The sequence below is a fragment of the Celeribacter arenosi genome (genome assembly GCF_039539485.1).
Lineage (GTDB): Bacteria > Pseudomonadota > Alphaproteobacteria > Rhodobacterales > Rhodobacteraceae > Celeribacter > Celeribacter arenosi.
In genome coordinates this window covers 191,052-280,972 of the sequence record NZ_BAABDF010000001.1, presented here as the reverse complement: position 1 = coordinate 280,972, position 89,921 = coordinate 191,052, and the positions used below count along the sequence as shown (strand labels likewise).

Below are 89,921 nucleotides of genomic sequence, written 5' to 3'. Positions count from 1 at the left end.
TTCTCGACGAGCTTCTTTGTTAGCTTCCCGCTCAGCGCCGCCATGTTTCATACCAGCAACCGAACGCAGACCAGAAATAGCGGGCAAAATCCAACCAAACCCGCACTTGCCGCAAACCTAAGAAATAAAATGAAAAAGGCCGCCAAAGGCGACCCATTCAAACCGACCAAAACTGTATGGTGGCGGAGGAGGTGGGATTCGAACCCACGGTACGCTTTCACGCACGTCGGTTTTCAAGACCGGTGCATTCGACCACTCTGCCACTCCTCCGCAGATCAGGGACAATTAGCCTGACATTTCCGATTCTAAAAGACCCCTATGCGTGCCGATTTTCGCGCACAGTTTCAGGCGGGGCTTTCCAGCCTGCAGCCTAGCCGTTAGACTGCGCGCAAGAAGCCGGAGAAATCAAACCGGCAAGAGAGCAGAAAAACGGCACAAGCCACCGGAACGACAGCGTCGAAACCGGTCCAAGGGGCACAAAGGCATGACACAAAAGACATGGCGTTTGACGGGCACCGCAGCGCTCCTGATGGTAACAACCATCGGTTTGAGCGGCTGTGAGGAAGGCCAGAGTTTTAAAGATGCGTTCGCAAAAAAACCAACCACAGAGGGATCCAACACGGGTCCGTCGGCCGCGGGTGGTGTGATCGAAAAAGACGTCGAGGCACCGGATGTGTTTCAGGTCACCGACCGCGGCCTCTGGGACGGACGCCCGTCACTCGGCGGGGTCTGGATTGCGCATTCCGATGTTTCCGACCCCGAGCGGGTCATCATCCGCAATGAAGCCAACGGTCAATCGGTGATCGGAGCGCTGTTCAAACGCGAAACCACCGCACCCGGTCCCGCCCTTCAGGTATCGTCGGACACTGCAGAAGCGCTCGGGATGCTCGCGGGCGCGCCCGTTGAACTTTCTGTCACCGCCCTGCGTCGTGAGGAAGTTGCGATCGCGCCCGCCCCTGCCCCGATGGAGACAGAAACGCTTGATGCGCCCGAGGCGATTGAAACAGCGCCGTTGGATCCGATAGCCGATGCTGCCGCGACGCTCGACGCGATCGAGGCCGGAACGCCGACAGCACCGATGCCAAAACCGGCCGCCCCAGCGCCCGTGACAACATCAACGCTAAGCAAACCCTATCTGCAAATCGGGATTTTCTCGGTTGAGGCCAACGCGCGCCGCACCGTTGAAATGCTCGCCTCCCAAGGCGTAACCGCCGAAGTCAAATCCGGAAACTCGAACGGCAAGTCGTTTTGGCGCGTCGTCGTGGGACCGGCAAGCACCGCAGGCGCGCGCGCCGATCTTCTCGCAAAAGTGAAGGCCACGGGCTTCACGGATGCCTACGCGGTGACGCACTAATGGATGGCGGGGCGATCTAGCCGCCCTGCCCTAACCCGCTGACCCAATGCGAAAGGACAGCCCCCAGATGCGCCTCATCGCCGTCCTCATTTCCTTCACACTCGCCCTTGCCCACCCTGCAAGCGCGTTTGACACCAATGCCCGTGCGGCCTGGGTCTATGACCTCGGAACCGACACGGTTTTGATGTCGAAAGAAGCAGACATCCCCCTGCCGCCGGCATCTATGTCCAAACTCATGACGCTCAACATGCTGTTTGAGGCCCTGCGGGATGGACGTGTGACGCTCGACACACGGTTTCCGGTCTCCACCCGATCCAAACAAATGGGCGGCTCGACTATGTTCCTCAACGAAACCGACCGCCCGACGGTCGAGGAACTGATCCAGGGCATTATTGTGCTCTCCGGAAACGACGCCTGTGTGGCTGTGGCCGAAGGGTTGGGGGGGACCGAAGACAACTTTGCCCGCCTGATGAACGACCGCGCTCGCGCACTGGGAATGAACAATTCTACCTTCGCCAATGCATCCGGGTGGCCAAACCCAAATCACCGGATGTCGATGCAAGATCTGGGCGTATTGGCCGTTCGCCTGATCGAGGAATTCCCCGAATACTACGGATATTTCGGGCAGTTGGAGTTTCCCTACGACGGACGCGCACCCCAGAACCGGTTTAACCGCAACCCGTTGCTGAAACTCGGAATTGGCGCCGATGGCCTGAAAACCGGCCACACACAGGAAGCCGGGTATGGCCTCGTCGGGTCCGCCACACAGGGCACCCGCCGCATCGTCTTTGTGATCTCCGGCCTGACATCGGAGGCCGAGCGCGCACAGGAAGCCGAACGCATTGTCGGCTGGGCCTTCCGTCAGTTCGCGGAAACAACCATTGGTGAAGTCGGACAGGAATTTGCCCGTGCGCCGGTCTGGATGGGCGACGAAACCGAAATTGGCCTCGTCGCCAACGAACCGATCTCTGTCCTTCTTCCCGGCACCCAGCTCGGACAAATCGATGCGACGGTAGTATACACGAGCCCACTCGAAGCGCCGATCACGCAGGGCGACGTGATCGCCGAACTCGTTGTCGAACGCGATGATCTACCCGCCGCGCGCCTGCCATTGGTCGCAGACCGTTCGGTCAAACGGGGCGGCATCGCACCGCGGCTTCGTTCGGCATTTGTGGTTCTGAAAGACCGGATTTCAGGCGACGGTTCGGACCCTGCAGCTGTTACCCAGTGACCGGCATGTTCATCTCCTTCGAGGGCATTGACGGCTCCGGAAAGTCGACGCAGGCGCGCCTGCTCGCAGAGGCTTTGGTCGCGCGCGGCATGGACGTCATCCACACCCGCGAACCGGGCGGCTCCACGGGCGCCGAGGAAATTCGCAAACTCGTTCTGGAGGGAGATCCCGACCGCTGGTCTGCGGAAACGGAAATCCTCCTCTTCACGGCTGCGCGCCGCGACCATTTGGAAAAAACCATCCGCCCTGCATTGGACGCCGGAAAGGTCGTGATCTGCGACCGGTTTGCGGATTCCACGCGGGTGTTTCAGGGCGCAACACGCGGCGATTTGCGCGCCAAGGTTGACCGCCTCCACGACGAGATGATCGGTATTGAACCCGACCTGACCCTCCTGTTCGACATGGATCCGAAGGTCGGACTGGCCCGCGCAAAAGGGCGTCAGACCGTGGAAGAACGGTTCGAGGATTTCGGCGCGGATTTTCAGGCCCGCTGTCGCGCAGCCTTTCTAAACCTCGCCCGCGCCAACGCGCGCTTTCAGATCATCGACGCCGGCAGAGCGATGGATATTGTTGCCGCTGACGTGATCGAAATCGTAACCCGGCACCTACCATGAGCACCGTTATCGGCGAAATGGACGAGGTTCCTCAGGCCGATTGTGCCCCGGGTGCCCCGCATCCGCGCCACACGCCCCAACTGTTCGGTCATAGTGAAGCAGAGGCCGAGTTTCTCGACGCATACAACTCCGGTCGAATGCACCATGCGTGGCTCATCACAGGGCCGCGCGGCGTGGGCAAAGCAACGCTGGCGTGGCGTCTGGCGCGTTTCCTTTTGACCCAACCGCTGCCCCAAACCGGGGGCATGTTTGAAGAAGCCGCCCCCATCGCGGCGTCGCTTGATGTCGACACTGAAACCCCTGCGGTTCGGCGCGCGGCGAGCCTGAGCGAGCCTCGTCTGAAGCTCGTCCGGCGCGCATGGGACAAAAAGGCCAAACGCCTCAAGACCCAGCTAACCGTCGAAGAAGTGCGCGAACTCAACGGTTTCTTCCATTTCTCGGCAACCGAGGGCGGCTACCGCGTGGTCATTGTGGACGCCAGCGACGAGATGAACACGAACGCGGCCAACGCGCTCCTGAAGACTTTGGAAGAACCACCCGCGCATGCCGTATTGCTGCTGATCGCGCACCAACCTTCGCGCCTTTTGCCCACCATTCGCTCACGTTGCCGGACGCTTCGGCTCGGTCCGCTTGAGGCCAGCGATCTTGCACATGCTCTTGACGCGACAGGGGTCGATGTCGCAGAGCGGACGGACGCTTTGGCCGAACTCTCGGCCGGGTCGGTAGGGGATGCGATCAGATTGACGAACCTTGACGGCATGGACACCTATCGCGACCTCGTCGCGCTCTTCGAGACGATGCCCCGTCTCGACCGTCCTAGCGCGCTCAAACTCGCCGAGAGCTGTGTGGGTGCGGCCAATGCCGAACGCTTCGATCTGGTGATCGGGCTCATGGACCGTTTCCTGACCCGTCTGGCCCGCACCGGTGCCGGACGCCCCCCCATCGTCGAGGCGGCAAAGGGCGAGGCAGCCCTGATGGCACGGCTTGCCCCCGACGGGACTGCAGCGCGCGATTGGGCGGCACTTCAGGCCAGTCTTTCCGCGCGCGCACGCCATGCGCGGGGTGTGAACCTTGACCCCGCCGCGCTGATCCTTGATATGGTATTCAAGATCAACGACACGGCCGCCCGCGTTACTGCCTGAGCCCGCCATCCTGCTCTGGCCTACGCGAGTGCCCAATCCAAACCGCCGAGCAGTCTGAATGTCCACGACTCCCCGCCTGACCGATAGCCATTGTCATCTGGATTTCCCTGATTTTGACAATGAACGGGCAGATATCATTTCGCGCGCACGTGAAACCGGCGTGCACCGGATGGTCACCATTTGCACGCGCCTGCGCCTCGCCGGACAGGTCCGCGCCATCGCAGACGCCCACAAAGGCGTTTTCTGGGCCGCAGGCACGCACCCGATGTCCGCCGCCGACGAACCGCTGGCAAGCGTGGAAGAATTGGTCGCCCTCGCAGAGCATCCCAAATTCGTCGGCATCGGTGAAACCGGTCTCGATTACCATTACACCGCCGAAAGCAAGGCCGTGCAGCAGGACAGCCTGCGCATCCACATCGAAGCCGCGCGCCAAACCGCCCTGCCCCTCATCATCCATGCCCGCGACGCCGACGACGATATGGCGCGCATTCTTAGCGAAGAACACCGTGCCGGTGCCTATAGCTGCGTCATGCATTGCTTTTCATCCTCGCGCGCCCTTGCACAGGCCGCATTGGACCTCGGGTTCTATTTGTCGATGTCCGGCATCACGGCTTTTCCGAAATCGGGCGAGTTGCGCGACATTTTCCGCGACGCACCGCGTGACCGTCTATTGGTGGAAACCGACAGTCCCTATCTTTCGCCCCCGCCCTATCGCGGCAAACGTAACGAACCCTCCTATGTCGCGAAGACGGCTGAAAAGGCCGCCGAGACATTCGACATGGATTTTGCCGAATTTGCCGCCCTGACCGAGGCGAATTTCGACCGGCTGTTTACGAAAGCAAAGCCGTGAGCACGCGCCTCACCATATTGGGCTGTGGCTCTTCGGGCGGCGTGCCGCGTATCGGGGGGCTTTGGGGGAATTGCGATCCCGACAACCCGAAGAACGCCCGCCGCCGCTGTTCTGTCCTGATCGAAAAAACCGGCCCCGAAGGCACGACCACGGTTCTCGTGGACACCTCACCGGATCTGCGCGCACAGCTGATTGATGCGGGGGTCACACGACTGGACGCGGTGTTTTACACCCACGCCCATGCCGACCATGTCCACGGTATAGATGACATCCGCCAAATCGTCTTTCTGATGCGCGAACGGATCAAAGTCTACGCCGACGCCGCGACCGAAGATGCGCTCGTCTCCCGCTTTGGCTATGCCTTTGTTCAACCTGCGGATTCCGAATACCCACCCATTCTCGACCTTCAGGCCATCGATGGCCCTATGCGCGTGAACGGACCCGGTGGCGAGATCACTCTGACGCCTATTCCTGTGCGTCACGGGCGTATCCATGCACTGGGTTTCCGTGTCGGCGATCTGGCCTATATCCCCGATGTGGATTTAATCCCCGAGGAAAGCTGGCCCCTGCTCGATAATCTGGATTGCTTCATCATCGATGCGCTGCGCTACGCGCCCCATCCGAGCCACGCGCATCTCGAATTGACCCTAGAATGGATCGCACGTGCAAAACCCGAACGCGCGGTTCTCACCAACATGCACATCGACCTCGACTACGCGCGCGTCGAGAGTGAAACCCCGCACCACGTCACCCCGGCCTTCGACGGCATGGTGATCGACGTCGCGGGGGCATAGGACCGTGCAACTTCTGTTCGACGTCATTGCACCCGTCTTTCTGGTTATCGGCTTTGGCTACCTCCTTACGTGGCGCGGATGGGTCGATGACACGCTAATCGATGCAGTGATGAAGTTTGCGCAAAACGTTGCTGTGCCAACGCTCCTGTTTGCAGGGATCGCACGTCTCGATCTGGGAGACGCCTTTCGCGCGCCCCTGTTGTTAAGCTTTTATGCAGGCGCACTGGCAGGCGGGGCCTTCGGCTTTATCGGCGCGCGCTATGTTTTCAAACGCTCGCTGACAGATGCGATTGCTGTAGGGTTTATCGGGTTGTTTTCGAATTCGCTCCTTCTCGGCATCCCTATCACCGAACGCGCCTATGGCACGCCCGCGCTTGCGTGGAACTACGCGATCATCTCGATCCACGCGCCCCTGCTCTATGGTCTCGGCATTACGGCAATGGAGACGGCAAAGGCCAAAGGCATGGGCCTATCCCCGCTCGGCCTGTTTCGCCAGATCGGGCGTTCGGTGTTCCGCAATCCCCTGATCCTCGGCATCGTTTTGGGCTGGACCGTGAACATCACAGGGATCCAACTCCCTGACCCGGTCTGGGATGCGGTGTTCATGATGAACAGTGCGGCAATTCCCGCCGCGCTCTTTGGTTTGGGCGGCGTTTTGTTGCGCTACAAACCCGAAGGCGACATGCGGTTGATCGGTTGGGCGGTCGCGGCCTCGCTGATCGTGCATCCGATTGTCGCCTATGGGCTCGGTCACTTCGCTTTCAATCTTGAAACGGGGCCGCTGCGCTCGGCAACGCTGACCGCGTCGATGGCACCGGGTGTGAATGCCTATCTCTTCGCCAATATGTATGGCACGGCAAAACGCGTCGCGGCTTCTTCCGTATTGATCGGGACCGCGGCGTCGATTGTCACCACATGGTGTTGGTTGGCCATTCTGCCTTAGGCGCGTGGTGCCGGTCTGGTCAGCTCAAACACATAATTCGCGCGCAACGCGGCGCGCGGCGTCGGCACGAAGGTATGGAACGGCAGAACGCCCGTAGATCTGCGACACGTTCCCGCCCGAAAGAATGGCGTCTAGCGCAGGGAACAGGCTGAAAAGTTCGGCCCGCGCCGCGTCATCAAAACCGTTGAGCGCAAATCGCCCCGGATAGAGGCTTTCGCTGGGCACGCCATTGGCAAAGACGACGGCATGACGCGGCAGGAGAAGATGGTGATAGGTCACGCCCCGTTTGCCCCGCGCAATCCGCACCGCGCCACTGCCATGACGCGCGAGATGGACTGCACGCAGAAACCGGCCCGCGCCCGTGGCATCGTCGTCAACATAAAGCGCATGTTGGGCCGAGAGGACGAGGTCACCGCGATTTCCGATTGCGCCATCGCGGATTAAAACCGGCGCCAATTCCGGACGCGCCGCCAATTGCCCTGCCGTCACGTGCCGTTGACCATGCCACAGGATCTCCATGCTGTGACCGTCCGCCACCACCACCCTGTCACCGGGGCGCAAATCCTGAACAAGCCGCGCGCCGGATGGTGTTTCGATCCGCGTTCCTGATGCGAAACAGGGAACACCCATCGCATAAAGCTCCGAAGCGTGGTCGACCTGCGTCGGGGCAACCCCGATGAGCGTTATGCTCTCGCCATTGGGGAATGTCAGAACCGCGTTGCCGGCCCCGTCGTCGGACACCACGACATCGGCGCCGGACACAAGGTTGCCTTGTGCGTCGCGAAGGTTACTGACGTCGAGCTGGTCGTTGGTGAACCCGTCGGCATCCGTGTCCCCCATATCGAAGTCGGTGATGGTGTCGTGACCATCGCCATCGCTGAAGTAAATCGTGTCGTTACCGCCACCCGTGGTGATCGTATCATTGCCCGTCCCACCGCTGATGTCCTCACCCGCATCGGAACCGATGAACGTATCATCACCGCCAGCGAGGTCATATGAGGCCGTTTTGGTTTGGCTCGAGACATCAAACCAGTCGGTACTTTCGGTGCCGGAAAAAATTTCGACGGTATTGATGGTGCCGATGGCCCCGGAGTTGCCATAGGCGTAGGTATACGCCTCCGTCCCGGTAGCCGTGAGGGTGACGCCACTGCCCGGGGTGAACTCGCGAAAATCGACTGTGTCATTTCCCGCGTCACCAAAGACATTCGTCGTGTCATCGGTTTCGTAGATGATAAACGTGTCGTCGCCTTCGCCGCCGTGCAGGTTGTCGTCACCTGTGCCGCCGAGAAGCGTATCATCGCCGCCTTCACCGTAAACCTGGTCATTGCCAGACCCGCCATCGGCCCAGTCGTTGTCGTCGCCGGCATAAATCTGGTCGGTGCCCGCGTCACCTTGAATAGTGTCTGCGCCAGCGCGACCGTAGATTTCGTCGTCACCGTCTTCGCCGTACATCCGGTCGTCGCCCGTGCCACCGTCGACATAATCCTCCCCGCCGCCGGCATAGATGATGTCATCGCCGCCTTCGCCGTAGAGAGTGTCATCATATGTGTATGCAGATCCAACAATGTCATCGATGTAATCGACGCCGTCGCCACCATAAACGGTGTCGCCCTCGGCCTGCGTCGCACCGCCCGTGCCGTAGATGATCGTGTCATGACCGTCGCCTGCGTGGATGGTGTCCGCGCCCGCGCCACTATTGACGGTGTCATCACCCGCGCCCGTGTCAAACACGTCCGCATTCGCGCCGCCGGTATAAACATTGCCGTCATCGACATCGAAGGTCGGATCCGAAAAAGTGGAATAGTCGGGCGACTCTCCGGTCGCTTCGGGATCGCCAACGGACACCACTTCATACGTTGTGCCGGGGACGACTTCCGGATCCGAAACGACACCGAGCAACACACCGTCGACTTCGATCACATAGAGTCTGACCGTATTGCCCGCCCCATCGGTGAGGACAATCATTTCCTCGATGTAGATATTACCCGAGGCAATCAGGCAGCCCGCCGAGTCATGAGCCGTTCCGGTCTGGGTGCTGTCAGATCCGACTTCGGGGTTGGAATGATCGGAATCGAACACCGTGTCGTCATCATCAATACTGAGATCGAAATAGTCGGTGTCATTGTCATAGGTGGGATCAAGGCGCACTGCATCGCCCGCCACCACGGTCGGGGATCCGGATGTCGTCCAAAAGGAGGTCGCCAGATAGCCTCTGAGATTGATAGTCGCCATGTCCCTTGCCCCACGCAAATCTTTCGAGTGAGTGAAAACTAGGGAAAATTCACCAAAACAACGTGAAGCCAGCAATCAAAGTGCAAAAAATTTTTGTTATTTTTTAAATGCTTACGATGCGAATTTGACTCAAAACTTCAGCCGACGGAGCCGTCGAAAGGGTGCGCGATTTCAAACACATGATGCCCACGGGGCAAATTGATCACATGACGCGCACGACCAAATCATGCGCAAAAGAGGTGTCTTGGGGATCTTAAATGCAGAACGCCCCGCCTGACAAACAGGCGGGGCGTTTCTTTAACCGAGCCATGGTGCGGTCGAGAAGACTCGAACTTCCACGGGAGTTACCCCACAGCGACCTCAACGCTGCGCGTCTACCAATTCCGCCACGACCGCATGCCTTGGCTCGGGTAGGCGGTTCTCTAAGGGAAGACGAAGGAGCCTGCAAGAGGGTTTTTACAGGTTTTTGGTAAACCCGCCCAAGGCCAGGTTTTTGGACGCGGGCAAGGCGACAATTCGCCCCCGACAGGCCATCACAGAAAGCTGCCCATTCTGGACAACCAGCCTCCTCTCGTGCCATGTCGGATGCGCTGCGCGAAACACGCAAGGCACGCAAGGCACGCAGAGCGCGCGAGGTCTCACACGCGCCAACTTACGAGAGGCGGGGCGATTTCCCCGATGGAGCAGAATGGTAGAATGGCGTGTGGCCGAAGGGCTCACTGATTACGACGACGCCGTGGCCTTTATGGAGGCGCGCGTGGAGGCCATTTCGAAAGGCGAAGCCGATGAGATGATCTGGCTCGTCGAACACCCCCCGCTCTACACCGCTGGCACCTCGGCCAATATCGAGGACCTCGTCGATCCGGACCGCTTTCCCGTCTACCAAAGCAAACGCGGTGGCCAATATACCTACCATGGCCCTGGTCAACGGGTGGCCTATGCGATGCTCAATGTGGGCAATCGCGGACATGATGTGCGCAAATTCGTGGCCGATATGGAGGCATGGGTGATCGCGGCCCTTGCGGAATTCAACGTCACCGGTGAAATCCGTGACGGGCGCGTCGGTGTCTGGGTGGTGCGTGACGACAAACCCGTGACCGCGCTTGGCACCCCACCCGAAGACAAAATCGCAGCGATCGGCCTGCGGATCCGCAAATGGATTTCCTTCCATGGCCTGTCCATCAACGTTGACCCCGATCTGGGCCACTTTGATGGCATCGTGCCCTGCGGCATTCGCGAACACGGGGTCACTTCGCTCGTCGATCTGGGACTGCCGGTTTCCATGGCCGATGTCGACGTCGCCCTGAAACGGGGTTTCGGTGAGGTGTTCGGGGATGCTTAGGGGGCCAGAGCCGCCGTTAACCCCCTGCGACAATCCACACCTGTTTCCGCCACAAAAATCCGCTATGTTCTGCGCAAATCGATAAAGTCACTCTGGGAGACACCAAAATGAAGCTTTTCGCACTTTCCGCTGCCGCCCTAATCGCTGCGACCGGCGCCTTTGCCGGTGATGCCGGCGCTGGCGAAGGCGATTTCAGGAAATGCAAATCATGCCACACGCTCGCAAATGGCGATGACGTGATCATCAAAGGCGGCAAAACCGGCCCCAACCTTTTTGGCGTCATCGGTCGTCAGGCGGGCACTGTCGAGGGGTTTAAATACGGCGCCGATCTCGTCGCTGCAGGTGAAGCCGGGCTGATCTGGGACGAAGAACTCCTGGCCACCTATATGGCTGATCCGAAGAAATTCCTGTCTGAGCAACTGGGATCCGCTGCAAAATCCAAAATGACCTTTAAAATGAAGGGTGGCGAAGACGTTGCTGCCTATCTCGCGTCGCTCAGCGCCGAGTAATCCAAACGGCCCATGGCCGCATTGACGTGACACGCGCCGCCTCCCCTAGGAGTGCGGCGCGTTTTCTTTGACCGCCATAGTCGAACCCGTCGCACAGCCTACACCCAAAGATACCGGCACGCGCGCCATTCAACCCCATGCGGCAATTTTTCTATCGCCGAGGCGTGTTGACACATTGCCTCACTGCCCGCGACACTCTAAGACCTATGCCAATTCCGTCATACGACTCCCCATCAAAGGGGGCGACGGGAAACGCAACGACCACGCACGATAATCGGGAGGACCGCATGGCAGACGCAGCCATTCACGGCCACGAGCACGAAGACAACCGCGGCTTCTTTACCCGTTGGTTCATGTCGACCAACCACAAGGATATCGGTATCCTTTATCTGTTCACGGCTGCCGCCGTGGGCTTCATTTCTGTTTGTTTCACCGTCTTCATGCGCCTCGAGCTCATGGAACCAGGTGTTCAATACATGTGCCTCGAAGGTCTTTTGGCCAATCCATGCACGCCCAATGGCCACCTCTGGAACGTTATGATCACCTACCACGGTGTTTTGATGATGTTCTTCGTGGTGATCCCCGCCCTGTTCGGCGGCTTTGGCAACTACTTCATGCCTCTGCAAATCGGCGCGCCGGACATGGCCTTTCCGCGACTGAACAACCTGTCCTACTGGCTCTTCGTGACCGGTGTGGCACTGGGTGTGGCCTCCATGCTCTCGCCCGGGGGGAACAGTCAGCTCGGGTCCGGTGTCGGCTGGGTTCTCTACCCGCCTCTATCGACCTCAGAGGGTGGATATTCGATGGATCTCGCGATTTTCGCGGTGCACGTCTCTGGTGCGTCCTCGATCCTCGGCGCGATCAACATGATCACCACATTCCTGAACATGCGCGCACCGGGCATGACGATCTTCAAAGTGCCTCTGTTTGCATGGTCGATCTTTGTGACCGCATGGTTGATCCTTCTGGCTCTGCCGGTTCTGGCGGGCGCAATCACCATGCTGCTCACCGACCGTAACTTCGGCACCTCCTTCTTCCAGCCGGGCGGCGGCGGTGATCCGATCCTGTATCAGCACATCCTGTGGTTCTTCGGCCACCCGGAAGTGTACATCGTGGTTCTCCCCGGCTTCGGGATCGTCTCGCACGTGATCGCCACCTTCTCCAGAAAGCCTGTTTTTGGCTACCTGCCGATGGTTTGGGCGCTCATCGCGATTGGCGGCCTCGGGTTCGTCGTCTGGGCACACCACATGTACACCGTCGGTATGTCGCTTTCGCAGCAGACCTACTTCATGCTCGCCACCATGGTTATCGCCGTTCCAACGGGTGTGAAAATCTTCTCGTGGATCGCGACCATGTGGTCCGGTTCGGTCGAGTTCAAGACACCGATGCTCTTCGCATTCGGCTTCCTGATCCTCTTCACCATCGGCGGCGTGACAGGCATCATTCTGTCGCAGGCCGGTGTCGACCGCGCCTATCACGACACCTACTACGTCGTTGCGCACTTCCACTACACGATGTCCATGGGGGCAGCCTTCACCATCTTCGCCGGTGTCTACTACTGGATCGGCAAGATGTCGGGTCGCCAATACCCTGAATGGGCCGGCAAGCTGCACTTCTGGATGTTCTTCATCGGTGTGAACATCACGTTCTTCCCGCAGCACTTCCTCGGTCGCCAAGGTATGCCGCGTCGTTACATCGACTATCCGGAAGCCTTCGCGTACTGGAACTACATCTCCAGCTGGGGTGCCTTGCTTTCCTTCGCATCGTTCCTCCTGTTCATCGGGATCGTGTTCTACACCATCTTCGCGGGCAAACGCGTCACCGAGAACAACTACTGGAACGAATATGCCGATACGCTGGAGTGGACACTTCCCTCCCCGCCGCCGGAGCACACTTTTGAAACGCTCCCCAAGCAAAGCGATTGGGACAAAGGTCACGCGCACTAACGCGGTCCTCGTTACCTGAAATTGAAAAGGCCCCGCTCCACCGCGGGGCCTTTTTCGTATCTGCGGGCCCCGAAAACGACGACCGTGGTAGACATCGCGCCGCCTAAACCCCACCTTCAAAGTGACACTTTCGGGAGGCGACGTGCGATACATCAAATTCATAATCGCCATTCTCCTCGGCGCACTCGCGATCGGCTACGCTAGCTATGTCGCTCTGCGCCCGCCGGCAAACTTCGAAGACCGCATCGCCTTCATTCAAACCCTCGCCGACAAAGGCGTGGCGCGCGGCTCGTGGCCGGGGATCATGTGGGCGGTTGTGCGCGACGGTGAAATTGCGGTGACCGGCGCGGCGGGGTTTGCAGATATCGCAACATCTCGCCCGATGACATCCACCACCACGATGCCCATTGGATCGATAACCAAAGTCATCACCGGCCTCTCAGCCGCGCAGGCGATCCACGACGGCAATCTCGACCTTGATCGTCCGCTCGATCAAACGCTTTCCATTGCGATCGACTGGCCCGATGACCACCCCTGCACCCTACGCCACCTCGTCACCCATACCTGCGGCATCCTCGACACCGATGAAGGCTATGACGACGCGGGCTACCACTATGGGTCAACCACCCATCCCGACACGCTTAGCGAATTCCTCACGCGCTACTTGGCCGCATCGGGTGATCTCTATGATGCAGAAGCCAATTTTTCCGACAACGCACCGGGAACGCACTACGCCTATTCGAATGTGGGCGCGGGCCTGACCGGACAGACTATCTCGGATGCGACGGGCGAACCCTTTGCGACCTATAGCATGCGCATGGTGGCCAACCCATTGGGTCTGAGCGGGTTCTGGGGCCACACGCTACCGGTGCCCGAAAATGGCGCGACGCTCTACACCCGTGACGATGCGGGGGATTTCGTGGCACTGCCGCCCTACGGCCTTGCCACATGGCCCGACGGGCAATTCAACGCCTCTGTGCACGACCTCGCGCGGCTCCTGAGCGCGATTATCAACCGCGGCGCATTGGATGGGCGACAGGCGATCGACCCGAAGGTTGTTGACCTGCTGACAACGCCACTCATCGAAGGCATCGACGGGATGTCCGCAGCCGACGATAAAATCGGCATCTTTTGGAGCTATGAAACACTCGACTTCGGCCTTTTCTCGTTCAAAGGCGAAGGCCACAACGGCGGCGACCCCGGGGTGATCACTTTGATGTACCGCATTCCTGACACCAAGGACGGCTTTGTCGTCATGCTCAACGGAGAGCCCGATGGGCAAATCGGTTTGCTTCATGCGGTGCGTCTCCTCCATGCCATTAGCACCATTCCCCCATCCAACCCGTAGTCTTAGGCCACCCAACAGGCCCGCGTTCGAGGCGACGTTAGACGAAGAGGACTACTCCATGCGCCCTGCCCTCATTCCCGAATTCGCGGTCACCGACTGGCGCGCGTCGCGGGCCTTTTACTGCGACCTGATCGGGTTCTCGGTTGACTATGAACGTCCGGAGGACGGGTTTTCCATGCTTCAGTTGGGCTCGGCCCGTCTGATGATCGACCAAATCGGGGTTGGGCGAACCTTTGGCGACGGACATCTGCCCGATGCCTACCCATTCGGGCGCGGCCTCAATGTTCAGATCGAAGTGCCCGATGTCGACGTGATCCTTGCACGTCTCGAATCTGCAGGGCGCGACCTCTACCTCCCGCTTGAGGACCGCTGGTATCGCAACGATGAAACGGAACTCGGCAATCGTCAGTTTGTTGTCGCCGACCCTGACGGGTATCTGCTGCGACTGTTTCAACACATCGGCGTGCGACCCGCTGACGCTTGGACACCATGACCGCGCGCCCTACACTATGCGCAAACAACAACGGCTCTCAAATCGCTGATGCCCTACCGCTGGACACCTGATCCCACCCTTGCACGCGAAAGCCACGCAACCCCCGCGGGCAAGCCGCTCTGCCGCCTAGACCTCTGGCCGCACCGCTCTCTGCCCTCCAAAGGGTTCTCTGCCGCGATTTGGGTGATGTTCGTGGGCGGAATGATCCCTCTGATCCCCTTCATCGGCACTGTGGCTTTCTGGGTGCTTCTCGCTTTCATAATGGTGGTGCTTGCGGCGCTCTGGACGGCCCTGCGCCGCTCGGACCGCGATTTGCTACGCGAGGCCTTGGTCATTACCCCCCAGCAGATCGACCTCACGCATTGGTCGGCAAAGGGCGCGCAATTCACATGGGAGGCCAATCCCTATTGGGTCCGCCTGACGCTCCATCGTGATGCAAAGATTGAAAATTATCTCACGCTAAAAGGCAGCGGAGATCACAACAAACGAGAGGTCGAACTCGGTGCCTTTCTTAGTCCTGAAGAGCGCAAAAAGCTGCACGGCGAGTTGGCACGAATCCTCGCACAGATGCGCGGCGCGGCCTGACGAGCGGTTCGCCATTCGCGTCGTTTCTTGTCTCGGCAAATAAATGGCCCGCACGGGTTAAGGTGCGGGCCACAAATCGGTTCGATGTCTCGGGTCTGCGCCCTAGGCCAGTTTTTCTTTCACAATTGGCCCGATGGCACCAAAATCCATTTGTCCGGTGTATTTTGATTTAAGCACGCCCATTACCTTACCCATGTCGCGAATACTCTGCGCACCGGTTTCGGAAATAGCCGCTTGGACGGCTTTACTGGCTTCGTCTTCCGAAAGCTGGCGTGGCAGATACTCTTCGATCACGACGATTTCGCCGCGCTCTTTCTCCGCCAGTTCAACGCGCCCGCCCTCTTCAAAGGCTTTGGCGCTTTCGAGCCGTTGCTTGACCATTTTGCCAAGAATACCAAGTACTTCGGCATCCGTAACCGCCGTTTCTTCGCCATCGACACGCGAGGCGATTTCGCGGTCCTTGATGGCTGCATTGATGAGGCGAAGTGTCGACAGTTTTTCGACGTCTTTGTCTTTCATCGCCTGCTTGAGTGCAGTGTTGATGCGAGTTCGCATGTCCATGGGGTTGTGGTCCCGTCTGATTGTAACGAAAGGACAACATACCGAAACACACCCGTGACCTCAACCTTTCGTTTTCTGACTAAGTAGCTGAATTTATGTGATAAATCTTATCTACCCCGAAAAGCCTCCGAACCCTTGACCTCACTTGGCTGCGCCTTTAGTTTCCAGCGAATTTTGCCCCCATCAGGAGAGTCGCGCCATGACGTCCGGTTCCGCACGCCAAAAGCCCACCGCTTGCCTCGTTCTGGCAGATGGCACAATTTTCTACGGCATGGGGTTCGGAGCCACGGGCGTGACTGTGGCCGAGCTTTGCTTCAACACAGCCATGACAGGCTATCAGGAAATCATGACCGACCCCTCCTACGCAGGTCAGGTCGTCACCTTCACATTCCCCCACATCGGCAATACCGGAACAAACACCGAAGACGATGAAACCGCCGATCCGGTTGCCGCCGGCATGGTGGTGAAATGGGACCCGACGGAACCGTCCAACTGGCGCACACAGGAAAACCTCGGCCCGTGGCTCGCCAAGCGCGGCCGCATTGGCATGGGAGGCGTGGACACGCGTCGTCTCACCCGCGCGATCCGCCAACAAGGCGCGCCCCATGTCGCCATGTCCCATGATCCTGACGGAAATTTCGATATCGAAGCCCTCGTCAAACAGGCGCGCGAGTTTTCCGGTCTGGTCGGGCTCGACCTTGCCAAAGATGTGTCCTGCACGCAGTCCTACACTTGGAACGAAATGCGGTGGGCATGGCCGGATGGTTTCCCGCGGCGCGAAGGCAAGGGTCACAAAGTGGTGGCCATCGACTTTGGCGCCAAACGCAACATTCTGCGCTGCCTCGCCTCCGCAGGCTGCGATGTGACGGTTCTTCCGGCCAGCGCGACTGCCCAAGAGGTGCTCGCCCATAACCCAGACGGCGTCTTCCTCTCCAACGGTCCTGGCGACCCTGCCGCGACAGGCACCTACGCTGTGCCGATGATCAAAGGCGTGCTGGAACAGGATCTTCCCGTATTCGGTATCTGCCTTGGACACCAGATGCTCGCCCTTGCTCTCGGGGCGCAGACGATCAAGATGAACCACGGCCACCATGGCGCCAACCATCCTGTCAAAGACCTCGACACCGGTAAGGTTGAAATCACATCGATGAACCACGGCTTTACTGTGGACAGTCAGACCCTGCCCAAAGGTGTCAAGGAAACCCATGTTTCCCTCTTCGACGGGTCCAACTGTGGCATCGCGGTTGAGGGGAAACCGGTGTTCTCGGTTCAATACCACCCCGAAGCGTCCCCGGGTCCGATGGACAGCTACTACCTCTTTGAACGCTTTGCCGCCGCCATGGACGAACGCGCCAAGACCAACGCATAAATCTGCGCCTTACGACGTCATCAATCAGTTCTGCTTAACGGGCCATTAACCCTGATCGCCTCATGTTCACCATGAGGGCGCAGGCATTTGGCGCGTCGCCCGGCAGCAGGGAACGCTCGGCGATGTCTTTCGAACGAAACAGAATCTTTTCGGAATCGAAACTCCATACACAACCACCCGGTCGGCAAACCCGCCGCAAACCCGTGGGCCAGATACTCGTGGAACGGGGGGAATTGCGCCCCGAAGACCTGATCCGCGCCACAGCCATGCGCCAACGCGAGGACGCGCGCATCGGGGACATTTTTCTCGCCCACGACATGGTCACAGAAAGCGCGCTATATCAGGCACTTGCCGACCAATACGCCGCCAGCGTCGCCGATCTGACACGCTTTCCCCCTGATGTGCGATTGATTGATCGACTGGGTGCGGGTGAGGCGCTGCGCCTTGGACTTTTACCGTGGCGACAAACCGGCGGCGCGGTCGTGATTGCGTCATGTCGACCCGAACAGTTCGAACTGCACCGTGCGCGCCTATCGCGCCTGTTCGGACCTGTGCGCATGGCAATTGTGCCCGAAACCGCCCTGCACGCCGCCCTCCTGTCAAAACGTCACCGCCATTTGGCCCAATCGGGCGAAACACGCGTGGCCGCGCATGAAAGCTGCCGCGCCATGGATGTGCGTGCCTTGTCGCGAAACATGTCTTTCGTCGGCATTTTCTTTCTCGGTCTCCTCTTAAATATGCCGGATATCGCGTTGATAATTCTCGGTGTTTGGGCGGTTATAACCCTCGTTGCGACGACCGCACTAAAAGCGGCCGCCATCGTGGCCCAAACCCGCTACGAGAGCCATCGCAGGCGCACCTTTGCCAGTCGGCGCAAAACCACATCGCTCCTTCCGACCGTGTCAATCATGGTCCCGCTGTTCAAAGAACGCGAAATCGCGGGACGGTTGGTGGACCGGTTATCGCGCCTGAGTTACCCGCGTGAATTGCTCGATATCCTGCTCGTCGTCGAGGAAGATGATACCGTGACGCAGGCTGCTCTTTCGCAAACCAACCTGCCCCGCTGGATTCGCCAGATCGTGGTCCCGCGCGGCACCGTCAAAACCAAACCTCGCGCGCTCAATATCGCGCTCGATTTCTGTCGCGGCTCGATCATTGGCATTTATGACGCCGAAGATGCCCCCGACCCCGATCAGATCCACAAAGTTGCCGCCCATTTTGCCGCCGCCCCGCCGGAGGTCGCCTGTGTGCAGGGAACGCTCGATTTTTACAACACAGGCACAAACTGGCTGTCGCGGTGTTTCACCGTCGAATATGCGGCGTGGTTTCGTGTCATCCTGCGCGGATACCAACGGTTGGGTCTCGTGGTGCCTCTCGGGGGCACGACCCTTTTCATGCGCCGCAGTGCGATTGAGGAACTGGGCGGCTGGGACGCGCATAATGTGACCGAAGATGCCGACCTCGGCCTTCGCCTCGCGCGCCACGGGTATCGCACGGAACTCATCGACACAGTCACCTATGAGGAAGCGAATTGCCGGTTCTGGCCATGGGTCAAACAGAGGTCACGCTGGATCAAGGGCTATGCAATGACATGGGCCGTCCACCACCGCAAACCGCGCAAACTGCTGCGCGATCTGGGATGGTGGCGGTTTATTGGCGTCAACATTCTTTTCCTTGGGTCCCTGAGCCAGATCGTCCTCGCCCCGCTTTTGTGGTCCTTTTGGGCATTCCCGCTCGGATTGCCGCACCCGTTGCGCGGCGTCCTGCCCGGCGAAGCACTGACCGCTCTTGGCATCCTGTTCATCCTGTCTGAAATCACCGCGCTTACCGCCGGCTTTCTATCGACGCGTGGTGCAAATAAACCCGGGCTCTGGGCGTGGGTTCCCACCCTCCACCTCTACTATCCGATAGCGACACTGGCCGGTGCCAAAGCGCTGTTCGAAATGGTGACCAAGCCATTTTACTGGGATAAAACGGTCCATGGCGTCCACGACACCGAGGCTGCCGACCCCAGCCGCGCACTCTTGACCGCCGCCGGTCCAAACACGCGCGCGACCCCCGAAGGCACTGACCTGGCCTATCCAACGCACGCTCAAAAACCGCTTCTGCCCCGCCAAGGGCTCGCAGAAGCGGCTGCACAATTTGACCACGCGCCCACGAACGTCCACGCACGTCGTCTGACATTCGGGCTCGCCCTGCCGCCCCATAGGCGCCAGATGAATGAAAGAGTTACGGACATTGGTGGCCGGCTTGCGCCGCTGCACATCCGCAAACGCCAAAGAGGCGCGAGCCTAGCGAACTTTCTCGGCGTCCGTCTTGAGGCGGGTGACAAAGGCGGAGGAGATATGCGCGGTCAACGCATCACGGGCAGCGGCTTCGTCGCGGGCTTCAATGGCGCTCACGATCCGGTCGTGTTCGCCAATCGCGGCAACACCCCGACCTTCGACGGCTAGGGACGTCGTCGCGAGCAGCGCCATGGAGCGATGCACGAGATCCAGTTGCTGCACCAGATACCGGTTATGGGACGCGAGGTGGATCTGTTTGTGGAACCGCCGGTTCGCACGGGCGAGCGCTTCGGGATCACCGACCAAGGCGCGATCCGCCTCCACCATCTCGCGCAACACGCGCACTTCTTCCAACGTCGCATGGCGCGCGGCCAGACGCGCGGCCAGCCCTTCGAGTTCGGTGCGAACAACGTATAGATCGGCCATCTGGTTGTGGTCCAAAGACGCCACAATGAGCGATCGCCCATCCCGCGTCAGCATGGATTGCGTTTCCAGACGCTGCAACGCTTCGCGGATCGGGGTCCGTGACACGCCAAACCGCTCGGCCAGATCGCTTTCCACGAGCCGGTCACCGGGACGGTAAACGCCCCGGTCTATCGCATCGAGAATGAGCTCGTAGGCGTCCTTTTGGCTCGCGCGCATATCGGCCATGGTTTGGTCTCCCTTTAGATTGCGCGACCATAGACAAGCGCAGGCGTCAGGATCAAGCACCGAAGCCACGCCCCTTGCGCAGCCGCACGCTCTGGCCTAGGCCTGTGCCCATGGTATCCGAACAATTCTCCCATGTCGGGACGTGGATTTTCGATCTCGACAACACGCTCTATCCACCCGAGGCGGCCCTCTTTGCCCAGATCGAAGTGCGCATGACCGATTGGGTCGCGCGCACGCTGGATGTGGATCACACAGAGGCGGACAGGCTACGCGATCTCTATTGGCGCGACTATGGCACGACCCTCTCGGGCCTCATGTCGCTGCACAATGCCGACCCGCTGCCCTACCTGACCTATGTGCACGAAATCGACTTCTCCGGATTGACCCGCGATGTGATCCTACGAGACGCCATCACTGCCCTACCCGGGCGCAAAATCGTGTATACCAACGGTTCCGAGCCCTACGCCCAGCGCGTTCTTGACGCCCGTGGGCTCAGCGATCTCTTTGACGCCGTCTATGGAATCGAACACGCAGATTTCCACCCCAAACCGAATGCCGCCGCCTATGACAGGATCCTCGACATTGACGGAAGCGACCCGAAATCGGCCGCCATGTTCGAGGATGATCCGCGCAATCTGCAGGTGCCTCACGCGCTCGGCATGAAGACGGTCCATGTTGCGCCCGAACCTATCGACCCCGTGCCTGAGCATATCCACCACCACACCGATGACCTCGCGGGGTTCCTCGCAGCGCTCACCTGATCGTGCTTGCGCGCATCTGTCGCGCGGCATGCGGCCCTAGTGACGCCTGCGCTCCCTATATGATAGGTGCAACACGAACGCATCTTTTGATCGGAGTCAGCAATGACGGGCGCCCCCACAGCATCTTCCACACTAAAAACTGATCCCAGTGAACCATCGCTCGGACCGCGCGGCACTGCGATTTTCGTTCTCGCCGTCCTCGTGATCATCGCCGCATTGGTCTACGGCGCCTTCGTGATCGGGCCATGGGTTATTGGCATCGCCGCATTGGCCACGGTGCCGGTGATCTACGTGGCTCTCATCCTGATCAGTGTGGGACGCTAAAAGCCCCCTTCTGCGCATTCCTGCGTGCGATTGCCCGTCGACTGGCTTACAAGTTTCGCGATTGCCAAGGAGACCGAGATGATCGCAAATCGCCCTACCCGTGAGATCGTCGATGTGCTCGTCGTGGGTGGCGGGATTGCGGGCATGATTGCTGCGGCGGCCTTTGGCGCGACCGGTTACAAAACCCTGATGGTCGACCCTGCGCGACCCGTGGTGTCAGGCGATGGAGCAGGCGCGGATTTGAGGTCCACCGCCTTCCTGCGCCCGGCGCGCGAATTGTTTCAACGCATCGGCATTTGGGACCGGTTACTGGCGCATGCCACCCCGCTCGACTCCCTTCGCGTTGTTGACACAGACGGCACGCCGCCGGTGGTGCGGGCCACGCGCCAGTTCGATGGTCGCGAGACCTCGGACGAACCGTTCGGATGGAATTTCCTCAACTGGGTCATTCGTCGCGAGCTCTTGAATGTCTTGCCGACGATTTCGACCTGCGAAATGCGCTATGGCACCGGTTTCAAATCCATCCTGACGCGCACCAACGATGCTTTTGTGACCCTGTCGGATGGGTCTCAGGTGCAGGCGAAACTGGTTGTGGCGGCCGATGGGCGAAACTCTGCAGTGCGCGACGCTCTCGGCATCGGGGTACAAACCACCCATTACGGGCAGAAATCACTCGCCTTCACGGCCCGCCACGCAGTGCCCCACGACAATGTATCGACCGAAATCTACCACGAGGGCGGCCCCTTCACGATGGTGCCCTTGCCCGATATCGACGGATCACCCGCCTCCGCCATCGTGTGGATGAACAAAGGCCCGCGCGCCGTCGAACTCCTTCACATGCCAGAGGCCGATTTCAACGCTGCGATGACAACCCGCGCAGCCGGTCTTTTCGGGGATATGCATTTGGCCTCCGCGCGTGGCGTCTTTCCGATCATCACACAGACGGCCGACCGCCTCGCCGCTCAAAGGGTGGCGATTATCGCCGAGGCCGCCCATGTTTTCCCGCCCATCGGCGCGCAGGGTCTTAACACATCGCTGAACGATCTGACCCTACTCCTCGACGTCCTCGCCACAGCCCCTGACGATCCGGGGGCGAACGCAGTTCTGGACCAGTATGAAAAAGCGCGCCAACGCGACATCGCCCCGCGTGCGCGCGCCGTGGATGCGTTCAACCGCGTCACGGGCGGCGCGGACGCGATTTCCAAATCTCTACGCTTGATGGGGTTGCGGGCCGTGCATGACCTGACGCCAATCCGCCATGGAGTCATGCGTGCGGGTTTGGGACCGCGCTCACAGCAATCCTGACCAACAACGCGGAGCCTAGAAGGGGTTGCTAACCTCGCGCGGCAACACCCATTCCCCTTGGCCATTCGCGTCAACGGGAAGCATCGCGCCTATACGCAATGTTGCCGGGCGCTGTTTTGGAACTGGCGAGCGTGTGAATGTTGCGTGACAGAATTCCTGACCGCGCAGCCACGCCCGCATGTCTTCGCGTTTGCGTTCTGAATGGAACGGCCCCCAATCGGCGGCGACCCCGCGCATGCCTGCGCTAACGACGCCATCGCGCGGGACGGTTATGTTCATGATCCGAACAGCGCAGGACAGATTGAGCGACCCGTCGCGCAGGTCATCACCCGTGCGCGCACGACAATTTCGCCAACGGGCGGTCGGTGGCGCAATTTGGGTCAACCCGAACCACAAACCACCACCCCCAACGGCCCCCTCGCGCCACGTGCTCTCATGATATGAAAGCGTCGACAAAAGACCGGCCCAGAACGCGGCCCGCCCTTGCGCAGTCTGATCGGGATACCCCGGGCACCAGCGTGCAATGTCGCTCGGCACCGTGCGCACAAGGTTGCCCCCATGGTTGCTGATCGCCCGCATCGCCGCCCGCGTCCACGAACGACCTTTGGGTTGGTTCTGCCAGCGTAAATCAGGCATCCGCACCTCATAGGGGCGCGCGTCCGGCAGCGGACTTTGCTCAATGGCAAAAACCGGCGCAGCGGCCGCAAGCGCGGCTATAACAGTCAGAACAATGCTAATGGATCGCAACAGACGCCCCTGAACTCCTTACAACCCTGCCATATTGCGCCAAACAGGGCCGGTTGAAAAGCCCGCCCCTTGCTCCCCGCGCGGGCCTGTCCTAGAAGGCGGAACAATGCCTAAACGCGGGACTTTGATCATGCTCGACCATCTCGACTACACACCCCCATCGCCAAAAGTCATTTCCGGCGCGAAAGACGACTGGGAATTGGTTATCGGAATGGAAATCCATGCCCAGGTTGCATCCAAGTCCAAACTCTTTTCCGGCGCCTCGACCAAGTTCGGCAACGAGCCGAATTCCAACGTGTCCTTCGTCGACGCCGCCATGCCCGGCATGCTGCCGGTGATCAACGAATTCTGTGTCGAACAGGCCGTGCGCACCGGTCTGGGCCTCAAGGCCGACATCAACCTGTTTTCGGCCTTTGACCGCAAAAACTATTTCTATCCGGATCTGCCGCAGGGCTACCAGATTTCCCAACTCTACCACCCCATCGTGGGCGAGGGTGAGGTGATCGTGGATATGGAACCCGGTGTGGCGCGCCGCGTGCGCATTGAACGCATCCACCTCGAACAGGACGCAGGCAAATCGATCCACGACATGGACCCCAACATGTCCTTCGTGGACCTGAACCGCACCGGTGTCGCGCTCATGGAAATCGTGTCGCGCCCCGACATCCGCGGCCCCGAAGAAGCGGCGGCCTACGTCCTCAAGATGCGTCAGATCCTGCGCTATCTGGGAACCTGTGACGGGAATATGCAAAACGGGAACCTGCGCGCCGATGTGAACGTTTCGGTCTGTCGTCCCGGTGCCTATGAGAAATACTGGGAAACACAGGATTTTTCACATCTCGGCACGCGCTGCGAAATCAAGAACATGAACTCGACCCGCTTCATTCAGGCCGCGATCGATTACGAAGCGCGCCGCCAGATCGCCATCCTCGAGGACGGCGGCACGGTCGATCAGGAAACCCGTCTCTATGACGCGGTGAAGGGCGAAACGCGCTCCATGCGTTCCAAGGAAGAAGCCCATGATTACCGCTACTTCCCCTGCCCCGATCTCTTGCCGCTCGAAATCGAACAGGCGTGGGTCGACGACATCGCAGCCTCCCTGCCCGAACTGCCCGACGAGAAAAAAGTCCGCTTTGTGAAAGACTTCGGCCTGAACGAATATGACGCCGGAGTCCTGACCGCAGAAACAGAGAATGCCGATTTCTTTGAAAAAGTCGTCGCCACAGGCGAGGACGGCAAACTATCGGCAAACTGGGTCATCAACGAACTCTTTGGTCGTCTGAAAAAGGAAGACCACGATATTTCCGAGAGCCCCGTTTCCCCCGAACAGCTCGGCGGGATCGTGAAACTGATCAAGTCCGGTGATATCTCCGGTAAAATCGCCAAGGATCTCTTCGAGATTGTCTACACCGAGGGTGGTGATCCTGCGCAGATCGTCGCGGATCGCGGCATGAAGCAGGTTACCGACACCGGTGCCATCGAGGCGGCTGTGGATGCGGTGATCGACGCGAACCCCGATCAGGTTGAAAAGGCGAAACAGAACCCGAAACTTGCGGGCTGGTTCGTCGGTCAGGTGATGAAAGCAACGCAAGGCAAAGCCAACCCGGGCGCTGTCGACGCATTGGTCAAATCCAAACTCGGCCTCTGAATATCTGCGAGCGCCCCGCGTGAACGCGGGGCCTCGAAGCACCGCGTCAGGGAAACAACCCCACAGGTGCCGCCGCATAGAATGAACGCAGCGCAAATCGCGGCGCCTCTCGGCCAAATGATACTCGGAAATGGACACCCGCGAAGGCTTCATCAGGTGATGATGCACCGAGGTAAGTGCGCATTTTCCCTGCCTCCACCCGCATTTCGACCCTTTCCGTGACGGCGTAACGCGCCTGCGCCCGCCATGTGCGAAAACTGTTCGCACCAAAGGTGCTGCGATCCACCCCTATGCCAAAAGACAGCCAATCATTTAACGCCAAACGTGCCGAACCTCCGTAGAAATCACGCCGCGTTGCATCGAAGTCTGCCTGCGCCACATGGCCCTGCACCGACAGACGCCCGTGCTGAAATCCCGCCTCTGCGCCGAACACCGTCCCACCATTGCCGCCCGCATCCTCCTCGACTCCGAAAAACAGGCCGATGGCGAACGGATCATGATGATACCCTGCATGCATCATCGCCGTTGTCACGTTTTGCACGGACGTGCCCGGAAACCGGGCATAGGCGAGGTCAAACTGCGCTCGCCAGCGGGGTGCAATAACCGCCTCCACCGACAGGACCACTTGTGGTTTCGGACGTGACGAGGTGTCCAGAACATAGTCCGCCGTCCCGATTTGTAACGACGCACCACTAAACTCAAGCGCCTCAACAGGACGGGCCGTGAGAGTAACCGCGGCAGTCATTGCGAATATCGCGACGCCCCGCAGCATTCGATGGACATTCCAGTCTGCCATATGTGGTCTCCTGCGAGGGGTGGTGACAATCCGCGTCGACCCTAGGCAGGATTGGTAAATGACTGGTTGCGCCACGTCGAAATTCGCGCGCCACACACCGCATGCGCGCGCGATCAGGTGACTTGACCCCCGCACCCCATCCGCTAAACCTTGCGCGACAAAGGAGAGACCCATGCCGCTTTACGAGTACAAAACTGTTCCCGCCTCGAAAAAGGGTGAAAAGGCGAAGGGCGTGAAATCGCCGGAGGGTCGGATCGCTCAGGCTATGGAGACCACGCTGAACGCGCAGGCAAAGGACGGATGGGAATACATTCGCGCCGACCTTTTGCCGATGGAAGAACGCGCGGGCCTCACCAGCAGAACGACGAATTACTACACCGTCCTCGTGTTCCGGCGTGAGATCGAACAGGCGATCAAACCTGTGGCGCAGGACGCGATTGCAGAACCCGTTGACGAAACCATCGACGAAAGTGTCGAGCCGCTCGAAGCCGAGACCACCGATGTGGAGCCTGTCACCGAGCCCTCCGAGGCCGAAGCACCCAAACCCCGCCCCCTGATCGCCGCAAAGCGCGACTAACCCCTCAAGGGGTGTCGAGGTCGAGCGATAGCGCGTGGATTTGCGGCACGAGGTCACCCAGCGCGCTATGCACGGCGCGGTGACGTGCCACGCGTGAAAGACCTGCGAACGCCTCACTGCGGATCACCACGTTAAAGTGGGTTTCCCCATCACCACCGGGATTGCCCGCATGACCCGCATGCGCCGCACTATCATCAACGACCTCCAAAAGGGTCGGCGTCAACGCCGTTTCGAGACGATCACGAATTGCATCTGTCATTTTCATTGGTCCAGCCTTTTCCCTTTTCCCCACATCGTCTAAGGTCTTGCGTCCGAGTCGAAAAGGTCAGACAGATGACACAAGAAGATCCCTTTGGTTTCGATATGTCGGTTTCATCGGCAAAAAAGAAAAAGCGTGGCGGTCGCCGCGGCATGTCCGGTGCATTCGAAACATCCAAACGGCTATGTGAGCACGATGGTTGCGAGGAGTCCGGAAAGTACCGCGCCCCCCGCTCTCCCGATCACCTCGATGAGTACAAATGGTTCTGCAAGGACCATGTGCGTGAATACAATCTGAAATGGAATTTCTTCACCAACGCTTCGGCCGAAGAAATGGAAGCCCAGATCAAAGCCAGCCAAACCGGCGAACGCCCGACACAGCCCTTTGGCAAAAAGTCGGTCGAGCAACGCGCGTGGGAACGCCTCGGCATCGACGATGCCCATGAGGTGCTCGGCGAGAACGCGACGCGCAACCACGGCAAATCAGACCCCAACGGTCACACGCGCAAACTGCCGCCGGTTGAACGCCAGGCGATTGAAATTCTCGAGGCCAAAGACCATTGGACCAAGAACGAGATCAAGAAGCAGTATCGCGCCCTGATCAAAGTCTTGCACCCCGATGTGAACGGCGGCGACCGGTCGCAGGAAGACCAGTTGCAGCAGGTCGTATGGGCCTGGGATCAACTCAAAGAAAGCCGCTGGTTCAAATAAGCCAGCGCGATGATTACCAAAAGGCGCCCTAGTGATGGGCGCCTTTTTCTTTGCCTCTGATCGCCGAAATCGCCGGATCGATGATCCGCGCAACAACGGGGATCAGCAACAGGCCGACAATCAGGCCGAACACCCCATCAAAGAACGCGGTGACGGCCCATTCGACAAACTCAACGGCCGATGGCACTGCGTGAGCGGCTGCGACCGCGACGTTGTGGATCCATTCATAGGGCTGATGCTGACCCAGCTCATGAAGTCCGTGAATCAAAATCGACCCGCCAACCCAAATCATTGCCGCCGTGCCGACAACCATCAGCGCCCGCATCAACCACGGCATGAACTTGACGATCGCGCGCCCCAGAGAACGGGTGAACGACAACCGACCGGTTTCCGCGAGCCATAGTCCGACATCATCCGCCTTCACGATCAGCGCGACAGCGCCATAAACCGCAACGGTGATGATAACACCCGCAAAGGCCAGCGCGCCTGCGGTCATCCAGATCGAGGCCGTCGGATCGAGCGCGGCGAGAATAATCGTCATGATCTCTGCGGACAGGATGAAATCGGTCTTTACCGCCCCCGCGATTTTTTCCTCTTCCAGATGCTGTGGATCGCCATCGGAGTCCAATTGGCCATCGGCGTAGGGTTCGTGCGGGTAGAACAGATGGTAGACCTTTTCTGCGCCCTCGAAACACAGATAGGCCCCGCCCAGCATCAATAGCGGGGTAATGAGCCATGGCGCAAAGGCCGACAGCAACAGCGCGGCAGGCAACAGGATCAAAAGCTTGTTCCGGATCGACCCCAGCGCGATTTTCCACACAATCGGCAACTCACGCGCCGGTTTGAACCCCGTGAGGTATTTGGGCGTGACAGCCGCGTCGTCAATCACCGCACCTGCGGCCTTTGACGAGGCTTTCACAGCCTGCGTGGCGATATCGTCTACATTGGCAGCCGCGATCTTTGCGATGCCGGCCACGTCGTCGAGAAGTGCCAGAAGGCCGCTCATTGTCTTCCCCTTTGTGTGTCAGTCTTTTTCAGCTTTTAGGGGTAACAGGATACAGAGACAAGGAAAGGGGACCCGTGGCCCCCCTTTCCCCCATTTTGTTTAAGTCATGCGCAGATCACATCGCAGGCAGCAGGACCGTATCGATGACGTGGATCACGCCGTTGGACTGGTCCACGTCTGCAATCGTTACAGTGGCAACCTGACCGGACTCGTCCTCGATCTTCACCATTCCGTCTTCGATCATCGCTTTGAGCGTGCAGCCACCAACGGTCGCGACCTCATACACGCCACCATCATCGGCAATCATTCCCATGAGCGCGCTGGCCATTACGTCGCCCGCAACCACATGACAGGTCAGGATTTTCACCAACTGGTCTTTGTTCTCTTCCATCAAAAGCGTTTCGACCGTGCCATCAGGCAGCGCCGCAAAGGCGTCATTCACAGGGGCAAATACGGTAAAGGGACCTTCGGAGCTCAGAGTATCGACCAATCCGGCGGCCTGAACGGCGGCGACCAGCGTCGTGTGATCGGCGGAATTGATTGCATTTTCGACGATTGTTTTATCAGCGAACATCTCGGCTCCACCAACCATCGGGTTCGCGGTGGCATGACCATCTGCATAGGCTGCGGTGGACAGGGATGCTGCGACGACTGCGGTAAGGATCATGGATTTCATTGGAAAACTCCTACATCTGCCCCGACCCAGTGCCGAGGATATAAGAGCTACGGGAGCCAGCCGAAGACGGACCACCGTTTCGCGATCACAACATCTCACAGACCCGCGACCTCGATGGGGACCGATTGGCGGGCTCGCCCCCTTGCACCCCCCAATGATATGAGGCACGAAGTCCAAGCGAGATAAGGCAGAGGCGGAAGAGACCATGAACGCGAGCGATAAACCCACCGAAACCATCTCAGTGCGCGATACCTTTGGCATCGACACCGATATGCAGGTCAAAGCTTTTGCAGACCGCACGGACCGCGTGCCTGACATCGACTCGACCTATAAATTCGATCCCGATACGACGCTGGCCATTCTGGCAGGCTTTTCCCACAACCGTCGCGTTATGGTGCAGGGCTACCACGGCACGGGCAAATCCACCCATATCGAACAGGTCGCGGCACGCCTGAACTGGCCGGCTGTGCGCGTCAACCTCGACAGCCACATCAGCCGGATCGATCTCATCGGGAAAGATGCGATCAAACTGCGCGACGGCAAACAGGTCACCGAATTCCACGAAGGCATTCTGCCTTGGGCGCTGCGCAATCCCGTGGCCATCGTGTTCGACGAATACGACGCCGGCCGCGCGGACGTTATGTTCGTGATCCAGCGTGTGCTGGAGCATGACGGCAAACTGACCCTGCTCGACCAGAACGAAATCATCACGCCCCACCCCTGTTTCCGCCTCTTCGCGACGGCGAACACTGTGGGTCTGGGTGACACGACCGGTCTCTATCACGGCACCCAGCAGATCAACCAGGCACAGATGGACCGCTGGTCCCTCGTGGCGACGTTGAACTACCTCAAACACGATGCCGAAGCCGCAATCGTCCTGTCGAAGTGCCCGCACTACAACACCGAAAAAGGCCGCAAACAGATCAGCCAGATGGTCACCGTGGCCGAGTTGACGCGCACTGCCTTCATGAACGGCGAATTGTCGACCGTCATGTCGCCACGGACCGTCATCACATGGGCGCAGAATGCCGAAATATTCCGCGATATCGGCTATGCCTTCCGCCTGACGTTCCTCAACAAATGCGACGAACTCGAACGCCAGACGGTGGCGGAATTCTACCAGCGTTGCTTTGACGAAGAGCTCCCCGAAAGCGCCGCGTCGATCGCAAGCTGATGCATATCGGCCTGATCGGCGGCATCGGCGTTGCGGCGACGGTGGTCTATTATCAGCGGCTCGTGAAAGCGGTGGAAATGCGCGGCGGCACGCTTCGCCTGACCATCTCGCATGGCGATATCAATACGTTGATCCGCAACAATTTGGCCGACATCCGCCAACCCCAGGCCGACATCTTCGCAGCCCAGATTGACGAACTAAAGGGCGCGGGGTGCGACGTTGCGGCCCTCACCTCGCTTGGCGGGCACTACTGTTTTGACGAACTCGCCGCGATTTCAGCTTTGCCGTTGGTGTCCGGTGTGGCCCCGTTGGATGACCATTTTGTCGCCGCCGGTATTAAACGTGTCGGGTTGCTCGGAACGCGTGGGGTCATGCGATCACGCCTCTACGGCCAACTACACCAAACCGAGGCCGTTGTGCGCGACGATGACATCGAAACGCTGGGCCAAACCTATCAGGACATCGCGGTGCGGGGAGCGTGCTCAGCCGATCAGCGTGCGCTCCTGATCGATGCCGGACGTAGGATGGTTGAGGAACAGGGTGCGCAGGCGATTGTGTTGGCAGGGACCGACCTCAATCTGGCGTTCTGTGATCTCGACGTGGGCTATCGCGTGATTGATGCGCTGGATATTCACGTGGATCTACTCGCGCGGATCGCCACAGGTGCGCAACCCGTTTAAGGCGCTGTTTTGCAACTGAAAATGAACGGATGCGTGTTTACATATCTTTTGCACGTGCGGCGAAAGTTTTCATTTTGATTAATTGACTATCAGCTTTTTACCCATAAAGTTTACTTTATGGGCGGTCTAAAAACTTTCTATGTGGCGGCAATCGCGATGCTTTCCACCTTTGGCACGGCGGTCGAAGCCCGACCTTTCGACCCGCTCACGCGCGAGTTTGCCTATTGCGCAGGCCGCCTGTCCGCCCAAATGGAATTCCAATGGCTGATCTCCGACCCCGCGTCCGACCGCACAGTGGCGCAGCGCTCCGCAATGGTCACCCTGTTGGAATCCGTCATGGACCCCGATCGAAAACCGGACGTGATGCACCTTCGCATATCGGCGAAGATGGCCCATTCTGCCCTTTTGACGCGCGCGCACTTTTCACCGAATTCCGAGATTGCGCTCCATGCGCACCGTCGCGCAACGGCTGAAATCGGGACCTGCCTGTCCTTGATCCTTAGCTGAATGTCACGCCGAGGCTGCCCCGGCTAGAGAGCTGGCGAGAGCGCAGCCCAAACGACACGTCTACTGGAAACACGCCGTATGAGCCGCGCTGGTCGTTGCTTCGCCGCACATCTTTTCGGGTCCGGCGAAACCATGGGCCTTTGGATCAGGCCGCTTTTGCCGCGTCAGACGCCCGTGCAGCAGAGGTCGCTTTGACCCACCACGAAAAGTCTTCCAACATGCCGGTCAACGAAGGGACCAACGCATCTTCCACGGTGGACAATGGCGCATTGCCACCCATGGGATGCACGGCGAAAAAGTCTCGCCCGCCGAGATGCAACGCACTGCGCACGGGCACCATTTGAAGTTCAACCGCGATGGCGCGCAGATGTTCCAGAGCGCGTGCGCCGCCCATGGACCCGTAGGCAAAAGCAGTCATCGGCTTTTTGGTCCACTCTTTATAGGCCTGATCGAGCGCGTTTTTCAGGGCGCCGGTGATCGAGTGATTGTATTCCGCCACGAGGAAAATGAAGCCATCGTACTGGGCGATCTTTTCCTGCCATGCGACGGCTTTGGGGTCCTGCGATGGCATCCAAAGATTGGAGGCAGGCTCGTCAAACAGCGGCAGGTCGAAATCGCGCAGATCGACCAAGTCAAAGTCGAGATCACTGCGCAACTCTTTTGCTTTTTCGATCAGCCATGCGGCGGGCTTATCGGCGAAACGGGTTTCCCGTGTGGAGCCGATGATGATTGCAATTTTAGGCGTAGACATGGTCTCTCCTGTTCGTAAATGGGTGCTATCCCAAATATCTACGCACACAACCAAATCGCAACAGCAACATATGTGCACACAAGCGCAATTCATGTGCGCCCTCGCTTCCCCTTGCTCGCCCCATCCCTGCATGGTTTAACTCGGCTATGACCAAGCCCACAGATAACGCGGCCGATCCGTTCAAAAAAGCGCTCGCCGAAGCCACCAAAGTGATGGCCCACGACCCCGAGTTGTCGGTCACCTATTCTATGGACCCCGCAGGCCTGTCGGGCGACACCCTACGCCTGCCACAGGTTTCGCGCCGCTTGACGAAGGAAGAGGTGCTGATCGCGCGCGGGACCGCTGATGCGCTCGCGCTGCGCCACCGCTTCCACGACAACAAAACCTTCACCCGCTACGCCCCTTCCGGCCAAATGGCTTTTGACATCTACGATGCCTTGGAAACCGCGCGCTGCGAGGCCGTGGGTGCCCGCCACATGCCCGGAACCGCCGGAAACATCGACGCCAAAATCGGAAACGATGCCGCGCGCCGTGGGTATGACGGTGTGACCAAAACCGAAGACGCCCCGCTCGCACAGGCGATGGGCTACTATCTGCGCCACAAGGCGACGGGTCGCGATCTCCCCGCAGGCGCGGACAATATCATGTCGCTCTGGCAGGATTTTATCGAGGGCCAGACCGAAGGCACCTTCGACGACATCGACTCCGCACTGGAAGATCAAAAAGCCTTCGCCCGCCTCGCGCGCCGCGTCATCGAAGAACTCGGGTACGGCGACCAATTGGGCGATGATCCCGACCAGACCGACCCCGAAGAAGACCAGAACGCCGAGACGGAACAGGAAGAAGAAGACCCAGATTCCACAGGCGAAGAGCAGGAACAGGATTCCGAAACCGACGCTTCACCCGAGGATAGCACCGAAGAGCAACAGGACATGCAGGAGGCCACGGTCTCCTCTGATGACCTTGCCGACGAAGAGTTTTCCGAGGAAGTAGAGCTGCCCCAGGACGAGGCGGAAATGGAGCCGCCCCAGCCCATGCCGCATTCCGAGGCTGATCCGGATTACCAAGTCTTTACAACGCAATACGATGAAGAAGTCTTGGCCGAAGACCTCGCGGAGCCTGCGGAGTTGGAGCGCCTGCGCGCCTATCTCGACCAACAACTTGAACCACTCAAAGGTGCGGTGTCGCGCCTCGCCAACAAACTCCAACGCCGCCTTCAGGCACAGCAAAGCCGGTCGTGGGAGTTCGATCGCGAAGAGGGCATTCTGGACGCAGGGCGCCTCGCACGGGTCGTGGCAAACCCGACCACGCCCCTCTCCTTCAAGGTCGAAAAGGACACCGAATTTCGCGATACCGTCGTCACACTGCTGCTCGACAACTCCGGCTCGATGCGTGGTCGCCCGATTTCCATTGCCGCAATCTGTGCGGATGTTCTCGCACGCACACTCGAACGCTGCTCGGTAAAAGTCGAAATTCTCGGCTTCACCACCCGCGCTTGGAAAGGCGGACAAAGTCGAGAAGACTGGCTCGCTGCGGGACGCCCGCACGCGCCGGGTCGACTGAATGATCTGCGCCACATCGTTTACAAATCCGCCGACGCACCTATGCGCCGCACCCGCGCGAACCTCGGGTTGATGATGAAAGAAGGCCTGCTCAAAGAAAACATCGACGGTGAAGCGCTTGAGTGGGCGCACAAACGGATGCTCGCACGGTCGGAAGCCCGCAAAATCATGATGGTGATTTCGGATGGTGCGCCGGTCGATGACTCCACGCTGTCGGTCAACCCCGCGAACACGCTTGAAAAACACCTGCGCGACGTGATCGAGTTGGTCGAAAAGCGCAAACAGGTCGAACTGCTCGCGATCGGGATCGGTCATGATGTGACGCGCTACTACGAACGCGCCGTGACGATTACCGACGTCGAACAACTGGCCGGCGCGATGACCGAACAACTCGCGGCCCTGTTTGACAGCGATCCGCGCGCGCGCGCCCGCTTCATGGGCATTCGCCGCGCCTCGTGAACCGGATTGACCGCGCGCCGGCGATCCGGATTAAAATTCTTTATGCAAAACCAAAGGTTTGAGCGATGTTTCAAAGCTTCAACGTCACGAGCCGCCCCGACCAAGCCGCCCCCCGCGTCACTGCCCTGCGCGCTGAAATGGCCCAAGCTGGTCTCGACGCCTACCTCGTTCCGCGCGCGGATGCCCATCAGGGCGAAACGGTCGCCGATTGCGATGACCGTCTGGCGTGGCTAACAGGGTTCACCGGCTCCGCAGGCAGCGCAGTCATCGGCCTCTCGCAGGCCGCCCTATTCACCGACGGTCGCTACACCGTCCAAGTGCGCGCGCAGTGTGACCCCGCCCTGTTCGAATTCATCGACTGGCCCGCAACCAAACCCGTCGACTGGCTCAAAAAGACTGAGGCCCGCCGGATCGGTTTTGACCCATGGTTGCACACGGTGGCCGAGATCCGCGCGATCCGCAAAGCATTGACCGACACGGACGCGGAACTGGTCGCAGGCGCGAACCTCGTGGACCGGATATGGGCCGACCGCCCCGCCCCGCCAGCCGCATTGGCGGTCGCCCAATCGGTCAAATTCACAGGGCGCACCTCCGATGACAAACTGGATGAAATTCGCGAGAGCCTCAAAAAATCCGGTGCCGACGCGGCGGTCCTGACCCTGCCCGATTCCATATCGTGGTTGCTCAACATCCGCGGCAGCGACATCGCGCATACACCGGTCGTGCAGGCATTCGCGATCATTCCCGCGGAGGACAAACTGTCCCTTTTCGCAAATCCGGCCAAATTCGCGGACCTCCCCGAGGACCCTCGAATTTCAATCTACGATGATGCCGCCCTGGCCGAAGCCCTCTCCGCCCTTGAGGGTCGCGTTCTGGTCGATCCGGCCAGCGCCCCACATGCGGTGGTAAGTCTGCTCACAAAAGCCGACGTGGTTGAGGGCACCGATCCGTGTCAACTGCCAAAAGCCCGCAAAACACCGCAGGAAATCGAAGGCACCCGCGAAGCGCATTTGCGCGACGGCGCGGCCATGGTCGAGTTTCTGGCATGGCTCTCCGATCAGGCTGTCGAAACACTGTCCGAGATCGACGTGGTCAAAAAACTCGAAGGATTCCGGCGCGCGACCAACGCGCTCAAGGACATTTCGTTTGAAACGATCTGCGGCTCTGGCCCGAATGGCGCGATTGTCCATTACCGCGTGAGCGAAGAAACCAATCGCCCCCTTGCAGAGGGTGAATTGCTCCTCATCGACAGCGGCGGACAATATGTCGACGGGACCACGGATATTACCCGCACCGTCGCCTTGGGCGATATTGGCGCGGATGAACGCGAAGCTTTCACCGCCGTCCTGCAGGGCATGATTGCCATCTCGGCGGCACGTTTCCCCAAAGGGATCACAGGCGCGCATCTGGATGCCTTGGCCCGATCCGCCCTCTGGCGTCAGGGGCGAGACTATGACCACGGGACAGGCCACGGTGTGGGCGCTTACCTATCCGTGCACGAGGGCCCGCAGCGGCTATCACGCGTTTCGGATGTGGCGCTCGAAGAGGGGATGATCCTCTCCAACGAGCCCGGATATTACCGCGAAGGCGCGTTTGGCATTCGCATTGAAAACCTGATCGTGGTTCAACCTGCCCAAATGCCGCCTGGGTCGGACAAGCGCGAGATGTTCGAGTTCGAGACACTGACCTTCGTGCCCATCGACCGCAATCTGATCCATCCGGATGCTCTCGCACCATGGGAGCGTGATTGGATCGACGAATACCACGCCTTGGTGTGGGACAGAATCTCCCCTCGCCTTTCCGACGATGCCCGCGCGTGGCTGCGCGAAGCCGTCGCCCCCCTCTAGGATATTTGTGACATAGCCTTGTCACACATTCATTGATAGGTTGCGCGAGCTGACGGAATGAGGAGAGCGAACATGGCAGAGCACATCACGATACGTGAGGCTGATGGGACTTGGGTTGTGCGGGCTGGCGGCGCCGTTTTGGGCGAAAGCACGCGCGCTCTGGAGTTGACCGAGGGGGACTACCCGAGCGTCATCTATTTCCCGCGCGAAGACCTCGCCATGGCTTTCCTCGAACAGACCGACACTGTGTCGAGCTGCCCCTTCAAAGGCAACGCGACATACTACTCGATCCACACAAAATCCGTGGTGATCGAAGACGCTGGCTGGTCCTATGAAGACCCCAAGGAAGCCGTTTCAGCCATCAAGGACCACGTCGCATTCTACCCGCAAAAAGCCGCCGTCGAACGCATTTGACCGACGCCTTCGCGAGCCCTGATTACGAATGCTCTTCCTGTGCAGTCGCCGCGAGTTCACGGTTGAATTCCCGTAACGCATCCACCTGAAACAGGGCGCCATGCAATTCCGGCTGCGCGTCATCGCGCAGGGTGACCACCGGAATAAACACGAAATTGTTCTTTTCAAACAATGGCATCGCCTGCTCAAGGGTGGCGTTGGGGGAAATGTAGATGCCTTGGGAAATCAACTCGCGGCAGGCTTCATCGGACGCCGCACGTGGCGCGTCTGGTTTTCGATAGCATTCATGCACCCGCAATGTGGCCAATAGATAGGCCTGTGGCCCTGCCGCCAAATGAACCCCGCGCCGCTCCAGCAGCGTCAGGAAAAACGACCGATCCACGAGACGCGATGACAGCGCCGTCGAGAGCGACACGGCCACCATCACTGCCAATCCTGTTTGCCAGTCCCCCGTCAACTCGAACACGATCAGCGTTGTTGAAATCGGCGCGCCGAGAACCGCCGCCGCGACGGCCCCCATCCCGGCGAGCGCATATAGCGTGGCTGTACCTGAAACTGTGGGGAAAATCGCCGTGGCGACCAATCCGAACGCCAACCCCGTCAAAGCGCCCACCATGAGAGCCGGTGAAAACACCCCGCCCCCCATGCGACCTGCCATGGTAATTGCGACAGCGACGACTTTCAAAAACGCGAACACCACCGCTTCGCGCAGCAATAGAGAACCGGTTAGCGCCGCCGAAGTTGTTTCGTACCCCACGCCGATAATATGCGGAAACCCGATGGCCAGCAGGCCGAGCATGGCCCCCGTCAGGGCCGGACGCAGCACCGGTGGCAAACCGATCCGCTCCTGCACCCAGGACCCGAAATCATCGGCCATGAAAATCGCGCGCATCATCAAAACGGCAACGAACCCGCAGAGCAGGCCGAGCAGAACGAAAGCAGGCAACTCGACGTAAAACGACAGCGCACCCTCCGCGGCGAGCGTGAATTCGGTCACATCGCCAAACTCGAGCCGGTTGATCACCGTCCCTGCGACCGATGCGATGGCGATGGGCGCAAAGGCATGCACCGCGAAATGGCGCAGCACCACCTCGAGCGCAAAGATCGCCCCAGCAATGGGCGCGTTGAAGGACGCGGACACTGCCGCCGCCACTGCACAGCCCAATAGATCGCGCCCCGTGACCCCGTTTGCATGCAGACGGTTGGACACCCAACTCGAAATTACCCCCGCGAGGTGAACCACCGGCCCCTCCCGCCCCGTGGACCCGCCGGTCGACAATGTGATCAGGGAGGCGAAAGCTGAGGCAATGCCGGCACGTTTTTCCATCCGGCCCTCGTTCAGCGCCGCCCCCTCAATCACATCCGCGACCGAGCGCACGCGCCCGTCGGGCGTAAACCAGTTCAAAATGATCCCGACCACAAGCCCGCCCAGAATGGGCAGCATCAAAATCCAGTACCAAGGCAGATCGCTGGCAAAACTGTGCAATTGTCGAACGTCATCCGTCCCGTAAAGGAATGCCTGTAGTGCATTGATACCTTTGCGAAAAAGGAGGGCCGAAAAACCCGAAGCCACCCCGATTGCCAAGGCAATAAACCAGAACTGGATCTGGTTCGGACCCCGATTCCGGATGAGCAATAGCGTCTGCGAAAACCCTGTCACGATCTCGCGCAGCGCTTTTTGCGGATAGCTTTGTTTGCTCTCGGCCATGTTTCTGCCGGTCCGATCTTCTTGTGCGCCCTGCGCAATTGTCGCTTTAGACTTTTTTAGCGAATGCCTATTGTCTCCTCGGCTTGCGGAGACCTGACGATGATAAACGACACCCTTTTTGCCGAGATTTCTTCTGTTCTAAAGGGTCGTCTGACGCGATCCAAGTCTGAACTCGATCTACATGGTCGCTCGGAGACGTGGTTTGCCCCTGCGCCGCCCAATGCGGTCGCCTATCCCGAAACGACCCAAGAGGTCGCCGCGATGGTGAAGCTGTGCCATGCACACGACATTCCTGTCATCGGCTATGGCGCGGGAACGTCGCTCGAAGGGCAAACATCCGCCATCCGTGGCGGGATCACGGTCGATTTCACGCGTATGAATAGCGTCATCTCGGTGAATGCCGAAGACATGGACGCGGTTGTTGGTCCCGGTGTGACGCGCGAACAGCTCAACATCGAATTGCGCGCCACTGGGTTGATGTTTCCCGTCGATCCCGGTGCGAATGCCTCGATCGGTGGCATGGCGATGACGCGGGCATCCGGCACCACCGCCGTGCGATACGGAACGATGCGCGACAATGTTCTCGGGGTGACGGCCGTGTTGGCCGATGGCACCGTGATCGAAACCGGCAGCCGTGCGCGCAAATCCTCGACCGGTTACGACCTGACCGGTCTTCTCGTCGGCTCCGAAGGCACGCTGGCCCTCGTCACCGAACTGCGCCTGCGTCTGCACGGGCAACCGGAGGCGGTCTCTGCCGCGACCTGCGCCTTTGATGACATCCGCACCGCGGTCGCCGCCGTCATCGACACCATCCAGATCGGCCTGCCTATTGCACGGATCGAGTTTCTCGATTCCGAAAGCGTGCGTGCCGTCAATCAATACGCGGGCGCTGATTTCCCGACAAAGCCGCACCTCTTCGTTGAATTCCACGGCTCACAATCCGGCGTCGCCGCGCAGGTCAAAACCTTTGGGGAAATCGTCTCCGACTTTGGCGCGACGGGATTTGAATTCGCCACCAAACCCGAAGACCGCACCGCCCTCTGGGCCATGCGACACAATGCGTTCTATGCCTGCCTCGCGCTCAAAAAGGGCTGCACATCGGTGGTCACCGACATCTGCGTCCCGATCTCGCGTCTGGCCGATGCGGTGGAAGAAACCGCCGCCGACATCGCTGCTTCGTCCATCGCGGGGCCAATCCTTGGGCATGTGGGGGACGGGAATTTCCACGCCATCCTCCTCATTGATCCCGATAGCCAATCCGACCTTGCGCAGGCAAAGGAACTGTCGCGAAAGATGGCAGTTCGCGCGCTCGAAATGGGCGGCACGGTAAGTGGCGAACACGGGATCGGAATGGGAAAGACGGGGTATATGGCGGCGGAACACGGCGCGGCATGGGACGTCATGGGGGCGCTGAAAGACGCTCTCGACCCGAAAAACCTGATGAACCCCGGCAAACTCGTCCCGCCGCGCGACAGCTAGACCGCACCCGCAGTTTGTCAGCCTGAAACGGTTTACCCCGCCAACAAAGCCCGCGCAGCCTCGCGCGCGGCGTCGGTTACTGTGTCGCCCGCGAGCATCCGCGCAATCTCGTCAATCCGCGCGCCCTCATCGAGCGGCGCGACCTCGGAGAGGGTTTGCCCGTCCTCAACACGCTTGGCCACGCGCCAGTGATGGCCTCCGCGTGCGGCAACCTGTGGGGAGTGGGTCACGACCAGAACCTGTCCTTCGTCCGCGAGCGCCTTCAATCGACGCCCGACCGCATCCGCCGTCGCACCGCCTACCCCACGGTCGATTTCGTCGAAAATCATCGTCACACCGCGTTGATCCCGCGTCAGGCAAACCTTGAGCGCGAGCAGGAAACGCGACAGCTCCCCACCGGAGGCAATTTTGCCCAGCGGCCCCGACGGCGCACCGGGGTTCGTCGCGACGGTAAAGGCCACGGTGTCGATGCCGGAGGGCCCTGCCTCCGCCGGTGTGATCTCGGTTGCAAAGACAGCGCGCTCCATTTTCAAAGGCGCCAATTCCGCCCCGACCGCCGCGTCGAGCGACTGAGACGCCACTTTGCGCGCCGCGCTGAGCGCTTCGGCAGAGCTGGCGTATTGTTTCTCGGCCTTCGCAACCGCCATTTCCAGCCGCGCCAGATCCGCCACGCTGTCATCAAGCGCGGTTAGTTTCATGCGCAGGTCGTCCGCAAAGGGGCCGAGATCGTCAGCCAGCACGTTGTGTTTGCGCGCGAGGCCGCGAATGGCGAACAACCGCTCTTCCACAGCCTCCAGTTCGTGCGGGTTAAACCGCAACGCCTCCAGACAGTCTTCGACCTGCGACTGCGCTTCGGAAATTTCGTTGAGCGCACGGCCCAATGTTTCAATCGCCTCGTCCAACCGACCCTCGGCGCGATCCGCCGCACCTTCGATCCATTTGAGCGCATCTGACAGCATGCCTTCGGCCCCGTCGTAGGACATCGCCTGATGGGCTTTGGCAACATCACCGGCAATCTTCTCTGCCGATTGCATCAACCGTCGCTCCGCGTCCAAACGCGCCTCGTCACCCGCCTGTGGCGAGAGCTCATCGAGCTCCCCGACCGCATGGCGCAAATACTCTTCTTCTGCTTTCAAGGCCGCCTGACGTTCGATCGCGCTCGCGTGGTCTTTTCGTGCCTGTGCAAGGGCGCGCCAATGCTCGCTAACTGTGGCGACCTGCGCCTCTAGCCCGCCAAAGGCATCCAGAAGCGCCCTGTGACCCCGCGCGTTCAACAACCCACGGTCGTCATGTTGCCCATGCAGCTCCACGAGCACATCGGAGAGGCGGCGCAATACATCGCCAGATACGCGACGGTCATTTACCCATGCGGTTTTGCGCCCATCGGCACTATTGACGCGCCGCAGGATCAATTCGCCGTCGTCGGTATCGATCCCCATTTCGGCCAGAACCGCCTCGGCGTCATGCCCGCGCGGCAGATCAAACACCGCCGTCACTTCGCCCTGCTCGGCCCCCGCACGCACAAGTTCAGCGCGCCCTCGCCACCCGAGGACAAACCCGAGGCTATCAAGAAGGATGGATTTACCGGCGCCGGTTTCGCCCGTGAGCACATTGAGACCCGGCGCAAAGTCGAGCGCGAGCCTGTCAATGATCAGCATGTCCCGGATGTCGAGACTTCTCAGCATGTCGCGCCTATTGTGCCTAGAGCCATTCGCCGCGGATCATCTGGCGATAGACCGCGCCCAGCCAGTTGTTGTCAAAGGCGCGGGCCTCAAGCCCCTGCCCCGTCAGCAATTTGTAGCTGTCTGCATACCATTCGGTCGATTGATAATTGTGGCCCAGAATGGCCCCCGCCGTCTGTGCCTCTTCGATGAGACCGAGGGACAGGTAGGACTCCACGAGCCGGTGCAGCGCCTCTGCCGTGTGACGCGTGGTCTGGAATTGTTCAACCACGACGCGGAACCGGTTTACGGCCGCCGTGTAGTGTTTGCGTTTGAGATAGTAGCGCCCGATCTCCATTTCCTTGCCCGCGAGGTGGTCGAAGGCGAGGTCGAATTTGAGGATCGAGGAGCGCGCGTATTCCGTGTCCGGATAGCGTTCGATCACCGTACGCAACGCCTGCAGCGCCTGAAATGTCAGACCCTGATCGCGGCCGACATCTTCGATCTGGTCGTAATAGGACAGCGCGAGAAGATACTGCGCGTAGGCCGCATCCTCGTCACCGGGATAAAAATCGAGGAACCGCTGCGCGGCCACGCGCGCGTTTTCGTAATCACGATCGCGGTGGTAGGAAAATGCCTGCATCACGAGGGCGCGCTTTGCCCAATCCGAATAGGGATAGAGACGCTCGACCTCGCCGAAATAGAATGCGGCATCGCCAAAATCACGTTGGCTGATTTCGAACTCGGCACGTTCATAGATGTCTTTTGCGGGATACCCTTCCAGATCACGATCCGGCGCTCTGTTTCCACAAGCTGCAAGGACGAGGAACGAAAGCCCAAGTACCCATTTTTTGCTGCCTCGTACGCGCGGTGCCGTCATGGAATTCTCTTACCCAACAGTCATTCTCGACCCTTTTGCACGGGTCGTGCGCAAAGGTCTAGCATAGAAAAATGGGGGGCAAAACGCCTTTGGGCGGGAAAGAACCCAGTCTCGCGCAATCGTGCCCGTCAGGCAGAAAGCGCCAGATCCGAACGGGTCACCCCTGCACCGGGCAACCGAGCCGCATCTGCGGCGTCAACGGTCACATAGGCCCATGCGCCAGGCGTCGCGAAAAGAGCGCGCAAAAGCTTGTTGGTCAGCGCGTGACCCGCCCTTTCACCGACATAACGGCCGAGGATCGGAGCCCCCGCCAGATACAGATCACCAAGGGCGTCGAGCATTTTGTGGCGCACAGGTTCGTCTGCGTGACGTAGGCCACCGGGGCTCAACACCGCATCGCCGTCAACCACCACCGCGTTTTCATAGGTCCCGCCGAGGGCGAGGCCGTTTTTCTGCATCGCGTCGACATCCGACTTTCGACAAAAGGTGCGGCAATCCATCAGTTCATGGACAAAGGCACCGTTGGCGAGCACGAGACGTTTGTCCTGCACACCGATCGCCGCATCTGTGAAATCAATGTGGAAATCAATTTCCATCGTATCCGCCGGTTCGAGACGCGCACGCGCTTCGCCGTGGCTGACCTCGACGGTTTTCAAAATCTTGAGCGCGCGTTGTGGCGCATCCTGATAGGCCAGACCCGCTTCGAGGAAGGCCGCGACAAAAGGTGCCGCCGAACCGTCCACAATCGGAACTTCCGGTCCATCGACCGAAATCGCCGCATTGGTCACACCGCAGCCTGCGAGAGCGGCCATGACATGTTCGACCGTCGACAGCGTAACACCGTCGGCGTTTTCCATAAGCGTGCACAAAGAGGAAGGTGTGACATGATCCCAGCGGGCCGGAATGATCGGGTCGCGCGCATCGGTCGGATCCGCCGCGATGTCGGCGCGCACAAACACGATACCGGAATTGGCAGGCGCCGGCCCAACGGTCATGCGAACAGCAGCACCGGAGTGGAGACCCACGCCGTCGAAAATTACCGGTTTGTTGATCGTGCGCTGCAAAATCAGGCCTCTGACGTTTCTTCTCCTAAACCGAACCACGGGATCGCGGGAGGGGTTAAGACTGGTTGATAGTGAGCTAACCACGACTGGCGCTACGCTCAACTCAATCTTTGTAACGCTTTGAAACATCTGCGCCCTGCCGAGGGCGGAGGATTGCCGAAAATTTCGCTGCGCTGCGGAAAGTATCTGAAAACAAAAGAAAAAGGCCGACTTGCGTCGGCCCTTTCTATTCGTGATCGCATAAAACCGTGACGGCGCGTCACGCCATGTTAGCGCTAGTTTGCCTGACGGCGCAAGAAGGCAGGAATTTCGATTTTCTCGTCTTCGGGGCTCATCATTTCTTCTTCCTCATAGGCCGGTTGGGACTGAGGACGGGCCACCTGAGGCTGCGGCTGAGGGCGTGCAGCGCCGGCATAACGGTTCTGTGCCGGAGCTTCTTCGCGGGGGGCCGCACCATCTGTGTGACCGGTCATGCGACCAATCAGGCTGTTGATGCCGAACCGACCCGGCTTCTGCTGTGCTTCGGGCGAAGGCTGAGCCGCCTGTTGCGGCGCCTGAGCCGGAGCTGCCGCGCCGGGGCGGCGTTGCACAGCGGCTTGAAGACGCGCGAGCGCTTCGGGTGTTGGCGTACCGGGTGCAGGACCGCGTGGGGCAACAAATGCATCTGCTTCTGGCTCGTGCATCATCGGCTGCTCAACGGGAGCGGGGCGCGCCTGATAGGCGGGTGGCGGAAGATCTTCTGCAGCGTCGAAATATTCTTCCTCGGCGGCTTCCTCCGCAACGACGGGATCGAACACGTCCAGCATCGGCTGTTTGGGCTCTGCATTCTCGATGGCTGCGGCGGATGCAATGGCGGCAGGTGCCTCGGCTTCGAGTTTGTCTTCCACGGCCTGTGGTGCCTGAAGCGGCTCGGACAGGCGACGGCGCGGAACGGGCACGTCACCAACGGATTGGTTCGCATCGATTCCGGTTGCAACAACGGAGACGCGCATCATGCCTTCCATCGAGGTGTCGAGCGTGGAGCCAACAATGATGTTCGCGTCTGGGTCGACTTCTTCGCGGATACGGTTTGCGGCTTCGTCGAGTTCGAAAAGCGTCAGGTCGTGACCGCCGGTGATGTTGATGAGAACACCTTTGGCGCCTTTGAGCGAGATCTCGTCGAGGAGCGGGTTGGCGATGGCTTTCTCAGCGGCCTGAACGGCGCGATCTTCGCCCTCGCTCTCGCCTGTGCCCATCATCGCTTTGCCCATTTCGTCCATAACGGCGCGAACATCGGCGAAATCGAGGTTGATGAGACCCGGACGGACCATGAGGTCGGTCACACCCTTCACACCTTGGTAAAGCACGTCATCGGCGAGCGAGAAGGCTTCGGTAAAGGTGGTTTTTTCATTGGCCAGACGGAACAGGTTCTGGTTGGGGATGATGATCAGCGTGTCGACCATTTTCTGGAGAGCTTCGACACCCTCCTCGGCCTGACGCATACGCTTTGCGCCCTCGAACTGGAACGGCTTGGTCACGACACCAACGGTGAGAACACCCAATTCACGGGCAGCCTGCGCGATGATCGGTGCCGCGCCGGTTCCTGTACCACCGCCCATGCCGGCAGTGATGAAACACATGTGCGCGCCTGCGAGGTGATCGACGATCTCTTCGATGGTCTCCTCGGCAGCCGCGGCACCAACGGAGGGGCGTGCACCGGCACCGAGACCTTCGGTGACCTTGACGCCCATCTGGATTTTCGCCGTAGCGCGCGAATTCTGCAGCGCCTGCGCATCGGTATTCGCGACCACAAAATCGACGCCCTCTAGGGACTTGTCGATCATATTGTTCACGGCGTTACCGCCCGCGCCACCAACACCAAATACCGTAATCTTCGGTTTCAACTCGTCCCGCTCGGGTAAGGTAAGATTCAAAGCCATGATCGTCCGCCTGATTTTGTTTTGGGCCGCGACTGACGGCCTATTACTGTCCCCACCCCGGATTCGGGGTTAACTTCACCTATTCTGTGAAAACCTAAGGGGTTTACGCCCTCACGTCACCCAAAAAACTTGGTCGATGCACAAAATGTGGTGCTACTTACGCCGTGTATCGGCGGTATTTTGCGCAAATACCAACATTTATGAGGCGAAGCGAAAGTGCGCACAACATAGCAGTCCAAAGAACTGGCGCGCGCGCACCGCGATGGGCGCCTCGAGATTTTCAACCTATGGGGGCACTGCTCGGTGCCTATTTACCTTTGGGGCGCTGAATCACCCTCTGTGGATAAGTCTACCAGCTCTTGTTCGTGCTTACCAGTTGTCCTTGAACCAACGCATCGCCCGTTTGAGAGATCGCGCGGGCATACGTTCGGTCGGCATCTCGAAATCCCACCACTCGTCCTGTGGATTGGCCGCAAACAGGCAAAGCCCGACCGCAGAGGCAAAGGCCGCGCCCGTCGCCGCCTGAGGCAGGCCCTGCACGCGCAGCGGACGTCCGATGCGGACCTGCTGGCCGAGGATTTTGGGCGCGAGAGTATCGAGACCGGGGATCTGGCTCGCGCCACCGGTCAGCACGATTTGCTGTGAGGGCAGATGTTCGAACCCTGCCGCATCGAGGCAGCTGCGCACGCCTTCGAGGATTTCTTCAACGCGGGGACGGATAATGCCGATCAACTCGGCGCGCGACACCGTGCGACGGTCTTTTTCCCAATCGCCACTGTCACCACCAACCTCGATCATCTCGCGGTCGTCCATGCCTGTCGCCACGACACCGCCGTAGAAAGTCTTGATCCGCTCGGCCGTTGCCATCGGGATTTGCAGGCCCATCGCGATATCGGAGGTGACGTGGTCGCCCCCCATCCGCACAGAGTCCGCGTGCACCATGTGCTTTTTGATAAAGATGGAGACATCCGTCGCCCCGCCACCCATATCCACACAGGCCGCGCCAAGTTCCTGTTCATCCTCAACAAGGGCGGAAATCCCCGCCACATAGGCACCCGACGCAAGACCCGCGACCTCGAGGTCACAGCGCTTGATCGCGTAGAGCAGGTTCTGGATCGTGCTGGTATCAACCGTGAGCATATGCATGTCGCAGGCAAGAGAATGCCCGATCTGACCGCGTGGATCGGCCAGACCGGAACGATGGTCGAGCGCAAAGTTCACCGGCTGCGCGTGCAGGACATCCCGACCGTTGCCGTATTCGGGGATATCGGAGGCGGCCAGAACGCGCGCGACATCCTGTTCGCTCACTGTATCGCCTTCGACATCGACTTTTCCGACCAATCCGTAGGAACGCGGACTGCCACCGGAGAAACAGGCGATGACGTGATCGACACGGGTCTGGGCCATTTTCTGCGCGGCCTGAACCGCTGTGCGAATGGCGCGTTCGGTTTCCGCCATAGCGTCGATTTCGCCAAACCGCACGCCACGCGAACGCGTGGTCGCCGCACCGATAACACGAAAAGCGGACTGACCGGCCAAGGCCCCGACCCCATCGCCACCATCGAAACTGTCGCTGTCAAAGCGCAGCACGAGGCAAGCGATTTTGGAAGTTCCGACGTCCAGAATGGCCACGACGCCGCGCTGGATTGCCGCTTTGCGCATATTGCGCATCGCGCGCTGGGTTCCGTAAAGATCCGTCATTGCATTGATACTCCGCGTTCTAGACCTTTGATCCGTTGCATGTCCGCTTGTGCCTCTGGGTTCAGCCGTAGCGTCGGGCGCTCCGGGTTGCGCATGTCGACGGCCCGCACATCACGGGCCAAAAGTTCCTTTGCGCTCTCGAGCGCAATCACCTGCGCCAATGCGGCGGCAGGCGCCGTTTCCGGCAATTGAATAATCTGGTCGCGATCCAGAACCATGTCCCAGCGCCGCTCTCCAACCCGAACGAGCCCGCGCACACGGGACAGGATCGGGCGGGCAGCCGTGATGAGCGAAAGCGCCTCGCCGACGTAGCGATCCGCCCCGACACCCGCAATCAACGGCAGGTCTTGGCGATCTTGGCGCATATCCAATGCCGAAACGCGATGTCCGGCAGGATCGAGCAGTTCGAGCCCATGGGGCCCACGCCACACGACCGCGGGCACACGCTCGGTGATATCCACCTGCAAAATACCCCCTGCCCGCACACGCAGATGCGCCTGCGAAACTGCATCCAGACTCTCGATTTGTTCGAGCATGCCCGGAAGGTCCAGATCAAAGGAGGACAATGGGAAATCAATTGGCACAACTTCGCGAATGTCGTGGGAAAGCTCCTCAGAAGCGCCATCAATAGCCATGAGTTTGACCATGAATTCGGGACGGTTCTGAACCTCGCCCTTCACCTGCATGTAGGTGTCGGTGATGGCGCGGCGGTTTTCCTCGACCGAGAAATACGCACCCGCTACGGCTGCAACCACCAGAACGGGGGCGACGCGGCGCAGGAAAAAACGGAAAGACGGGGTGAGCCACAGACGGCTCATCCGGTAGGCAACCCGCGATGGCGCAGGGTCGCGACGGGGCGACGCCGAGGAAGACGTGCGCGCCCGCAACGCACGCGCTACCGCTTCGGAGACACGCGCCGATCCACCCGGTGCGGGGGCTGCGACAAACTGATCGTGGTCTACCGGTCGCATGAAGCATCCTCCACCATCCAGGCCACGAAGGCACCAAAGCTCATGCCTTCCGCCTGTGCCTGTTCGGGCGACAGCGACGTCGGGGTCATGCCCGGCTGGGTATTGGTCTCTAGTAGAATGATCCCATCGACACCCTTTGCCTCATCCCACCGGAAATCGGTGCGCGTCACACCGCGACACCCGAGCGCCGCATGTGCGCGAAGTGCGTATTCCTGACAGGCGGCGGTAATGTCGGCTGGCAACTCGGCGGGGCACACGTGGCGCGATCCACCCGCGACATATTTCGCGTCGTAGTCATACCAGCCATCGGTAAGAATATCGGTCACACAGAGCGCGCGATCCCCCATCACGGTGCAGGTCAACTCGCGACCGGGGGCAAATTGTTCCACCATAACCGTCTGCGGCATGTCCTGCGCCAGACGCGGTGCGTTGGAGCCTTCGTGAACGATGTAGACACCGACCGAGGAGCCTTCATTGTAGGGCTTTACGACATAGGGAGGCGCCATGACATGGGCGGCCTCGACCGCGTCGCGATGCGCCAGAACGCTGTGGGCAATTGGGAGACCAACAAGCGCATAGACCTCTTTGGTCTTTTCTTTGTCCATGGCGAGTGCGGATGCGAGCACACCGGAATGCGTGTAGGGAATGCGCAGCCATTCGAGAACGCCCTGAATGCAGCCATCTTCGCCCCAACGGCCATGCAGCGCGTTGAAAACGACGTCCGGTTTCACGTCAAGCAAACGGGCCGCGATATCCGCGCCCGCGTCGATCTCGACAACTTCAAATCCTTCGCCCCGTAGCGCGGCGGCGCATTCACGACCGGAGGACAGAGACACTTCGCGCTCAGCCGAAGGTCCGCCCAATATTACCGCAACTTTCGGGGACTGCCTGCTCGACATGCCCACCAGTGCCTCAATTCCAGAGCCTTATATCTGGCCCCTTTAAACGCCTCCGTTTTCGAAGTGCGCTAATTTTCACGTTTATCCGGCGAGGCCGTCGAGGATCGGATCCCCGTCGAACGCACCGACGCGTTTGATTTCCCATTGTAACCGGATGCCGGCGTTTTGGAACACCTTTTTTCGCACTGTCTCGCCCAAAAGTTCGAGATCATGCGCGCTGGCCCCGCCGGTGTTGATCATGAAGTTGGAATGCTTCTCGCTCATCTGCGCGCCGCCGATGGAAAACCCGCGCAGACCTGCGTCATCAATCACCTTCCACGCTTTCAGATCATGCACGTCATCGGCCCGTCCGGTGGATGAAAATCCCGCCGGATTGCGAAAGGTCGATCCTGCACTGCGGTCCTTCACCGGCTGGGTCGCGTCGCGCTTGGCGAGCTGGTCCTCCATCCGTGCGGCCAGTTCTTCGGGGTCGCCCTGCACCGCCTCGAAGGTGGCCTCGATCAGGACCCACCCTTCGGGCAGATCGCTCTGGCGATACTGGAATTTCAGATCCGCCGTGCTGAGTGTGACCAACTCCCCTGCCCGCGTGACCGCGCGGCCTTCAACGAAATGATCGGCAACATAGGAGCCGTAGCAGCCTGCATTCATGCAAACCGCGCCGCCAATGGCCCCGGGAATAGTGCGCAGGAACGTCAGATCGAGCCCCTCTGCCGCCGCTTTGCGCGCCACATGCGCATCCAATGCCGCAGCGCCCGCAATCACGCGCGTGCCATCAAACGAAATCCCGTTGAACCCGCGCCCAAGCCGGACCACCACCGCGTCCAGACCTCCATCACGAACGATCAGGTTTGACCCCACGCCCATCGGAAAAACGGACACGTCATCGGGAAGGGCGGCGAGAAAACTTTGCAGGTCCGCGACATCCGCTGGTTGGAACAACGCGCGCGCTGGCCCACCCACGCGCAACCACGTTAGATCGGCAAGCGGGCGGTTTTCGCTCAGTGTCCCACGGACAGCAGGGTAGTTCATTCAGCGGGGCCTTTCGTGACCAATCGTTTTATCCATCGGCCGAAATAGAGCACCGGCCAACGCAGGATCGACACACCGGCCGCGAGAACCAATAGCCCAATCCATGGGCCGTTTTCATAAGTGACATAGCCCAGAAGAGGAACCCCCAGCGCGATGAGCCCATAGGCCTGCGGCCAGTGCAGCTTTTTCGACGGCGTCATCGCAATGACATTGGCCGCGATGACCCAGACACATGCGAGAATTAATGATGTCGGCATGGGTATTCCCCTTTAGTCACCGCGCTTTTGCGCAAAGATTTTGCCCGCCACATGGGCCAGCGGCTTTCGAAACAGCGATCCGACCGCGATGCAGCAAATCACAACAGGCAATGCCCCCGCTTCGCGCCCGAGCCACACCAATAGCGGCAGCAGTGTGAGGAGCAAAATTGACCCCGGGATTTTCTGATAGCGGATCGGCAAGGGTGCCAGAGCCATCGTGGCCAAGGCCCAAAGGCATAGCGCAAGATAGGGCGTCATCCGCTAACCCCGCCAAATGCGACCGTCGCGAGGGCAGCCAAGGCGAAAACCAACCCCACGACCGGCACCCAGGTCGGTGTGCGAAATGGTGCTTTGGGCGTGCGCGCCTTGATGCGGATCAGGCTGAAATTAACGAGTACAAAGACGATAAGCAGCAGAACCGACGTCACCCCTGCCAGTTCCGCGACCGGCAGCAGCAACGCAGCTGTCAAAACCATCGCGCCGACCAAGAGCGTCGCGCGCACAGGCGTGCCGAAACGGGGGTGGGCATGGTGAAAGCCGGAGAAAATGCCCGCGCGGCGCCCCATCCCGAAAAGCACCCGTGCGGCCATGATGACCTGAGCCAGCACACCGTTGAGCGCGGCGACCACCGCGATCGAGGAAAGCAGCGCAACCGGCCCGCCGCCCGCCTCGAACACCAGTGCCAGCGGCATCTCCGATCCGGCCAGCGCATCGAGCGGCACAGAGCGAACGGCGGCAACCGTGACGACCGCGTACAGACCTGTGGTGATCAACAGCGCGGCGATGATTGAAATCGGCATTGTGCGTTCGGGGCGGCGGGTTTCCTCCGCCAAGTTCACAATGTCTTCGAACCCGATAAAGGCATAAAACGCCAGCGTCGCAGCGATCCCGATCCCGCCCCAATAGGGCGCAGCCTGCACAGCCCAATCGGGGGACACAGGCGCCGACCACCCTGCCCAGACGACCATGGTCAGTCCGACTACTTCGATCACCGTGAAAACGGCCGCCAATGCCAGACTTTCGAGAACACCGATAATCGCGACCGCGATCAGAAAGGCCCAGATCACGAGAATAGCGACGTTCAAAGGCACGTCGACGACGCTCGTGAGATATCCCGCCCCGCCCCGCAAAACCGCCGCCGCAGACACCGCACCGGCCAGAACAATCGTTACACCGACGAACTGGGCCAAAGCGCGCGACCCGAATCCGGCCTCGACATAGGCGGCCTCACCGGCGGCTTCGGGAATGCGGGTGGATAGTTCGGCGTAGGATAGCGCCGAGGGCGCGGCGATCAAACCGGCGATCAAAAAGGCCAGCGGCGCATAGAGCCCCGCCTGAGCAGCAACTGCACCGACAAGAACGTAGATCCCCGCCCCGACCATCACGCCCACGCCGTAAGCGGTCAAAAGGACCGGACCAATGCGTCGTTTCAGATGGTCGGACATGCGCGTGCCTATCCTTTCGCGAGCCGCTCCGGCAGATTATGCGCCCAGGTCGAAATCGTCCCCGCCCCGAGGCACACCACCATGTCACCATCGCGCGCCTGTTCACGCACGAGGCGTTCGAGATCGTCTTCGGAATTGACCGCACGTGCATGGCGGTGACCATGGCGGATCAGACCCGCCACGAGATCATCGCGCATCGCCCCTTCGATGGGCTCTTCGCCCGCCGCATAGACTTCGGCAATCCCGACCACATCGGCTTCGTTAAAGCAGGTACAGAAATCATCAAACAATGTGTGCAGGCGCGAATAGCGGTGGGGTTGGTGCACCGCAATGACGCGCCCTTCCGTGGACTGGCGCGCCGCCTTCAACACGGCGGCAATTTCCACAGGGTGATGGCCGTAGTCGTCGATGATGGTTACACCGTTGACCTCGGCTACTTTCGTAAACCGGCGGTTCACGCCGCCGAAATTCGCCAAGGCCTCTTTGATTTCCGCCGCTTTCATGCCGAGATGACGGGCCACGGCGACCGCGGCCAATGCGTTGGACACGTTGTGATCACCGGGCATCGGGAGGCTGCAATCCTCGATCACCATGTCTTCCGAAGCGAGTGCGATGTCGAAATGCGCGACACCCTTTTTATAGGTCAGGTTGACCGCACGCACATCCGCCTGCGCATTGAACCCGTAGGTTACAACGCGGCGGTCGGTGATTTTGCCCACGAGGCTTTGAACCTCGGGATGATCCGTGCAGCACACGGCCAGACCGTAGAAGGGAATGCCCGAAACAAAGTCCAGAAACCCCTGACGCAGGTTTTCGATGGTGCCCCAATGTTCCATGTGTTCGGGGTCGATATTGGTGACAATCGCAATGGTCGCGGGCAGGCGGTTAAACGTGCCGTCGCTTTCGTCGGCCTCCACAACCATCCAGTCGCTGGCACCCACGCGGGCGTTGGACCCATAGGCGTGAATGATGCCGCCATTGATCACGGTCGGATCGATCCCGCCCTGATCCAGAAGAGCGGCCACCATGGTCGTGGTCGTGGTTTTGCCATGCGTTCCGGCAACCGCGATGTTGGATTTCAACCGCATCAACTCGGCGAGCATTTCGGCGCGACGCACCACCGGCAAACCCGTCAGACGCGCCGCGTCGAGTTCGGGGTTGCCCGGTTTGATCGCCGAGGAAATCACCACGACCTCGGCCCCCTCGAGGTTCTCGGCCCGCTGACCTTCATAAATCACCGCCCCGAGTTCTTTCAGCCGGTCGGTAATCTTGGACGCCTTCAAATCAGAGCCCTGCACGCGGTAGCCGTGGTTGAGCAGCACTTCGGCGATGCCTGACATGCCGATTCCGCCGATGCCAACGAAATGGATGGCGCCGATTTCGGTGGGGAGTTTGGTGGCTGCGTTCATTGTTTTATTCTTTCTTATAGACTCGTATCGGTCACGGTTTTTCGCGCGCGGCAAGTGTTTCAACCAGCGCTGCGAGCTCCTGTGCCGCTTCGGGTTTGCTCACCGATAGGGCGGCGTGGGCCATGTGCACGGCCCCGCTCACATTGCCAAGAACCAACTCGATTTGCTCGGCAAGACTTTGCGCAGTCAATTTGCTCTCCGGAATGAGGATCGCAGCACCTGCCTCGACCAACCCGCGCGCATTTGCGGTCTGGTGATCGGCGGTCGCCGCCGCAAAGGGCACAAAAATCGCCGGTCTCCCGATGACCGAAACATCCGCAACAGTGGACGCGCCGGAGCGTGCGATTACCAGTTGGCACTCGCTCATCCGTTTGGGCACATCATCAAAGAAGGTGCGCACGTCTGCGCCAATGCCCTCCGCGTCATAGGCCGCTTCGACACGTTCGACGTCCTCGGGGCGGGCCTGTTGGGCCACGCGCAGATGGCATCTGAGATCGTCGGTGAGGGCCGCAATGGCCGCAGGCACGACGTCGGAAGTAATGCGTGCACCCTGAGATCCGCCCAGCACGAGGATCGACATCGGGTAATCGCCGGGCGGAATGTATGGAGCACCTGCCTTGTCGCCGATTGAGGCGCGCACGGGATTGCCGACATGCACACCTTCGATCCCGTCCGGAAGTTTGGTCGGCCACGTCCCACAGGCCACCACATCAACACGCTTGGCAAAGATCGCATTCACGCGACCGAGCACGCCGTTTTGTTCGTGGATCATGCGCGGCAGCTTCAACAGCGTGGCGGCCGCGACGGCAGGAATGGCCGGATAGCCGCCAAAGCCCACCACAACCGACGGGCGGTCTTTGCGAAACTTGCGCAGCGCCGACATGACGCCGCCGAGAATTTTGAAGGGAACACCCGCCTTGGCCATGATGCCGCCACGCGCAAAGGTGGCGGAGGTCAGGACATCGATTTCGACGGCCTCGGGGAACCCGCCGGTGTAACGCGCCCCGCGCTCATCGGTAGATAGCTTTACCCGCCACCCACGCGCCAACATGACCTCGGCCAGAGATTGCGCCGGGAACATGTGCCCGCCGGTGCCACCCGCCGCGATGACCAACAGAGGTGCCATTAGCGCCCCCGCCGGATCAGAACGTCGCCAATCTCACCCTGTGGCCGCGTGCGCGTGAACGCCAATAGCGCGCCGAGCGCGATGCCCGACGCAATGACGGAAGAACCGCCGTAGGACACAAATGGCAACGTCATCCCTTTGGCGGGCAACAAACGCACCGCTACGCCCATGTTGATGAACGCCTGAATGCCAAAGGCACAGGCCAGCCCCGTCCCCGCCAGACGAATGAACGGATCACGTTCACGCATCAGCCGCCACAGCGAGCGCACGCAAATCGTGGCGTAAAGCGCGATGATGATGAACACGAGGATTAGCCCGTATTCTTCCGCGGCGACCGCGATGATAAAGTCTGTATGCGCATCAGGCAGGGACCACTTGACCGTCCCCTCGCCCACGCCGACGCCAAAGAGACCTCCCTCGCGGATCGCATTCGTCGCGTAACCAATCTGCGTGGTCGGATCGATGTCGGGGTTGAGAAAGCCGTCGATGCGGCGCGCAAAGTGTTCGGAGTTTTCATAGGCGAACATTCCCGCTGCCACCACCACACCGGCAATCGCGATCAGCAAAAGCATCGGTGCACCGGCCACGAAATACATCACGCCCCACGCAAAAAGCACCAAAGACGCCTGCCCGAAGTCCGGCTGCAGAGCGAGCAGCATGACCACCACAATGGCGATAAAGAAGGAATAGAGCCGGCCCGGCGGCCCACCGATTTCCTGTGACGCGGCCATGAGCCACGCGGCGGTGACGACAAATGCGGGTTTAAGAAACTCGGAGGGCTGAACGGAGCCAAAACCCATGGAATACCACCGCACAGCACCCTTACCGAAGTCAGTACCAAAGAACGGCAAAAGCGCGAGCGCGATGAACGCCCCACCAAAGCCCAAAACCCCGAGGCGACGCACTTTGGCAGGGTCCATCATGGTCACCATGACCATAATGGCGAGCGCGACAGAGCCGAAAAAGGCCTGTCTCTGGACATAAAAGAAGTCGCCGAAATTGTTTTTCTGCGCCAACGGCGGCGAAGCCGCGAGGCCGAGCAAGAGCCCGATCCCGAAAAGCGCAAAGACGCATGTGAGCGTCCATTTATCGATCGTCCGCCACCAACGGGGAAGAACCGGCTCGCCCACTTGATCGCGGACGGACCCATAGACCATTTCTGTCATGACACCGCCTACTGCCTCATCGTCGCCCGCTTTTGGCGCGGGTCTATCCCCAAAGAGTAACGGCTTTTTGTGTCCAAGGCTACTACGGATTTACATGCCCGCCCGCCTGACATTCACTGTGTTGAATTGATCGGGGTCATGGATTTCACAAGCCATGCTGATATGGTGGCGCTAACGTCACGCGAACGCGACAGGAGACATCACATGAAAATCGGCATCGTCGGCGCAGGAATGGTCGGATCGGCAGCAGGGTATGCGATCGCCCTCAAAGGCTCTGCGAGCCAAATCGTCTTTGTCGATTACAACAGCGATCTCGCCCGCGCGCAGGCCCAAGACATCGCCCATGCCGTCCCCTTTGCCTCCTCTACGGTCGTGACCGCTGGCGATTACGACATGCTGAAAGGTGCGGGCATCGTGATCCTCGCAGCCGGCGTCGGGCAAAAACCGGGCGAAAGCCGTTTGCAATTGCTGGCCCGCAACGCCGATGTATTCCGCCAAATCATCGGTAAGGTCCTCAGCGCAGCCCCCGATGCAGTGCTGATCGTGGCCACCAACCCCGTCGACATCATGACCCAGATCGCAACCCGTCTGTCGGGTCTCGATCCGGCGCGGGTAGTCGGCTCTGGCACCATCCTCGACACTGCGCGTTTCCGCTATCTCATCGGCGTGCATCTGGGCATCGCCCCGCAGTCCGTGCACGCCTATGTGCTCGGCGAGCACGGCGACAGCGAAGTTCTCGCATGGTCGTCTGCGCGCGCAGGCGCCCTGTCGGTCAAGGAATTCGCAGCCCAGATGAAATCGCCGCTAACCGAAAATGTGAAAGCGAAAATCGACGACGGCGTGCGCAATGCCGCCTATACGATCATCAACGGAAAAGGTGCGACGTGGTATGGCATCGGCGCGGGCCTCGAACGTCTGGTGCGCGCCATTTCGCGCGATGAGCAAACCGTGCAATCCGTCTCCATCGTCACGCCAAAAGTCGAAGGCGTCCACGATGTTGCCTTGTCGATCCCGCGCATTGTCGGCGCGACGGGTGTGGTCGCGGACCTCTTCCCCGAACTCGATGACGCAGAACACGATGCGCTCGGGGCCTCCGCGCGCCTGCTGAAATCGACCCTCGACGCACTCGACTACTAAAGCGTCAGAGCAACGCCTCGACCTGCGCGGTGAAGTCCTCGCCGCGCTTTTCAAAGTTTGGATACTGGTCGAACGATGCTGCCGCAGGCGCGAGGAGAACGGTATCTCCCGCTTCGGCCTCGGCCGCCGCCTTGGCCACCGCGACCTCCATGGTTTCGCAAATCTCATAAGGCGTATCGCCCAACTGAAGGGCGAAATCGCGCGCGGAAAACCCGATCAGATAGGCCTTTGCCACCGCCCCCAAATGCGGCGCGAGGTCGGATATTCCGCCGTCTTTCCCCAACCCGCCCGCAATCCAGCGAATGCGCGGGAATGCCTGCAATGCTTTGGCTGCCGCATCGACATTCGTGGCCTTGGAGTCATTGACGAACCGCACACCGTCTTTTTCGCCTACCAACTGGGACCGGTGCGGCAGCCCTTTGAAGGACGCCAGCGCCGTCTCGATTTGACGCGGTCCGAGGTTTAGCGCACGCGCCGCGCTGTAGGCTGCACAGGCGTTCTGGTGGTTGTGGGCACCGGGCAACCCGTCCATGGCACGCAGATCAATCGACACAGATTGGCGACCCTTGCGCCACTCCGACAGGAACCCTTTGCGCGCAAACACGCTCCACCCGTGAACGAGCTTCTGGCCCGCTGAAATCCGGATGAGGCGACTGTCCTCCAGCCCCTCGACCAACTGGTTGGCGAGATAGCGCCCCTCGGGTTCATCCACGCCGATCACGCAGCGATCCGGTCCGCCTTCGGCGAACAGGCGCCGTTTGGCGGCGAAATACCCGCCCATGCCGCCATGGCGGTCGAGGTGATCGGGCGAAAGATTGGTGAAAACCGCCACATCCGGCGTGAGCGAACGCGCCAGATCGGTCTGATAGCTCGACAGCTCTAACACAATCACCTCGCCATCATGGGGCGGTTCGATATCGAGAACACCACGCCCGATGTTACCCGCCAACTGGCTAGGAACACCGACCTCGCTAAAGATGTGATGGATGAGCGCCGCCGTGGTGGATTTCCCGTTCGACCCCGTCACCGCAATTACGCGGGGCGGCGTGTCATGGTCCATCCAGTCCCCCTGCCCGAGCGAGCGGAAAAACAGACCGATGTCGTTATCGACCGGCACACCTGCCTCCCAGGCGGCGGCGATCACACGGTTCGGTTCGGGGTAGAGATGGGGAATACCCGGACTAACGACGAGACAGGCGACACTATCAAATGCCCCCGCGCGGGTCAGGTCATGGATCGTGAAACCCTCGGCTGCGGCGCGATCACGGGCCTCCACGCTATCGTCCCAACACAGCGCCTCGGCACCGCCGGCGACCAAACTGCGCGCCGCCGAAATACCGGAACGCCCGAGCCCGAGCACTGCAACCTTACGACCTTCGTAGCCCACAACCGGGATCATGGCGCGCGCCTCTCTTTTGTTACGTTCGAAAAACCGCGCCGCCTAGCGCAGCTTCAATGTCGCAAGGCCGACCAGCGCGAGCACCAGCGAAATGATCCAGAAACGGATCACGATGGTCGGCTCGGACCAGCCCTTTTTCTCATAATGGTGATGGATCGGCGCCATGAGGAAAACGCGTTTGCCTGTGCGTTTGAAATAGAGCACCTGAATAATAACGGACAGCGCCTCGACCACGAACAACCCGCCGACAATGGCCAGAACAATCTCGTGCTTTGTGGCCACTGCAATTGCGCCGAGCGCACCACCCAATGCCAGCGATCCGGTATCGCCCATAAACACCGCAGCGGGCGGCGCGTTAAACCACAAAAACCCCAATCCCCCGCCGATCAGCGCCGCCGTAAACACGAGGATCTCCCCCGTGCCGGGCACGTAATGCAGGCCGAGATAGTCGGTAAAGTCGACGCGGCCCACGACATAGGCAATCGCACCTAGCGTCCCTGCCGCGATCATCACAGGCATAATCGCCAACCCGTCCAACCCGTCCGTGAGGTTAACCGCATTCGCGGCCCCCACGATCACGATCATCGCGAAGGGCACGAAGAAGAACGACAGATTGAGCAACACGTCTTTGAAAATCGGCAATGCGAGGCGGTTCACCAATTCGTCGGGGTGCACCGAAGAGGCCCAAATGGCCGCGATGGCCGCAATCAGGAACCCCAAAAGGAGACGCACGCGCGACGACACGCCTTTGGTATTCGCCTTGGACACTTTCGCATAGTCATCGGCAAAACCGATAGCGCCATAAGACAGGGTGACGAAGATCACGATCCACACATAGGGGTTATCCAGACGCGCCCAGAGCAGCGTCGAGGCCATCAGTGTCACGAGGATCAATAGCCCGCCCATAGTCGGCGTCCCCGCCTTCACGAAATGGCTTTCGGGACCGTCATCACGGATCGGCTGTCCTTTGCCCTGACGGCGGCGCAGCATGTCGATCAACGGACGACCAAACACCATCGCGAGAATGAGCGATGTGAAAAACGCCCCACCCGAACGCATGGTGATGTAGCGAAACAGGTTAAAGAAGTCCCCGCCATCCGACAATTCCGTCAACCAGTAGAGCATACTCGTGTCCTTACAGTTTCTTATCGGGCAGCGGTTGCCCCAATTGCCGGATCGCGTCAACCAGAACGCTGACTTTGGACCCCTTTGACCCTTTGACGAGCACGATATCGCCCGACACGACCAGTGTCCCGAGCATGGAACGCATTTCCTCTGCGGTTTCGACATGGACCCCCGCCGTCTTCGGCGCGAGAGCATTGTGCAAACCACTCATCAGCGGGCCAACGGTATGGACCACATCAATTGTGGCAAACCACGGCAGAGCCGCCAGCCCTGCATGGATCGCGCGCTCATCCTCACCGAGTTCGAGCATATCTCCAAGGATCGCAACACGTCGCCCCGACCCTTCAGGGCGCGCCGCCGCCAATACTTCGAGCGCCGCAGACATGGACGTCGGGTTTGCATTGAACGCATCATCGATCAGATCGAGCGTACCACCCAAAGGCAATTGCACCGTCCCGCGCGCACCGCGCCCCGACGGCGGGTCCCAACGCGACAAATCCGCCGCCGCGCGTGTCATGTCCACGCCGAGCAACTGCGCCACGGCCAGACATCCGGCAGCATTGGTCAGGAAATGCCGACCAGAGGTCGACAGGCGAACCGGATAGGCAGCACCATCAACCGTAACGCGCGCTGTCGCATCGCCGTCCAAGAGCCGGATATCATCCACACGCACCGAATTGGCATCGCCTTCGCCGAAACTCAGCGCCGTACCATTCCACGCATCCGCAAGGATCGGCGTGGTTTCGAGGTCTCCGTGAAATACGGCCGCGCCGCCATCGACCAATCCTTCGAAAATCGCCGATTTTTCTCGCGCAATGCCGGAGATATCGTCAAATGCCGCCAAATGCGCAGGCGCGATGGTCGTGATCATTGCAACATCCGGGCGCGCAAGCCGTGCAAGCGGGCCGATTTCTCCGGGATGGTTCATACCGATTTCGATCACGGCGAAATCCGTGTCAGCGGGCATGCGCGCCAGCGTGAGCGGCACACCCCAATGGTTGTTGTAACTCGCCTCCGCGGCATGGGTCGCGCCCTGAGGGGCGAGCATCGCACGTAGCATTTCCTTGGTCGATGTTTTGCCGACGGATCCGGTGACCGCCACAACTTTGCCCCGCACCCGCGCGCGCGCCGCAGCGCCGAGCCGTTCCAGAGCACCCAAAACATCATCCACAATCAACAGTGGCGCGTCATCACCCACACCGTCGGGCACCCGCGACACCAATGCCGCGCCTGCCCCCTTTTCCAACGCCTGCGCGACAAAATCATGCCCGTCACGCGCGGCCTGCAGCGCGACAAACAAATCACCGGGCTGAATGGTCCGCGTGTCGATGGAGACCCCGTTGACCTCAAAGGCGCGCGTCGCACGACCGCCCGTCGCCGCGACGGCGTCATCTGACGTCCAGAGCACGCTCACAGCGCACCGTCGAGCGCAGCAACCGCGATGGAGGCCTGTTCCACATCATCAAAGGGGAACACATCTTCGCCCACGATCTGACCGCTTTCGTGCCCTTTGCCACAGATCAGCAAGGCATCCCCGGGCTGCAGCGCGTCCACGCCGCGCAGGATCGCCTCGGCGCGATCGCCCACCTCAATCGCATCGGGCGCACCCACCAGAACCTCTGCGCGGATCGACGCGGGATCTTCGGAGCGCGGATTATCGTCGGTGACAATCACGATATCGGCAGCCTCCGCCGCCGCCTTGCCCATCAAGGGGCGTTTGGTGCGATCACGATCCCCACCCGCCCCGACAATGGCCACGATCCGGCCCATCACATGGGGGCGCAGAGCGGAAATCGCGGTCGCGACGGCATCGGGCGTATGGGCATAATCCACGAATATCGCCGCGCCGTTTTCGCGCGTAGCGGCCAGTTCCATGCGCCCGCGCACACCCTTTAACTCCGGCAGGCAGGAAAAGACCTCTTCGGGGTCCGCGCCACTGGCCATAACCAGTCCGGCCGCCACCATCACGTTTTCCGCCTGAAAACCACCGATGAGGTCGAGACGGATCTGGTGAATGTTGCCCACGAAATCGACCCGCAAATCCTGACCGGTCTGATCAAACCGCTGGCCCACAACGCGCAGGTCCGCAGGCTCCGATCGCCCGACACGCATCACATCAATCCCGCGCTCGGCACAAAGTCCTTCGAGCTCAACCCCCTTGGGGTCATCAATATTGACCACCGCCACGCCGTCTTCAGGCAAAACGCGGGTGAAAAGCCCCGCCTTCGCCGCAAAATAGGCCTCGAATGTTGCGTGGTAGTCGAGATGGTCTTGGGTAAAATTCGTGAACGCTGCCGCAAGCAGACGAACCCCGTCCAGACGCCTCTGCGCCAACCCGTGGCTCGACGCCTCCATAGCGCCGTGGGTCACTCCATGATCGGCGGCCTCGGCCAGCATGCCGTGCAATGTGATCGGCTCAGGCGTCGTATGCGGGCTTGGCGCGTGCCAGTCCCCTTCCACACCCGTGGTGCCGATATTGATCGCGCGCTGACCCAGTTGCTGCCAAATCTGGCGTGTGAACGTGGCGACAGAGGTTTTTCCGTTCGTCCCCGTCACGGCCACCATCGCCGCCGGTTGACGCCCGAAATAAAGCGCGGCGGCATAGGCCAATGCTTGCCGGGGGTCTTCGACGACGATCAGGGCGGGATCATGGGCCTCGATCGCCTCGGCCGCGATCCGTGCGCCTTCGGGATCGGTTAAAACCGCCCGCGCGCCCATGCGCAGTGCAAATTGAACAAACTCCGCCCCGTGCACGCGTGCGCCCGGGAGGGCGGCAAACAGGTGGCCTTCGCGGGTTTGACGACTGTCCACAGAGAGGCCCGTAATATGGACCTCACGCCCGCCCTGTGCGGTCAAACCAAGCTCTGAAAGATGCTTCAACATTCCCCGCGCGTGCCCCGCATATTGTTTTTAGTGTGTTGATGTCAGTGTTAGCGCAGCTTGGGGGCGGGATTCAATCTCGGGTCGCAGTCCCATGAGCGGCGCCGCGCGACGAATAATCTCTGCGGCAACAGGAACGGCGGTCCAACCTGCGGTTCGACGGGGTTTTGCACCGGTGGTTTCGGTCGGCTCATCCAATGTCACCACGAGAATGTAGCGCGGTTTATCGGCGGGAAAGACCGAGGCGAAGGTCGTGATCGTCTTGTCGGGGTAATACCCTTTGCCGTTTTCGCGCGGCTTATCCGCCGTGCCGGTTTTACCCGCGACCTGATAGCCCACGACCTCGGCGAAATTGGCCGTCCCTTCGGGTTCGGAAACCACTGCGCGCAACATCTGGCGCGACGCCTCGGACACCTCGGAGCGCACAACGCGCGGCCCCTTTTCGACGTAGCCTGTGCGTTTGACCAAGGTGGGGGTGACCTGAGTTCCCCCGTTCAGCAACGACGCATATGCGGTCGCCAGATGCAGGGGCGATGCGGACAATCCGTGACCGAAGGCAATCGTCAAGGTCGAGAGTTCGGACCAACGGGGCGGCAGTAGCGGCTTGGCCGATGGCGCCTCGGAAAGTTCGATTGGCACAGGGTCGAAAAAGCCGAGCGATTTCAAAAAGTCCTGCTGGCGGGTGACGCCGATCTGCTGGGCCACATGCGCCGTTGCCACGTTGGAGGATTTAACGATCATGTCGCGAAGGGACAGCGTGGGGCCATAGTTGTGGCCTTCGAATTCGCCGATCTTGTGTTTGCCCCACCGGAACGGCGGCGTTGCGGGGATCTGCGTGCCGGGGTTTGCCAGCCCGAGTTCCATCGCCTGTGCGGCAGCAAAGATTTTAAAGGTCGAGCCGAGTTCGTACACACCCTGCACGGCGCGGTTAAAGCGCGGATTGTCGGCCGGGTTGTTGCCCTCGAAATACTCAGGGCGCGAGTTGGGGTCGAAATCCGGCAGCGAGACCATCGACACGATCTCACCGCTGTTGGCATCCATCAGAACCGCCGCCGCCCCTTTGGCATCCAGCATCAACATGCCGCCATAAAGAACTTCGCGGATTGTGGATTGGACGGTCAAATCAATCGAAAGCTGCAGCGGTTTGTCGCCATTTGCCGGATCGCGCAGGTATTCGTCGGCGAATTTCTCCACCCCCGACTGCCCGACGATCTCCGCGCTCATCACGCCCTCACGGCCGAATTTCGTCCCGCCGAGCAAATGTGCGGCCAGCTTTCCGTTCGGATAGAGGCGCTCTTCGCGCGGGCCAAAGAGCAGTCCAGGCTCGCCGATGTCATGTACGGCCTGCTGCTGTTCGGGCGCAATTTTCTTTTTGATCCAGAGGAACTTACGCGTTCCTGTGAAATCGGAGATCAACCGGTCCTGATCGAGATCGGGGAAAATCCGCGCCAGCTCCTTGGCCGCGTGCAGGGGGTCCACCATCTGATGGGGTTGGGCATAGAGGCTGTTCGTGGTGCGGTTTGTCGCCAGAATGCGCCCTTTGCGGTCAACGATATCGGCGCGCTGCGCGAGAATGGGTGTACCGGATGCGGCGGCGCGTGGCTCTTCGGGCACGGATGTGGCGACCTGACCCATTTTCAACCCGACCACGACAAAGGCCGAAACAAAGCACAGCCCCATGACGATCAACCGACCCTCGGCGCGCAGGCGCGCACGGTCTCTCATTTCCTCATGTCGCAGGCGGCGGTTTTCCCGCTCGATCGCGTCAGGGTTTTCGCCGGTCTGGCGGGCTTTCAGGATACGTGTGAGCGGACGGAGCGGTGTGCGCATCTTTATTCCCCTGCCAGATTGAGATGACCGACAACTTCCACGGCATCTTCGATTTGCAAAAGGATGTCGTCCTCAACCGGAAACGCCACCTGATCGACGCGCCCGAATTGCTCAGGCATGAATGGCAAAAGCCCCAGTCGGTCGAAATTCAACGCAGCCAGATCGCGCAACCGCTCGGGCCGGTTCAGGTAGGCCCATTCGGCCTTGAGAACCGCGAGCTCTTCGCGTTGGTGGCCGATTTCACGCTGCAGCCCGCTCACTTCGCGCAACACCTGCTGTGTGGCGTAGTTTTCGCGATAGGCCCAAAAAGCCAGCCCCATCACAATCAACGCTGAAACGATCAAATACAAACCACGCATCACATAGTCCCTAGTAGTACAGGTTTCGGCAAACCCAACGCTGCACGATCCACCGGTGCCGCGGGCGCATCTGTGCGACGCCCGACACGCAGACGCGCCGAACGTGCGCGAGGATTGCGCTCCAGTTCGTCGTCGTCTGGACCAATTGCTTTGCTAAGCTGCTCGAAACCGGGTGTTTTCGCCTCTTGGACAGGCGCATAACGCGACCCGCCACCCCCCGTCGAGGCCCGTTGCGCGAAAAACCGTTTTACCACGCGATCCTCTAGGGAATGAAAGCTCACAACCGCCAACTGACCGCCCTCTTTGAGCGCCCTTTCAGCCGCCTCCAGCCCCGCGACCAGTTCACCGAACTCGTCGTTGACCGCGATCCGGATCGCCTGAAAACTACGGGTCGCAGGGTGACTCTGGCCCGGCTTTTTGCGCGGCAGAATGCGCTCTATCAGGGAGGCAAGTTGTAGGGTTGTCTCGAAACGTTGCTTGTCGCGATCCATCACAATGGCGCGGGCAATTTTGCGGCTCTGGCGTTCTTCACCATAGTGAAACAGCACGTCCGCGATTTCGTCCACATCGGCAGAGTTCACAAAATCCGCCGCCGACGGCCCGTCCTGTGACATCCGCATGTCGAGCGGCCCGTCGCGCATAAATGAAAACCCGCGCTCTGCCTGATCGAGCTGCATCGAGGAGACACCGAGATCGAGAACCACACCGTCGAGGTCCTTGGCGTATTCGTCCATCTTCGAGAACGTGCCACGCACCAGCGTCAATCGGCTTCCATAGCCACCAACCCATTCGGCGGCCATTTCATGGGCGAGCGGATCACGATCAACGCCCGTCACATGGTCCGCACCCGCGGCCAATAGCCCCTTGGCATATCCCCCTGCCCCGAAGGTCCCATCGAGCCAGCGACCCGAAATGGGCGCACACTCACGCAAAAGCGGCTTGAGAAGAACGGGGACGTGGGGGGCTGCGTCCGAGGCCATACCTCAGACCCCTTCATCATCCAGAAGCGACAGCGGATCAAAGTCCTCGCCGTGCTGGGCAATGAATTTATCGGTGATCGCCGTTTCGCGCGCTTCGTGCACGTCGGGCTTCCAGATTTCGAAGGTTTCGCCGAGGCCGGCAAAGTAGGCCGTGCCATCAAGGCCGATTTTGTCACGCAGCAACTGCGGCAGAACGAGACGTCCATCCGCATCAACCTCTGTCGGACGCGCCCGTTTGAGGATCATGCGCTCCATCACCTTGCGGCGCTCGGACCCGCGCGGCAGGGCCGCGATATCGGCCGCAAGCTGGCGGTAGCCGTCGTAGGTGTGGACGATGAGTTGTTTCTGGGTGTCGGCGCCATAGACAATGACCATGCGCGCGCGGCCGGTTTGGGATGCGGTGGGATCGCCCTCTTCGAGTTCGCGGCGGAAATCGGCCGGGATCGACACGCGTCCCTTTCCGTCCACCTTGAAGGTGTGTTCGCCGATAAACATGGCGGCCACGCCGTCTCTCCTGTTCCGCGCCCAAATCGGGCCTTTTTATGCGAAACGGCGGACCAAGCTGCTGCCACTGCTCAATCCGCCGCCCTCGTCCCATTACTGGGGGTGTCCAACTGCGCGTTGCCATCTGGGGGGATGTCTGCTCGCTCGCGCGCCGGATCTCTCTTGTTCTGGTGAGAGCGGATGCCTGTATGAAACCTGACTTTGGTTCTTTGTTCGCGGTCTTGATGCGCCGCTCATTCCCGTCTCACCGGATACCAAAGTTGTGACATGGGAATTCATGGTAATCAATGGTTTTCTCATCCACAGACCACAATCTGTGCGATTTGGAGGCCCCAGTAAACAACATATAGGGGGCACAGCATCGCCACGACGCCCCACTGGTAGAAGAAAATCCCCCTACAACAACTACATATTGTGTCTGTTTTTGGATGCAGCGGCCTTTTGTGGCGCTCGCAGGACACCCCAATAAAATCTGGCCTTATCCACATTATCCCCGAAGTTATCCACAGGAAAGTGATTCGAGCGGAGCAAGAATTAGCGCATTCTCGTTGAGTTCCATGAATTCCCAACTCCCTGAGTGCACGCAAAGCAAAAGCGCGCGGGAATTCCCACGCGCCTGCTCGGATATTCACAACACTATAAAGAAGCGCAGAACGCGCTACGCAAATCCGCCCTTCACCAGACGATCCGCCAATTGCGCATAAGGCGCGGACAACGCGCTATCCGTCGCCGCGACCGGACAGCCCTCGTCACCTGCAATTCGGGTTTCGAGCGCCAAAGGAAGCTGCGCGAGGAGCGGCACCCCCATTTTCTCCGCCTCTGCCGCCACACCGCCATGACCAAAGATATGGCTCTCTTCACCGCAATGGGGACAGACAAAGGTCGACATATTCTCGATCAGGCCCAAAACCGGCACGCCGAGCTTTTGGAACATGGAAATGCCGCGCCGCGCATCAATGAGCGCCACGTCCTGTGGCGTCGACACGACCAACGCGCCGGTCAGCTCGGTTTTCTGGCACAGCGTCAACTGCACATCACCAGTGCCTGGCGGCATATCTATAAGGAGAACGTCCAGCTCACCCCAGGCCACCTGCCCCAGCATCTGCTGCATGGCACCCATCAGCATCGGCCCCCGCCACACGACCGCCTCGCCATCCGGTATCATCAGGCCAATCGACATCATAGTGACACCATGGGCATGCAGAGGCTCGATGGTTTCCCCATCCGGCGAGGCGGGGCGTTTGCTTACCCCCATCATGCGCGGCTGGCTCGGACCATATATATCGGCATCCAACAATCCCACGCGACGCCCCTGACGCGCGAGCGCCACGGCGAGGTTTGCCGAGACAGTGGATTTACCCACACCACCCTTGCCCGACGCGATCGCCAATATAGATGTCACGCCCGCGGGTTTCGTTTTGCCCTGCTGCGGCGTGGGGTGGCGTCCGATTTTGAGATTTGGGGGTGGAGAAGTTGACGCAGCGGAAGGCGCGGTGGGGCCATGCGCCGTCAAGACCACCGACACTTTGCCGACCTGTGAAAGCGCTTTGATTTTCCGCTCCGCCTCAGCCCGAATGTCCGACCAGGATTGCGCTGTCGTAGCGTCAGGTGCCTCGATGACAAAGCTCACATCCGAACCGTTAATTGTGAGCGCGCGAATCCGATTCCCGTCGGTGAGTCGCGACCCATCTGGAAAAACCAAAGTTTCCAGAACGTTAACGATTTCTTTACGATCCAAGGCCAATGCCACATTTCCTTATTCGGTTCAAAACTGGGTGTGCCGCGTAGATACGCCCCCAAAAGGGTAATTTCCATATAAGTTAGGCAGATTTAGCAAATCGGCCTCCCAAAGCGCCTTCAAATTACGTCAGCGTTACGCATGCATTTTCTGCATAGCAGCATTGCCGAACCGCGGGATTGTGCACCTGCAGAAACGGGTTACATTGGGTCTCAAGGAAGCCAGCAACACAACAAACGCTGGTAACACGAAACTGCAGACAGGTGGGACGCACTCCACCACGAGGCAAGGGCAAAGAGCCCGTTACATACGAAGGCTATAGACTGATGGCATACGCAAACGACATTCGCACCGCAACTCCGGCATACGCTGCCCGCTCGAACGGTTTCTTCGCAACGCTGGCTGAGCGCTTCGCTCGCTACCGCGTTTACCGCGAAACCGTCAACGAACTGGAAGCTCTTTCGGATCGTGACCTCGCCGACCTCGGCCTCTCCCGCGCAACCGTGAAAGCGGTCGCCTACGAAGCCGCCTACGGCGCCTAAGAACAACAGCATCGGGTCCCTTTTCCTCCTCCCTTGGGCCCTGATACAGACGGCAGCGTCTCTCCTCCTCCCTGACGCTGCCGTTCAAATTTCCGGAATTCGGGGCCTTTTCCTCCTCCCTAAGGCCACGAGTACCTGAGCGGCGATGCTCTCCTCCTCCCTGCATCGCCGCACTTACATAGGGGCCTTGATTGCCCCAACCGCATCGGTCTCTCTCTCCTCCTCCCTGAGAGATCGTGACTAAGGCGGCGGTGTCTCTCCTCCTCCCTGACACCGCCGCACTTCCTTTTTCGCCGGTCCACTCCTCCTCCTCCCTGAGCGGGCCGACATAGAAGCACCCGCGCCCACCTCCTCCCGGGCGCGGGTGTTTTCATTTTTAGATTGTTCTTGGAAATGATCGGCGGCCTAGAACGGCACGTCATCCGCCTTGTTGGCAGGTTTCACAAAACTCGCCACGAGCTTTTTCGGCCCCGAATGATCAAACTCGATGGTGAGCTTGTCACCCTCGATTTCCATCACTTCGCCGTAGCCGAATTTGACGTGGAATACCCGCTCGCCTTCTGTGAAGGACGATGTGGCCGTGGCGTCGATCACCACATGTCGACCCTCTTTTGGCTGCGCCATGCCGCGCTGACCGGAGCGTTCCTGCATCCGGCGCCATCCGGGCGAGTTATAGGCATCGGCGCGTGACACCTTTTCTTCGAAACTCGCGGACATTCCGCCACCAAACATCCCGCGCGTTTGTGACCCGTAGAGCCCCGGCGGTGTTAGCACTTCGACATGATCCACCGGCAATTCATCCACGAACCGCGACGCAAGCTGTGACTGCCACTGCCCATAGACCCGCCGGTTCGCGGCAAAGGATATCGTGCAAACCTCCTCGGCCCGCGTGATCCCGACATAGGCCAGCCGGCGCTCTTCCTCGAGCCCTTTGAGACCGCTTTCATCCATTGATCTTTGCGACGGGAACAAACCTTCTTCCCAACCGGGGAGAAACACGACCGGAAATTCGAGACCCTTGGCCCCATGCAACGTCATGATCGTGACTTTCGCCCCGTGCTCTTCGCTCTCGTTATCCATGATCAACGAGACGTGTTCGAGGAATCCACCAAGGTTCTCGAATTGCTCAAGCGCCTTCACAAGCTCCTTGAGGTTCTCAAGCCGCCCGGGCGCCTCCGGTGTTTTGTCATTTTGCCACATCGTGGTGTAGCCGCTCTCGTCGAGAATTTTCTCCGCGAGTTCGATATGGGACAATTCGGACCGCTGCCCCTCGGCCTCGATCACCTCATCTTCATCGTCCACACCGGGAAACCGGATCTGCTGCACCGCCATCGACGACCACCGATCAAGCGCCGCGATCAATTCCGCCACGCCCGTGCGCGCCTTCCCCTTTAGCACGCCCTCGTCGGCCGCAATCCGCGCGGCTTCTTTCAGGGACACGCCGTTTTGGCGCGCGATTACCTGAATGCCCTGCATCGCCTTGTCGCCCACGCCCCGCTTGGGGACGTTCACGATCCGCTCGAAGGCGAGATCATCATCGGGCGAAATTACCACGCGGAAATAGGCCATGGCATCGCGGATCTCCATCCGCTCGTAGAACCGCGGTCCACCAATTACGCGATAGGGCAGCCCGATCGACAAAAACCGGTCCTCGAATGACCGCATCTGATGCGAGGCGCGCACCATGATTGCAATCTCTTCCTCACTAAATTTCTGAAATGCTGGCGCAAGTGGCAGATCGTTTTCACGGCGCTCAGTCAGCTCCCACATTAGCTTGCGTGTCTTAAATTCGGCAAACGGACTATTTTGCGCTTTTAGAATACCAAATAGTTGCTCCGGCGTCGCCGCACCCCTCAATTTACCTGCCTTCGCGAGCCGTTCGAATTCCTGTTCGATGGACTTTGACCGTGGGTTACGTCTGTTTTTTGCATATTTTGAAGTGCCTGAAACCATGGCCTCGATCTCTTCACCGACCCAACGCGCTTCTTCTTCGCCGTCCCAATGCCCGATTAACCGGACCTTTTCGCCGTCTTCGGCATCGGTCCACAACTCCTTGCCCAGACGATCCTTGTTGCCCGCAATCACGCTGGACGCGGCGGCAAGGATATGGGGCGTAGAGCGATAGTTCTGCTCCAACCGGACCACCTTTGCGCCCGGAAAATCCTTTTCAAACCGCAGGATATTGCCCACTTCCGCCCCGCGCCAACCGTAGATCGATTGATCGTCGTCCCCCACGCAGCAGATGTTTCTATGCCCCCCGGCCAGCAACCGCAGCCACAGATACTGCGCCACGTTGGTATCCTGATACTCGTCCACGAGGATGTAGCGCAGCCAGCGGCGGTATTGCTCCAATAGATCCGGATGGGTCTGGAAAATCGTCACCATGTGCAACAGGAGGTCACCGAAATCGGCCGCATTCAGCGCCTTGAGACGCTCCTGATACTGCGCGTAGAGCTGAACCCCGCGATCATTGAACGCCGCCCCGTCCGATTTGCCCAATTGCGCAGGCGTCAGTGCGCGGTTCTTCCAGCCATCGATGATCCCCGCCAACTGCCGCGCAGGCCACCGCTTTTCGTCGATATTGGCCGCACTGATCACCTGTTTGAGCAACCGGATCTGATCGTCGGTATCCAGAATGGTGAAGTTCGATTTCAACCCGACCAGTTCCGCGTGACGGCGCAGCATTTTCACACAGATCGCGTGGAAGGTGCCGAGCCACTGCATGCCCGCACCCTCACCCGCCGTGATCCCTTCAACACGGGTTTTCATCTCCCGCGCCGCTTTATTGGTGAATGTCACCGCGAGAATCTCGTTGGGGCGGGCCCGCCCCGTCGACATCAGATGCGCAATCCGCGCCGTGAGCGCCTTGGTCTTACCCGTGCCAGCCCCCGCCAACATCAAAACCGGCCCGTCGAGCGTCTCGACCGCCTCTCGCTGCGCAGCGTTCAGCCCGCTGAGGTAATCGGCATTCGCCTGTGCACCCGGGGCGCGCGCCATCGCCATCTGGCTCAGACTCATGTTCGGGCGTGCGGCGGCCTCAAAGGCGTCTTCATCATCGAAATTGCTCATGCGCGCCAAGATAGAGTGTCGCCCGCGACAAGAAAAGCGTGTTCTTGAATTGTTCGCATCACGCCAGCGCCTTTTTTGGACAGTCGACCGCGCCCACATCCGCGCCACACGCCGTAGTAACCCCTTACCACCACGCCTGCCCGTTTTGGGATTAGCCTGCGCGTCACGGACATGCCAAACGGGAGGATAACATGGCCAAAATCTTGATGATTACCGGTGATTACACCGAAGACTACGAAACCATGGTGCCATTTCAATGCCTCATGGCCTGCGGGCACACCGTCGATGCGGTTTGCCCCGACAAGAAATCCGGCGACACAGTAAAGACCGCGATCCATGATTTCGAAGGCGATCAAACCTACTCGGAAAAACCCGGTCACAATTTCGCTCTCACCGCTGATTTCGCATCCGTTGAGCCCGAAACTTATGACGCGCTGGTCATTCCGGGGGGGCGCGCGCCCGAATACCTCCGGCTGAACGCTGCTGTCCTCGACATGGTGCGCCACTTTTTCGAGACCAAAAAACCGGTGGCCGCGATCTGTCACGGTGCGCAGCTTTTGGCCGCCGCAGGGGTGTTGGAGGGGCGCACCTGTAGCGCCTATCCGGCCTGCGCGCCCGAAGTCACCGCCGCTGGCGGCACATTCGCCGACATCGCCGTGACCGAGTCTGTCATCGACGGAAACCTCGTGACCGCGCCCGCGTGGCCTGCTCATCCCGCGTGGCTCGCGCAATTCATGAAACTGCTGTAATCTGAGGCGGGGCCCAGCGCGGCCCCGCCCACACAAACGGCTGCGCAGGCGACCGCGCGCCATGAGGGAAGGAGGAGCCCGCCATGTGTGAACTCTTTATCGGCGCAGATCCCGACCTGTGGGAAAGCCGCACGCGCAGCCTGCGCATTGACGGCGTCGCCACATCGATCCGGATTGAAAACCATTTCTGGGCCACGCTAGAGGAAATCGGCAAACGCGACGCTATGACGGTTGCCCAACTCATCACCAAACTCTGGCACGAAGCGATGGACGCCGATCATGATCTGGGGAACTTCACGTCCTTTTTACGGGTCTGTTGCGCGCGCTACCATGCCCTCATGGCCGCCGGCGACATTTCACCCGACACGCGCACACCGATTGCAGGCCACCCTGCCCGCGCCATTCTGCGGGCCGAAGCGACGCGCCACACCGCCCATGCCGCAGCTTTGCGAAAGGTGAACTAGTCCGGTGTGACCTGCGCCGAGAGCGCGGTGACATAGCGGATGAAAAGGGAGGAAAAGATCCGCAGCTCTTCCTCATCCCACCCTTCGAAAACGCCCGAGAGAATGCGCCATTTCTGAGCCGTGAAATCGCCGAGGAATTTATGGGATTTGGGCGTCATGACGAGGATGGATTTGCGCGCGTCTTCCTGCACCACGCGGCGTTCGACAAATCCACGCTCCACCAGACCGGACACGATGCGCGAGGCACGTGACGGGTCCACCGCCATGAGATCGGCCACCATACCGATGGTCGGATCCTGTGGCTCCGGACGCCCGATACCGGCCGAAATCTGCGCGATCGACAAGAGGCCCTGTAGCAGCGCGGGTTCGAGCTTTTCCTCGATCCCGTCGAGGACCTTGCCTTTGAAATCGCCCTTTTCCGCGATCCGGCGCCATTGGAACAGCGCCACATCGAGCCCCAACAGTGCCGAGATCGCATCCGGTGAAAATCCTTTATCCGCAAGGAGTTCTGGCACGCCGCGATGAATGCGCGGATCAGGTTTGCTATATGAATCTGTGTCTTCCATGGCCTGTCCGTGCCACCATTCCATGCCAAAGTCAACAATATGCCCTTCACACTTATATGCTATTGACACATATGTGCTGGAGGGGTACCTCGCTTCCCAATTCACCTCCCTCCGACTCGCAGGAACGCCCTATGGCCGACACCATTCACTCCACCCCCCAAATGCCCGACGACGCCGATAGCGCGGTTGGCATTGTCATCGGCTCTGTGGGTGTTCTCCTCCTGCTGGCCTCGCTGGATCAAACCATTGTCTCGACTGCGCTGCCTACAATCGTGGCGGACCTTGGTGGCCTCGATCACCTGTCGTGGGTGGTGACGGCCTATATCCTCGCCTCCACCGTGGTTGCGCCGCTCTATGGCAAAATCGGCGACCTATATGGCCGTCGAAACACGGTGCTCTTCTCGGTCGTCCTGTTCCTCGTCGGGTCCGCGCTCTGTGGGCTGGCGACCTCCATGCCGTTTCTCATCGCGGCGCGCGCCCTGCAGGGTCTCGGCGGAGGCGGACTGTTCGTCCTCGCGCTCTCCATCATTGGCGACGTCATCCCGCCAAAAGACCGCGGCAAGGTTCAGGGCATGTTCGCAGGCGTCTTTGGCATCTCTTCGGTTGCGGGCCCGCTCCTAGGCGGCTGGTTTGTGGACGCATTTTCATGGCACCTGATTTTCTACATCAACATCCCCTTCGGCCTGCTCGCGCTCGCGGGTTTCTTCTACGGATTCAAAGCCCACCCGGACCCCGTGCCCCATAAGATCGACTACGCAGGCGCAGTGGCGCTCACCGTCACTTTGGGCGCAACAGTTCTGGTCACAGCCCTCGGCGGACAGGAATTTGCATGGAATTCGGTGCCCGCTCTGGCCCTGTTCGGTCTGGCGATCACGGCCCTCATCGCATTCATCTTGATTGAACTGCGCGCCGCCGAACCCATCCTGCCGCTCAGCCTGTTCAAAATGAACGTCTTCTGGACCACCTCGCTGATCTCCTTTGTGTCCGGCGCGATGATGTTCGGTTCTCTCACCTTCATCCCCGCCTTTCTCCAACTGGCAAAAGGCGCCACGGCCACCGCATCCGGCCTCCAATTGATCCCGATGACGGTGGGTATCCTGACCGCTTCGACCCTATCGGGGCGCTACATGGGCCGCACCGGCAAATACCGCAGCCTGCCGATCATCGGCCTGATCATCGCGGTCGGCGGCCTCCTCATTCTCACCCGGCTTTCACCCCAGATGCCAGCACCCCTGCTCTGGCTCGCCCTCATCATGATCGGCGCGGGTATGGGCACCGTTTTCCCCGTGGTGACAACGGCCGTGCAAAACGCCGTGCCACGCGAACAACTGGGCACCGCGACGGCGGCGGGCCTGATGTTCCGGCAGGTCGGCGGATCCATTGCCGTGGCGCTCTTTGGCGCGATCTTTGCCGCACGGCTCACCTCGCTCACCGGAGACATTCCTCTCGGTGGCTTGGCCTCCGTGGCCGAACTTGGCCCCCAATCCATGGCCCATCTCCCCGAGCAAGCGCGCGACCTGATCGCAACCTCGGTGGGACAAGCACTCCACCCCGTCTACTGGATCGCTGCGGCTCTGGCGCTCTGTGGTGTCTTTTTCGCCATCCTGATGAAAGAGAAACCTCTCGAAGGGCGCATGACACCCCGCTAAAAGCATACTGGGTGCCTATGAACCCACCCGCTCTTTCAATTCGTTAGCGCAAACATTAGAAAGGCCCCGATAGCGAGGCTTTGGGGATTTACTGCGCTGCAGAAACCCTTACGCTGATAGGATGAATTAGCTCGTGGGAGAGACGAAATGCCCGATTTCAAAAAGGTACTGATCGCCAACCGTGGTGAGATTGCCATTCGCGTCATGCGCGCGGCAAACGAACTCGGGAAGCGCACCGTCGCAATCTACGCAGAAGAAGACAAACTCTCGCTCCACCGCTTCAAGGCGGACGAAGCCTACCGGATCGGTGAAGGCCTCGGACCTGTTGCAGCATACCTGTCGATCTCCGAAATCATCCGTGTGGCCAAGGCATCCGGCGCCGACGCCATTCACCCCGGCTATGGCCTGCTCTCCGAAAACCCCGACTTTGTGGACGCCTGCACCGAGGCCGGTATCACCTTTATCGGTCCCAAGGCCAAAACCATGCGCGAGCTTGGCGACAAAGCATCTGCACGCAAAGTTGCGGTGCGCGCCGGCGTGCCGGTCATTCCCGCCACCGAAGTTCTCGGCGACGACTGGGACGCCATCCGCGCCGAGGCCACCGAGATCGGGTTCCCCCTGATGCTCAAAGCCTCCTGGGGCGGCGGCGGTCGCGGCATGCGCCCGATCATGAACGCCGACGAGCTGGAAGAAAAAGTCAAAGAGGGCCGTCGCGAAGCCGAAGCTGCCTTTGGCAACGGCGAGGGCTACCTCGAAAAGATGATCATCAAGGCACGTCACGTCGAGGTTCAGATCCTCGGTGACAACCAAGGCAACATCTACCACCTCTACGAGCGCGATTGTTCGGTTCAGCGCCGCAACCAGAAAGTCGTCGAACGCGCCCCTGCCCCCTACCTGTCGGCGGCCCAGCGCGAAGAAATCTGTTCGCTCGGCAAAAAGATCTGTGAATTCGTAAACTACGAATGCGCCGGCACCGTCGAATTCCTGATGGATATGGAAACCGGCAAATTCTACTTCATCGAAGTGAACCCCCGCGTGCAGGTGGAACATACTGTCACCGAGGAAGTCACGGGCATCGACATCGTGCGCGCCCAAATCCTGATCGCGGAGGGCAAATCGCTCACCGAGGCGACGGGCGTGGCCACGCAATACGACGTCAAACTGGACGGGCATGCGCTGCAATGTCGTGTGACGACCGAGGACCCGAACAACAACTTTATCCCGGACTACGGGCGCATCACCACGTATCGCTCCGCCACCGGGATGGGCATCCGTCTGGACGGGGGCACGGCCTACTCGGGGGCCGTTATCACGCGCTATTATGACTCCCTGCTGACCAAAGTGACCGCATGGGCGCGCACGCCAGAGGCCGCGATTGCCCGCATGGACCGCGCCCTGCGCGAATTCCGTATCCGCGGCGTGTCGACCAACATCGACTTTGTGATCAACCTGCTCAAACACCCGACTTTCCTCAACAATGAATACACCACCAAATTCATTGACGAGACGCCGTCGCTGTTCGACTTCAAACAACGCCGCGACCGCGCGACGAAAATCCTCACCTATCTCGCCGACATCACGGTGAACGGTCACCCCGAAACCGCCGGACGCCCGATCCCCGCCTCCGACCTGCGCGTTCCCGTGCCCCCCAAGCGGCACAACGAGACGCCGCCCAAAGGCACACGTCAGCTGCTGGAAGAAAAAGGTCCCCAGGCCGTCGCGGACTGGATGCTGAAACAAAAGCGTCTGCTGATTACCGACACCACCATGCGCGACGGGCACCAGTCTCTGTTGGCTACGCGCATGCGCTCGATTGATATGATCAACGCAGCCCCCGTCTACGCCAGCAACCTCAGCGAACTCTTCTCCGTCGAATGTTGGGGCGGCGCGACCTTTGATGTCGCCTACCGGTTCTTGCAGGAATGCCCGTGGCAACGCCTTCGCGACATCCGCGCGAATATGCCGAACGTGATGACGCAGATGCTCCTGCGTGCCTCCAACGGCGTCGGGTACACCAACTACCCCGACAACGTGGTGCAGTTCTTTGTGAAACAGGCCGCCGAAAGCGGTGTCGATGTGTTCCGCGTCTTTGACAGCCTCAACTGGGTCGAAAACATGCGCGTCGCCATGGACGCGGTGATCGATAGCGGCAAGATTTGCGAAGGCACGATCTGCTACACCGGCGATCTGCTCGACCCGACACGGCCGAAATACGACCTGAAATACTATGTCCAGATGGGCAAGGACCTCAAAGCCGCCGGTGCGCATATTCTGGGCCTCAAAGACATGGCCGGACTGTTGAAGCCGGTTCAGGCCCGCATGCTGATCAAGGCGCTCAAGGAAGAGGTCGGACTGCCGATCCACTTCCACACCCATGACACCTCCGGTGCGGCTGCGGCGACGATCCTCGCGGCCTCCGAGGCTGGCGTCGATGCGGTTGATGCCGCCATGGACGCCTTTTCCGGCGGCACCTCACAGGCCTGCCTCGGTTCCATCGTGGAGGCGCTGCGCTTTACCGACCGCAACACCGGTCTCGACATCTCCGCAATCCGCGACATGTCGATCTACTGGGAAGCCGTGCGTCACCAGTACGCCGCCTTTGAATCCGGCCTGGAGGCACCCGCCTCCGAGGTCTACCTGCACGAAATGCCCGGCGGTCAGTTCACCAACCTCAAGGCACAGGCCCGCTCTCTCGGCCTCGAAGAACGCTGGCACGAAGTGGCTCAGGCCTATGCCGATGTGAACATGATGTTCGGTGATATCGTCAAAGTGACACCCTCCTCCAAGGTCGTCGGCGACATGGCCCTGATGATGGTGTCCCAAGGCCTCACCCGCGCTCAGGTCGAAGACCCCAAATCCGAGGTCTCCTTCCCCGACAGCGTCGTCGACATGATGCGCGGCAATCTCGGCCAACCTCCCGGCGGCTTCCCCGATGGCATCGTCAAAAAGGTGCTCAAAGGCGAGAAACCCAACACCGAACGCCCCGGCAAACGCCTACCCCCCGTGGATCTCGACGCTGTACGCAAAGAGATGGTCACCAAACTCGGCCTCGAAGAAGTCGATGGCGAGGATCTGGGTGGCTACCTGATGTACCCGAAAGTGTTCTCGGACTACGTCTCGCGCCACGACACCTATGGTCCCGTGCGCACCCTGCCGACCAAAAACTTCTTCTACGGCATGGAGCCCGGCGAAGAAGTATCGATCTCCATTGACCCCGGCGTCACCTTGGAAGTGCGCATGCTCGCCGAGGGTGAGACCAACGAGGAAGGCGAAGTCAAAGTCTTCTTCGAACTCAACGGTCAACCCCGCACTGTGCGCGTCCCGAACCGCACCGTCGCCGCAACCAAAGCCGCGCGCCCCAAAGCGCAGACGGGCAACCCCGACCACGTCGGCGCGCCGATGCCCGGCGTGGTAGCAACCGTTGCCGTCACCGTCGGTCAGGAAGTTCATAAAGGCGACGTTCTGGTCACCATCGAGGCGATGAAAATGGAAACCTCCATCACGGCCGACCGCGATGGCACGGTGAAATCCGTTCACGTCACGCCAGGCGCGCAAATCGACGCCAAGGACCTGTTGGTCGAACTGGAATAGAACATCTGGATGGTCGGGCGCGGGTCAGCCCCGCTCGACCACCGGAATCAGAATGGTGACAATCCCGTCGCGGGGATTGAACCGTTCATCATAGACCTCAACCATCGGTGGGCCTTCGGCTATGGCGAAATGCGCATCCGCGTTCAGCGCGGCAACCGCACGCCCCATCGCCTTTGGGAAATCCGAAATCGGACCCTGCGTTTCAAACACGGCGCATTTCTGCGTCGGGATGGGGATTTCCGTGAAAAGATCCGGCACCGGCGCATCCTCCAACAGCTCAACCGCCGCCGCGTAGGAGAACCCTTCGGGGTTGCCGTTGTAACTGACGCCATAGAAGCAGCCGGGAACTTTTCCGGCAACCGTGGGCGCGATCTCGTCGAAAGCTTCCCAAATTTGGGGGATTTCGGACCGTTCGTCCCATGTGAAATCGCGGCTAAGGCCCGCAAGCCGTATCTGATCGACCAAGCGATTTTCCAAACGCGTCAACTTAATCTCGTCCATCCCACGCCCCAGCGCCTGTTTCCTCCATCCGAGCATAAAACTTGACCTTAGGGAATGTGAAACTTCAATTTCCGCGAAACCGGCGATAGGGGATTGGTATTGCGGCGTTAAATGCCCATGTTAGCGGCAAAATGGAGGAGAAATTCATGTTCCCGATCACCACGATCTACGCCGCTCTCGCGGGGTTGTTCCTGTTCTACATATCGCTGCGCGTATCCATGGGGCGCGGCAAACATAAACTCTCGCTGGGCGACGGCGGTGACAAGGACATGATCAAACGCGTCCGCCAACAGGGCAACTTCACCGAATACGCCCCGATGACCCTTATCCTGATGGCGCTGGCAGAGGCACAGGGCACACCCGCTGGCGTGCTGCATGCAATCGGGATCGCCCTCGTCCTCTCCCGTCTTGGACATTTTTTCGGCATGTTTGGCGGCAAACTCTACCCGCTGCGTCTTTGGGGCATGTTGGCCACCTATGCGTTGCTGGCGGCCCTGTCGTTGGGATTGCTCGGACACGCGATGCTCTGAGGTGAATAAAATCCCCGGTCCGCGCGATTTTTCCCTTGCAGGCTCGCGCGGGATTCCCTATCTCACGCCTCACCCAAGGATGCGGGCGTAGCTCAGGGGTAGAGCATAACCTTGCCAAGGTTAGGGTCGGGCGTTCGAATCGCCTCGCCCGCTCCAATTGGGACCCCAGACGGGATCGGAGTGCCGATCATACCCACCGTCGAACAGGATGCGGGCGTAGCTCAGGGGTAGAGCATAACCTTGCCAAGGTTAGGGTCGGGCGTTCGAATCGCCTCGCCCGCTCCAAACTCTCTAACAACGATATCTCCACGACCGACGCGTATCAGCCGGTGGCCCACCCGCCATCGATGATATGCGCCTGTCCTGTGGTGAACCCTGCCTCATCGCTGGCCAGATAGACCGCCAGATGGGCAATCTCCGCCGGTGTTCCGATGCGCCCCATCGGCTGGCGCGCGATAAAGGCGGCCTTGGCGGTCTCATAGTCCCCCATTGCCCGCAACCGGTCATGCAGCGACGGACTGTCGACCGTGCCCGGACAGATGGCGTTGCAGCGAATGCCTTTGGTCACATAGTCCAATGCCACAGATTTCGTCATCCCGATGATCGCCGCCTTCGAGGCGCCATAGATAAACCGGTTCGGCGCGGCCAAAATCGCCCCCGCGACGGATGCGATATTCACAATCGAACCGCCCCCACGGGCCACCATTCCCGGAATCGCCGCCTGCATGGTGTGAAACTGCGACTTCACGTTGAGCGCGAAGGCCATGTCGAAATCCGAATCACTCGCTTCCTCAATGGCTCCCCCATGCACATAGCCTGCACAGTTCACGAGGATGTCGGCTTCTGCGTCGCGAACCGCCCCCTGCACCGCCGCCCGATCCGTCACATCGAGCGCCATGACCTGCGCGCCATCCAACCCCGACAGCTTTGCCGCATCCAGATCACTGGCCACGACCTGCGCCCCTTCGCGCACAAATGCTTCTGCTATGGCGCGCCCGATCCCCTGACCAGCCGCTGTGACAAATGCGCGTTTTCCCGAAAGTCTCATCGTAATCTCCCCGACACCATCGCGCGGATATCGACAGCACCGCGCCTTTGGTATACCAAATCAGGGAACGCAGGATCGCGCAATGCATCCCGCACCGCACCGCGGACGGGAACCACGCGAAAAGGGAGCACGGATGACGGAACGACCGTTGGCCGAACAATTGGCGGACCGGCTGAGGCGGGACATTTTGCGCGGACGGCTCGCACCCGGCGACGCTGTGAAGGAACGCGATAATGCCCTCGACCTCAATGTGTCGCGCACGCCTATGCGCGAAGCGATCCGCATTCTCGCCAAAGAAGGCCTGATCGTTCTGCGCCCCGCGCGCAGCCCTATTGTGGCCGATCCCTCCATCGAGGAAATAAGCCAATGGGTGGAGGTCCTCGGCGCGCTTGAAATCCTGTCCGGTGATTTGGCCTGTGCGCGTGCAAGTGACGCCCAGATTGCCAAAATCCGCCGCCTGCAAATCAAACTTGCCGAGATGGATCCCGAGGCCGACAAGATCGCCACATTCGAAACCGACATGGCTTTCCACTCCGCCATCGTCGCCGCCGCCCGCAACCCGTCTCTGGCCGCCACGCACCGTGCCTATCTGGAGCGGTTGTGGCGCGTGCGCTACCTTTCCGCCACCCGCCCCGACAAACGCACCCGTGTGCTCGATGAACACAGCCGGATGGTGGACGCTCTCACCGCACGTGACGCAGCCACTCTGCGCGCAACGATCGAGACGCATCTGGCTTCCATGCTCGACAATGTGCGCGCCCATTACGCGGCGCAGAACCCGAAAAATTCCGCCTGAAAACCTGCCTGAAATTAAGGACAATAAAGATGAAGCTTCTCCGCTACGGCCCCATAGGAAAAGAAAAACCCGCCATGCTCGACGCAGAAGGACAGGTGCGGGATCTCAGCGATCATACCGCCGATTTTGCGGGCGCCACGGTGTCGCGCGATGCCCTCGCGCGCCTCGCTGCGATTGATCCCACCACTCTACCCGTCGTCGAGAACCCGGGCCGGATCGGGTCCTGCCTCGCGTCGGTGCCGAACTTTTTCTGCATTGGCCTCAACTACACGCAACACGCCATCGAAACCGGCATGGACGCGCCCAAAGAACCCATCATCTTTTCCAAAGCCTCCTCGGCACTTTCGGGGCCCTTCGACCCTGTCATCCTGCCACGCGGCGCCACCAAAGGCGACTGGGAGGTCGAGCTGGGCGTGGTGATCGGTCGCGAAGCCCTCTACGTGTCCGAGGACGACGCATTGGATTATGTCGCAGGCTATTGCACCATCAACGATGTCTCGGAGCGCGCTTTTCAGACCGAGCGCGGCGGTCAGTGGATCAAGGGCAAATCCGCCCCTACATTTGGTCCCGTCGGCCCCCACCTCGTCACCGCGGACGAAGTGCCCGACCCGCAGGACCTTCGCGTCTCGCTCGACCTCAACGGCACGACGGTTCAGGACAGCAGCACGTCGGACATGATTTTTACGGTACGCGAGATCATTTCCTACATGTCGAACATGATGCGCCTCCAACCCGGTGACATCATCGCAACCGGCACGCCCTCCGGCGTGGGCATGGGCATGAAGCCGCAGCGGTTCCTCGCTCCCGGCGACGTTATGGAACTGGAAGTAGATGGACTGGGCCGCCAGCGTCAGGTCGTCGAGTCAGCATAGTCTCTCCACTCTCATCCATCTCGCGACGCCGCGCGATGTTCGCCGATATCCGGCCAAGCCGCTCGATGATGTTCACCAGATCATCGGGCGGCGTTCCGTTTCCGCACATGAATTTAAGAGACGACAAACGCGCAAACAGGTCCGGCAACATTTCCGGTGACTGCGCCGACACGAGGATCGTCATGATATCCGGCTGGTGGAATTCTGCCATCATGGCAACGGCCAGCCCGCTCTCGCGATCGACGGTCAGATCAAACACAAGAACGTCAAAAACCATCGTGCGCAGCATTTCCAGCGCCTCATCGGCCTGTCGCGCGCGCCTCACATGGTGACCGCGACGACCCAGGCGGGCCTGCCAAGTTGCTGTTGTCTCTAGATCGCCATGCCAAATTAGGACTCTCACGGCTATTTCTCCTTCCCCCGCAATCACGCACGGGGAGTCGGGTTTACCCTACGTCACCACCACTTTCGCGCTCAAGAGATTAACAATCCGTTAACGACCCTGCCTGTTGCTACGCTAACACCAAAAAAACTTGACGTCACAGCACCGCGCCGGATTGGCGCAAAGGCAACAAACCGAAAAAGAGCGACCGCAATGCAATTGGCATGGACAGATCGCCCGCCTATAAGCATCTGAAAATCAAGGGACGTGCCCCATGCGCAAGGCAAATATCACTCGTAACACCGCCGAAACCGCAATTTCGGTCGATATCAATCTCGATGGCACAGGTGCCTACGAGATGGCGACAGGCGTCGGGTTCTTTGACCACATGCTTGACCAACTGGCGCGCCACAGCCTGATCGACATGAACGTGCGCTGTAAGGGCGACACACACATCGACGACCACCACAGCGTCGAAGACGTCGGCATCGCGCTCGGACAGGCGATTGCACAGGCGCTCGGCGACAAAAAGGGCATCCGGCGCTACGGTCACTTTGCCCTCGCCATGGACGACACGCAGGTAGCCTGCGCGCTCGACCTTTCGGCGCGTCCATTCCTTGTGTGGAATGTCGATTTCCCGACCGCTCAAATCGGCACCTTTGACACCGAACTGGTGCGCGAATTCTTTCAGGCGCTGTCGACACATGGCGGCATCACGCTGCACGTCGATCTGGTCCACGGCATCAACAGCCACCACATCGCCGAGGCGGCGTTCAAATCCGTCGCGCGCGCCCTGCGTATGGCGGTCGAAGTCGACCCGCGCATGGCCGACACATTGCCCAGCACCAAGGGGTCGCTCTAAGGCGACTGCCCCACCGCACCCCTTGGCAACCGTGCAAAATCCGCCTAACCCGTTGGCGCGGAAAATGAGGGACGAACATGCTCACAGCACTGGTGGATTACGACAGCGGCAACCTGCACTCGGCGCACAAAGCCTTTGAACGCATGGCGCGCGAACGCGGCTCCGGCACCATTGTGGTCACCAGCGAACCCGATGTGGTGGCCAAGGCCGATCGCATCGTCCTGCCCGGCGACGGGGCATTTCCGGCGTGCAAAAAGCAACTCTTCGACTACACCGGCCTGTTTGACGCCATCTCCGAAGCGGTGACCCAGAATGGCCGCCCCTTCATGGGGATCTGCATCGGCATGCAAATGCTCGCCACCCGTGGCCTTGAATATGAAACCACCACTGGTTTTGACTGGATCGGGGGCACGGTGGAAAAAATCGCGCCCGCAGACACCGATCTGAAAGTGCCGCACATGGGTTGGAACGACCTCATTCTCGACGCGCGCCACCCTGTGCTCGACGGCATTTCGACCGGCGATCACGCGTATTTTGTGCACTCCTACCACTTCCGCGTGGCCGACCCTGCCCACCGTCTCGCCCATGTCGACTATGGCGGCGATGTCACCGCGATCGTGGCCAAGGACAATATGTTCGGCACGCAGTTCCACCCCGAAAAAAGCCAAGCCGCGGGCCTGCGCATGATCTCCAACTTCCTCGGCTGGGCCCCCTGATCTAGACACGATTTGGACGCAAAAAAGGGGCCACGCGGGCCCCTTTCATGACTGACCTAAGGCCCGTCTTATTTAACGCGTGTCCATGTCTGGCCTTTACAGATCGGTCCGACACATCCCGACACTTTGAGCGACGCGCCATTCATGGCCATCTTCGAGTTAAAGATCTTGCCCGTCGAGGGCTGCCAGATTTTGCCGCTCTTGTAGGCACCGCCACCTTGGGGGACCATGTCCCAGACAATCGGCTTGCCCTTATTGGCGGAATTATACTCTCCGCTGTCGTTAAAGGTGCGCGTTATGGTGCCGCAAATATGGGCCCCGCACGGTGCAATGGTCACATGGGCATAGGCGCCATCGTCCACTTGGGTTTTCCAGACACCTTCGACCGGATCGGCGAACGCGGGCGTCGCAAGACCGACAGCCAAAGCAATGGCAGACAAACGTTTTAACATGAGGTTCCTCCCTGATATTGCGCGTATCCTGAGGGCGCTCGACGCGTTCTTGCAAGTCTGACGTTGGGGAATTTGCATTTCCGGCGGACCCATGCCAAACGGAGCGCGACCCCGCGCCCAAAGGACACCCGCCATGATCCTCTACCCCGCCATCGACCTCAAAGACGGCCATGCCGTGCGCCTGTTCAAAGGTGAAATGGACAAAGCCACCGTATTTAACGAAGACCCCGCAGCCCAAGCGATGGAATTCGTCGCCGCTGGCTGTGAATGGCTCCATCTCGTTGATCTTAATGGTGCTTTTGCGGGCACGCCGGTAAATGCGGCGCCTGTGGAGGAAATCCTCAAACGCTGCAAAGTGCCCGCGCAACTCGGCGGAGGAATCCGCGACATGGCAACCATCGAACGTTGGCTCGAACGCGGCCTGTCGCGCGTGATCCTTGGCACGGTGGCTGTCGAAAATCCCGACCTCGTGCGCGAAGCCGCTCGTGCCTTTCCCGGCCATGTCGCCGTGGGCATTGATGCGCGCAAAGGCATGGTGGCCACCAAAGGCTGGGCCGAAGAAACCGACGTGACTGCAACCGACCTCGCCAAATCCTTTGAGGACGCAGGCGTCGCGGCAATTATCTACACCGACATCAACCGCGACGGCGCGATGCAGGGTCCCAACGTGGATGAAACCGCCGCGCTGGCGAACGCCGTGTCGATTCCCGTCATCGCTTCGGGTGGGGTTTCCTCCCTTGCTGACCTGAAGGCGCTGAAATCTTGCGGCGCACCGTTGAACGGCGCCATTTCCGGTCGCGCGCTTTATGATGGCGCGATTGATTTGGGTGAGGCGTTGAAGGTGCTCAAGGGGTAAGCCCCGCCCGCCCCTCAGTCGGGTCAAAACGCCACGCCCCTGAGACAGCGTGGCGTTTTTGCGTGTACAACAAGGAAACGCGCCCTCGGTAAAGAGCTCAGCATGTCCAAAATCTTCAAAATGACCCACCCCGACACATCGCGTCTTTGGCCAATGGTCCAAAAGGGCGACTTCATCGACGGATACGCCACCCCATCGCAGCTGAGCCCCCAAGACGCGCTCTCTATCGGGCTCGCCATGCCCAAATGGGCCGACGCGCTCCTCAGGCTGCGCAACGTCATCGTGCGCCCGCTTGGCCTCAAAACGGGGTCCGCCAAGGACGGGCGCGACGCCATTTTCCCGATGCATTATTCAAGCGACACCGAGATCATCATTGGCACCGATGATGCCCACCTGAATTTTCGCATCAGTGTCCTGCGCCAAAATGGTCATCTCCATATGGCCACATGGGTGCACCGCAACAACTGGATCGGGCGCGTCTATCTGCTGATCGTCATGCCCTTTCACGTTGCCATTGTCCGCAACGCCATGCGCCAGATTGCCAAAGCGTCCACGATTACATCGCCCCCACTGGCACAATAAAGATATGGGGAAATGGCGCGACGGGGCGTCCCCATGCTCAAAACCCGCATCATTCCCTGCCTCGACGTCGCAGATGGCCGTGTGGTCACAGGCGTCAATTTCGTCGATCTGATCGACGCAGGCGATCCGGTTGAAAGCGCACGCGCCACTGAACGGCGCCATTCCCGGTCCTGCGCTTAATGATGGTGCGATTGAACTGGGCGAAGCGCTCGGAGTTCTGAAAGCCTAAGCTTTTGCTCGCGGGTCGGCGATGGTCCACCGCCCCACGCCGCCCAAGTCCGCAAACGATTGATCTGTCCCCGAGATTTGCGATGCACCCCGCGCCTAACCCGCCTGCGGATGCAACCACGAAAAAAGGCGCGCGACACCTGATGGAGCCGCGCGCCGGAGGGACGCCGATGACGGCGTTGGTCTTGGTCGGATCAGATCACGGCGGAGATTATCATCCCCCAGCCTGCGCATCCCAGTACCACCGCCGGTGCGAGCCACCACCCCCGCATGAGGGGCCGGGGGTCGAGGGGTACGGAGGTGTCCCGAACCGGTACGAATGTGCCCGCGCAAACAGCCATGTCTGTATCCTTTTGTTGGTCTGATCGGGTTCATCAGACATACTTATTCCTAACACGAGGTTTCCGGGCGCGGTTGGTCGCCAAAGAATGGTACCGCCTCTCTTTGGTATAGGGCGTACTTCTTACTGACAGGGCACTGTGCACCCGCGCATTCGGTTTGCCACACCGCGACGGGGTCGCTATTGCTGTGCGCGGTACACAAAACGGCAAAGGTCGCACCTGAAATGCTGAAAACCCGCATCATTCCCTGCCTCGATGTCGCAGATGGCCGCGTGGTCAAAGGCGTCAACTTCGTCGATCTGGTCGACGCGGGCGATCCGGTCGAAAGCGCGCGGGCCTATGACGCAGCGGGCGCGGACGAGTTGTGTTTTCTCGACATCCACGCCACCCACGAAAACCGCGGCACCATGTTCGATCTGGCGACCCGCACGGCAGAGCAATGTTTCATGCCGCTGACCATCGGGGGCGGCGTGCGCACCTCCGAGGATGTGCGCGACCTCCTGCTCGCGGGCGCGGATAAAGTCAGCTTCAATTCCGCCGCTGTGGCCGACCCCGACGTCATCGCACGCGCCGCCGATCGTTTTGGCAGTCAGTGCATTGTCTGTGCGATCGACGCGAAAACCGTCGCCACCGACGCCGAGGGCAAAGGCATTAAATGGGAAATCTTCACCCATGGCGGGCGCAAATCAACCGGCATCGACGCTGTGGAATTCGCCCGTCTGGTGGCGAAAAAAGGCGCCGGTGAAATCCTTCTGACCTCGATGGACCGCGACGGGACACGGGCGGGGTTCAATATCGCCATGACGCGCGCCATCGCAGACGCTGTGGCCATTCCCGTCATCGCCTCCGGTGGTGTCGGCACGCTTGACCACCTCGTCGAAGGCGTCACAGAGGGCCACGCTTCCGCCGTGCTCGCCGCCTCCATTTTCCACTTTGGCGATTTCACCATCCAACAGGCCAAAGAACACATGGCCACCAATGGCATCCCGATGCGGCTGTCCTGACGCCGACACGTTTCATCCGATAATCCGACAGCAACCCCTCGAGGCCAAAATGCACCCGATCGACCGTCTCGCCGCCACCATCGACGCCCGCAAATCCGCCGATCCGGATACCTCCTGGACCGCGAAACTGCTCTCCAAAGGACCGGAAAAAGCGGCCGAGAAATTCGGTGAGGAAGCTGTCGAGGCCATTATCGCCTGCGTCAAAAACGACCGAGAGAACCTGACGAACGAAGCGGCGGATGTGATCTACCACCTCGCCGTCATGCTCGCCGCGCGCGACGTCGCGATGAGCGATGTCATGGATGAACTCACGCGCCGCGAAGGCACCTCCGGCATCGCCGAAAAAGCCGCGCGCTAGGTCAACATTTCTGTAGAGAGGTCTCAGGCGACCTGCGAAATTCCCAGCCGCGGGATTTCAATTGCCGGACACCGGTCCATCACAACCTCGGCCCCCTGCGCGTGCGCTAGGGCTGCGGCTTTGTCGTCCACGATATCGAGCTGCATCCAGATCGTTTTGAGCCCCGTGAGAACATGCAGGGCCTCTTCGACAACGCCCATGACTTTTTCGGTGCGGCGGAAGATGTCAACCATATCCACCGGTTCGGAAATATCGGCCAGCGAGGCGACGCAGGTTTCGCCAAACAACGTCTTGCCCGCCTGGCCCGGGTTCACAGGGATCACCTTATATCCTTGCTGTGCAAGGAACGTGCCCACCCGATGGGAAGGACGGTCGGGTTTGGGGGAGGCCCCCACCAAGGCAATCACCCGCGTCTCGCGCAGGATCCGTGCAATGTCATCGTCGGAAAGGTTGTCTATATGCATGCTCAAATCATAGCGCAAAATATGGAATAAAAAAGGCCCGGGCACGAGGCCCGGGCAAAGTGTGGAACGAGGGACAGTGAGAGTTACGCGCCGGTTCCGAGGCGCGTCTCGTAGTATTAACTAGTCATCCCTCGCAAAGGTTCCAGTGCAGGTAAGAAAAACGTGATAATCGCGTGTTCAGCGCTGTGACGCCGCATAGAGCGCGACGGCTGCGGCATTGGACACGTTGAGCGATCCGAAATCGCGCGCAAATGGCACTTTAACCAACCGATCACAGGTCTCGCGCGTTTTCTGGCGCAATCCCGGCCCTTCGGCCCCCATGACCAACGCAACCGCACGATCAGACAGATCGCCGAGCGCCTCACCAAGCGTCACATCGGCCTCACCGTCCAGCCCAAGGCAGACAAACCCCATTTCCTGAAGCTGTCGAATGGTATCCGACAGGTTGCGCACCCGCAGATAGGGCTGACGCTCCAACGCACCGGAGGCGGTTTTTGCCAAGGCACCTGTTTCAGGCGCGGCGTGACGCGCGGTGGCGATCACGGCCTCGGCCCCGAAAACCTCCGCCGAGCGCAGAATGGCCCCGACGTTATGCGGGTCCGTCACCTGATCGAGCAGAACTACCGTCGGCACACCCTCACCTGCGCCCAGACAAACCTCGGTCACCGATCCCCACGCGAGAGGTTTGACCTCTAACGCGGCACCTTGATGAACCGACTGGGGATCAAGCGGGACATCGAATTTGCGTGGATCAACGATCTCCGGTTCAATTCCGGCCGCCGCAATTTCCGCCTCAAGCTTATCGAATGCGTTTTTCGTCACGACGAGGCGCAGTTTCTCGCGCGCCGGATTTGCCAAAGCATCGCGCACCGCATGCAAGCCAAAGAGCCAGATGGTCAACGCATCGGCTTTGCGTTTTGCCTGTTCTTTTTCGACGACCCATTTGGGCTTTTTCATGGGACAACTCGCGCGTTAAAGGGGTTTACCCTTCCTGCCGATCTCTGCATCAAATCACAAGCCCTATCACCGCGATTTTCGGGTTGACGCCTCCCGCGCCGCGAAGTATCCCCCCCGCTACGCGAACGGCCCATATGGGACCCGCGCGCGGGCGACGGGCTGCAAGGTGCGGCAGCGGACTGTAACTCCGCCGGGGAGACCCACGCCTGGTTCGATTCCAGGGTCGCCCACCACTTCCCCCCTTTACATACAATCTGCGCCCATCCGGGATGGTCCGGTGTGACTTCAAAACAGTCCGGACGATTGCCGTGGCTCTCAATCAATCTCGATCGTTTCCCGCGTGTACTGCGCGGTCTCTTCGGAGCCATCATCGAACACCACCCGCAGATCAACGGTTTGAACGGTATTCGGGTCAAAGGACACAAGTATGGCATCCAAACTCTCGGCCCTGAGCGCATTTGGTTGGGCACTGTCCTCGTAACAGGGCTCCGCGGCGAATTGCGCCTCTTCCCCGCCATTGACCGTATAATGAATCGCCTCAACGCCACAGCGCCACGCCAAAAGGTTGGTGAAATACAACAGATCACGCCCCTCGTATTGGCGCACCGCGATCCAATGCGGCTTCGTCGCCTGCAGGATCGGCCTGACCTCGGCCGCCGTGGTGAAATTTTCCGCCCCCGCAGGTGCACAAAAACCAAAGACCAAAATCGCCGCTAAACAGTGTTTCATCGCGTCACCCCATGCCCTTATGCCCATGCCCACCATTGTGTCGCGGGACAGGGCGCCTATAGTTCGCCTCGCAACAAAGCATAGATCCTGTGACCGGATCTTCGAAAAGAAAGCTCCGCGCGCCATGTCCAGTAAGTCGGAAAAGGACCCCTCTTTCAACATTGTCATTGTCGGGCAAAACGGCAGGTTGATGTATGAGGCGCTCCTGTTTGCGGCATCGCTGCGCGCCAGCGACCCTGATTTCAAAGGCAAATTGTTCATCGCAGAGCCCCAACCCGGCCCCAAATGGAACAACGATCCGCGCATGCGCGATGTCGATCTTCACGCCGCCTTCGATCGCCTCGACGCGACCATCCTCCCCTTTGAAAGCCGCCATTTCGGGCAGGACTACCCCTATGGCAACAAAATCGAAGCCCTGTTTGCCCTGCCCAAAGGGGAACCCTTCGTCTTCTTTGACAGCGACACATTGATCACCGGACCGCTGAGCCAAGTCCC

At 60.0% G+C, this 89,921-nt stretch carries 85 protein-coding genes, 5 tRNA genes and 2 pseudogenes (1 of these 92 only partly in view); 48 read left to right on the top strand and 44 right to left on the bottom strand.

What is annotated here, in order from left to right:
* Positions 1-180: 180 nt before the first annotated feature.
* Positions 181-270 (bottom strand) — tRNA-Ser (locus ABD815_RS01450).
* A 214-nt stretch (positions 271-484) separates the two neighbouring features.
* Between ABD815_RS01450 and ABD815_RS01445 the strand changes: the two genes are divergently transcribed.
* The 7 genes from ABD815_RS01445 to ABD815_RS01415 all read left to right on the top strand — a co-directional run bounded on the left by ABD815_RS01445 (position 485) and on the right by ABD815_RS01415 (position 6,928).
* A complete protein-coding gene (locus ABD815_RS01445) occupies positions 485-1,354 on the top strand; it encodes an SPOR domain-containing protein (RefSeq protein WP_344842434.1) in 870 nt (289 codons plus the stop codon).
* A gap of 67 nt (positions 1,355-1,421) precedes the next feature.
* Positions 1,422-2,585, top strand: coding sequence for a D-alanyl-D-alanine carboxypeptidase family protein (locus ABD815_RS01440; protein WP_344842431.1), 1,164 nt, complete (start codon positions 1,422-1,424; stop codon positions 2,583-2,585).
* Between the two features lie 5 nt (positions 2,586-2,590).
* Positions 2,591-3,199, top strand: a complete 609-nt coding sequence (gene tmk / locus ABD815_RS01435) for a dTMP kinase (protein ID WP_344842428.1) — start codon at positions 2,591-2,593, stop codon at positions 3,197-3,199.
* Positions 3,196-4,341 carry a DNA polymerase III subunit delta' gene (locus ABD815_RS01430; protein ID WP_344842425.1) on the top strand — a complete coding sequence of 382 codons (1,146 nt, stop codon included), beginning with the start codon at positions 3,196-3,198 and terminating at the stop codon, positions 4,339-4,341. The genes tmk and ABD815_RS01430 overlap by 4 nt, the downstream gene beginning before the upstream one ends.
* Before the next feature lie 58 nt (positions 4,342-4,399).
* On the top strand, positions 4,400-5,191 hold the full coding sequence (locus tag ABD815_RS01425; protein ID WP_344842422.1) for a TatD family hydrolase: 792 nt from the start codon (positions 4,400-4,402) through the stop codon (positions 5,189-5,191).
* On the top strand, positions 5,188-5,985 hold the full coding sequence (locus tag ABD815_RS01420; protein WP_344842420.1) for an MBL fold metallo-hydrolase: 798 nt from the start codon (positions 5,188-5,190) through the stop codon (positions 5,983-5,985). The genes ABD815_RS01425 and ABD815_RS01420 overlap by 4 nt, the downstream gene beginning before the upstream one ends.
* A gap of 4 nt (positions 5,986-5,989) precedes the next feature.
* Entirely contained in the window at positions 5,990-6,928 is a 939-nt protein-coding gene (locus ABD815_RS01415) for an AEC family transporter (protein WP_344842418.1), read from the top strand.
* Positions 6,929-6,952: 24 nt separating this feature from the next.
* Here ABD815_RS01415 and ABD815_RS01410 read toward each other — a convergent pair whose 3' ends face one another.
* Complete coding sequence (locus tag ABD815_RS01410) at positions 6,953-9,160, bottom strand: Hint domain-containing protein (protein WP_344842416.1); 2,208 nt, start codon at positions 9,158-9,160, stop codon at positions 6,953-6,955.
* A gap of 309 nt (positions 9,161-9,469) precedes the next feature.
* Positions 9,470-9,556, bottom strand: a tRNA-Leu gene (locus ABD815_RS01405).
* Positions 9,557-9,848: 292 nt separating this feature from the next.
* On the opposite strand from ABD815_RS01405, the gene lipB reads away from it, so the two are divergent.
* The 6 genes from lipB (at position 9,849) to ABD815_RS01375 (ending at position 15,383) form a co-directional block, all read left to right on the top strand.
* Positions 9,849-10,502, top strand: coding sequence for a lipoyl(octanoyl) transferase LipB (gene lipB, locus ABD815_RS01400; RefSeq protein WP_344842415.1), 654 nt, complete (start codon positions 9,849-9,851; stop codon positions 10,500-10,502).
* 107 nt (positions 10,503-10,609) lie between these two features.
* Positions 10,610-11,011 (top strand): c-type cytochrome, encoded by a 402-nt coding sequence (locus ABD815_RS01395; protein WP_344842413.1) that lies wholly within the window; start codon positions 10,610-10,612, stop codon positions 11,009-11,011.
* A 287-nt stretch (positions 11,012-11,298) separates the two neighbouring features.
* Positions 11,299-12,957, top strand: coding sequence for a cytochrome c oxidase subunit I (locus tag ABD815_RS01390; RefSeq protein WP_344842409.1), 1,659 nt, complete (start codon positions 11,299-11,301; stop codon positions 12,955-12,957).
* A 142-nt stretch (positions 12,958-13,099) separates the two neighbouring features.
* On the top strand, positions 13,100-14,305 hold the full coding sequence (locus ABD815_RS01385) for a serine hydrolase domain-containing protein (RefSeq protein ID WP_344842406.1): 1,206 nt from the start codon (positions 13,100-13,102) through the stop codon (positions 14,303-14,305).
* A gap of 58 nt (positions 14,306-14,363) precedes the next feature.
* Positions 14,364-14,798, top strand: a complete 435-nt coding sequence (locus tag ABD815_RS01380) for a bleomycin resistance protein (protein ID WP_344842404.1) — start codon at positions 14,364-14,366, stop codon at positions 14,796-14,798.
* 48 nt (positions 14,799-14,846) lie between these two features.
* A complete protein-coding gene (locus ABD815_RS01375) occupies positions 14,847-15,383 on the top strand; it encodes a DUF2244 domain-containing protein (RefSeq protein ID WP_344842401.1) in 537 nt (178 codons plus the stop codon).
* 102 nt (positions 15,384-15,485) lie between these two features.
* On the opposite strand, the gene ABD815_RS01370 is transcribed toward ABD815_RS01375, so the two are convergent.
* On the bottom strand, positions 15,486-15,944 hold the full coding sequence (locus ABD815_RS01370; protein ID WP_344842399.1) for a GatB/YqeY domain-containing protein: 459 nt from the start codon (positions 15,942-15,944) through the stop codon (positions 15,486-15,488).
* A 199-nt stretch (positions 15,945-16,143) separates the two neighbouring features.
* Between ABD815_RS01370 and carA the strand changes: the two genes are divergently transcribed.
* Together carA and ABD815_RS01360 are read left to right on the top strand one after the other, a co-directional pair.
* Positions 16,144-17,313 carry a glutamine-hydrolyzing carbamoyl-phosphate synthase small subunit gene (gene carA, locus ABD815_RS01365; protein WP_344842396.1) on the top strand — a complete coding sequence of 390 codons (1,170 nt, stop codon included), beginning with the start codon at positions 16,144-16,146 and terminating at the stop codon, positions 17,311-17,313.
* Between the two features lie 62 nt (positions 17,314-17,375).
* A pseudogene (locus tag ABD815_RS01360) lies at positions 17,376-19,040 on the top strand (glycosyltransferase); the annotation flags it as partial.
* Between the two features lie 564 nt (positions 19,041-19,604).
* Here ABD815_RS01360 and ABD815_RS01355 read toward each other — a convergent pair.
* Positions 19,605-20,249, bottom strand: coding sequence for a GntR family transcriptional regulator (locus tag ABD815_RS01355; RefSeq protein WP_344842393.1), 645 nt, complete (start codon positions 20,247-20,249; stop codon positions 19,605-19,607).
* Between the two features lie 110 nt (positions 20,250-20,359).
* On the opposite strand from ABD815_RS01355, the gene ABD815_RS01350 reads away from it, so the two are divergent.
* The 3 genes from ABD815_RS01350 (at position 20,360) to ABD815_RS01340 (ending at position 22,639) form a co-directional block, all read left to right on the top strand.
* Positions 20,360-21,010, top strand: coding sequence for a pyrimidine 5'-nucleotidase (locus ABD815_RS01350; RefSeq protein ID WP_344842390.1), 651 nt, complete (start codon positions 20,360-20,362; stop codon positions 21,008-21,010).
* A 102-nt stretch (positions 21,011-21,112) separates the two neighbouring features.
* Entirely contained in the window at positions 21,113-21,334 is a 222-nt protein-coding gene (locus ABD815_RS01345; protein WP_344842387.1) for a hypothetical protein, read from the top strand.
* 78 nt (positions 21,335-21,412) lie between these two features.
* On the top strand, positions 21,413-22,639 hold the full coding sequence (locus ABD815_RS01340; protein ID WP_344842384.1) for an FAD-dependent monooxygenase: 1,227 nt from the start codon (positions 21,413-21,415) through the stop codon (positions 22,637-22,639).
* Between the two features lie 15 nt (positions 22,640-22,654).
* On the opposite strand, the gene ABD815_RS01335 is transcribed toward ABD815_RS01340, so the two are convergent.
* Positions 22,655-23,386 carry a transglycosylase SLT domain-containing protein gene (locus tag ABD815_RS01335; protein ID WP_344842382.1) on the bottom strand — a complete coding sequence of 244 codons (732 nt, stop codon included), beginning with the start codon at positions 23,384-23,386 and terminating at the stop codon, positions 22,655-22,657.
* 130 nt (positions 23,387-23,516) lie between these two features.
* On the opposite strand from ABD815_RS01335, the gene gatB reads away from it, so the two are divergent.
* Entirely contained in the window at positions 23,517-25,034 is a 1,518-nt protein-coding gene (gene gatB, locus ABD815_RS01330) for an Asp-tRNA(Asn)/Glu-tRNA(Gln) amidotransferase subunit GatB (RefSeq protein WP_344842456.1), read from the top strand.
* Between the two features lie 46 nt (positions 25,035-25,080).
* Here gatB and ABD815_RS01325 read toward each other — a convergent pair whose 3' ends face one another.
* Positions 25,081-25,830 (bottom strand): mitochondrial porin family protein, encoded by a 750-nt coding sequence (locus tag ABD815_RS01325; RefSeq protein ID WP_344842380.1) that lies wholly within the window; start codon positions 25,828-25,830, stop codon positions 25,081-25,083.
* Positions 25,831-26,002: 172 nt separating this feature from the next.
* On the opposite strand from ABD815_RS01325, the gene ABD815_RS01320 reads away from it, so the two are divergent.
* Positions 26,003-26,407: a DUF4177 domain-containing protein gene (locus ABD815_RS01320; protein WP_344842377.1), complete on the top strand. Its 405-nt coding sequence runs from the start codon at positions 26,003-26,005 to the stop codon at positions 26,405-26,407.
* Positions 26,408-26,411: 4 nt separating this feature from the next.
* On the opposite strand, the gene ABD815_RS01315 is transcribed toward ABD815_RS01320, so the two are convergent.
* Positions 26,412-26,672, bottom strand: coding sequence for a BolA family protein (locus ABD815_RS01315; protein ID WP_344842375.1), 261 nt, complete (start codon positions 26,670-26,672; stop codon positions 26,412-26,414).
* A 68-nt stretch (positions 26,673-26,740) separates the two neighbouring features.
* On the opposite strand from ABD815_RS01315, the gene ABD815_RS01310 reads away from it, so the two are divergent.
* A complete protein-coding gene (locus ABD815_RS01310; protein ID WP_344842372.1) occupies positions 26,741-27,376 on the top strand; it encodes a J domain-containing protein in 636 nt (211 codons plus the stop codon).
* A gap of 28 nt (positions 27,377-27,404) precedes the next feature.
* Here ABD815_RS01310 and ABD815_RS01305 read toward each other — a convergent pair whose 3' ends face one another.
* Together ABD815_RS01305 and ABD815_RS01300 are read right to left on the bottom strand one after the other, a co-directional pair.
* Entirely contained in the window at positions 27,405-28,382 is a 978-nt protein-coding gene (locus tag ABD815_RS01305; protein ID WP_344842371.1) for a DUF808 domain-containing protein, read from the bottom strand.
* 115 nt (positions 28,383-28,497) lie between these two features.
* Positions 28,498-29,058 (bottom strand): fasciclin domain-containing protein, encoded by a 561-nt coding sequence (locus ABD815_RS01300; RefSeq protein WP_425549829.1) that lies wholly within the window; start codon positions 29,056-29,058, stop codon positions 28,498-28,500.
* Between the two features lie 205 nt (positions 29,059-29,263).
* Here ABD815_RS01300 and cobS point away from each other — a divergent pair, with 205 nt between their 5' ends.
* The 3 genes from cobS (at position 29,264) to ABD815_RS01285 (ending at position 31,419) form a co-directional block, all read left to right on the top strand.
* A complete protein-coding gene (cobS, locus tag ABD815_RS01295; RefSeq protein ID WP_344842369.1) occupies positions 29,264-30,232 on the top strand; it encodes a cobaltochelatase subunit CobS in 969 nt (322 codons plus the stop codon).
* Complete coding sequence (locus ABD815_RS01290) at positions 30,232-30,912, top strand: aspartate/glutamate racemase family protein (RefSeq protein WP_344842366.1); 681 nt, start codon at positions 30,232-30,234, stop codon at positions 30,910-30,912. Before cobS ends, ABD815_RS01290 begins: the two co-directional genes overlap by 1 nt.
* A 117-nt stretch (positions 30,913-31,029) precedes the next feature.
* Entirely contained in the window at positions 31,030-31,419 is a 390-nt protein-coding gene (locus ABD815_RS01285; protein ID WP_344842363.1) for a hypothetical protein, read from the top strand.
* A 145-nt stretch (positions 31,420-31,564) separates the two neighbouring features.
* Here ABD815_RS01285 and ABD815_RS01280 read toward each other — a convergent pair whose 3' ends face one another.
* Entirely contained in the window at positions 31,565-32,170 is a 606-nt protein-coding gene (locus ABD815_RS01280) for an NADPH-dependent FMN reductase (protein WP_344842360.1), read from the bottom strand.
* Between the two features lie 146 nt (positions 32,171-32,316).
* Here ABD815_RS01280 and cobT point away from each other — a divergent pair, with 146 nt between their 5' ends.
* The 3 genes from cobT to ABD815_RS01265 all read left to right on the top strand — a co-directional run bounded on the left by cobT (position 32,317) and on the right by ABD815_RS01265 (position 36,452).
* The gene (gene cobT / locus ABD815_RS01275; protein ID WP_344842358.1) at positions 32,317-34,191 is read left to right on the top strand and encodes a cobaltochelatase subunit CobT; all 1,875 of its coding nucleotides are present in this window, start codon (positions 32,317-32,319) and stop codon (positions 34,189-34,191) included.
* 65 nt (positions 34,192-34,256) lie between these two features.
* Positions 34,257-36,038, top strand: a complete 1,782-nt coding sequence (locus tag ABD815_RS01270) for an aminopeptidase P family protein (RefSeq protein ID WP_344842355.1) — start codon at positions 34,257-34,259, stop codon at positions 36,036-36,038.
* A 72-nt stretch (positions 36,039-36,110) separates the two neighbouring features.
* Positions 36,111-36,452 (top strand): DUF427 domain-containing protein, encoded by a 342-nt coding sequence (locus ABD815_RS01265; RefSeq protein ID WP_344842352.1) that lies wholly within the window; start codon positions 36,111-36,113, stop codon positions 36,450-36,452.
* A 22-nt stretch (positions 36,453-36,474) separates the two neighbouring features.
* Here the strand turns inward: ABD815_RS01265 and ABD815_RS01260 are convergent, their stop codons facing one another.
* On the bottom strand, positions 36,475-38,160 hold the full coding sequence (locus ABD815_RS01260; protein ID WP_344842349.1) for a chloride channel protein: 1,686 nt from the start codon (positions 38,158-38,160) through the stop codon (positions 36,475-36,477).
* 99 nt (positions 38,161-38,259) lie between these two features.
* On the opposite strand from ABD815_RS01260, the gene ABD815_RS01255 reads away from it, so the two are divergent.
* Positions 38,260-39,639 (top strand): FAD-binding oxidoreductase, encoded by a 1,380-nt coding sequence (locus ABD815_RS01255; protein ID WP_344842346.1) that lies wholly within the window; start codon positions 38,260-38,262, stop codon positions 39,637-39,639.
* Positions 39,640-39,671: 32 nt separating this feature from the next.
* Here ABD815_RS01255 and recN read toward each other — a convergent pair whose 3' ends face one another.
* The 14 genes from recN to ftsW form a co-directional block, all read right to left on the bottom strand.
* On the bottom strand, positions 39,672-41,324 hold the full coding sequence (gene recN / locus ABD815_RS01250) for a DNA repair protein RecN (protein WP_344842344.1): 1,653 nt from the start codon (positions 41,322-41,324) through the stop codon (positions 39,672-39,674).
* Between the two features lie 16 nt (positions 41,325-41,340).
* Complete coding sequence (locus ABD815_RS01245) at positions 41,341-42,180, bottom strand: outer membrane protein assembly factor BamD (protein WP_344842341.1); 840 nt, start codon at positions 42,178-42,180, stop codon at positions 41,341-41,343.
* A 128-nt stretch (positions 42,181-42,308) separates the two neighbouring features.
* Positions 42,309-43,244 carry a UDP-3-O-acyl-N-acetylglucosamine deacetylase gene (gene lpxC, locus ABD815_RS01240; RefSeq protein WP_344842338.1) on the bottom strand — a complete coding sequence of 312 codons (936 nt, stop codon included), beginning with the start codon at positions 43,242-43,244 and terminating at the stop codon, positions 42,309-42,311.
* A 275-nt stretch (positions 43,245-43,519) separates the two neighbouring features.
* Entirely contained in the window at positions 43,520-45,163 is a 1,644-nt protein-coding gene (gene ftsZ, locus ABD815_RS01235) for a cell division protein FtsZ (RefSeq protein WP_344842335.1), read from the bottom strand.
* Positions 45,164-45,532: 369 nt separating this feature from the next.
* Positions 45,533-46,864, bottom strand: a complete 1,332-nt coding sequence (ftsA, locus tag ABD815_RS01230; protein WP_344842332.1) for a cell division protein FtsA — start codon at positions 46,862-46,864, stop codon at positions 45,533-45,535.
* Positions 46,861-47,835 (bottom strand): cell division protein FtsQ/DivIB, encoded by a 975-nt coding sequence (locus ABD815_RS01225; RefSeq protein ID WP_344842329.1) that lies wholly within the window; start codon positions 47,833-47,835, stop codon positions 46,861-46,863. The genes ftsA and ABD815_RS01225 overlap by 4 nt, the downstream gene beginning before the upstream one ends.
* Positions 47,823-48,740, bottom strand: coding sequence for a D-alanine--D-alanine ligase (locus ABD815_RS01220; protein ID WP_344842327.1), 918 nt, complete (start codon positions 48,738-48,740; stop codon positions 47,823-47,825). Before ABD815_RS01220 ends, ABD815_RS01225 begins: the two co-directional genes overlap by 13 nt.
* A 75-nt stretch (positions 48,741-48,815) precedes the next feature.
* A complete protein-coding gene (gene murB / locus ABD815_RS01215; protein WP_344842324.1) occupies positions 48,816-49,763 on the bottom strand; it encodes a UDP-N-acetylmuramate dehydrogenase in 948 nt (315 codons plus the stop codon).
* Positions 49,760-50,020: a DUF2484 family protein gene (locus ABD815_RS01210; RefSeq protein WP_344842322.1), complete on the bottom strand. Its 261-nt coding sequence runs from the start codon at positions 50,018-50,020 to the stop codon at positions 49,760-49,762. Before ABD815_RS01210 ends, murB begins: the two co-directional genes overlap by 4 nt.
* A gap of 12 nt (positions 50,021-50,032) precedes the next feature.
* Positions 50,033-50,278: a DUF2484 family protein gene (locus ABD815_RS01205; protein WP_344842320.1), complete on the bottom strand. Its 246-nt coding sequence runs from the start codon at positions 50,276-50,278 to the stop codon at positions 50,033-50,035.
* A complete protein-coding gene (locus tag ABD815_RS01200; protein WP_344842318.1) occupies positions 50,275-51,465 on the bottom strand; it encodes an APC family permease in 1,191 nt (396 codons plus the stop codon). Before ABD815_RS01200 ends, ABD815_RS01205 begins: the two co-directional genes overlap by 4 nt.
* Before the next feature lie 8 nt (positions 51,466-51,473).
* Positions 51,474-52,874: a UDP-N-acetylmuramate--L-alanine ligase gene (gene murC, locus ABD815_RS01195; RefSeq protein WP_344842315.1), complete on the bottom strand. Its 1,401-nt coding sequence runs from the start codon at positions 52,872-52,874 to the stop codon at positions 51,474-51,476.
* Positions 52,875-52,905: 31 nt separating this feature from the next.
* Complete coding sequence (locus ABD815_RS01190; RefSeq protein ID WP_344842312.1) at positions 52,906-54,000, bottom strand: UDP-N-acetylglucosamine--N-acetylmuramyl-(pentapeptide) pyrophosphoryl-undecaprenol N-acetylglucosamine transferase; 1,095 nt, start codon at positions 53,998-54,000, stop codon at positions 52,906-52,908.
* The gene (gene ftsW, locus ABD815_RS01185) at positions 54,000-55,166 is read right to left on the bottom strand and encodes a putative lipid II flippase FtsW (protein WP_344842309.1); all 1,167 of its coding nucleotides are present in this window, start codon (positions 55,164-55,166) and stop codon (positions 54,000-54,002) included. Before ftsW ends, ABD815_RS01190 begins: the two co-directional genes overlap by 1 nt.
* A gap of 204 nt (positions 55,167-55,370) precedes the next feature.
* Here ftsW and ABD815_RS01180 point away from each other — a divergent pair, with 204 nt between their 5' ends.
* Positions 55,371-56,303, top strand: coding sequence for an L-lactate dehydrogenase (locus tag ABD815_RS01180; protein WP_344842306.1), 933 nt, complete (start codon positions 55,371-55,373; stop codon positions 56,301-56,303).
* A gap of 4 nt (positions 56,304-56,307) precedes the next feature.
* Here ABD815_RS01180 and murD read toward each other — a convergent pair whose 3' ends face one another.
* The 9 genes from murD to ABD815_RS01135 form a co-directional block, all read right to left on the bottom strand.
* Positions 56,308-57,702 (bottom strand): UDP-N-acetylmuramoyl-L-alanine--D-glutamate ligase, encoded by a 1,395-nt coding sequence (gene murD / locus ABD815_RS01175; RefSeq protein ID WP_344842303.1) that lies wholly within the window; start codon positions 57,700-57,702, stop codon positions 56,308-56,310.
* Between the two features lie 42 nt (positions 57,703-57,744).
* On the bottom strand, positions 57,745-58,827 hold the full coding sequence (gene mraY / locus ABD815_RS01170) for a phospho-N-acetylmuramoyl-pentapeptide-transferase (RefSeq protein WP_344842300.1): 1,083 nt from the start codon (positions 58,825-58,827) through the stop codon (positions 57,745-57,747).
* 10 nt (positions 58,828-58,837) lie between these two features.
* Complete coding sequence (locus ABD815_RS01165) at positions 58,838-60,241, bottom strand: UDP-N-acetylmuramoyl-tripeptide--D-alanyl-D-alanine ligase (protein ID WP_344842297.1); 1,404 nt, start codon at positions 60,239-60,241, stop codon at positions 58,838-58,840.
* Positions 60,238-61,710 (bottom strand): UDP-N-acetylmuramoyl-L-alanyl-D-glutamate--2,6-diaminopimelate ligase, encoded by a 1,473-nt coding sequence (locus ABD815_RS01160; RefSeq protein ID WP_344842294.1) that lies wholly within the window; start codon positions 61,708-61,710, stop codon positions 60,238-60,240. The genes ABD815_RS01165 and ABD815_RS01160 overlap by 4 nt, the downstream gene beginning before the upstream one ends.
* 27 nt (positions 61,711-61,737) lie before the next feature.
* Positions 61,738-63,537, bottom strand: coding sequence for a peptidoglycan D,D-transpeptidase FtsI family protein (locus ABD815_RS01155; RefSeq protein WP_344842292.1), 1,800 nt, complete (start codon positions 63,535-63,537; stop codon positions 61,738-61,740).
* Between the two features lie 2 nt (positions 63,538-63,539).
* A complete protein-coding gene (gene ftsL / locus ABD815_RS01150; RefSeq protein WP_344842290.1) occupies positions 63,540-63,896 on the bottom strand; it encodes a cell division protein FtsL in 357 nt (118 codons plus the stop codon).
* Positions 63,896-64,876: a 16S rRNA (cytosine(1402)-N(4))-methyltransferase RsmH gene (gene rsmH / locus ABD815_RS01145; RefSeq protein WP_344842287.1), complete on the bottom strand. Its 981-nt coding sequence runs from the start codon at positions 64,874-64,876 to the stop codon at positions 63,896-63,898. The genes ftsL and rsmH overlap by 1 nt, the downstream gene beginning before the upstream one ends.
* 3 nt (positions 64,877-64,879) lie before the next feature.
* On the bottom strand, positions 64,880-65,371 hold the full coding sequence (gene mraZ / locus ABD815_RS01140) for a division/cell wall cluster transcriptional repressor MraZ (RefSeq protein WP_344842451.1): 492 nt from the start codon (positions 65,369-65,371) through the stop codon (positions 64,880-64,882).
* Between the two features lie 667 nt (positions 65,372-66,038).
* Positions 66,039-67,124, bottom strand: a complete 1,086-nt coding sequence (locus tag ABD815_RS01135; RefSeq protein WP_344842284.1) for an Mrp/NBP35 family ATP-binding protein — start codon at positions 67,122-67,124, stop codon at positions 66,039-66,041.
* A 320-nt stretch (positions 67,125-67,444) separates the two neighbouring features.
* On the opposite strand from ABD815_RS01135, the gene ABD815_RS01130 reads away from it, so the two are divergent.
* Entirely contained in the window at positions 67,445-67,660 is a 216-nt protein-coding gene (locus ABD815_RS01130) for a DUF1127 domain-containing protein (protein ID WP_344842282.1), read from the top strand.
* A 405-nt stretch (positions 67,661-68,065) separates the two neighbouring features.
* On the opposite strand, the gene ABD815_RS01125 is transcribed toward ABD815_RS01130, so the two are convergent.
* Positions 68,066-70,729, bottom strand: a complete 2,664-nt coding sequence (locus ABD815_RS01125) for an ATP-dependent helicase (RefSeq protein WP_344842279.1) — start codon at positions 70,727-70,729, stop codon at positions 68,066-68,068.
* A gap of 191 nt (positions 70,730-70,920) precedes the next feature.
* Here ABD815_RS01125 and ABD815_RS01120 point away from each other — a divergent pair, with 191 nt between their 5' ends.
* The gene (locus tag ABD815_RS01120) at positions 70,921-71,478 is read left to right on the top strand and encodes a DJ-1/PfpI family protein (RefSeq protein WP_344842277.1); all 558 of its coding nucleotides are present in this window, start codon (positions 70,921-70,923) and stop codon (positions 71,476-71,478) included.
* Between the two features lie 83 nt (positions 71,479-71,561).
* Entirely contained in the window at positions 71,562-71,942 is a 381-nt protein-coding gene (locus tag ABD815_RS01115; protein WP_344842275.1) for a ribbon-helix-helix domain-containing protein, read from the top strand.
* Here ABD815_RS01115 and ABD815_RS01110 read toward each other — a convergent pair.
* Positions 71,939-72,508: a MarR family winged helix-turn-helix transcriptional regulator gene (locus tag ABD815_RS01110; protein ID WP_344842272.1), complete on the bottom strand. Its 570-nt coding sequence runs from the start codon at positions 72,506-72,508 to the stop codon at positions 71,939-71,941. The two genes, ABD815_RS01115 and ABD815_RS01110, sit on opposite strands and share 4 nt — an antisense overlap.
* 131 nt (positions 72,509-72,639) lie before the next feature.
* Here ABD815_RS01110 and ABD815_RS01105 point away from each other — a divergent pair, with 131 nt between their 5' ends.
* The gene (locus tag ABD815_RS01105) at positions 72,640-74,157 is read left to right on the top strand and encodes an MDR family MFS transporter (protein ID WP_344842269.1); all 1,518 of its coding nucleotides are present in this window, start codon (positions 72,640-72,642) and stop codon (positions 74,155-74,157) included.
* Positions 74,158-74,304: 147 nt separating this feature from the next.
* Positions 74,305-77,748: a pyruvate carboxylase gene (locus ABD815_RS01100; RefSeq protein ID WP_344842266.1), complete on the top strand. Its 3,444-nt coding sequence runs from the start codon at positions 74,305-74,307 to the stop codon at positions 77,746-77,748.
* A gap of 24 nt (positions 77,749-77,772) precedes the next feature.
* On the opposite strand, the gene ABD815_RS01095 is transcribed toward ABD815_RS01100, so the two are convergent.
* On the bottom strand, positions 77,773-78,249 hold the full coding sequence (locus ABD815_RS01095) for a GyrI-like domain-containing protein (protein ID WP_344842263.1): 477 nt from the start codon (positions 78,247-78,249) through the stop codon (positions 77,773-77,775).
* 146 nt (positions 78,250-78,395) lie between these two features.
* Between ABD815_RS01095 and ABD815_RS01090 the strand changes: the two genes are divergently transcribed.
* The 3 genes from ABD815_RS01090 (at position 78,396) to ABD815_RS01080 (ending at position 79,064) form a co-directional block, all read left to right on the top strand.
* Complete coding sequence (locus tag ABD815_RS01090) at positions 78,396-78,779, top strand: MAPEG family protein (protein WP_344842260.1); 384 nt, start codon at positions 78,396-78,398, stop codon at positions 78,777-78,779.
* A gap of 81 nt (positions 78,780-78,860) precedes the next feature.
* Positions 78,861-78,935, top strand: a tRNA-Gly gene (locus ABD815_RS01085).
* A gap of 54 nt (positions 78,936-78,989) precedes the next feature.
* Positions 78,990-79,064: transfer RNA gene (locus ABD815_RS01080), tRNA-Gly, on the top strand.
* 37 nt (positions 79,065-79,101) lie between these two features.
* Here the strand turns inward: ABD815_RS01080 and ABD815_RS01075 are convergent.
* Positions 79,102-79,827: an SDR family oxidoreductase gene (locus ABD815_RS01075; protein ID WP_344842257.1), complete on the bottom strand. Its 726-nt coding sequence runs from the start codon at positions 79,825-79,827 to the stop codon at positions 79,102-79,104.
* A 133-nt stretch (positions 79,828-79,960) separates the two neighbouring features.
* Between ABD815_RS01075 and ABD815_RS01070 the strand changes: the two genes are divergently transcribed.
* Together ABD815_RS01070 and ABD815_RS01065 are read left to right on the top strand one after the other, a co-directional pair.
* Positions 79,961-80,623 carry a GntR family transcriptional regulator gene (locus ABD815_RS01070; RefSeq protein ID WP_344842255.1) on the top strand — a complete coding sequence of 221 codons (663 nt, stop codon included), beginning with the start codon at positions 79,961-79,963 and terminating at the stop codon, positions 80,621-80,623.
* A 29-nt stretch (positions 80,624-80,652) separates the two neighbouring features.
* Positions 80,653-81,495: a fumarylacetoacetate hydrolase family protein gene (locus ABD815_RS01065; protein ID WP_344842251.1), complete on the top strand. Its 843-nt coding sequence runs from the start codon at positions 80,653-80,655 to the stop codon at positions 81,493-81,495.
* Here the strand turns inward: ABD815_RS01065 and ABD815_RS01060 are convergent.
* The gene (locus ABD815_RS01060) at positions 81,437-81,898 is read right to left on the bottom strand and encodes a hypothetical protein (RefSeq protein ID WP_344842248.1); all 462 of its coding nucleotides are present in this window, start codon (positions 81,896-81,898) and stop codon (positions 81,437-81,439) included. The two genes, ABD815_RS01065 and ABD815_RS01060, sit on opposite strands and share 59 nt — an antisense overlap.
* Before the next feature lie 253 nt (positions 81,899-82,151).
* Here ABD815_RS01060 and hisB point away from each other — a divergent pair, with 253 nt between their 5' ends.
* Both hisB and hisH read left to right on the top strand, forming a co-directional pair.
* Positions 82,152-82,739 carry an imidazoleglycerol-phosphate dehydratase HisB gene (gene hisB, locus ABD815_RS01055; RefSeq protein ID WP_344842245.1) on the top strand — a complete coding sequence of 196 codons (588 nt, stop codon included), beginning with the start codon at positions 82,152-82,154 and terminating at the stop codon, positions 82,737-82,739.
* A gap of 77 nt (positions 82,740-82,816) precedes the next feature.
* On the top strand, positions 82,817-83,455 hold the full coding sequence (gene hisH / locus ABD815_RS01050) for an imidazole glycerol phosphate synthase subunit HisH (protein WP_344842242.1): 639 nt from the start codon (positions 82,817-82,819) through the stop codon (positions 83,453-83,455).
* Between the two features lie 68 nt (positions 83,456-83,523).
* Here hisH and ABD815_RS01045 read toward each other — a convergent pair whose 3' ends face one another.
* Positions 83,524-83,907: a DUF2147 domain-containing protein gene (locus tag ABD815_RS01045; protein ID WP_344842240.1), complete on the bottom strand. Its 384-nt coding sequence runs from the start codon at positions 83,905-83,907 to the stop codon at positions 83,524-83,526.
* Positions 83,908-84,040: 133 nt separating this feature from the next.
* Here ABD815_RS01045 and hisA point away from each other — a divergent pair, with 133 nt between their 5' ends.
* The 5 genes and pseudogenes from hisA to ABD815_RS01020 all read left to right on the top strand — a co-directional run bounded on the left by hisA (position 84,041) and on the right by ABD815_RS01020 (position 87,276).
* Positions 84,041-84,763, top strand: coding sequence for a 1-(5-phosphoribosyl)-5-[(5-phosphoribosylamino)methylideneamino]imidazole-4-carboxamide isomerase (gene hisA / locus ABD815_RS01040; protein ID WP_344842237.1), 723 nt, complete (start codon positions 84,041-84,043; stop codon positions 84,761-84,763).
* Positions 84,764-84,865: 102 nt separating this feature from the next.
* Entirely contained in the window at positions 84,866-85,345 is a 480-nt protein-coding gene (locus ABD815_RS01035) for a DUF2867 domain-containing protein (protein WP_344842233.1), read from the top strand.
* A gap of 33 nt (positions 85,346-85,378) precedes the next feature.
* Positions 85,379-85,492 (top strand): annotated as a pseudogene (locus ABD815_RS01030) (HisA/HisF-related TIM barrel protein); the annotation flags it as partial.
* 646 nt (positions 85,493-86,138) lie between these two features.
* The gene (hisF, locus tag ABD815_RS01025) at positions 86,139-86,918 is read left to right on the top strand and encodes an imidazole glycerol phosphate synthase subunit HisF (protein ID WP_344842231.1); all 780 of its coding nucleotides are present in this window, start codon (positions 86,139-86,141) and stop codon (positions 86,916-86,918) included.
* Between the two features lie 49 nt (positions 86,919-86,967).
* Positions 86,968-87,276, top strand: a complete 309-nt coding sequence (locus ABD815_RS01020) for a phosphoribosyl-ATP diphosphatase (protein WP_344842228.1) — start codon at positions 86,968-86,970, stop codon at positions 87,274-87,276.
* A 23-nt stretch (positions 87,277-87,299) separates the two neighbouring features.
* Here ABD815_RS01020 and ABD815_RS01015 read toward each other — a convergent pair whose 3' ends face one another.
* On the bottom strand, positions 87,300-87,740 hold the full coding sequence (locus tag ABD815_RS01015) for a CoA-binding protein (RefSeq protein ID WP_344842225.1): 441 nt from the start codon (positions 87,738-87,740) through the stop codon (positions 87,300-87,302).
* Between the two features lie 177 nt (positions 87,741-87,917).
* Positions 87,918-88,697, bottom strand: coding sequence for a 23S rRNA (guanosine(2251)-2'-O)-methyltransferase RlmB (rlmB, locus tag ABD815_RS01010; protein ID WP_344842223.1), 780 nt, complete (start codon positions 88,695-88,697; stop codon positions 87,918-87,920).
* 149 nt (positions 88,698-88,846) lie between these two features.
* Here rlmB and ABD815_RS01005 point away from each other — a divergent pair.
* A tRNA-Tyr gene (locus ABD815_RS01005) sits at positions 88,847-88,930 on the top strand.
* An 82-nt stretch (positions 88,931-89,012) separates the two neighbouring features.
* Here ABD815_RS01005 and ABD815_RS01000 read toward each other — a convergent pair.
* Positions 89,013-89,426, bottom strand: a complete 414-nt coding sequence (locus tag ABD815_RS01000; protein ID WP_344842220.1) for a hypothetical protein — start codon at positions 89,424-89,426, stop codon at positions 89,013-89,015.
* 124 nt (positions 89,427-89,550) lie between these two features.
* On the opposite strand from ABD815_RS01000, the gene ABD815_RS00995 reads away from it, so the two are divergent.
* A protein-coding gene (locus ABD815_RS00995; protein WP_344842217.1) for a hypothetical protein crosses the window boundary here: on the top strand, positions 89,551-89,921 show its 5' portion. Its footprint extends 634 nt past the window's final position; the window shows 371 of its 1,005 coding nt (coding positions 1-371); it begins with the start codon at positions 89,551-89,553; the stop codon falls past the right edge of the window.

Coding starts and splice junctions, on each gene's coding strand:
- tmk (WP_344842428.1), top strand. CDS start 2,591: ATGTTCATCTCCTTCGAGGGCATTGACGGCTCCGGAAAGTCGACGCAG.
- ABD815_RS01440 (WP_344842431.1), top strand. CDS start 1,422: ATGCGCCTCATCGCCGTCCTCATTTCCTTCACACTCGCCCTTGCCCAC.
- ABD815_RS01375 (WP_344842401.1), top strand. CDS start 14,847: ATGCCCTACCGCTGGACACCTGATCCCACCCTTGCACGCGAAAGCCAC.
- ABD815_RS01410 (WP_344842416.1), bottom strand. CDS start 9,160: ATGGCGACTATCAATCTCAGAGGCTATCTGGCGACCTCCTTTTGGACG.
- ABD815_RS01225 (WP_344842329.1), bottom strand. CDS start 47,835: ATGCGACCGGTAGACCACGATCAGTTTGTCGCAGCCCCCGCACCGGGT.
- ftsL (WP_344842290.1), bottom strand. CDS start 63,896: ATGCGTGGTTTGTATTTGATCGTTTCAGCGTTGATTGTGATGGGGCTG.
- hisH (WP_344842242.1), top strand. CDS start 82,817: ATGCTCACAGCACTGGTGGATTACGACAGCGGCAACCTGCACTCGGCG.
- ABD815_RS01210 (WP_344842322.1), bottom strand. CDS start 50,020: ATGCCGACATCATTAATTCTCGCATGTGTCTGGGTCATCGCGGCCAAT.
- ABD815_RS01305 (WP_344842371.1), bottom strand. CDS start 28,382: ATGAGCGGCCTTCTGGCACTTCTCGACGACGTGGCCGGCATCGCAAAG.
- ABD815_RS01070 (WP_344842255.1), top strand. CDS start 79,961: ATGACGGAACGACCGTTGGCCGAACAATTGGCGGACCGGCTGAGGCGG.
- ABD815_RS01325 (WP_344842380.1), bottom strand. CDS start 25,830: ATGGCAGACTGGAATGTCCATCGAATGCTGCGGGGCGTCGCGATATTC.
- ABD815_RS01280 (WP_344842360.1), bottom strand. CDS start 32,170: ATGTCTACGCCTAAAATTGCAATCATCATCGGCTCCACACGGGAAACC.
- ABD815_RS01200 (WP_344842318.1), bottom strand. CDS start 51,465: ATGTCCGACCATCTGAAACGACGCATTGGTCCGGTCCTTTTGACCGCT.
- ftsA (WP_344842332.1), bottom strand. CDS start 46,864: ATGACGGATCTTTACGGAACCCAGCGCGCGATGCGCAATATGCGCAAA.
- ABD815_RS01345 (WP_344842387.1), top strand. CDS start 21,113: ATGACGGGCGCCCCCACAGCATCTTCCACACTAAAAACTGATCCCAGT.
- ABD815_RS01115 (WP_344842275.1), top strand. CDS start 71,562: ATGTGTGAACTCTTTATCGGCGCAGATCCCGACCTGTGGGAAAGCCGC.
- ABD815_RS01270 (WP_344842355.1), top strand. CDS start 34,257: ATGTTTCAAAGCTTCAACGTCACGAGCCGCCCCGACCAAGCCGCCCCC.
- ABD815_RS01020 (WP_344842228.1), top strand. CDS start 86,968: ATGCACCCGATCGACCGTCTCGCCGCCACCATCGACGCCCGCAAATCC.
- mraY (WP_344842300.1), bottom strand. CDS start 58,827: ATGCTCTACTGGTTGACGGAATTGTCGGATGGCGGGGACTTCTTTAAC.
- ABD815_RS01100 (WP_344842266.1), top strand. CDS start 74,305: ATGCCCGATTTCAAAAAGGTACTGATCGCCAACCGTGGTGAGATTGCC.
- ABD815_RS01395 (WP_344842413.1), top strand. CDS start 10,610: ATGAAGCTTTTCGCACTTTCCGCTGCCGCCCTAATCGCTGCGACCGGC.
- hisA (WP_344842237.1), top strand. CDS start 84,041: ATGATCCTCTACCCCGCCATCGACCTCAAAGACGGCCATGCCGTGCGC.
- ABD815_RS01290 (WP_344842366.1), top strand. CDS start 30,232: ATGCATATCGGCCTGATCGGCGGCATCGGCGTTGCGGCGACGGTGGTC.
- ABD815_RS01355 (WP_344842393.1), bottom strand. CDS start 20,249: ATGGCCGATATGCGCGCGAGCCAAAAGGACGCCTACGAGCTCATTCTC.
- ABD815_RS01120 (WP_344842277.1), top strand. CDS start 70,921: ATGGCCAAAATCTTGATGATTACCGGTGATTACACCGAAGACTACGAA.
- recN (WP_344842344.1), bottom strand. CDS start 41,324: ATGCTGAGAAGTCTCGACATCCGGGACATGCTGATCATTGACAGGCTC.
- rlmB (WP_344842223.1), bottom strand. CDS start 88,697: ATGAAAAAGCCCAAATGGGTCGTCGAAAAAGAACAGGCAAAACGCAAA.
- ABD815_RS01155 (WP_344842292.1), bottom strand. CDS start 63,537: ATGCGCACACCGCTCCGTCCGCTCACACGTATCCTGAAAGCCCGCCAG.
- gatB (WP_344842456.1), top strand. CDS start 23,517: ATGCTCGACCATCTCGACTACACACCCCCATCGCCAAAAGTCATTTCC.
- ABD815_RS01350 (WP_344842390.1), top strand. CDS start 20,360: ATGGTATCCGAACAATTCTCCCATGTCGGGACGTGGATTTTCGATCTC.
- ABD815_RS01125 (WP_344842279.1), bottom strand. CDS start 70,729: ATGAGCAATTTCGATGATGAAGACGCCTTTGAGGCCGCCGCACGCCCG.
- ABD815_RS01130 (WP_344842282.1), top strand. CDS start 67,445: ATGGCATACGCAAACGACATTCGCACCGCAACTCCGGCATACGCTGCC.
- ABD815_RS01390 (WP_344842409.1), top strand. CDS start 11,299: ATGGCAGACGCAGCCATTCACGGCCACGAGCACGAAGACAACCGCGGC.
- ABD815_RS01255 (WP_344842346.1), top strand. CDS start 38,260: ATGATAAACGACACCCTTTTTGCCGAGATTTCTTCTGTTCTAAAGGGT.
- ABD815_RS01370 (WP_344842399.1), bottom strand. CDS start 15,944: ATGGACATGCGAACTCGCATCAACACTGCACTCAAGCAGGCGATGAAA.
- hisF (WP_344842231.1), top strand. CDS start 86,139: ATGCTGAAAACCCGCATCATTCCCTGCCTCGATGTCGCAGATGGCCGC.
- murC (WP_344842315.1), bottom strand. CDS start 52,874: ATGAACGCAGCCACCAAACTCCCCACCGAAATCGGCGCCATCCATTTC.
- cobT (WP_344842358.1), top strand. CDS start 32,317: ATGACCAAGCCCACAGATAACGCGGCCGATCCGTTCAAAAAAGCGCTC.
- ABD815_RS01430 (WP_344842425.1), top strand. CDS start 3,196: ATGAGCACCGTTATCGGCGAAATGGACGAGGTTCCTCAGGCCGATTGT.
- ABD815_RS01425 (WP_344842422.1), top strand. CDS start 4,400: ATGTCCACGACTCCCCGCCTGACCGATAGCCATTGTCATCTGGATTTC.
- murB (WP_344842324.1), bottom strand. CDS start 49,763: ATGAACTACCCTGCTGTCCGTGGGACACTGAGCGAAAACCGCCCGCTT.
- murD (WP_344842303.1), bottom strand. CDS start 57,702: ATGATCCCGGTTGTGGGCTACGAAGGTCGTAAGGTTGCAGTGCTCGGG.
- ABD815_RS01190 (WP_344842312.1), bottom strand. CDS start 54,000: ATGGCACCTCTGTTGGTCATCGCGGCGGGTGGCACCGGCGGGCACATG.
- hisB (WP_344842245.1), top strand. CDS start 82,152: ATGCGCAAGGCAAATATCACTCGTAACACCGCCGAAACCGCAATTTCG.
- ftsW (WP_344842309.1), bottom strand. CDS start 55,166: ATGACAGAAATGGTCTATGGGTCCGTCCGCGATCAAGTGGGCGAGCCG.
- ABD815_RS01065 (WP_344842251.1), top strand. CDS start 80,653: ATGAAGCTTCTCCGCTACGGCCCCATAGGAAAAGAAAAACCCGCCATG.
- ABD815_RS01265 (WP_344842352.1), top strand. CDS start 36,111: ATGGCAGAGCACATCACGATACGTGAGGCTGATGGGACTTGGGTTGTG.
- ABD815_RS01095 (WP_344842263.1), bottom strand. CDS start 78,249: ATGGACGAGATTAAGTTGACGCGTTTGGAAAATCGCTTGGTCGATCAG.
- ABD815_RS01300 (WP_425549829.1), bottom strand. CDS start 29,058: ATGAAATCCATGATCCTTACCGCAGTCGTCGCAGCATCCCTGTCCACC.
- ABD815_RS01035 (WP_344842233.1), top strand. CDS start 84,866: ATGTCCAAAATCTTCAAAATGACCCACCCCGACACATCGCGTCTTTGG.
- ABD815_RS01110 (WP_344842272.1), bottom strand. CDS start 72,508: ATGGAAGACACAGATTCATATAGCAAACCTGATCCGCGCATTCATCGC.
- ABD815_RS01015 (WP_344842225.1), bottom strand. CDS start 87,740: ATGCATATAGACAACCTTTCCGACGATGACATTGCACGGATCCTGCGC.
- cobS (WP_344842369.1), top strand. CDS start 29,264: ATGAACGCGAGCGATAAACCCACCGAAACCATCTCAGTGCGCGATACC.
- ABD815_RS01340 (WP_344842384.1), top strand. CDS start 21,413: ATGATCGCAAATCGCCCTACCCGTGAGATCGTCGATGTGCTCGTCGTG.
- ABD815_RS01075 (WP_344842257.1), bottom strand. CDS start 79,827: ATGAGACTTTCGGGAAAACGCGCATTTGTCACAGCGGCTGGTCAGGGG.
- ABD815_RS01105 (WP_344842269.1), top strand. CDS start 72,640: ATGGCCGACACCATTCACTCCACCCCCCAAATGCCCGACGACGCCGAT.
- rsmH (WP_344842287.1), bottom strand. CDS start 64,876: ATGGCCTCGGACGCAGCCCCCCACGTCCCCGTTCTTCTCAAGCCGCTT.
- ABD815_RS01315 (WP_344842375.1), bottom strand. CDS start 26,672: ATGAAAATGACAGATGCAATTCGTGATCGTCTCGAAACGGCGTTGACG.
- ABD815_RS01045 (WP_344842240.1), bottom strand. CDS start 83,907: ATGTTAAAACGTTTGTCTGCCATTGCTTTGGCTGTCGGTCTTGCGACG.
- ABD815_RS01260 (WP_344842349.1), bottom strand. CDS start 38,160: ATGGCCGAGAGCAAACAAAGCTATCCGCAAAAAGCGCTGCGCGAGATC.
- mraZ (WP_344842451.1), bottom strand. CDS start 65,371: ATGTTTATCGGCGAACACACCTTCAAGGTGGACGGAAAGGGACGCGTG.
- ABD815_RS01245 (WP_344842341.1), bottom strand. CDS start 42,180: ATGACGGCACCGCGCGTACGAGGCAGCAAAAAATGGGTACTTGGGCTT.
- lipB (WP_344842415.1), top strand. CDS start 9,849: ATGGTAGAATGGCGTGTGGCCGAAGGGCTCACTGATTACGACGACGCC.
- ftsZ (WP_344842335.1), bottom strand. CDS start 45,163: ATGGCTTTGAATCTTACCTTACCCGAGCGGGACGAGTTGAAACCGAAG.
- ABD815_RS01180 (WP_344842306.1), top strand. CDS start 55,371: ATGAAAATCGGCATCGTCGGCGCAGGAATGGTCGGATCGGCAGCAGGG.
- ABD815_RS01285 (WP_344842363.1), top strand. CDS start 31,030: ATGGGCGGTCTAAAAACTTTCTATGTGGCGGCAATCGCGATGCTTTCC.
- ABD815_RS01445 (WP_344842434.1), top strand. CDS start 485: ATGACACAAAAGACATGGCGTTTGACGGGCACCGCAGCGCTCCTGATG.
- ABD815_RS01090 (WP_344842260.1), top strand. CDS start 78,396: ATGTTCCCGATCACCACGATCTACGCCGCTCTCGCGGGGTTGTTCCTG.
- ABD815_RS01000 (WP_344842220.1), bottom strand. CDS start 89,426: ATGAAACACTGTTTAGCGGCGATTTTGGTCTTTGGTTTTTGTGCACCT.
- ABD815_RS01160 (WP_344842294.1), bottom strand. CDS start 61,710: ATGTTGAAGCATCTTTCAGAGCTTGGTTTGACCGCACAGGGCGGGCGT.
- ABD815_RS01380 (WP_344842404.1), top strand. CDS start 14,364: ATGCGCCCTGCCCTCATTCCCGAATTCGCGGTCACCGACTGGCGCGCG.
- ABD815_RS01320 (WP_344842377.1), top strand. CDS start 26,003: ATGCCGCTTTACGAGTACAAAACTGTTCCCGCCTCGAAAAAGGGTGAA.
- ABD815_RS01310 (WP_344842372.1), top strand. CDS start 26,741: ATGACACAAGAAGATCCCTTTGGTTTCGATATGTCGGTTTCATCGGCA.
- carA (WP_344842396.1), top strand. CDS start 16,144: ATGACGTCCGGTTCCGCACGCCAAAAGCCCACCGCTTGCCTCGTTCTG.
- ABD815_RS01205 (WP_344842320.1), bottom strand. CDS start 50,278: ATGACGCCCTATCTTGCGCTATGCCTTTGGGCCTTGGCCACGATGGCT.